98 protein-coding genes, 5 pseudogenes and 4 riboswitches (1 of these 107 running past the window's edge) are annotated in these 115343 nt (G+C 38.1%); of the genes and pseudogenes, 67 read left to right on the top strand and 36 right to left on the bottom strand.

Going from position 1 to position 115343, the window contains the following annotated elements:
- From JFL43_RS11930 to rbsK, 3 genes are all read left to right on the top strand, one after another.
- On the top strand, positions 1-527 hold the 3' portion of the coding sequence (locus tag JFL43_RS11930) for a GNAT family N-acetyltransferase (RefSeq protein WP_200749215.1). The gene continues 157 nt to the left of window position 1, outside the view; 527 of the gene's 684 nt are visible here — the last part of the coding sequence; its start codon lies beyond the left edge, outside the window; the stop codon is at positions 525-527.
- Between the two features lie 189 nt (positions 528-716).
- Positions 717-1676 (top strand): nucleoside hydrolase, encoded by a 960-nt coding sequence (locus JFL43_RS11925; protein ID WP_200749214.1) that lies wholly within the window; start codon positions 717-719, stop codon positions 1674-1676.
- A 219-nt stretch (positions 1677-1895) separates the two neighbouring features.
- The gene (rbsK, locus tag JFL43_RS11920; protein WP_200749213.1) at positions 1896-2789 is read left to right on the top strand and encodes a ribokinase; all 894 of its coding nucleotides are present in this window, start codon (positions 1896-1898) and stop codon (positions 2787-2789) included.
- Positions 2790-2919: 130 nt separating this feature from the next.
- Here rbsK and JFL43_RS11915 read toward each other — a convergent pair whose 3' ends face one another.
- From JFL43_RS11915 to JFL43_RS11885, 7 genes are all read right to left on the bottom strand, one after another.
- A complete protein-coding gene (locus tag JFL43_RS11915) occupies positions 2920-3168 on the bottom strand; it encodes a hypothetical protein (RefSeq protein ID WP_100795002.1) in 249 nt (82 codons plus the stop codon).
- A 48-nt stretch (positions 3169-3216) separates the two neighbouring features.
- Positions 3217-4476, bottom strand: a complete 1260-nt coding sequence (locus tag JFL43_RS11910) for an Nramp family divalent metal transporter (RefSeq protein ID WP_325166675.1) — start codon at positions 4474-4476, stop codon at positions 3217-3219.
- Between the two features lie 200 nt (positions 4477-4676).
- The gene (locus JFL43_RS11905; RefSeq protein WP_200749211.1) at positions 4677-5387 is read right to left on the bottom strand and encodes a Fe-S oxidoreductase; all 711 of its coding nucleotides are present in this window, start codon (positions 5385-5387) and stop codon (positions 4677-4679) included.
- 1460 nt (positions 5388-6847) lie between these two features.
- A complete protein-coding gene (locus tag JFL43_RS11900) occupies positions 6848-7648 on the bottom strand; it encodes a CPBP family intramembrane glutamic endopeptidase (RefSeq protein ID WP_200749210.1) in 801 nt (266 codons plus the stop codon).
- Between the two features lie 600 nt (positions 7649-8248).
- Positions 8249-9229 carry a DMT family transporter gene (locus JFL43_RS11895; RefSeq protein WP_200749209.1) on the bottom strand — a complete coding sequence of 327 codons (981 nt, stop codon included), beginning with the start codon at positions 9227-9229 and terminating at the stop codon, positions 8249-8251.
- 25 nt (positions 9230-9254) lie between these two features.
- Positions 9255-10481, bottom strand: a complete 1227-nt coding sequence (gene pepT, locus JFL43_RS11890) for a peptidase T (protein ID WP_200749208.1) — start codon at positions 10479-10481, stop codon at positions 9255-9257.
- Between the two features lie 35 nt (positions 10482-10516).
- Positions 10517-11167, bottom strand: coding sequence for a lysoplasmalogenase (locus JFL43_RS11885; protein WP_200749207.1), 651 nt, complete (start codon positions 11165-11167; stop codon positions 10517-10519).
- Positions 11168-11295: 128 nt separating this feature from the next.
- On the opposite strand from JFL43_RS11885, the gene JFL43_RS11880 reads away from it, so the two are divergent.
- A complete protein-coding gene (locus tag JFL43_RS11880; RefSeq protein WP_200749206.1) occupies positions 11296-12981 on the top strand; it encodes a hypothetical protein in 1686 nt (561 codons plus the stop codon).
- Positions 12982-13130: 149 nt separating this feature from the next.
- Here the strand turns inward: JFL43_RS11880 and nfsA are convergent, their stop codons facing one another.
- A complete protein-coding gene (nfsA, locus tag JFL43_RS11875) occupies positions 13131-13862 on the bottom strand; it encodes an oxygen-insensitive NADPH nitroreductase (protein WP_200749205.1) in 732 nt (243 codons plus the stop codon).
- Between the two features lie 199 nt (positions 13863-14061).
- A riboswitch (SAM riboswitch) is annotated at positions 14062-14175 on the top strand.
- Positions 14176-14292: 117 nt separating this feature from the next.
- Here nfsA and JFL43_RS11870 point away from each other — a divergent pair.
- From JFL43_RS11870 to JFL43_RS11860, 3 genes are all read left to right on the top strand, one after another.
- Positions 14293-15588 carry an O-acetylhomoserine aminocarboxypropyltransferase/cysteine synthase family protein gene (locus JFL43_RS11870; RefSeq protein ID WP_100794993.1) on the top strand — a complete coding sequence of 432 codons (1296 nt, stop codon included), beginning with the start codon at positions 14293-14295 and terminating at the stop codon, positions 15586-15588.
- A gap of 565 nt (positions 15589-16153) precedes the next feature.
- Complete coding sequence (locus tag JFL43_RS11865; RefSeq protein ID WP_200749204.1) at positions 16154-17137, top strand: homoserine dehydrogenase; 984 nt, start codon at positions 16154-16156, stop codon at positions 17135-17137.
- 405 nt (positions 17138-17542) lie between these two features.
- A complete protein-coding gene (locus JFL43_RS11860) occupies positions 17543-17806 on the top strand; it encodes a hypothetical protein (RefSeq protein ID WP_200749203.1) in 264 nt (87 codons plus the stop codon).
- 188 nt (positions 17807-17994) lie between these two features.
- Here JFL43_RS11860 and JFL43_RS11855 read toward each other — a convergent pair whose 3' ends face one another.
- Positions 17995-18225: a DNA-binding protein gene (locus JFL43_RS11855; protein ID WP_200749202.1), complete on the bottom strand. Its 231-nt coding sequence runs from the start codon at positions 18223-18225 to the stop codon at positions 17995-17997.
- Positions 18226-18332: 107 nt separating this feature from the next.
- Here JFL43_RS11855 and JFL43_RS11850 point away from each other — a divergent pair, with 107 nt between their 5' ends.
- From JFL43_RS11850 to JFL43_RS11835, 4 genes are all read left to right on the top strand, one after another.
- Complete coding sequence (locus JFL43_RS11850) at positions 18333-19217, top strand: EamA family transporter (RefSeq protein WP_325166672.1); 885 nt, start codon at positions 18333-18335, stop codon at positions 19215-19217.
- Between the two features lie 632 nt (positions 19218-19849).
- Positions 19850-20542, top strand: coding sequence for a response regulator transcription factor (locus JFL43_RS11845; protein ID WP_100794986.1), 693 nt, complete (start codon positions 19850-19852; stop codon positions 20540-20542).
- Positions 20520-20693 (top strand): hypothetical protein, encoded by a 174-nt coding sequence (locus tag JFL43_RS11840; protein WP_157812865.1) that lies wholly within the window; start codon positions 20520-20522, stop codon positions 20691-20693. Before JFL43_RS11845 ends, JFL43_RS11840 begins: the two co-directional genes overlap by 23 nt.
- Before the next feature lie 2 nt (positions 20694-20695).
- The gene (locus JFL43_RS11835) at positions 20696-22951 is read left to right on the top strand and encodes a sensor histidine kinase (RefSeq protein WP_200749201.1); all 2256 of its coding nucleotides are present in this window, start codon (positions 20696-20698) and stop codon (positions 22949-22951) included.
- Positions 22952-22995: 44 nt separating this feature from the next.
- Here JFL43_RS11835 and JFL43_RS11830 read toward each other — a convergent pair whose 3' ends face one another.
- The 6 genes from JFL43_RS11830 to JFL43_RS11805 all read right to left on the bottom strand — a co-directional run bounded on the left by JFL43_RS11830 (position 22996) and on the right by JFL43_RS11805 (position 28031).
- A complete protein-coding gene (locus JFL43_RS11830) occupies positions 22996-24291 on the bottom strand; it encodes a helix-turn-helix domain-containing protein (protein WP_200749200.1) in 1296 nt (431 codons plus the stop codon).
- A 237-nt stretch (positions 24292-24528) separates the two neighbouring features.
- Positions 24529-25158: a response regulator gene (locus JFL43_RS11825; protein ID WP_100794983.1), complete on the bottom strand. Its 630-nt coding sequence runs from the start codon at positions 25156-25158 to the stop codon at positions 24529-24531.
- Positions 25133-26191, bottom strand: a complete 1059-nt coding sequence (locus tag JFL43_RS11820) for a sensor histidine kinase (RefSeq protein WP_100794982.1) — start codon at positions 26189-26191, stop codon at positions 25133-25135. Before JFL43_RS11820 ends, JFL43_RS11825 begins: the two co-directional genes overlap by 26 nt.
- Positions 26188-26889 (bottom strand): cell wall-active antibiotics response protein LiaF, encoded by a 702-nt coding sequence (gene liaF, locus JFL43_RS11815; RefSeq protein ID WP_200749199.1) that lies wholly within the window; start codon positions 26887-26889, stop codon positions 26188-26190. Before liaF ends, JFL43_RS11820 begins: the two co-directional genes overlap by 4 nt.
- A gap of 112 nt (positions 26890-27001) precedes the next feature.
- On the bottom strand, positions 27002-27664 hold the full coding sequence (locus tag JFL43_RS11810; RefSeq protein ID WP_200749198.1) for a PspA/IM30 family protein: 663 nt from the start codon (positions 27662-27664) through the stop codon (positions 27002-27004).
- Positions 27665-27677: 13 nt separating this feature from the next.
- Positions 27678-28031: a lmo0954 family membrane protein gene (locus tag JFL43_RS11805; RefSeq protein WP_100794979.1), complete on the bottom strand. Its 354-nt coding sequence runs from the start codon at positions 28029-28031 to the stop codon at positions 27678-27680.
- A gap of 179 nt (positions 28032-28210) precedes the next feature.
- On the opposite strand from JFL43_RS11805, the gene JFL43_RS11800 reads away from it, so the two are divergent.
- The 10 genes from JFL43_RS11800 (at position 28211) to JFL43_RS11755 (ending at position 39238) form a co-directional block, all read left to right on the top strand.
- Positions 28211-29302: a metallophosphoesterase gene (locus JFL43_RS11800; protein WP_200749197.1), complete on the top strand. Its 1092-nt coding sequence runs from the start codon at positions 28211-28213 to the stop codon at positions 29300-29302.
- Positions 29303-29411: 109 nt separating this feature from the next.
- Positions 29412-30239 carry an undecaprenyl-diphosphate phosphatase gene (locus JFL43_RS11795; RefSeq protein WP_100794977.1) on the top strand — a complete coding sequence of 276 codons (828 nt, stop codon included), beginning with the start codon at positions 29412-29414 and terminating at the stop codon, positions 30237-30239.
- A gap of 131 nt (positions 30240-30370) precedes the next feature.
- Positions 30371-31081, top strand: a complete 711-nt coding sequence (locus tag JFL43_RS11790; protein ID WP_200749246.1) for a response regulator transcription factor — start codon at positions 30371-30373, stop codon at positions 31079-31081.
- The gene (locus JFL43_RS11785; protein WP_200749196.1) at positions 31071-32429 is read left to right on the top strand and encodes a sensor histidine kinase; all 1359 of its coding nucleotides are present in this window, start codon (positions 31071-31073) and stop codon (positions 32427-32429) included. Before JFL43_RS11790 ends, JFL43_RS11785 begins: the two co-directional genes overlap by 11 nt.
- A 1-nt stretch (position 32430) precedes the next feature.
- A complete protein-coding gene (locus tag JFL43_RS11780; protein ID WP_200749195.1) occupies positions 32431-32949 on the top strand; it encodes a PepSY domain-containing protein in 519 nt (172 codons plus the stop codon).
- A 6-nt stretch (positions 32950-32955) separates the two neighbouring features.
- Positions 32956-33120: a PepSY domain-containing protein gene (locus JFL43_RS23505; protein ID WP_407701976.1), complete on the top strand. Its 165-nt coding sequence runs from the start codon at positions 32956-32958 to the stop codon at positions 33118-33120.
- A 91-nt stretch (positions 33121-33211) separates the two neighbouring features.
- Positions 33212-34168 (top strand): PepSY domain-containing protein, encoded by a 957-nt coding sequence (locus JFL43_RS11770; protein ID WP_200749193.1) that lies wholly within the window; start codon positions 33212-33214, stop codon positions 34166-34168.
- A gap of 246 nt (positions 34169-34414) precedes the next feature.
- A riboswitch (cobalamin riboswitch) is annotated at positions 34415-34593 on the top strand.
- Between the two features lie 118 nt (positions 34594-34711).
- Positions 34712-37000, top strand: coding sequence for a ribonucleoside-diphosphate reductase subunit alpha (locus tag JFL43_RS11765; protein ID WP_200749245.1), 2289 nt, complete (start codon positions 34712-34714; stop codon positions 36998-37000).
- Between the two features lie 12 nt (positions 37001-37012).
- On the top strand, positions 37013-38053 hold the full coding sequence (locus JFL43_RS11760) for a ribonucleotide-diphosphate reductase subunit beta (protein ID WP_200749192.1): 1041 nt from the start codon (positions 37013-37015) through the stop codon (positions 38051-38053).
- Positions 38054-38275: 222 nt separating this feature from the next.
- Positions 38276-39238 (top strand): 2-hydroxyacid dehydrogenase, encoded by a 963-nt coding sequence (locus JFL43_RS11755; protein ID WP_200749191.1) that lies wholly within the window; start codon positions 38276-38278, stop codon positions 39236-39238.
- Positions 39239-39558: 320 nt separating this feature from the next.
- On the opposite strand, the gene JFL43_RS11750 is transcribed toward JFL43_RS11755, so the two are convergent.
- Complete coding sequence (locus JFL43_RS11750) at positions 39559-40746, bottom strand: MFS transporter (RefSeq protein ID WP_200749190.1); 1188 nt, start codon at positions 40744-40746, stop codon at positions 39559-39561.
- Positions 40747-41213: 467 nt separating this feature from the next.
- Positions 41214-42002 carry a TIGR00266 family protein gene (locus JFL43_RS11745; RefSeq protein WP_100794970.1) on the bottom strand — a complete coding sequence of 263 codons (789 nt, stop codon included), beginning with the start codon at positions 42000-42002 and terminating at the stop codon, positions 41214-41216.
- Positions 42003-42189: 187 nt separating this feature from the next.
- Here JFL43_RS11745 and JFL43_RS11740 point away from each other — a divergent pair, with 187 nt between their 5' ends.
- From JFL43_RS11740 to abc-f, 6 genes are all read left to right on the top strand, one after another.
- A complete protein-coding gene (locus JFL43_RS11740) occupies positions 42190-43668 on the top strand; it encodes an aldehyde dehydrogenase family protein (protein ID WP_200749189.1) in 1479 nt (492 codons plus the stop codon).
- Between the two features lie 23 nt (positions 43669-43691).
- Complete coding sequence (locus JFL43_RS11735) at positions 43692-44864, top strand: saccharopine dehydrogenase family protein (protein WP_200749188.1); 1173 nt, start codon at positions 43692-43694, stop codon at positions 44862-44864.
- A gap of 314 nt (positions 44865-45178) precedes the next feature.
- Positions 45179-46348, top strand: coding sequence for a CaiB/BaiF CoA transferase family protein (locus JFL43_RS11730; protein ID WP_200749187.1), 1170 nt, complete (start codon positions 45179-45181; stop codon positions 46346-46348).
- A 1-nt stretch (position 46349) separates the two neighbouring features.
- Positions 46350-47561 (top strand): acyl-CoA dehydrogenase family protein, encoded by a 1212-nt coding sequence (locus JFL43_RS11725; RefSeq protein ID WP_200749186.1) that lies wholly within the window; start codon positions 46350-46352, stop codon positions 47559-47561.
- A gap of 37 nt (positions 47562-47598) precedes the next feature.
- Positions 47599-47730, top strand: a complete 132-nt coding sequence (locus JFL43_RS23500; RefSeq protein ID WP_407701974.1) for an RAxF-45 family protein — start codon at positions 47599-47601, stop codon at positions 47728-47730.
- 122 nt (positions 47731-47852) lie between these two features.
- Positions 47853-49712, top strand: coding sequence for a ribosomal protection-like ABC-F family protein (abc-f, locus tag JFL43_RS11720; protein ID WP_200749185.1), 1860 nt, complete (start codon positions 47853-47855; stop codon positions 49710-49712).
- 69 nt (positions 49713-49781) lie between these two features.
- On the opposite strand, the gene JFL43_RS11715 is transcribed toward abc-f, so the two are convergent.
- The gene (locus tag JFL43_RS11715; protein ID WP_200749184.1) at positions 49782-51158 is read right to left on the bottom strand and encodes a polysaccharide deacetylase family protein; all 1377 of its coding nucleotides are present in this window, start codon (positions 51156-51158) and stop codon (positions 49782-49784) included.
- A 227-nt stretch (positions 51159-51385) separates the two neighbouring features.
- Between JFL43_RS11715 and JFL43_RS11710 the strand changes: the two genes are divergently transcribed.
- Both JFL43_RS11710 and JFL43_RS11705 read left to right on the top strand, forming a co-directional pair.
- On the top strand, positions 51386-52138 hold the full coding sequence (locus tag JFL43_RS11710; RefSeq protein WP_200749244.1) for a threonine/serine exporter family protein: 753 nt from the start codon (positions 51386-51388) through the stop codon (positions 52136-52138).
- Positions 52139-52148: 10 nt separating this feature from the next.
- A complete protein-coding gene (locus tag JFL43_RS11705) occupies positions 52149-52613 on the top strand; it encodes a threonine/serine exporter family protein (RefSeq protein ID WP_100794964.1) in 465 nt (154 codons plus the stop codon).
- 130 nt (positions 52614-52743) lie between these two features.
- Here the strand turns inward: JFL43_RS11705 and JFL43_RS11700 are convergent, their stop codons facing one another.
- Positions 52744-54759 (bottom strand): bifunctional diguanylate cyclase/phosphodiesterase, encoded by a 2016-nt coding sequence (locus JFL43_RS11700; protein WP_100794963.1) that lies wholly within the window; start codon positions 54757-54759, stop codon positions 52744-52746.
- Positions 54760-54961: 202 nt separating this feature from the next.
- On the opposite strand from JFL43_RS11700, the gene JFL43_RS11695 reads away from it, so the two are divergent.
- From JFL43_RS11695 to JFL43_RS11675, 5 genes are all read left to right on the top strand, one after another.
- The gene (locus JFL43_RS11695; protein ID WP_234447745.1) at positions 54962-55879 is read left to right on the top strand and encodes a DMT family transporter; all 918 of its coding nucleotides are present in this window, start codon (positions 54962-54964) and stop codon (positions 55877-55879) included.
- A gap of 917 nt (positions 55880-56796) precedes the next feature.
- Positions 56797-58530 (top strand): ABC transporter ATP-binding protein, encoded by a 1734-nt coding sequence (locus JFL43_RS11690; RefSeq protein WP_200749183.1) that lies wholly within the window; start codon positions 56797-56799, stop codon positions 58528-58530.
- Positions 58523-60346, top strand: coding sequence for an ABC transporter ATP-binding protein (locus JFL43_RS11685; RefSeq protein ID WP_200749182.1), 1824 nt, complete (start codon positions 58523-58525; stop codon positions 60344-60346). Before JFL43_RS11690 ends, JFL43_RS11685 begins: the two co-directional genes overlap by 8 nt.
- 346 nt (positions 60347-60692) lie before the next feature.
- Complete coding sequence (locus tag JFL43_RS11680) at positions 60693-61556, top strand: GNAT family N-acetyltransferase (protein ID WP_200749181.1); 864 nt, start codon at positions 60693-60695, stop codon at positions 61554-61556.
- Between the two features lie 38 nt (positions 61557-61594).
- Positions 61595-62203 carry an SGNH/GDSL hydrolase family protein gene (locus tag JFL43_RS11675; protein WP_100794959.1) on the top strand — a complete coding sequence of 203 codons (609 nt, stop codon included), beginning with the start codon at positions 61595-61597 and terminating at the stop codon, positions 62201-62203.
- Between the two features lie 274 nt (positions 62204-62477).
- On the opposite strand, the gene JFL43_RS11670 is transcribed toward JFL43_RS11675, so the two are convergent.
- Entirely contained in the window at positions 62478-62645 is a 168-nt protein-coding gene (locus tag JFL43_RS11670) for a hypothetical protein (RefSeq protein ID WP_200749180.1), read from the bottom strand.
- Between the two features lie 560 nt (positions 62646-63205).
- On the opposite strand from JFL43_RS11670, the gene JFL43_RS11665 reads away from it, so the two are divergent.
- The gene (locus JFL43_RS11665) at positions 63206-63343 is read left to right on the top strand and encodes a hypothetical protein (RefSeq protein WP_157812861.1); all 138 of its coding nucleotides are present in this window, start codon (positions 63206-63208) and stop codon (positions 63341-63343) included.
- 55 nt (positions 63344-63398) lie between these two features.
- On the opposite strand, the gene helD is transcribed toward JFL43_RS11665, so the two are convergent.
- Complete coding sequence (helD, locus tag JFL43_RS11660) at positions 63399-65630, bottom strand: RNA polymerase recycling motor HelD (RefSeq protein ID WP_200749179.1); 2232 nt, start codon at positions 65628-65630, stop codon at positions 63399-63401.
- A gap of 174 nt (positions 65631-65804) precedes the next feature.
- Between helD and JFL43_RS11655 the strand changes: the two genes are divergently transcribed.
- Positions 65805-66524, top strand: a complete 720-nt coding sequence (locus tag JFL43_RS11655) for a glycerophosphodiester phosphodiesterase (protein WP_200749178.1) — start codon at positions 65805-65807, stop codon at positions 66522-66524.
- Between the two features lie 153 nt (positions 66525-66677).
- Here the strand turns inward: JFL43_RS11655 and JFL43_RS11650 are convergent, their stop codons facing one another.
- Positions 66678-67700, bottom strand: a complete 1023-nt coding sequence (locus tag JFL43_RS11650) for a DUF2804 domain-containing protein (RefSeq protein ID WP_200749177.1) — start codon at positions 67698-67700, stop codon at positions 66678-66680.
- 304 nt (positions 67701-68004) lie between these two features.
- On the opposite strand from JFL43_RS11650, the pseudogene JFL43_RS11645 reads away from it, so the two are divergent.
- A pseudogene (locus tag JFL43_RS11645) lies at positions 68005-68496 on the top strand (amidase domain-containing protein); the annotation flags it as partial.
- Positions 68497-68573: 77 nt separating this feature from the next.
- Here JFL43_RS11645 and JFL43_RS11640 read toward each other — a convergent pair.
- Positions 68574-69164 carry a glycerol-3-phosphate acyltransferase gene (locus tag JFL43_RS11640; RefSeq protein WP_200749176.1) on the bottom strand — a complete coding sequence of 197 codons (591 nt, stop codon included), beginning with the start codon at positions 69162-69164 and terminating at the stop codon, positions 68574-68576.
- A 95-nt stretch (positions 69165-69259) separates the two neighbouring features.
- Here JFL43_RS11640 and JFL43_RS11635 point away from each other — a divergent pair, with 95 nt between their 5' ends.
- The 3 genes from JFL43_RS11635 to JFL43_RS11625 all read left to right on the top strand — a co-directional run bounded on the left by JFL43_RS11635 (position 69260) and on the right by JFL43_RS11625 (position 72795).
- Positions 69260-71080 (top strand): sensor domain-containing diguanylate cyclase, encoded by a 1821-nt coding sequence (locus tag JFL43_RS11635; RefSeq protein ID WP_200749175.1) that lies wholly within the window; start codon positions 69260-69262, stop codon positions 71078-71080.
- 138 nt (positions 71081-71218) lie between these two features.
- Positions 71219-71791, top strand: a complete 573-nt coding sequence (locus tag JFL43_RS11630; protein ID WP_200749174.1) for a nitroreductase family protein — start codon at positions 71219-71221, stop codon at positions 71789-71791.
- A gap of 149 nt (positions 71792-71940) precedes the next feature.
- The gene (locus JFL43_RS11625; protein ID WP_200749173.1) at positions 71941-72795 is read left to right on the top strand and encodes a hypothetical protein; all 855 of its coding nucleotides are present in this window, start codon (positions 71941-71943) and stop codon (positions 72793-72795) included.
- Here the strand turns inward: JFL43_RS11625 and JFL43_RS11620 are convergent.
- Positions 72746-74134 (bottom strand): dipeptidase, encoded by a 1389-nt coding sequence (locus tag JFL43_RS11620; RefSeq protein ID WP_200749172.1) that lies wholly within the window; start codon positions 74132-74134, stop codon positions 72746-72748. The genes JFL43_RS11625 and JFL43_RS11620 overlap by 50 nt on opposite strands.
- A 154-nt stretch (positions 74135-74288) precedes the next feature.
- On the opposite strand from JFL43_RS11620, the gene JFL43_RS11615 reads away from it, so the two are divergent.
- Positions 74289-75545 (top strand): hemolysin family protein, encoded by a 1257-nt coding sequence (locus tag JFL43_RS11615; protein ID WP_200749171.1) that lies wholly within the window; start codon positions 74289-74291, stop codon positions 75543-75545.
- Between the two features lie 225 nt (positions 75546-75770).
- The gene (locus JFL43_RS11610) at positions 75771-76337 is read left to right on the top strand and encodes an RNA polymerase sigma factor (protein ID WP_200749170.1); all 567 of its coding nucleotides are present in this window, start codon (positions 75771-75773) and stop codon (positions 76335-76337) included.
- Between the two features lie 206 nt (positions 76338-76543).
- On the opposite strand, the gene JFL43_RS11605 is transcribed toward JFL43_RS11610, so the two are convergent.
- The 6 genes from JFL43_RS11605 to JFL43_RS11580 form a co-directional block, all read right to left on the bottom strand.
- Positions 76544-76969 carry a MarR family winged helix-turn-helix transcriptional regulator gene (locus tag JFL43_RS11605; protein WP_100794948.1) on the bottom strand — a complete coding sequence of 142 codons (426 nt, stop codon included), beginning with the start codon at positions 76967-76969 and terminating at the stop codon, positions 76544-76546.
- 25 nt (positions 76970-76994) lie between these two features.
- Positions 76995-77399, bottom strand: coding sequence for a transcriptional regulator Spx (gene spx, locus JFL43_RS11600; RefSeq protein WP_100794947.1), 405 nt, complete (start codon positions 77397-77399; stop codon positions 76995-76997).
- A gap of 196 nt (positions 77400-77595) precedes the next feature.
- Positions 77596-78483 (bottom strand): YitT family protein, encoded by an 888-nt coding sequence (locus JFL43_RS11595; RefSeq protein WP_100794946.1) that lies wholly within the window; start codon positions 78481-78483, stop codon positions 77596-77598.
- Between the two features lie 638 nt (positions 78484-79121).
- On the bottom strand, positions 79122-80684 hold the full coding sequence (locus tag JFL43_RS11590; RefSeq protein WP_100794945.1) for an ABC-F family ATP-binding cassette domain-containing protein: 1563 nt from the start codon (positions 80682-80684) through the stop codon (positions 79122-79124).
- Between the two features lie 498 nt (positions 80685-81182).
- The gene (locus JFL43_RS11585) at positions 81183-81368 is read right to left on the bottom strand and encodes an SE1832 family protein (protein WP_100794944.1); all 186 of its coding nucleotides are present in this window, start codon (positions 81366-81368) and stop codon (positions 81183-81185) included.
- Positions 81369-81448: 80 nt separating this feature from the next.
- A complete protein-coding gene (locus tag JFL43_RS11580) occupies positions 81449-82528 on the bottom strand; it encodes a PseG/SpsG family protein (RefSeq protein ID WP_200749169.1) in 1080 nt (359 codons plus the stop codon).
- A 146-nt stretch (positions 82529-82674) separates the two neighbouring features.
- Here JFL43_RS11580 and JFL43_RS11575 point away from each other — a divergent pair, with 146 nt between their 5' ends.
- Both JFL43_RS11575 and JFL43_RS11570 read left to right on the top strand, forming a co-directional pair.
- On the top strand, positions 82675-83484 hold the full coding sequence (locus tag JFL43_RS11575) for an NAD(P)H-binding protein (RefSeq protein WP_200749168.1): 810 nt from the start codon (positions 82675-82677) through the stop codon (positions 83482-83484).
- A 280-nt stretch (positions 83485-83764) separates the two neighbouring features.
- Positions 83765-84328, top strand: a complete 564-nt coding sequence (locus JFL43_RS11570; protein WP_100794941.1) for an NADPH-dependent FMN reductase — start codon at positions 83765-83767, stop codon at positions 84326-84328.
- A gap of 1006 nt (positions 84329-85334) precedes the next feature.
- On the opposite strand, the gene JFL43_RS11565 is transcribed toward JFL43_RS11570, so the two are convergent.
- The gene (locus tag JFL43_RS11565) at positions 85335-87524 is read right to left on the bottom strand and encodes a DNA topoisomerase III (protein ID WP_200749167.1); all 2190 of its coding nucleotides are present in this window, start codon (positions 87522-87524) and stop codon (positions 85335-85337) included.
- A gap of 232 nt (positions 87525-87756) precedes the next feature.
- Here JFL43_RS11565 and JFL43_RS22575 point away from each other — a divergent pair.
- The 6 genes and pseudogenes from JFL43_RS22575 to JFL43_RS11535 all read left to right on the top strand — a co-directional run.
- Positions 87757-88436 (top strand): annotated as a pseudogene (locus JFL43_RS22575) (DNA topoisomerase); the annotation flags it as partial.
- A 120-nt stretch (positions 88437-88556) separates the two neighbouring features.
- On the top strand, positions 88557-89255 hold the full coding sequence (locus JFL43_RS11555; RefSeq protein ID WP_200749165.1) for a hypothetical protein: 699 nt from the start codon (positions 88557-88559) through the stop codon (positions 89253-89255).
- Positions 89256-89269: 14 nt separating this feature from the next.
- The gene (gene ybaK / locus JFL43_RS11550) at positions 89270-89755 is read left to right on the top strand and encodes a Cys-tRNA(Pro) deacylase (protein WP_200749164.1); all 486 of its coding nucleotides are present in this window, start codon (positions 89270-89272) and stop codon (positions 89753-89755) included.
- A 124-nt stretch (positions 89756-89879) separates the two neighbouring features.
- The gene (locus tag JFL43_RS11545) at positions 89880-90521 is read left to right on the top strand and encodes a YczE/YyaS/YitT family protein (RefSeq protein ID WP_325166670.1); all 642 of its coding nucleotides are present in this window, start codon (positions 89880-89882) and stop codon (positions 90519-90521) included.
- Between the two features lie 228 nt (positions 90522-90749).
- The gene (locus JFL43_RS11540) at positions 90750-91949 is read left to right on the top strand and encodes a glycine C-acetyltransferase (RefSeq protein WP_198517802.1); all 1200 of its coding nucleotides are present in this window, start codon (positions 90750-90752) and stop codon (positions 91947-91949) included.
- Positions 91950-92214: 265 nt separating this feature from the next.
- On the top strand, positions 92215-93171 hold the full coding sequence (locus JFL43_RS11535) for a nuclease-related domain-containing protein (protein ID WP_267907795.1): 957 nt from the start codon (positions 92215-92217) through the stop codon (positions 93169-93171).
- Between the two features lie 201 nt (positions 93172-93372).
- Here JFL43_RS11535 and JFL43_RS11530 read toward each other — a convergent pair whose 3' ends face one another.
- A complete protein-coding gene (locus JFL43_RS11530) occupies positions 93373-94536 on the bottom strand; it encodes a pyridoxal phosphate-dependent aminotransferase (protein WP_200749162.1) in 1164 nt (387 codons plus the stop codon).
- A 179-nt stretch (positions 94537-94715) separates the two neighbouring features.
- Here JFL43_RS11530 and JFL43_RS11525 point away from each other — a divergent pair, with 179 nt between their 5' ends.
- From JFL43_RS11525 to JFL43_RS11500, 7 genes and pseudogenes are all read left to right on the top strand, one after another.
- On the top strand, positions 94716-95504 hold the full coding sequence (locus JFL43_RS11525) for a carbon-nitrogen family hydrolase (protein ID WP_200749161.1): 789 nt from the start codon (positions 94716-94718) through the stop codon (positions 95502-95504).
- A 79-nt stretch (positions 95505-95583) separates the two neighbouring features.
- Positions 95584-95688: riboswitch (SAM riboswitch) on the top strand.
- A gap of 117 nt (positions 95689-95805) precedes the next feature.
- Complete coding sequence (locus JFL43_RS11520; RefSeq protein WP_200749160.1) at positions 95806-96819, top strand: methionine ABC transporter ATP-binding protein; 1014 nt, start codon at positions 95806-95808, stop codon at positions 96817-96819.
- Positions 96809-97480 (top strand): methionine ABC transporter permease, encoded by a 672-nt coding sequence (locus JFL43_RS11515; protein WP_200749159.1) that lies wholly within the window; start codon positions 96809-96811, stop codon positions 97478-97480. Before JFL43_RS11520 ends, JFL43_RS11515 begins: the two co-directional genes overlap by 11 nt.
- A gap of 15 nt (positions 97481-97495) precedes the next feature.
- Positions 97496-98314 carry a MetQ/NlpA family ABC transporter substrate-binding protein gene (locus JFL43_RS11510; RefSeq protein ID WP_200749158.1) on the top strand — a complete coding sequence of 273 codons (819 nt, stop codon included), beginning with the start codon at positions 97496-97498 and terminating at the stop codon, positions 98312-98314.
- Positions 98315-99235: 921 nt separating this feature from the next.
- Positions 99236-99442: pseudogene (locus tag JFL43_RS23200) on the top strand (Y-family DNA polymerase); the annotation flags it as partial.
- 377 nt (positions 99443-99819) lie between these two features.
- A complete protein-coding gene (locus tag JFL43_RS11505) occupies positions 99820-99975 on the top strand; it encodes a hypothetical protein (RefSeq protein WP_157812858.1) in 156 nt (51 codons plus the stop codon).
- A 108-nt stretch (positions 99976-100083) separates the two neighbouring features.
- Positions 100084-100251 (top strand): annotated as a pseudogene (locus tag JFL43_RS11500) (carbohydrate-binding protein); the annotation flags it as partial.
- Between the two features lie 169 nt (positions 100252-100420).
- Here the strand turns inward: JFL43_RS11500 and JFL43_RS22570 are convergent.
- Positions 100421-100594, bottom strand: a pseudogene (locus JFL43_RS22570) (IS5/IS1182 family transposase); the annotation flags it as partial.
- Between the two features lie 242 nt (positions 100595-100836).
- Between JFL43_RS22570 and JFL43_RS11495 the strand changes: the two are divergent.
- The 4 genes from JFL43_RS11495 (at position 100837) to JFL43_RS11480 (ending at position 104956) form a co-directional block, all read left to right on the top strand.
- Positions 100837-102375 carry a M60 family metallopeptidase gene (locus JFL43_RS11495; protein ID WP_200749242.1) on the top strand — a complete coding sequence of 513 codons (1539 nt, stop codon included), beginning with the start codon at positions 100837-100839 and terminating at the stop codon, positions 102373-102375.
- 304 nt (positions 102376-102679) lie between these two features.
- The gene (locus JFL43_RS11490) at positions 102680-103936 is read left to right on the top strand and encodes a Y-family DNA polymerase (protein WP_200749157.1); all 1257 of its coding nucleotides are present in this window, start codon (positions 102680-102682) and stop codon (positions 103934-103936) included.
- A 184-nt stretch (positions 103937-104120) separates the two neighbouring features.
- Entirely contained in the window at positions 104121-104459 is a 339-nt protein-coding gene (locus JFL43_RS11485; RefSeq protein ID WP_200749156.1) for a YolD-like family protein, read from the top strand.
- Between the two features lie 47 nt (positions 104460-104506).
- Positions 104507-104956, top strand: a complete 450-nt coding sequence (locus JFL43_RS11480) for an RDD family protein (RefSeq protein WP_200749155.1) — start codon at positions 104507-104509, stop codon at positions 104954-104956.
- Positions 104957-105231: 275 nt separating this feature from the next.
- Here the strand turns inward: JFL43_RS11480 and JFL43_RS11475 are convergent, their stop codons facing one another.
- Positions 105232-105873 carry a hypothetical protein gene (locus JFL43_RS11475; protein ID WP_200749154.1) on the bottom strand — a complete coding sequence of 214 codons (642 nt, stop codon included), beginning with the start codon at positions 105871-105873 and terminating at the stop codon, positions 105232-105234.
- Between the two features lie 242 nt (positions 105874-106115).
- Here JFL43_RS11475 and JFL43_RS11470 point away from each other — a divergent pair, with 242 nt between their 5' ends.
- The 6 genes from JFL43_RS11470 (at position 106116) to JFL43_RS11445 (ending at position 113631) form a co-directional block, all read left to right on the top strand.
- On the top strand, positions 106116-107063 hold the full coding sequence (locus tag JFL43_RS11470; protein WP_200749153.1) for an L-threonine 3-dehydrogenase: 948 nt from the start codon (positions 106116-106118) through the stop codon (positions 107061-107063).
- 247 nt (positions 107064-107310) lie between these two features.
- Positions 107311-108822, top strand: coding sequence for a class I adenylate-forming enzyme family protein (locus JFL43_RS11465; RefSeq protein ID WP_100794923.1), 1512 nt, complete (start codon positions 107311-107313; stop codon positions 108820-108822).
- 11 nt (positions 108823-108833) lie between these two features.
- Entirely contained in the window at positions 108834-110012 is a 1179-nt protein-coding gene (locus JFL43_RS11460) for a thiolase family protein (protein ID WP_200749152.1), read from the top strand.
- 14 nt (positions 110013-110026) lie between these two features.
- Positions 110027-110797, top strand: a complete 771-nt coding sequence (locus tag JFL43_RS11455) for a 3-hydroxyacyl-CoA dehydrogenase (protein WP_200749151.1) — start codon at positions 110027-110029, stop codon at positions 110795-110797.
- Between the two features lie 23 nt (positions 110798-110820).
- On the top strand, positions 110821-111969 hold the full coding sequence (locus JFL43_RS11450; protein ID WP_200749150.1) for an acyl-CoA dehydrogenase family protein: 1149 nt from the start codon (positions 110821-110823) through the stop codon (positions 111967-111969).
- 54 nt (positions 111970-112023) lie between these two features.
- Positions 112024-113631: a long-chain fatty acid--CoA ligase gene (locus tag JFL43_RS11445; protein ID WP_200749149.1), complete on the top strand. Its 1608-nt coding sequence runs from the start codon at positions 112024-112026 to the stop codon at positions 113629-113631.
- 198 nt (positions 113632-113829) lie between these two features.
- Here JFL43_RS11445 and JFL43_RS11440 read toward each other — a convergent pair whose 3' ends face one another.
- Both JFL43_RS11440 and JFL43_RS11435 read right to left on the bottom strand, forming a co-directional pair.
- Positions 113830-114318 carry a QueT transporter family protein gene (locus JFL43_RS11440; RefSeq protein WP_100794918.1) on the bottom strand — a complete coding sequence of 163 codons (489 nt, stop codon included), beginning with the start codon at positions 114316-114318 and terminating at the stop codon, positions 113830-113832.
- A 7-nt stretch (positions 114319-114325) separates the two neighbouring features.
- Positions 114326-114370, bottom strand: a riboswitch (PreQ1 riboswitch).
- A 141-nt stretch (positions 114371-114511) separates the two neighbouring features.
- On the bottom strand, positions 114512-115096 hold the full coding sequence (locus tag JFL43_RS11435) for a site-specific integrase (RefSeq protein WP_200749148.1): 585 nt from the start codon (positions 115094-115096) through the stop codon (positions 114512-114514).
- Between the last annotated feature and the right edge of the window lie 247 nt (positions 115097-115343).

Below are 115343 nucleotides of genomic sequence, written 5' to 3'. Positions count from 1 at the left end.
AAAATATTCTTGGTGGCAACGGCTTAATGATTGGCGCATTCGTAGCAAATGAGCTTATAGCTTTTCGCGCATTACTTGAGCCAGATATTGATGATGAACATCTTGGTCGTGATTGCGGTGTAGCAGAATCAGAATTATCACGTGTGTTATATCAAGAAATTTCAAATGTGTCTCCTAATTATCGTGGCTTTGGGCTACAAAAAACATTGGCTAGAGTCATTATGGAACAGGTAGATGTGGGTCGCTTTGACTATATTTGTGCAACAGTGAAGCCATTCAACATCCCAAGCTTAAAGGATAAATTTTCTCAAGGTATGATGGTTGCTGCTTTGAAATTAAAATATGAAGGCAAGCTTCGTTATGTATTTTTCAAAAAAACGGCTGAAGAGAATTTGCCTTTCAGTGAGGCATGCCATGTATTAATGAGTGATACAGCAGAGCAACAACGATTATTGAAAGAAGGCTGGCTTGGCGTACAGCTATTCATGGTGAATGACGACTGGCTTGTGGAGTATAAAAGAACTTAACTAGTATTGGCCATTTCTGATAAAAGAAGTGGCTTTTTTTATAGAGAAAATGGTAGAAATAAAGATAAATAAAATTTAAGGCCCTCACCAAATGAGGAGATAAGCTTCAAAAAAGGTTACAATATTTATTGAAGAAAACGCAGGATTACTATGAAACAATAGTAGTATCCGTAATGAGGAGTGAATGTGTTGAAAAAAATCCCTGTTATTCTAGACTGTGATCCAGGAATCGATGATGCCATGATGTTAACGCTGGCTTTTGCGAGACCAGAATTAGACATTCGTCTTGTAACAACTGAAGCTGGAAACTTATCACAAGATAAAACAACTTATAACGCACTTAGTTTTTTAACTTATATTAAACAAGATGTTGAAGTAGCTAGAGGTCTTGATGCGCCTATGTTCCGCACATTGGAAGTGGCTGAAGATATTCATGGTGAGGGTGGCTTAGGCAATGTGAAATGGGCAGAGCCAACTTTACAAGCAAGTGAGCGCTCAGCTGTAAATGCCATTCGTGAGACGCTACTATCTAGCGATGAGCCAATTATAATTGTAGCGACAGGCCCACTAACAAATGTAGCAGCGTTATTATTTGCACATCCAGAAGTTAAACCGAAAATTAAAATGATTTCATGGATGGGGGGAGCTGCTGTAGGTGGTAATATGTCAACAACTGCTGAGTTCAATGCTTTTGTTGATCCACATGCTGTAGAATTAGTTTTCCGTTCAGGTCTACCGATTGTTATGAGTGGTTTAGATGTAACACATAAAGCATATATTACCCTTGATGAAATGGTGCGATTAAGCAAGTCAGGTACTCCGTTTGCTGAAAAAGTCGCTGAGATGATGAAATTCTATACATTCACACAATCACAAACACCTTTCCATACACCTCATTTTGAAGAGCAAATTCGAGTTCATGATGTATGTGCAGTTGCTTATTTAGTTGAGCCAGAGTTATTCCAAGGCGGAGACTATTTTGTAGAAGTAGAGTTGGAAGGGCGTTTAACAGCGGGTTCGACAATTGTCGATTATGTAGGGAAAACAGGTAAGGCGCCAAATGTTAAAGTACTTCATACAGTTAATCGTGAAGGATTTATCGAATTATTCTTTAGTGCTGTAAACACAATCGGAAAACAACTAGTATAATTGCGAAGTATTTATAAACTACTGGATATCTATTTGGATATTGAGTAGTTTTTCTTTCAATTAGTAGAATTATTTTGTTCTATAGATACATTTAGAAATAAACTGATTAAAGCCATCCCTAGTTGCAAATTAGTATTCTTAACTGAAGGGGTATAAAAAAGGCTTAACTATTAGCAGCGATTTTAGAAAAAGTCATGCCATAAAGGAGTGAAGTGAATTATGACTAAAAACATTATCGTAGCGGGTAGTATTAATATCGACCTTGTATATGCAGTTCCCCATATCGTAAAAGAAGGTGAAACAATTCATAGTACAAAACATGATTTGTTTTTCGGTGGAAAAGGGGCTAACCAGGCTGTCACTGCAGGGCAGCTAGGTGCTGATGTTAAATTTGTTGGGAGCGTTGGGGCTGATGATCACGGCATTCGTGCGAAAGAGAACATGGAGAGAAAGGGTGTTAATACTGAAGCTATTTCTTCTCAAGGAGCAACAGGCCAAGCAATTATTCAGCTTTCTGATGTAGGCGAAAATTCAATTGTCCTATTCCCTGGAGCTAATTTTCTTGTGACACCTGAGCAAATCAAGGAGTCAAAAGGTATTTTTGAAACAAGTGATATATTGTTATTACAGTTGGAGATTCCTATAGAAGCAGTAGAACAGGCTGCGAAACTTGCATATGAAAACGGTACGAAAATTATCTTGAATCCAGCACCTGCACGTGATATTCCAAACTCGTTGTTACAAAAGGTATCGATTCTAACACCTAATGAAACAGAACTTGAGTTACTAACAGGTATTGCAGCCGACTCGGAAGAAAATTTGCGTAAGGCATGTCATGTCATGTTAGAGAAGGGTGTAAATGCAGTTGTTGTTACGCTCGGAAGTAAAGGTGCATTTTATATGACTTCCGAAGAAAGTGGATTTGTAGCAGCTCAGGTGGCAGAGGCCGTTGATACGACAGGGGCAGGAGATTCTTTCAACGGGGCTTTAGCAGTTGCATTATGTCATGAAGATTCACTGATAGAGGCTATTACATATGCTACAATCGTAGCGGCATTTGTTGTAACGAGAATGGGAGCTCAACCAGACATCCCGAAAGAATTTATTCGGTAATTTATTTTTAGTTGTAGGAACAGCTATCAAAAAGAATAAGCAAAAGCCGTACATAAAGTATTTGTATATACTTTATGTACGGTTTTATTTTATCCAATTTGCTATCCAATACTTAGAGAGATAGTCATCCTTAAGTTTCTGTATCTTCCTTCGAACGTGTGTATTTACGTATAGTAGATGAAGTTGATTTTGTTCCGTGATGATTGTCTTCATCTTTTACTAAGTCATTTAACTCTTCAACAGGAATGGCATCGACGGTTCGCATATCCTCATGTAAATCGAACAAGCTAATAGAATCTGTAGCGACGACATCAGGATTATCCAAATAAGGCATCTCAGTAAAAATCTTTTTATCATCGGGAATCGGCGGTCTTTCCATTTCATCACACTCCTTTATAACAAGCAGTGTGCTCGAAACAGTTTCTGATTATGCACCAAAAGCCATTTGAAAAAGTAAATATAAATTTAAGAAGATGACTATTGCCGCGACAATCCAACCTAGAATCGTTGTTACTTTGTGATTGGTGAGTTCGCCCATAATCTTTTTATTACTCGTAAAGATGATTAAAGGAACGAGTGCAAAGGCGATGCCAAATGATAAAATTACTTGGCTCAAAACGAGTGCGTATGTTGCATTAACACCAAATGCAATAACTGCTAGTGGAGGCATCATTGTAATAGCGCGGCGTAAATAAATAGGGATTTTTCTACGAATGAATCCTTGCATAACGATATCACCAGCCATCGTACCGACAGAAGAGCTCGCTAGACCTGCAATCAATAATCCAAGTCCAAATGAAATGCCAGCCAGTGGGCCAATTGCTTGAGTTAAGCCATTGAATGCTACATCTAAATCCTCAACAGCAATACCTTCTTTAAAGAAAACAGCAGCCGCTATGACCAACATACTCATATTAATCGCACCCGCAATCACCATGGCGATAACGATATCGATCAATTCAAAATGGAAAATCTTCCGCTTTTCTTCATTAGTGCGTCCAATAACCCGACTTTGTGTTAATGAAGAGTGTAAATAAATTGCATGTGGCATAACAGTTGCACCTAAAATACCGGTAGCAAGTAAAATAGAATCCACACCTTCAAAGCGTGGTGTGAAAATGCCTGAAATGACACTACCCATGTCTGGTTTCGCCATAAATGTTTGGAAGGCGAATGCTATTACAACGATTAAAACCATCCCAGATATACCTGCTTCAAATGCACGATAACCACGGCGCTGTAATTCTAAAATAGCAAATGAGCCAACTGCTGTAATGAGAGCTGCCGGAAGCATCGGAATGCCAAATATTAAATATAAACCAAGAGCTGCACCGATAAATTCAGCTAGATCGGTCGCCATAATGACGAGCTCAGCCTGTATCCATAAAACCACAGATGTTTTTTTAGAAAAACGATCACGTGCAACTTCCGGTAAGTTTCGTCCAGTAGCAATTCCTAGTTTTGCAGAAAGAGATTGAATAAGAACGGCCATTAAGTTGGAAACGGCGATTACCCATAATAGTAAATAGCCGTATTCAGAACCGGCTGTAATATTTGTTGCAAAGTTACCTGGATCTATATATGCGACGGCAGCGATAAAAGCAGGACCTAGAAAGGGTAAAATTCGTCTGAAACCTTTCACATCACCCCTTAACACAGCTTCAGCGGTAGGTCCTTGAAAACGTATAAAACCATCGTTCTCTCTATTTTTCACCACAGTTTCCCCTCACCCCATAAATTGTCGTGTAAACAAAAATGTTTCCTTAGAGAAAGAATATACACTCTTAGTTTATACTGAAATTGGAAATTGTAAAGGGTAATTTATCCTGTAATTTATAAAAAACGCCATTTTTTTCTAACTGTTCTTCATATATTTATAAAAGGCCCTTATTTTAAAGGGCAGAAACCGCATTGCATCCAACCTGGAATATCTTTTGAGAAACAACATGTTTTACGAACTGGCATATTGATTAATTTAGATGGGTGTTGGCAGCCAGTATATTTTGCAAAATTGGAATGAGATGCGAAATTAGCCCATACTTTATCATCCTCCAAAATGTCTAAATCAATACGTGCCGGATCTTCAGTTCCTGGATTTGAAAGTAGCGTATGGAAATGCCAAAGCATATAGCCAAAAATATTTTCCCATAGCATTAATGGGGAAACGGACGTAATTTTACGTAGCTGCTGGATGATTTCATGACACTGTGTCAGCAAGATATGCTCAATAACGACCTCACGCTCATCATCATTAACAACCCTCCAGTCATTTTCATTTACAAATGTGCAAAGTGCTGCCTTTCCAAATTCTTCACGCGCACCAAAATGGATAGCAGAAACCGCACTATCCCAAATTTCGTCATATGTACTAAGCATGTAAAATTGCATAGCGATGAACATGCCGTAACGTCTTGTAAAATAGGAAATGGCAATTGTTTTAGAAGTTACGCCACTGAGTGTATGCATAATATTCATAAAATCGGGAAGAAATGCATCGTCTTGCAGTTGATCCAACCGGAAGAGCACAGTAGAAGGCTCACTTGTATATACGCTATATGCGTTTAGTTGTTGTCTTTGATCTTTCGATAAAGAACCCATATAAATCACCTCTTAAAATAATATACATTAAAATTTTGAAAATTTAGTGAAATAGCGTTTGATTATTCATAAACAGAAGAACATTAACTTTAGCTAAGCCATTGATTACAGGAGAAATAGCATAAAGAGAAATATTAAATAATCAGTAGAGGGGATTATTATGGATGCTACTTTTGATCAATTTATAGATAAATATATGAGGTCTTGGAGGAATTCATCTCTTCAAGAGTTGAAAAAAATAACTTCAAAGGATTCTAATTGAATGAGTCTTATATATGGAGAATTTCGATTGTTATTTAACTGAATTTAAAAATAATTTCTATAAAAAAGCTTGACTATTTAACTGATAATGATTATCATTGTCATATAAAGAGAATATCCTCCTTTACAACATAGCAAGTAGAGAAGGAATTGAATTAGCTACTTTTCTCCAAAATTTTAGCTAAGCACTTTACTGTATTCCTAAGCCCCCCTCAAAAAGTTTAGGAGTATATCGATAAGACTGGAACGGTAGGCTTTCATCAGCTTATCGTTTTTTGTTGTGCTGGGAAATTTCCGCTATACCATCATCGAAACAGCTTTAAAACAAGGACAACATCTGATTGGTGCCCTCAAAACGAACCGTATTTTATATCCGCAAGGCATCCGGATTCAAGCGAAACAATTCGCCACTTTTATCAAAGAGGCAGACACCATCTCGTGACGATTGGGCGTGAATCGTATCGTGTGTATCGCTATGAAGGGGCACTAAACGATCTAGATCATGGTGCGCTGTTGGTCGGCCGATGAACCTATGAAGCCAGTAATATGCGTTGTTTTTTAAGTACCGATACGGAGTTAAATGACGTAGAAATTTTGAACTACTATAGTATACGTTGGCGTATTAAAACGTACTTCCAACAAGTAAAAGGATCTTGGCTTTCAGGGCGTCCAAGTCCGTAGTAAACGTGCGGTTTTACGTTACTGGTTGTTCGTCCAATTTATATATCTCTTTTTAAGTGATTTACACGGCACGATATTTACCTACGCAATCCATTTCGTACGAAAGAACAAATTCGCCAGTATCATTGAATTTCTACATACAGCCACCACAAATGGTATTTCTCTTGAACAAATCAAAAACGAGTTTCAAGTAGCCTAGGGTGCCTGTCATTTCATTTTGGATGGTGAAATATTACTTTAAATATGCTCGTTTAGAGTACAAATGTTGATATAACAGTATTCTCTTGATTTTGATACGCTCAAAACGGTGCAACTTTTTACAAACATCACGACTTTATTTCAAACAGTACAAATTTGTTTTAAACCGACTGTAAAGCAATAATAAAGTTATTTAATTTTGATATGAAAATATAAGAGCCTTGCTACATTTTATTGTAGTAAGGCTCTTTAAAGTTGTTTAATAAGAACAGCGACGCTAATTCAACAATAGCGCCATGTTTGTTGTAATACGCTTATTTTTATAACCCCACACTAGACCTTCTTTTATTCAATACCAGCAAGCATATAATTAGAATTAAATTTACAATTAAGACGATAATACTACCCTCAATTTTATAAATACCACCTGAGATTAATGAATTTCCTTGAAACGTACTGTCTAAAAGATTTGGATAATCACTTGCCACGGAAATGCCACCCAATATAATTGCTCCAACTATATTCCAAATAAAGTGAGCAATTATGGGTACTATGATTGTTCCCGTGTATTCCAATAATAATGTTATAAATACACTCGTTGAAAAAACATTTAATACTGGTAAAATACCTGCTTCAAATGCTCCACCGTGCATCGCAGTGAATAATATAGTCGTTAAAACAGTTGCCACAACAATATTATATCTTTGCTTCCATAATTGATACAAATAGCCTCTAAACAACAATTCTTGCATTGCAACGTTCAACAACAATGCCAAAATCCAAATCCATATGTGGTCAATATTATTTTGACCTTGTAAACTCATTGTTTTTGTAAGTAAAAGAACAGCAACCACACTACCCAACCATAAGACACCTATTACAACACCTGTTAAAGAACTTTTAAAGAATCTTGAACCTACGGGAATCTGAACTTTACGTTTTTCTATTACTAAAATAAAAATAATAGAGAATAAAATAACTACTGCAAGTGGGGTGAATTCCCACCATAATCGTAATAATGCCTGGTTTTCTGTTCGTAGATCAGGAGTAAAAGAAATTAAAATTACCCATCCTATAAAAAAGATAATTGTTTTTAAAATTGTACTTATCAATTTTTTCATTACTGAATCCTCTCATCCTACCCAAAGTAAACTGTGCAACAAGCTGGCCCGATTGTTGAACACAAGTTAAACAACACTGTTAAACTAACCTGCCCGTTAGCCATCTATGCAGCACAAAATAGTGCTGCACCACAGAGAATGAAAATGGTTAGAGGAGTCAATACTAGTAGTCCACCGAAACCAATAGTCTTATTAATGTACGCTCTCCTCTTTTTTTAACGATTAAGCAGGGGTCTTCTTAAGTATTGTCCTTTTTTTCTTGAAGAAATTAATTTTCATGGTAGTTTAGGTACATTTCTTCACAATCTATATGTTTATTTTAACATAAATATCCAATAAAAAAATCATCTCACCTCTATTAAATCTATAGAGGAGAGATGATTTTAATCAAATACTATTACAAATTATCAATCTATTTTATAAATAATCAAACTTTATTTCAAACCCACATTTAAACGACTTTATATTTTTTTATACAATTTTATTATTTGTGAACAAAAAAAGGATAGGTGGAGCAAATTCAAACGCTGCTCACCTAACCTTCTTTTTTACGCTTTATAATGTGTGAAATTAAATAAATCTACATTGTTATCAAGGTTTTTAACTAATTCCTTGACTTTTAATCAAAGTTTTCGGCGTGGGCGTTTGTTTTTTCTTCATAAGCATTGTGTAATAACTATGTAAGAACATTCCGATGATGATGACAGTTAAGCCGAATAGAGAAAGTGGTTCAGGTAATGGAATACCTAGGATGATCATCTCTCCGGCAATAACGAACAGAATTTCAGTCGATTGTGTTGCTTCAACTGCTGCAAGCTTTCCTTGGTTTCCACGGACGCGATCAGTAGCGATAAAGAAAAGGATTGTTGCAATAACACCTGAGCTAATCCCAACAAGAAGGGAATTAATCACTTGGCTTGTAGAAGGTAAACCGACTGTTATTACTGCAATAACAGCTAAAATGATCCAAGCAGGCAGTGATGCGATTGTCATGCCAAGAACACGTTGGAAGGTATCTAAGCGACCATCGCACACATCCATCATCCTACGGTTGCCAAGTGGATAAGCAAATGCTGCCACTATAACTGGCAAAATGCCAAGCATTAAATTCTCGGTCGAAATAGTTTTGGCACTTGGCATTTGAATTAACACAATACCTACTAAAATAATGCTCGAAATAAGCAGTGATACGAGAGGGATCTTCTGCCGTATTGTTTTCCCACCGAGCGTTATGATGAAAAAGGGGGCTAATAATACGCCGGCAACAATCGTAAATTGCCATGTACCAGATACGAGCCAACCAGGTCCATATGCTGCCGCAAATGTTAGCGGAGCATAAAATAAGACGAACCCAACAAAGCTCCATAATAGCCAAGCTCCAGGCTGTTTTTTCACTTCCTGCGTCAACGCCTGCATACCTTTACGGTACATTACGATAATGAGTAAAAAGGGAAGCATGAAAAAGTATCGTAGTGAAGAGCTCCATAGCCAACTCCCACCATCTAACTCCATCACACGATTTAAAATAAATGTTACAGCAAAAAATAATGACGCCAAGACGCCTAAAGCAATTTCCTTCACAATGCCACCTACCTATCGATTCACATTATCCCTGTTGCTCAAACAATTGGACAATTTCAATGATGACTTCAGTAGCCTTGACCATTGTTTCAGCCGCAACATACTCAAATTTACCATGCATATTTTCGCCACCAGCAAAGATATTTGGTGTTGGCATTCCCATATATGAAAGTTGAGAGCCATCAGTACCACCACGAATTGGTAAAACTAGAGGTTTAATATTTAAATTCTCCATTGCTTTGTGCGCTACATCAACAATTTCTTTTACAGGTTCAATTTTTTCAGCCATATTGTAGTATTGATCTTCTATTTTAACAACAATGGCCGTATCGCCGAATTCGGCTTTAATCTTTTCTTCTGCCTCTTTGAATAATTGCTTTTTCGCCTCAAATTTGTCACGGTCAAAGTCGCGAATAATATAAGAAAGGTTAGCTTCTTCAATATGGCCATTGAAGTTCATTAAGTGAATGAACCCTTCGTGGCCAGCTGTTTTTTCTGGTACATCATCTGCAGGCATATACGATTGGAATTTAATAGCCATTGTTAGAGCATTCACCATTTTATCTTTTGCAGAGCCAGGGTGTACACTAACGCCATAAGTTGTCACTTTTGCACCCGCGGCATTGAAGCTTTCATATTGTAATTCACCAAGTGGGCCACCATCCATTGTATAAGCAAAATCAGCGTTAAATGCATCCACATCAAATTTATGTGGGCCACGTCCAATTTCTTCATCTGGTGTGAAAGCAACGCGGATTTTACCGTGTTTAATGTCAGGATTCGCAATTAAATATTCCATCGCTGTCATAATTTCAACAATTCCAGCTTTATCATCTGCACCAAGTAAAGTCGTCCCGTCAGTTGTAATTAACGTTTGACCTACATAATTAGCAAGTTCTGGTGAGTTTTTTGGAGATAGAGTTGTATTTGTATTTAATTGAATATCACCACCGTCGTAATGATCATGACGTTGTGGTTTAACATTTGTACCAGTGTAATCAGTTGCAGTGTCAACATGTGCAAGGAAACCGATTGTTGGTAGTTTTTTATCTGAATTAGCTGGAAGTGTTGCAAACAAGTAGCCATTTTCATCAAGTGAAATGTCAATCATACCGATTTCAGCTAATTCTTTCTTAAGTACATGTAGTAAATCCCATTGTTTTTCAGTCGATGGAGTTGTTTCGCTATCAGCATTAGATTGTGTATCGATTTGTGCATAACGTACTAGTCGTTCAATCACTGTTTCTTTCATGTTGGAAAATCCCCCTTAAAGTAAAAGCATTGTCACTATTCTAACACTTTCTTTCGGATGACGGAATAATAAGGAATACTTATGGCAAATAAAAGCTGAGCACCGTAATAGCTCACCATAATAAGTGCATGTGAAAATGGTACTTCTGTAATAAACATATTAATCGAAAGTATTGAATCTGAAAAAATAAATGATAGAGCCCCAATCGTAGCAAGCTTTGAACCAGTCTGGATAGCTGTCCAACCCATCGTCAATATAACAGCAATATACGCGATAACTGCAATGCCTAAAACAATGTCCCCAGATTTAAAGACAGTACCGGTAATCCACACGACCATGAAGACACCGTAAAGTAATAAAAGAATGGCTGCAGGCTTAGCTATTGCTTTCTTTTTAAGCTTTATAAATGCAACGATATAGCAGATATGACCGATTAAAAAGCTCGACAAACCAATTAAAAACCATTGGAGCGTCGCGTCGCCAATCATACAGAATAACAAGCCAAGTAATAACCAGTTTTTATAACGTGTATTTACGGGTACTTGTTGAAGAGAAGCTAACCAAATAATGAGAAGCATTGGAATTACTTTGAAACTAAGCTTCACAGCAACAGGTTCTGCTGGAATGAAGCAGATATAAATGAATCCTAAAATAATGGTTAAGCCAATGAGAACTTTTTGATTCATACTCTTTTAACTCCTTCCATTAAAAGAGTATTCTTGCTCCAAACAGTTAAAACCTTTTTTTATAAAAAATATTACTGAAACTTTCTGCCGATTGTATCGTAAAATAGATATGTGAAAGGATGATCAAAATGATTGCTACATTGATAATGTCGGCGATAGTAGCAGCGGTAGCTGGACTATTAATCGTACCGATTACGAGTAAAACAAAAGATGGCGACTTTAAAGCCAAATTCAAACTACAATTTTTCATTTTTGTATTCATAGTTGGGTTAATTGCGACAGCTACAGTTTACTATGTTCTGAAAATTGACCAAAACTGGACTCTTCTATGGCCAGCGATGATTATTTTAACAGCACTTGGAGCATGGTCTGCAAGTGGTATGGAACGCAATTTAAAAGGCATTCTGTTTTTAGGAAGCTTAGGTTTTGCAGTGTATATTTTATCTGCACCTTTATTAAATGCGAATGATAAGTACAAATCAGCTGAGATGGCTCAAAAAGTTGAATTGAAAGCATTTGACGAAACAAAAACACCTGCTAGCGTACCACCAAAATTTGTACGCAATAAGATGAAAAAGGCATTTAGCCAAGTGCCAAATACAAGTTATTATGAACTAGGTAGTTTGCAAATTCAAAAGGTAAACGGCGAATTTGTGTATATTGCACCGGTTGAATTCTCTGGTTTCTTTAAATGGACGAAGGGAAAAGTAACACCGGGATATTTCACAATGAGCGCTACAGACTCTTCCGATAATCCAAAATTTATCAAAGCGGAAATGGAATATACAACATCTTCATTTTTAAATTACAATGTTGCTCGTCATATTCGTTTAGAAAACCCGACGAAAATTTTCTACGGCGAGCCACAACTTGAAATAGATGATGATGGTACTCCATATTACATCCGTTCTTACGGTAAATTCATAACAGCTCGTAACGGCTTCGATGCAGAAGGGATCGTCATGGTCGATGCTAAAACAGGTAAATCCCAAACTTTTGCGTTAAAAGATGTCCCTGAATTCATCGACGGTGCTATTTCACCAGAAGCAGTCAGCCTTCAAAACAGTTATTTCGGTAACTATATTCACGGTTTCTGGAACAGTAAATTCGGTAAAAAAGATGTAAAATTACCTTCAGATGAAGGAACAGAAGCAAATGTCAGCCCTATATTCGATGAAAATGGTGATATGTATTACTTCACAGACTTTACAAGTCCAAAAGAAGGTGTCGATTCAATGCTCGGCTATTCATTAACAAATGGTCGCACTGGAGAAGCAACTTATTACACTGGAAACCAAGAGGAAGCGTATATGGATTCTCAAGGTGCCCTACAAATTATCGAAAAGAAATTCATCGAGAAAAAATGGAACGGTCAAATGCCGATCATCTACAACTTCTACGGTGAAGCAAGCTGGCTAACACCAGTACTAGATTCAAATGGTTTCTTACAAAACTATTTCATCGTCTCAGCTGCTAACCCTGAGCTATCAGTTTCAGGTGCAACACCAAATGAGGCATTAAGACAATATAAAGCAATCTTAAGTCGTGGCGGAAGCTCCGTAAATGGTAGCTCTCAACAAGAAGTGGCAAGCACTACAGGTAAAATCGTCCGCGTTTATAAAGAAAAAAATGGTGACTTCACAACCGTGTCATTTATGTTAGACAACAAAGACAACTACAGCGTTAGCTCTGAAGTCGTACCACTAGCAATTTATCTACAAGAAGGTGACAAAGTCGAAGTGAAATATATTAACTCCGGCGAAGTGTTCCTACCAGTAAAAGAGCTAGTAATCGACGGTTTAGTAGAAGAATAAAATGAAATACCTGACTGCCACTTTTATAGTGGCAGTTTTTTTGAGATTAGCTAATAAGCATGAAAGTGAGAGAGTGGAGCTTACGCTAAAATCTAACTTTAGAAAAAAAGCTCTGGAGGTAGGTTTTCCTAACTTCAGAGCTGTCATAGTTATTTCCAGGTGAAGCCTTTCTTTGCCAAAAATTCGTTGATAAACGGACGGCGTTGTTCGATTAAGAAATCGGCCATTTGTTTTGTCCAGTTAGCCATTTTGCGATTAGAGCCTCGATTTGTATAGTAAGCTTCCATTGTTGCATCGTATTCATCCAACAATGTATCGTATTGCTCTACATCATAATTATTTTCATGTAAAACAGCTTGCACAGGTAGGCGCGGTTTTGTTTCATAGCGCTTCGTTGGCACGCCAATTGTCATTGCAAATAACGGGAATACATATTCAGGAAGCTTGAATAATTCACTAATTTCTTGTGGTTTGTTGCGTGCCCCGCCGATATAGCAAATTCCATAACCTTTAGACTCAGCTGCAATTACGAAGTTTTGAGCGAAAAGAGCAACATCAGCAACACCAACAAGCACATTTTCTGCTGAATCAGCGACGATCTCAACTCCATTTTTTTGCCCTGCAACTTGCAGACGTTTAAAGTCTACACAAAATAAAAATGAAGCGCCCGCTGTGCCAAATTGGAACTCATTATTTGAAAGTTCCCCAAGTTTTTTCTTCTTCTCTTCATCAGTAACCCAAATGACGCTATATGCTTGCACGAAATGAGAGCTTGCCGCCATTTGTGCCGTTTCGACTAAATCGACAACGACCTCTTTAGAAATAAGTTCTCCTGTATATTTACGTACAGAAGAGTGACTGCGTAGCAATTCTTTTACCATAATTCAGAACCCCTTTGCCAAATATTAAATGAGTACATTCTATATTTAGGCTAACATATTTCAGTAGTTGCTGATAACAAATTTTGTTCCTAAAATGCCGTTATACTAAATTTAATGTTCAGAAAAAACAAAAAAATGCGTTGACAATGATCCGATCCATCTTCTATACTTAGTTCACAAGATGGAACTGAATTAAATACTCTTATCAAGAGCGGCGGAGGGATAGGCCCTGCGATGCCCGGCAACCGGTGAGTGACGAACTCACAATGGTGCTAATTCCTACAGATTTCTAATCGAATCTGACAGATAAGGGGAGGAAAAATTGCTTATGCAACCCTCTTCTTAGCGAAGGGGGTTTTTGTTTTTCCAAAATCCTCCTCATGCCACCAATTGTCCATCTTCTACAAAACCATTTTAGGAGGAATGAACAATGACAAATTTTCGTCCAGAAACTTTATTATTACATGGTGGTCAAGAGCCAGATCCAACAACGGGCGCACGTGCTGTCCCAATTTATCGTACAACAGCTTACGCATTCAATAGTACGGAGCATGCTCAAAAGCTATTTGCTCTTGAAGAAGCCGGTAATATTTATTCTCGTATCATGAATCCAACTGTTGATGTGTTCGAAAAACGCGTTGCTCTTTTAGAAGGAGGAACAGCTGCGGTAGCACTATCTTCAGGAATGGCAGCAATTGCATTTTCTATTTTAAATATTGCGCGTGCTGGTGATCATATCGTAGCATCAGGTAGTTTATATGGTGGTACATATAATTTGTTTGCCAATACTTTACCACGTTACGGCATTACAGCATCCTTTGTAGATGAAAGAAATCCAGAAAATTTTCGCACAGCAATTAAAGAAAATACGAAAGCAATTTACGTGGAAACAATCGGTAACCCAAGTTTAACTATAGTGGATATTGAAGCTTTAGCGAATATCGCACATGAGAATGGTATTCCTTTGGTCGTTGACAATACATTCCCATCACCATATGGTTCAAATCCAATTGATTTTGGTGCAGATATTGTTGTTCACTCTGCGACAAAATGGATTGGTGGACACGGTACAGTTATCGGTGGAGTTGCAGTTGATGCTGGGAAATTTGATTGGACACAAGGGAAATTCCCTGACTATACAGAGGCAGATGCATCTTACCATGGTATTCGTTACGGTATTGATACTGCGGGAGCAGCATTCGCAACTCGTTTGCGTGTTCAATTACTACGTGATTTTGGTCCAACATTGAGTCCGGACAATGCATTCCAATTAATTCAAGGTCTAGAAACATTACATTTACGTGTGCCACGTCACAATGAAAACGCTCAAAAGGTAGCGGAGTATTTACGTGGTCACGAAGGTGTTGAATGGGTTACCTACAATGGTTTTGAGGATAATGACTCCCATGAAAATGCGAAGAAATATTTGAAAAATGGCTTCGGCTCAGTGTTAACATTCGGTATTAAAGGTGGCCGTGAAGCTGGACGCCAATTAATCGATCATATCGAGTTATTCTCACATGTAGCCAATGTTGGAGACGCACGTTCGTTGATCATTCACCCAGCATCTACAACACACCAACAGTTAAGCGCAGAAGAACTAGTGCAAGCTGGTGTATCAGAGGAGCTCGTACGTCTTTCAATCGGTTTAGAATCAATCGAGGATATTATTTCAGCTTTAGATAATGCTTTCGCAAAAGTAGAAGAAGCAGCTGTAGTGAAATAAGTATTGATTATAGAAGGAATAGTAAGATATAAGGGATGACGAGGAGAAATATGTCATCCTTTTTTCCTTTTAAACCAGATATTCCTAAGTTGAAAAAACTTTTCGTAAAATATGAAATTCAGTTAGAATAGTGTTGTCAGTGGTTTCAATGACCTTCTAGAAAAAACAAATGTCCTTGTGAGAAAGATTTTTCTTGTAATCTGTTCATTTCTAGTCTAAAATCATCAATAAGTAAAATAATTGAAACCATGTATTAGTGATTTAATGAAATTGCTAAGCATTGAAAGAACAACTATTCACAATTGGGAATTATAAGACATACAGGCTGTGAAGGGGTTCAATACAGCAGTAAAGTAACATAATTAGTTAATAGCGATAAAACTTTTTTTCTGAATCTTTTCAAGGCAACAACATCTGGTGATGAGCTAGGAAACAAATATGAATGGGATGCAAATATTACATTGATATTTATAGATGTTAGTATTATCCCATCACAACAAGGTGGCGTATGAACAGAATTCAGGAAAAAAGCGCAAGATTGCAATTTTATTTTGGAGGCGATCGTATGACATCAGTAAAGGTAGCAATTCTAGGATTTGGTACAGTAGGGCAAGGAATTTATCATATCGTAAATGAAAGACGCGAACAGTTTAAGCAAACTTTAGGAGTAGATATTGAAATTGCTAAAATTTTAGTACGTGACGTGTCAAAAACACGACCACAAGCTCCACAAGAGTTATTAACAGATAACTTTGACGATATTTTAGCTATTCCGGATTTACAAGTTGTATTTGAAGCAATTGTTGGTGAAGAACCAGCATATAAATATTCAGCACAAGCAATTGAAAAAGGCTGTAACGTTATCACGGCTAACAAAGTAATGTTCTCTAAACATGGCTTAGCTTTACAAGAAAAAGCACAACAATATGGCGTGCAAGTTGGATATGAAGCGACTACTGCTGGTGGCGTTCCAGTCATCAAAACAATGCAAAACATCCTCCGTGTAAATGATGTAAGCCATATCCAAGGAATCTTGAATGGTACATCAAACTACATCCTAACTCAAATGCGCAGTGAAGGATTAGCATTTGACGATGTATTAAAAGATGCGCAAAGCTTAGGTTATGCTGAAGCAGATCCTTACAACGATATCTCGGGTCAAGATGCTTTCCGTAAACTAATGATCCTTAGCGCATTAGCATTCGGTAAGCAACCAAAATGGGAAGATGTTGACGTAATAGGCATCACTGAAATTTCTTCTGAGCAAGTAGAAGAAGCTTCAGCAAAAGGTTTACGCTACCGTCACGTAGCAGATGTGCAACTAGGAGAAAACGGCGAGCTAATTGCAAAAGTAGGACCGGAGCTAGTAGGTCCAGAGCACCCACTTTATTCAATTGAAGGCGTCAACAACGCAGTTGCTCTTGATACAAACTACATCGGCACACTTACTTTAGTAGGCCCCGGCGCAGGCATGTATCCAACAGCTAGTGTAATGGTTGAAGACTACGCAGACATGCTAGCTAAAAATGCAACACCTGTCCCAATCTAATATGACTTTGAAGCGGCGTCCAGTTGCCTGCTTCTACATACGATTAACACCAGTGGGTATTAGAATACCACTGGTGTTTTTGTGTTTGAATAAATAGTGTTCTGGATGTAGATCGGGGCGAGTAAGGAGATTAGGTGCTCGAGTATAAAGATTGACCTTCTGAGAAAAGAAAATCCCACTTAACATTGATGAGTTAGGCAAATGGAGCGTTGAGTAGTGTAAATGGAGCGTTGAGTAGTGTAAATGGGAGAGTGATGCAAATGAAGCGTTGAGTAGTGTAAATGGGAGAGTGAGTGATGCAAATGGAGCGTTGAGTAGTGTAAATGGGAGTGAGTGATACAAATGGAGTGTTGAGTAGTGTAAATGGGAGAGTGAGTGATGCAAATGGAGCGTTGAGTAGTGTAAATGGGGGCGAATGGTGCAAATGGAGCGTTGAGTAGTATAAATGGGAGAGCGAATGATGCAAATAAAGCGTTGAGTAGTGTAAATGGGAGAGTGAGTGATGCAAATGAAGCGTTGAGTAGTGTAACTGGGAGAGTGAGTGAAGCAAATGAAGCGTTGAGTAGTGTAACTGGGAGAGTGAGTGAAGCAAATGAAGCGTTGAGTAGTGTAACTGGGAGAGTGAGTGAAGCAAATGAAGCGTTGAGTAGTGTAACTGGGGGCGAGTGATGCAAATGGAGCGTTGAGTAGTGTAAATGGGGGCGAGTGATGCAAATGGAGGTTTGAGTAGAGCAGATAGGGAGGAATGAAGAGAATTCTAATTTATATGGGGAATCAAGCACACTACTATCTCCTCTAACAATTTGCTCATAGCTCAATACGGCTGCAAACAAAAAGACAGCCTTCAGCTGTCTTTGCTAGTCTTCATCTTTAATATCAATGTCTTCTGGAATTGGCGTGTTTTTCCAGATTTCAATTTCTTCTTTGATGCGCTCGAGCTGTTCGTGGTAGCGCTCAAACTGGTCACTGCTTATTAAAAACTGTTCGCCATCGTGAACAGCATGAATGCGGCCGTCTAGAATATAACGCATTACTTGTTGCTCGGGCATTGAGATATCTTTCGCGGTGTCTGCGACATTTTTATACATAGATCAATGCCTCCTTTTGCCTTCATTATAATAGAAGAAAACGTTTGCCTCAACTTTCAAAGTTTATGGTATATTTAGGGGATGATACATAAGGAGTGAGCTATTAAGTGAATATTTTACCGTATATTTGTGTGTTACTGGCGGCTGTTTTATGGGGTACAGTTGGTACGACACAGACATTTTTAACAGATGGTATTAATCCACTAACAATTGCCATGATGCGATCAGCCATTGGTGGGGGGACTTTACTGATAATAGCTATTTGTTTGAGGAAAATTCAGTTTCGTCATTGGGCATGGAAGTATACATTTTTTGCGGCTTTAGTAATGGCTCTTTTTCAGCCGCTATTTTTTACATCAGTTCGTTTAACGGGTGTTGCGATTGGAACGGTTGTAACGATTGGCAGCTCACCAGTTTTTGCGGGACTAATTGATTGGCTTTATTTCAAAAATAGACCAACTCGCACATGGGGCGTTGCCACAGTGCTCGCGATTATTGGATGTGTTTTACTGTTTGTTAATAAAGGCGAAGCTATGGTGAATCCACTTGGCGTAGGAATGGCATTGTGTGCTGGAATCGCTTTTGCAACTTATACACATGTGAGCAAGGCGTTGATGGAAAAAGAGGAAGCGTTGCCAGCAGTAGCGATGACATTCTCAATTTGTGCCTTATTGCTATCCCCAATTGCACTGATATACGGAATCGAGTGGGTCGGACAAAGTGCAAACTGGTTACCATTATTATTCATGGGTTTATTCGGCACGAGCATTGCGTATTTGTTGTTTTTAACAGGTTTACAAAAAGTATCATCATCTTCCGCAGTAACACTGTCGCTAGGAGAACCATTAACTGCAGCATTACTAGGTGTGTTTTTAGTTGGAGAGTTCTTGAGTGTAACGTCTTGGATGGGTGTGGCCATGCTACTCGGTGGTATATTAGTCATTACATTCGGTGGACGTGGTGGAAAGGGTAAAGAGATTATAGCTACTTAGTTTGGGCTAAGTAGCTTTTTTTGTGGAGAAAATCATGGGGAAAGAGTAATTTGAGAATTTGATTTGAAAATTCCAGTGCTTGTCGGGGCTAGACAGGCCGCTTCAGCATTTAATCAGCATATCCAGCTTCAGCGGCCAGCCCCTCGAGGTCACTTCAGTCTCTCGGTCAAAGGCAAAAACCGCCTTTGATTCGAGCCTTCCAGTGCTTGTCGGGGCTAGACAGGCCGCTTCAGCATTTAATCAGCATATCCAGCTTCAGCGGCCTGCCCCTCGAGGTCACTGCAGTCTCTCGGTCAAAGGCAATAACCGCCTTTGATTCGAGCCGTCCAGTGCTTGTCGGGGCTAGCCAGGCCGCTTCAGCATTTAATCAGCATATCCAGCTTCAGACGCCAGCTCCTCGAGGTCGTTTCCGTCTTCTCGGACAAAAGCTGAAGTGATGCTTTTGTTTCGAAGACTCCAACGCTTGTCGGAGCTAAACGGGCGTCCGAAGCATTTAAGATAACCTTAAGAATTTCTTCATTTTTATGATAAGGTAGTCTTAAGATTTGATGTGTATTATAAATAGTATAAGAAATATGAGCTTAATTGATGGTTTGTATAGATAAAATATGATGAGGGATGAGGTGCGAAAGATGGCGGAGTATACAGTGCTTGTGACGGATGATGATCAGGATATTCGTGATGGAATTGAGATTTATTTGAGAAATGAGGGCTACAACGTACTGAAGGCGGGGGATGGTCTTGAGGCGTTGGAAATGCTTTCGGAGAATGAAGTGCATTTAATTATATTAGATATTATGATGCCGAATATGGACGGAATCACGGCGACATTTAAAATTCGTGAGGAACGTAATATTCCAATCATTATGTTGAGTGCGAAGGCGGAGGATTCGGATAAGATACATGGGCTGTCTGTTGGAGCAGATGATTATGTGACGAAGCCGTTTCATCCGATGGAACTTGTGGCGCGTGTGAAATCACAAATGCGCCGATATGTGAAGCTTGGAACGTATAATGAGCAACAATCGAAAATTGCCGTGCAAGGACTAGTACTGGATCAAGATGCGAAGGAAGTCACACTTGACGGGGAATCAGTCAAACTTACGCCGATTGAGTTTAAAATTACAGAGCTACTAATGGCGCATGCTGGACGTGTATTTTCGATTCAAGAAATTTATGAGCGTGTTTGGAACGAGCCTGCATACAATGCGGAAAATATTGTGGCGGTGCATATTCGGAAGATTCGAGAAAAAATTGAAGTGGATCCAAAAAATCCACGTTATTTAAAGGTGGTTTGGGGCATTGGCTACAAAATCGAGAAATAGTAATGCGTTTTTATGGTCTGTCCTTGCATTATTTTTAGCGGTCATTAGCCTGACATATTGCGTATCATTTATATTAGATTTAGTAAATATCAGCTTCGAAAGAACAACTAGAACGTTTGCTCAGCTAACAAGATGGATGGGGGGAGCGTAATAATGAAGAATAATTCAAGAGGGCTCTTTAGCTTATTTTTAATGTCAATTGTTCTATTCAGTGTTTTTTCTTTAATACAGCAAGGATCAAAGTATATTGGGAAAGATTACTTTGATTCGGATAGCTTTCAAGCTAAGCTGGATAATTTTACATTTGATATTGGACCTTTATTATTAAATCCTATTGATGCTGACGAGGCGAAAAAGACAATTACAGTAACAGAGAATGAAATTGAAGAACATCGAAATAGATACGGTACTTTGAGCGAACAAGTTGAAAATATTAATAACCAGTACCAAAATCGTATTGCACAAGCAATTGATTCTAATGCAAAAAAAGTAAAAGAGACTCTAATAAAAGAAAGAGACTCTAAAATAGACGACATAACGAAGAACTTTGAAGACAATGATTATATTAAAGAGAAAGTCATAGCAAGCAAGAAAAAAGCAATAGATAATTACATGTTAGAAATGAACAATCGAAAAAAGGATTTGTTGGATACCTATCGATTCTTTGCTTTCCAGCTGACCGATGTAGATACACAAAAAACGATGACATATGGTGAGATAGAAAGTCCAGCAGCATTTAGTGTTAAATATGGTAAAGGAACCAATTTACTTAGAACGTACAGTGTGTCGAGTAGTTATCCAGAAGATAGGTATGATAACAATAGTTATTCATCTAATGGTTTTTTTGCAAGTGATACTGTAACTTCTACTGATGTAGAAGAAGTAAAACTAACGGATAAAACCTATCAGTACGAAGGGAAAATTACAGTTCCAAAAAGTGCATTGAAATATACGGAATTTGAGGCAGACTATAATGCTTTTAAAAGTAATCAAGTTTTGTGTTACATTATTTGGTTTTTAGGATTTGTAAGCGTAATACTCTTATTAACAGTATGTAAACCAACTAAAAAAACTTTATTACAAAACAATGATATCACTCTTTGGATACGCAAATGGCCGATGGATGCACAAATTGTGGGATTATTAGTAGCTGTTTGGGCTTTGTTTATCAACTCACAAGGGATAATGTATAAACTTGAAGATCTTAATAATTATAGCAGACGGGAAAATATGATAGGACAAGTACTAAGTTTTGGATTCCCATTTATTATTTTTTGCTTCTTATTATGGATTTCCTTGGCACAAGCGGTTTCAATTTTAGAGAATTTAAATAGTGAAGAAAAGCGCCTAAAAGCATACGAAAGAAGCTTTGTAAAAAAAACATTTGAGAATTTACAAGATCTATTTTTAAATCGTAGTCTCGGTTTTCAATCAGTTATTTTGGTAGGTATTATTTTCTTAGCAGGTGTTGGCTTTACCGGTGCGATGGTTTCGGGGCAATTATTTGTTATCTACACCCCACTGTTCCTATTCATCGCCCTACCAGCGACAATACTATTCTTAACCCGAATGAGCTATCTAAATCGTATTATGAAAGAAACGGAGCAAATGGCTGCAGGTCGCTTGAGTAATGAAATCAAAATTCAAGGTAAATCGGCATTTGCTATACATGCCGGAAACTTAAACGAATTACGTGACGGGGTTCGCACGTCCATTTCTGAGCAAGCGAAAAGTGAGCGCTTAAAAACAGAGCTGATCACCAATGTTAGCCACGATTTACGTACGCCGCTAACATCGATTATTACGTATACAGATTTATTGAAAAAGCCAAATGTCACTGAAGAAGAACGCAATTCTTATATTGCCATATTAGATAAAAAATCACAGCGATTAAAAACGCTTATCGAAGATTTATTTGAAGTATCGAAAATGGCATCTGGCAATATTGAGCTTCATAAACAGCGGGTCGATTTAAATCAGTTGTTGCAGCAAGCACTTGCTGAACATGAAGAAGACATTACAAAATCCGAGTTAGACTTTCGTGTGAATACACCTGATGGCCCGTTATTTGCTTATGTGGATGGTCAAAAGTGGTGGAGAATGCTGGATAATCTAATCATAAACACATTGAAGTATACGATGGAAGGTACACGAGTATATGTAACACTAAGTCAGAAAAATGGTGAAGCCGAATTTATTATTAAAAATGTAACGAAATATGAGATTGGTGAAGATGTGGAGGAGTTATATGAGCGCTTTAAGCGTGCGGATACATCACGTCACACAGATGGCTCGGGTCTTGGGTTAGCCATTGCGCAATCGATTGTAGATTTACACGGAGCTCGTATGAAAATTGAAGTAGACGGTGACTTGTTCAAAGTAACAGTGAATGTAGTATCCGTTTATTAATAAGAAAACCCAGATTGCGTAATGGCAATCTGGTTTTTTTGACGTTATGTGAGGTCTTCCCATGTATTAATATAATTTAGTTGGTACATAGCCTCGGTAGATTTTTGAAAGTAAATAGCCGCTTTTTTATAGTTATTACGCTCAAATAAAAGATTGCCTAATAGGATGGAGTATTTTTGGACATTTTTGGTGTCATTCATTTGTTGGAAATAATCAATAGCAAGAGCAATTCGTTTTTCATCAAATGGTGATAGGTAATGCATCATTTTGAAAATTTCAAAGTGATATAAATAGGCTGTAGTTTTGTCTAGTGGTTCATTGTCTCTAATAAGAGATAGCCCTTTTTCACACCATTTTTGCACATCATCCACTTGTTTTAATTTGGAGTATTCTTTAATGATCGAGTGGATGGTAATAAGAACGCTGAGAGGTTCTGTTTTTGTTTTATAGCTTTTTTTATAATAAGAAATCGCCTTTTTTGCATCGCCTTGGAGGGCGTAAATAAAGCCAATATTTTGTGATAGGAGACCTTCAAATTGCTGAAGTTGATACATATTACAAAATATAGAAGCATCCAATAAAATCTTTTCCGCACTCGAGTAGTGTCCGTTTTGAGAATACGCTGCAGCGAGTAAAATTTTACAGTCTACGGAGCAGGCATAATAACCTGATCTTTCATAAATATCGCTAGCCATTTTTGCATATTCAAGCGCATTTAAATTTTGATTTAAGGAATAGTAGTTTAACGCTAATGCATAATAGTAATCGGCTTTCTCCCAGTCCTCTAGCTGGATCTTTTGCAGTAGGTTGATAGACGACTCCAAAAAAGGAAGTGCTTTTAGATAGTCACTTTTTCTGCAGTAGTAAATATTAGCGTTTAAGTTATAGAGAAATCGTTGTTGATCATTTAAATTTTCTTCCATTGCATAAAATGCCTTTAAAAAATATTCGATATCAACAAGGGGCTGCTTGGAGACAAGAAAAAGGCGGAACAAATACAGATTATAAAAATAAAAGTTTGTAACGTCTTCAAAACCGAAATCCTTGGTCATATAATAGTTCAATTTTTCTTTTGCAGATTGCTCGTTACGAGTTAGCACGATAGATTTGTAGCTTTCGTATAACTTTGATACAAACTGTTTTTCATTTTCTGACGTAAAGTCATTTAGGTTAATCTGTAGACGCTCAATTAAAGCGTCAAGTACTTCTTGGGAGGGGCTTTTTTGTTCACTTTCAATTTTGCTTAAATATGAAGTGGAACAAATATCTTTTGAAAGTACTTTTTGTTTCATATTTTGTCTAATGCGTTCTGATTTAATAATGTAGCCTATGTTTTGCATATGTTTACCTTCCAATAAAATATACTATTTTGAATATTACACTAATCATATGGATTTCGAATCGGTAGAAAGGGGGATTTTGTCTGATGAAAATGACAATATGAAGAGAGACTATAATCATAACAATCTATATATTAATAAAACCGCAGTAATTGTATAGTATTATAATACTATACAATTACTGCGGTTTTCCAAAAAAGAGTGAGGCAGAAAATATAACATCGTATGCAAGCTGAATTATTGAACTATGTGGTGTTGGAATGCGTATACGACAGCTTGGGTGCGGTCTTGTACTTCAAGTTTGGATAAAATATTACTGACATGTGTTTTCACTGTCTTTATTGCTATGAAAAGTTCGTCGGCAATGTCTTGATTAGGTTTGCCTTGTGCAATTAATTGTAGAATTTCATGTTCACGTTCTGTTAAATCCTCATGGAGAGGGCGATCTGTTTTTCGAAGGCGCTGCATCATTTTGTTTGTAACTTCAGGTTCTAAAACAGGAGTGCCATTTGAAGTTTGGCGAATAGCATCAGCGATTTGCTTGGCGTTTGTTGTTTTGAGCAAGTAGCTTATAGCACCTGCTTCTAAGGCCGGGTACACTTTATCGTCATCCAAGAAACTTGTGACAATCATGATTTTCGCTTGTGGCCACTGTTTAATAATTGCTGCTGTAGCTTCTGCACCGGTCATAATTGGCATGACCATATCCATTAAAATAATGTCGGGACGATGTTCTAGTGATAGCTCAAATGCTTCTTGGCCGTTCGTTGCCTCTGCAACAACCTCCATATCAGGTTGTGCTTGCAAATAGGCAGATACACCGATGCGTACCATTTCATGGTCATCCGCTAATAATATTCGAATCATCTAGTTCATGCTCCATTTCTACAGGGATTTTCACTTCTATAACCGTTCCTTGATTTGGAATAGAAACAATTTTACAAGTACCACCTATTTCGATGGCACGTTCTTCGATGTTTTTTAAACCATAAGAGCCAGCTTTTCCATCGTTGTTTTGGAAACCAACACCATTGTCTTGTACACGAAAAATAGCAAGATTATCACGTTCAACTAATAGAATATCAACTTCTGTTGCCTTTGCATGGCGTAAAGTGTTTGATAACGTTTCTTGAGCAATCCGAAATAAGTGGTCTTCCGCACCTTTTTGCAAGGACACTTCCTCTAAACGGTGATGAATAGAGAAGAAAACCTTTTGTTTTAATTCGAGCAATAAATCTTCAAGTCCCTGTGCCAGTGATTTGTTGTGTAGGGCAGCAGGGCGTAAATGCAATAATAGTGCGCGCATTTCAAGCTGGGCTTGCTGCACGATTGTTTCCGTTTGTTTTAGTGGTTTTGTCATGTGTTCTGGTAAATCTTCTGGTATTGTTTCATTGACCGTTGATAATAACATAGAGGCTGCAAATAATTGCTGGGAGACGGAGTCATGTAATTCACGAGCGAGTCGTTGTCTTTCCTGTATGATACGCTCTTGAATGACTTTATCATCAGCTTCTGCACGCTCATTTGTAATGCGCTGTAGACTTTTTCGTTGTGTCAATATTAGTTCTTCAGCGGATTCTATGGATTTACGGATGTTTTTTGATAAATTCTTTGTTGAAATAGAAGTAGTTTTATCTGTTTGCACTAAAGTTTGTAGTACAGTTGCTAATTCTCTTTCTTTATTTTGAGCTAGTGAAACGGACCAAATTGCTACGCTAATACTGAATATTGCAAGTAGTGTTAAAATCCATAAACCGAGTGGTAATTCCCAATAATAAAGCTTCCATAGTGGGGACCAACTGCTTAGCTTAGGCATACCCCATAATATGAAAAAGATGAAGAAGACAATCGCAATTTCGATAAATAAAATCGACAGAAATCTGGGGATTAGGGACCTCATTTACGAATCACCTCAACATCCCCAAGCAGAGTTGAAATTGTAATAATTAGTTCAACGGGTGATTCAATTTCCTGATTATAGCCGTCTTTCATGGAAATGTTTGTGTTCCATAAACGCGGCGTTTTCTTGCCAAAGAGCTGTATATCCCCAACTAGCGTATTAAAATGAATGCGCACAGGAACTTCATATGGAACAGCGATTCGCACTTTTCCAAAGCCTTGGCGAACTGAAATAAGCGAAGTGCCCTTTGGTAAAAGTGTTTGTGTCGTATCGATTGTTAAATCACCAACGATGCCTTGCACATGGACATCTTGCCATTCATACGCATTCATTGGTGTACTTTGAACGGAGAACGCCTTATTTTGAATGATAGGTTCGTCATCAGTAGGATCATAATCAAATTGTTTTGGTAATGAAATTGAAACGGGAGAGCCTTTCTTTAGCTGCCATAAAAGATAAACAAGTGTTATAACGACGATTAGGCGTAAGCTCCACATTGAAAATAATGACATGATACTGATGATAGCGCCGAACCAAAACAGCCATTTGCTCCGCTTGCTAATGCTCATATAAACCATTACGATGCCAAGAAGAGCGAAAATAATGCTACCATTATCGAAAAATACTACTTCGATAAAGATGAGTAATAGGGAGATAATGAGTAACATCGTCAGCTTATTTGTTGTAATTTGATTCATGTTCTTCCTCCTTCTTCGCATCATAATGCCCATTTAAATGAAAAACTCAAAGGAGAAGGGCGTATGCCTTTCTCCTTTTTTAGTATAACTGTCCTTCGATAGAAGTCTAGTATTAGCTGATTTTTTCTTCGTTAATTATCGGGGCTTGTGGTGTGTTTTTTTCAAGCAGCGCTAGGCGTTGCTCCATTGAAGAAATTTCATGCTCTTGATCAATTTTTTGACCTAGACGTTCAATATAAGCTTCCATTGATTCAAACGTTTCTAAACGTTTACCTACTTGAGCGTTTGCTTCTGGATTTAATACACGATCCATTTGATGGTGAGCGCGAGTGACATTTTCTTTGCCCATTAACTGTAGCTGACGAACTTTCATATCTTTAATTTTATGTTTCATTTCTTCGTATTTGCGTTCCAAACCAAATAATTCTTCAGTTGCTTTGTTAATGCTGTCTTTTAACATAATTTTACGGCTTTCATAGGCAGCCATTTCCTGTTCTGCAAAGCCGATTAAATCCTCTTCACCACTTATTTTAGCAAGTTCAGCTTGTTTTTGGCGTTTTTTGAACATTTCGATTGCCACGGCTAACTCATCTTCAAGTTGTTTTTTTAGAGCTGCTTGGCGCTCTAACCATTTACCAGTTTGCTCTGTTTGCTTTTCTGCCTCACGAATATACTGATTTAGCATAGCGATTGGGTTCTTTGCTTCCTTTTTATCAAATACCGAATGTAAGTCTGCCTCTAGAGTGTATTTTAAACGTTGTAGTAAGTTTGCCATTTTATTTTCCTCCTTATTTAGATAATTCAGTCCATTGGTTTTCAAAGTTTGTGAATGGATCGTCTGATTTTGCAGTAATAATAGTAGTAGTTGTATCATTACCGTCCCATTTACGAACGATATACCAAAGTCCAACGATTGCGATTAAGCCAATAAAGCTTGGAACGTTCGATATAGCTGTTAGTAGACCAGCGATTGCGACAAGAGCCCAAATGATTTTTGCAAATGTAGAATCACTTTTTAAGTAGAAGTGAATTCCTGCATATAGGATAGCTGCTGAAATAGCCAATCCTGCCATAGCACCAAGTGAACATAAAATAGTAATAGCGGCAATGACGCCGATGATAAATAACCCGACCTTTCTCATAAGAAAGTGCCTCCCTTCGTTTGTATCTTCATATTACGCTTGGATTTACTTTGGACAAACAGTCTTGAAATGCATTTTCAACTAAGACTTGAGTCGTAGAAGCTACTAGGTACGGCTTAGACAGGTCGGCTGTTACTTGAAGTGCTATACTAACAGGACATATATCTAGGAGGGATTTTATGCGAGCGAGAATAGGATTCGGCTTAATGGGATTGCTGCTATACAATGCGATCGTTTACTATTTAGGTTGGAATGTGTATGAATGGATTTATGTGGCATTTTCTTTCCATGGACCGATTGCTTTTAGTATTATTTGGGCAATCATTGCATATAGCATCGTAATTGGCCGTATTCATCATAAGTTGCGTCTATTTAAAATTATAGGTAGTTACTGGATGATCGTAATGCAATATGGCTTGCTGTTGTTCCCGATAGCAAATTTACTCGTATGGCTTGTGCCAGGCGTACATACAAAATGGATTGGATATGTCATTGTTATTTTAATGACTTTCATTGTTGCAATCGGCAGTTATATGGCTTATTCACCTGTTGTGAGAAACCTTACTATTAAAATACAAAAAACAAATCCGTTGCAAAAACCGTTGCGTATGGTCATAGGCTCCGATTTTCACTTAGGTATTTTATCGAATAAAACACATTTAAATCGTTTCGTAAAAATGTCTAATGAAGCAAAACCAGATGTCATCTTCCTAGTTGGCGATTTAGTCGATGATGATCCAGTTTGGTATGTGGAATACGGCATGAGTGAAGTGATGAAGCAACTAAAAAGTACATATGGTATATATGGGGTGTTAGGCAATCACGAATATTACGGTCGCAAAATTCCGCTCTTTGTACATGAGATGGCTGAATCAGGTGTCCGCATTTTACAAGACGAAACAATATTAGTGGCAGAATCGTTTTATGTTACAGGAAGAGAAGATAAAACAAATACTAATCGTAAATCGTTAGAAAAACTGGCAGAAACAGTTGATCACAAGCTACCGTGGATTGTCATGGATCACACGCCGTCTGATATTGAAACACCAAGTAAGATCGGTGTTGACATACATTTATCAGGGCACACACATTTAGGGCAAATGTGGCCAAATCAATTCATTACGCGGAAAACGTTTGAGCACGATTATGGTTATAAATTAAAGGTAGCAACGCATACAATTGTGTCATCAGGATTCGGATTTTGGGGACCACCAATTCGTACGAATAGTCGCTCTGAAATGTGGGTTGTAGACGTTTTGCTTACCGAGTAATTTTTTACATAACTGTAAAAGTGCAATGATGTTGACTGTGGTATGATAGTTTTGCTAGAAATGGCGTGTTGATTCGGCATTTCAATTTACAAAAGAATAAGGAGATACTATGGAATTTATAGAATTATTAAAGGCTCTAATATTGGGCTTGGTAGAAGGTATGACGGAGTTTGCGCCTGTTTCATCTACAGGACATATGATTATTGTCGATGATATGTGGCTGAAAACAGAAGAGTTTTTAGGGATGTATTCTGCTAACACATTTAAAATTGTGGTGCAGCTAGGCTCAATTTTAGCTGTTGTCGTTGTCATGTGGAAACGATTATTTAGTTTAATCGGTCTTTATAAAATTGAAGGTCAACCAGCAAACCGTAAATTTAACTTAATCCATGTCATTGTAGGGATGTTACCCGCTGTTATTTTAGGTTTTGCATTTAAAGATTTAATTGATGATTATTTATTTAGTGTAGAGTATGTAATAATTAGTTTATTTGCAGGAGCTATTTTAATGATTATAGCAGATAAATTCGGGCCCAAAAGACCGAGTGTTACTACTTTAGATAAAATTACGTACGGCCAAGCGTTTAAAATTGGTTTAGTACAATGTCTATCACTATGGCCAGGATTTTCGCGCTCAGGTGCAACTATTTCTGGTGGGGTATTGCTAGGTTTAAATCATAAAACGGCAGCTGATTTTACATTCATTATGGCTGTGCCAATTATGGCAGGTGCCAGCTTAGTATCTGTAATGAAAAATTGGCAGTATATGACGATGGATTATATCGGTTTCTACGTAGTCGGCTTCGTTAGTGCATTTGTCTTTGCATTATTATCAATAAAATTCTTCTTAAAATTAATCGATAAAGTAAAACTAACACCTTTTGCAATTTACCGTATTATTGTAGCGATTGTCTTAGCAATTATCGTGTATAAATAAAGATTTCTACCTTTCCTTTTTGATAGAGGAAAGGTTTTTTTTTATAAAAATTTAATGTGCCTTATAGTTCTTCTCATGGAATTTTCATAATGACATGGTACTATAAAACTAAAAAATGGCTGGTGAATATAATGTCTGAACGCATTTTAATCATAGAAGATGAAGAGAAAATTGCACGTGTACTGCAACTCGAATTAGAGTTTGAAGGCTATGCAACTGGAATTGCTCATACGGGAACGGATGGGCTTATTTTATATCGTGAACAGCAGTGGGATCTCGTTTTACTTGATGTCATGCTTCCAGGTTTGAACGGATTAGATGTGTTAAAGCGCATTCGTGCGACAGAATTTAATACACCTGTTATTATGCTGACTGCTAAAGGTGATGTTGAGGATAAGGTGACGGGGTTAGATCTTGGAGCTAATGATTATATGACAAAGCCATTTGAAATTGATGAGTTATTAGCAAGAATTCGCGTGGCACTACGTTTTAATACAAGTCAACAGGAAGCTAAAGTGAAACAGGATGAATTTTTCCATGAGTATGCGGGGTTGTCCATTCATGAGCAGACTCGTGAGGTGATTAGAGATGAGTATTCCATTGATTTAACGCCGAGGGAATATGGATTATTGCTATATTTAATCAAGCATCCAAAGCAAGTATTGTCTCGTGAGCAAATTTTAGATGCTATATGGGGTTATGACTATTACGGCGATACGAATGTTGTTGACGTTTATATCCGTTACGTGCGACAGAAAGTGGATAAAAAAAGTAAAAACACTCTTATTCAAACAGTTCGTGGCGTCGGTTATGTATTAAAGGAGCAAGTAAATGAAGCTTAAGACGAAAATTCATATTTTCTCTTCGCTACTTATGCTAATTATTTTAGTGCTAACGATGATCGGTATATATTTTTTATATGAAAAAATGGCTTATGATACTGAGTATAATCAGCTATTGTCCGAGTCAGGGGAGCTTGTGACGTCCATTAGTCAAACTAGTAAAATAAATGACCCAGCAACGATTTTACGTGCCTATATTCCGCCAAAGGGAGCCATTCGCGCTATTGATACGAATGGTAAATCGCTTGTTGCTGTCCAATCTACCGAAGGAATTGAAGAAATACGTCCCGCAATTGAAGAAGGTAAACGATATTCAGTTGAAGAGTACGAAGGTATACCTGTATTATCAATGAGCCTACCAGCTATTTGGGTGGATGGTTCTGTCGTGCATATTCAAATGTTACAGTCAATGAAGGGTGTTGCAAGGAATCTAGAGTTGCTGAAGCTCGTTTTACTTGGCGTGACAATTATTGCTACTATTCCTATCGTGCTTTCAAGTATGGCGCTCGGTCGCCTTGTTACACAGCCCATTTATCGGCTAATTGCAACGATGCAAGAGAGCAGTAAATCAGGAACTTTTGAAAAGATAGCTGTACAAAAAAATGGTCGTGATGAAATGGCTGAAATGGGTCATACATTTAACGATATGATGAGCCAGCTTGAGCAAAACTATCGTAAGCAGGAACATTTCGTATCCAATGCTTCCCATGAATTGAAAACACCTTTGACTGTAGTTGAAAGCTATGCGCGCCTGTTAAAACGTCATGGTTTTGAAAATAAAGAAGTAGCAAATGAAGCGGTGCAAGCAATTTTAAGTGAATCGATTCGTATGAATGCAATGATTCAGCAAATGCTTGAATTAGCAAAAAATAAAGAGCGGTCACCACTAACAATCACATCTGTTGATGCTTATAAAGTATTGGAGGATACACTGCATCAAATGCACCAAGCGTATGGTCGTAAATTTAATTTAGTAGGAAAAGGGCCAGCTATAACGAAAACAGACGAGCAAAAGCTTAAACAATTGTTCTTTATTTTTCTAGAAAATGCGCGCCATTATAGTGCGCGAGAAATTAATGTTGGTGTGGCCCGAGAAGGAGCGGAAATAGTCGTTCGCATTCAAGATTTTGGACAGGGCATTGCGGAAGATAAAATTCCTTATTTATTTGATCGCTTTTACCGAGTTAGTGAAGATCGCAATCGTAAAAGCGGAGGTACTGGCTTAGGCTTGGCCATTGCGCGCGAGATTTCAGAGCGTTTAGCAATTGATATCACAGTATTAAGTACCCTTGGTGAAGGAACTACAATCATACTCAAATTTGTAAATTATGATGAGGAGGAACAATGATATGCATATTCGTGAAAAACTACCGATACTTTTCATTGTGTCACTCATTATAATTGCAGGTATTCTTAGTATTGCTATTTGGAAAAAACTAACGAATGAGACCCCGCAGACAACGGCAGAAATTGTGAAGAATATTGAAACGATGTACGGAGGAGAAATTATTTTTTTCCTTGCTGAAGATGATCAATATAAAGTGCAACTCCAAAGAAATAATGCTATTTATAATCTTAAAATAGACCCATATTCCGGCAAGGTTCTGCAGATGAAGCAGGAGAAGATGGATGTCACGGAAAAAGCAGAGTATTTATCAGAAACTGAAATTCGTAAAATTGTGAAGGAACAATACAAAGGAAAAATTGAAAAAATGACTTTGAACACACAAAAGGAAGAACCAGTATATCAAATAGAGATTGTAAATAATAAAAAAGAAACTAACTTATTGATCGATGCTCTTAGCGGGGAAGTCCTATCAGAAATACAAGCCGGTGTGGAGCAAGATTCTTCAATTAAGTCGAAATAGGATGCCATTAAGATTGCAAAGAATAAGCTAAATGGTGCTGTGGAGGACATTTCCTATTATGATACGAGTGATGGTGGTTATTACTTAGTGGAAATAGAAGGAGATGAGAAAGAAGCCATCTTTCAAATCCATGCTATTTCAGGCAAAGTACTCTCAATTACCTGGGATTAATAATTTCTCATTAAACTCTAATCTTTCTCTCCTTAATCTTTCATTTTCATTGTGTAAAGTATAAGTAACGACAATGAGGAGGCAACAAATTATGAAAAAAATGATTACAGTATTAGCAATTACGGGATCACTTGCAGTAACGGGAGTAGTTGCGGCAGCAGGCATTCAAAATAACTCAGGTAAAATTTTATCATCAGAAGAAGTATCAAAAAAAGCACTCAGCTATGTAAAGGGTACAGTTTATAAAGTAGAATTGGACAAAGAAAAAGGCATTCAAGTATATGAGATTGATGTACAAGGTGAAAATAATAAAGAATACGAATTAAAATTAGACGCTAAAACAGGCGAATTGCTTAAAAAATCGATGGAAATTTCAAAAGTATCTAACACAAACACTTCTAAAAAAGTAATTGGTCTAGCAAAAGCGAAAGAAATTGCTTTAGGATCAGTAAAAGGTTCTGTAAATAAAGCGAAGTTAGATCAAGAAGATGGCATTTACGAAATTGAAATAGTTAAAGCAGGCTATGAATATGATTTCGATATTAATGCTTATACAGGTAAAATCGTGAAAAAAGAGCAAGAAAAATTTTCAAAAAAAGTAGTAACAGGCAAAGTAATTGGTTTAGAGAAAGCGAAACAAATTGCTCTATCTAATGTCGGTGGTACAGTTCAAAAAGCAAAATTAGATAAAAGCGATGGCGTATACGAAATCGAAATCATTAAAGGCACTACAGAATATGATTTTGAAATCGATGCGAAAACAGGTAAGATTCTTGTGAAGGAATCAGAAGAAGTAGACGCTCTATCAACGACAATTAATAAACCAAAGCCTTCAAATGCAACAACTACGAATATGGTCATCGGTGATAAAAAAGCTTCTCAAATTGCTTTAACAAAAGCGAAAGGTACAATTACTAAAATTGAACTAGATGAAGAAGATGGTGTATATGAAATTGAAGTAAAAGATGGCGTGTACGAATATGATTTAGAAATTGATGCTACGACAGGTGTCATTCTAGACTTTGAAAAAGAATATGAAGATGACTAATTTTCTTTGAAAAGAATTTTTAGCTACTCAAAATACAATTTTGAGTAGCTTTTTAATATTTCTTTGCATAAAAACAATTCATTTTTCCTGTTTTGTGAAAATATTAAAATCCAAAAAGATTCTATCAGGGAAATATAAAACAATTTTCATAGGTCTTTTGCTTTCATTTACTTTAATTTTGTGTTTGGACTTGTATGAAGGGAACACAATATGTTAGATTAGATTCATTGATAAAACACAATATATAGTATGTGAGCGAGAAAAGGTACCATATACGGTTTAAAAGGGAATTCGGTTAAGAAACCGAAGCTGTCCCCGCAACTGTGAATGCGGACGACTGTCAAATGACCACTGAGCAATGCTTGGGAAGGATGACAGGAGGATGACGCATGAGCCAGTAGACCTGCCATTTTTCGCCTGACAACACTTTCTTCGGGGGTTGAGAAGTGGAGGCGAGCGACTTTGCATTTAACAATTTACTTTTGATTACAAAAGTATTTTTTGTTGCGATTTCGACTGTTTCCAATTTTAAAACCTAGAGCGATGGCTCTGCCGAAGAAGGCAGATCTATCGCTTTTTATATTTGTAAATAAAGGAGACAACAATATGGTTCAATTAATGACAGATGAAAGAGCAACATTACTATCTCGTATAGAGGAAGAGTTTGGAAGAGAAGAGATCAGTCCACTCATTCGAAAAGCTGAACGCTGGACAGACAAAAATCCGGAAGGTACAGATGCTGAATGGACAAAGGCAATGAGTCTAGAAGCATTAAGTTTATTAGATGAGGAAGAAACATTTTGGACATTCGTTGCGGCTCGTTTGTTATTGATGGACGTTTATAGCGAAGCTTCTACAGTACGTCATTTAGAAGTTGGACAAGTATACACAGCATTTGCCACACAAGTTGAGAAACTTGTCGAAAAAGGTTTATATGACCCTGCTTTAACAGAGTCATATACAAAGCAGGAACTTGAGGAAATCGGCTTAATGCTAGAGCCTAAACGAGATGAAATTTTTACATACATCGGCTTAAAAACATTGTTAGACCGTTATGTAGCACGTGATTATGACAAAACACCAATCGAATTACCTCAGGAACGCTGGATGATAATTGCGATGACACTGATGCAAGATGAAAAAACAGACCGCCTTGCAAAAATTAAAGAATCTTACTGGGCAATGAGTAATTTATATATGACTACGGCAACACCGACATTATCAAATGCGGGTAAAACACATGGTCAATTATCAAGCTGCTTTATCGATACAGTCGATGACAGCTTACAAAGTATTTATGATTCAAACACTGATGTTGCAACACTTTCAAAATTTGGTGGCGGTATTGGTGTTTATATGGGGAAAGTACGAAGCCGTGGGTCATCTATTCGTGGCTTCAAGGGCGCATCAAGCGGTGTCGTTCCTTGGATTAAACAATTGAATAATACAGCAGTATCAGTAGATCAACTAGGTCAGCGCCAAGGTGCGATTGCGATTTACCTTGATATTTGGCATAAAGATATTTTCCCGTTCCTTGATTTAAAACTAAATAATGGAGACGAGCGTATGCGTGCACATGATATTTTCACTGGCGTTAGCTTACCAGATATTTTCATGGAGGCTGTTGAAGCTCGTGAGGATTGGCATTTGTTTGACCCGCATGAAATTAGCGAAGTAATGGGCTTCAATTTAGAAGATTATTATGATGAAAAACGTGGCCAAGGCTCATTCCGCGAAAAATACGAGGCGTGCTTAGCGAACCCAATATTAACACGTGAGACAGTGCCAGCAATCGATATTATGAAACGTATTATGCGTAGCCAATTAGAAACTGGTGTACCATTCATGTTCTATCGTGATGAAGTAAATCGTAAAAACCCAAATAAGCATGAAGGTATGATTTACTCGAGTAATCTATGTACAGAAATTTTCCAAAACATGAGCGCTACAAAGTTCGAGTCCATTACACTTGAAGACGATGTCATTGTAACGCGCCGTAAACCAGGAGATTTCGTTGTCTGTAATTTATCGTCTATCAACCTAGGACGTGCAGTACCTGCTGATGCCTTGGAAAGGTTGATACCGATTCAAGTGCGTATGTTAGATAATGTTATCGATTTAAACCATATTCCTGTACCACAGGCAGAGCGTACAAATGCACGTTACCGCGGTATCGGTCTTGGTACATTTGGTTGGCATCATTTATTAGCACTGAAAAGTATTGCTTGGGAATCGGAGGAATCCGTTGAATTTGCTGACAAGCTTTATGAGCAAATTGCTTATTTAACAATCCAAGCGTCGATGGAATTGGCAAAAGAGAAAGGCGAATACCCATTATTTGAAGGTTCAGACTGGCAAACAGGCGAATACTTCTCAAAACGTCAATACGAAGGAGAGAAATGGGCTGTATTACAACAAGCAGTTGCCAAAAATGGTATGCGTAACGGCTATGTGATGGCTATTGCACCAAACTCAACAACTTCTATTATTGCAGGAAGTACTGCAAGTATCGACCCAATCTTCCAAAAATCTTATTCTGAAGAGAAGAAGGATTATAAAATTCCTGTAACTGTTCCTGATTTGAACCAAGAAACAACTTGGTATTACAAATCTGCTTACTTTATTGATCAAAACTGGACTTTAAAACAAAATGCAGCACGTGCCCGTCATATTGATCAAGGTATTTCGCTTAACATATATGTACAAAATACAGTAAAAGCAAAGGAACTATTAGAATTGCACTTGAATGCTTGGAACTACGGCATTAAAACGACTTATTACGTTCGCTCAACTTCGGTTGAATTATTAGAATGTGAATCATGTGCAAGCTAGGGGGAACTAACGATGACAAAGCTAGAACAACGAAAATTGATGGATAAAACAGCTCCAAACCGTTCAACAGGTATTGTGAACGGGAGCTCTTCAAATATTTTAAACTGGGATGATGTCCGCTTTAGCTGGGCATATCCAAAATACAAACGTATGCTAGGAAACTTCTGGACTCCGTTTGAGATTAATATGGGAAATGATATTAAAGAGTTTCCAACCTTAACGGCAGATGAAAAAGAAGCGTTTATGAAAACAATCGGTTTATTGGCTATGTTAGATAGCGTGCAAACAGACTACGCAGGTAAAGTGGCTGATTATTTAACAGACTCAAGCTTGAATGCCCTTATGATTATCCTTGCGCAGCAAGAAGTAATTCATAATCACTCTTACTCATATATCCTTTCAAGTCTAGTATCAAAAGATGAGCAAGATAAAGTATTTGATTTCTGGCGTACTGAACCAGTACTTGAAAAACGTAATGACTTCGTAATTAAAGGGTATCAAACATTTTCTGAAGAGCCGAATATTGATCATATGTTAAATTCCATCGTCTATGATGTCATTTTAGAAGGATTATTCTTCTATTCTGGTTTCGCATTTTTCTACCATTTAGCCCGCAACCAAAAAATGGTGGCGACGAGTACGATGATTAATTATATTAACCGTGACGAACAGCTTCACGTAGATCTTTTCGTTAAAATTTATAAAGAATTATTAGAAGAATATCCTGAATATGATACGCCAGAACGTGCTAAGCAGGTTGAGGCAATCTTCCGTGAAGCAGCAGCACTTGAAATTGAATGGGCAAATGAAGTAATTGGCGATAAAATTGATGGCTTAGATGTAGATGATGTAGAAGATTATATTTACTTCTATACAAATGTGCGCTGTTCACAATTAGGCTATGAAAGACCATTTGAAGGCTATCGCAAAAATCCGATGAAATGGATTAAAGCATACGAGGATGTCGATTTAGGGAAGACAGATTTCTTCGAACAACGCTCACGACAATATGTGAAGGTGAATGTTCAAGATAATGGGTTTGATGATCTATAATTAGAATCTAAATAGCCCATGTAGAGAAAGCGCATGTACAAAAACAATTAAAACAAGTGGCTGTTTAGTTAGAAACAACAGTAAAAGCATTTGGATTTTAGATACTATTTTAATGGCCAAAATATAATTGGCTATTGGAATAGTATTTTTGTATGCATTTATATCAGATTATTTAGATAATATGATACGCTTTAGGAGAGTGCTTTAAAGGAGGTCGTTTATATGAAACCATTAGTCTGGATTACTAGGCAATTACCGGAGGAGGGCATTGCACCGATACGAGCAATGGCTGAAGTTAAGATGTGGCCATCAGCAGAGCAACCGATGCCCGTTGAAGAATTAAAAAAAGCAGCTGCAGAAGCAGATGTGATGTGGGTGATGATTTCTGATCAAATGACCCGTGAAATAATTGAAAATGCGCCGAAACTAGAAATAATTACTAATTTGGCAGTCGGATACAATAATATTGATATCGAAGCAGCAAAGGAAAATGGCATTACGGTAACAAATACGCCAGATATTTTAACAGGAACGACAGCGGATTTAGCTTTTGCTTTAATGCTCGCAACAGCTCGTAGAATACCAGAGGCGGAGCGTGAAGTACGCGCGGGGAAATGGACAGGTTGGTCTGTCACTCAACTGACAGGAATGGATATTCACGGAGCAACTTTGGGCGTTGTTGGTATGGGACGTATTGGTGAAGCAGTTGCTCGTCGCGGAAATGGTTTTGATATGAAAGTTTTATATCATAATCGTACAAGAAAACCAAAGGCCGAAGAACAATACGGTTTTGAATATGCCGAGCTAGATAATTTGTTGAAGGAATCAGATTTCGTCGTATTACTAACACCTTTAACCCCTGAAACAAAGGGCTTAATCGGTAAAAGAGAAATCGCTTTGATGAAAAATAGTGCCATACTCATTAACGTCGCACGCGGTGGAATTGTAGACGAACATGCGCTATACAATGCGCTGGAAAACAAAGAAATCTGGGCAGCGGGACTGGACGTATTTGAAACAGAGCCAGTTCCAGTTGATCATCCATTATTATCATTGCCGAATGTCGTCGTACTTCCTCATATAGGTAGTGCCTCCATTCGTACACGTAATAATATGATGGCGAAAAACGTAGAGTCCATTGTTACTTATTTACAAGGAAAAGAAATTCAAAGCCAAGTCAAATAACGTGAAAATGTGCCAGCTAGACTTCATTGTCTGTGGCACATTTTTGTTATAAAGTATCAGGTGTGTTGATTAGGGAAATATTAGGCTGTTATTTACCGTTAAAATGGTTTTTTATGTTCAATATTAACGTATGTTACTACCTGTTTTAGTTGATTGTAGCGGAGGGTGCTCGACTCCTGTGGGAAATACAAGCGAACCGAGACCCTGCACGGAGCGTAGCGGTGCTTGCCCGCGGAAAGCGAGCATCCCGTAGCGGAAATCAACCTACTACTTTAATGGTAATGGTTAAAATTGGTTAATCAACACGCCTGATAAAGTATTTATCTCTTTCGTAACATCAAAAATAAAAAGAATAAAATCGGCAAAATAAATAGTGTAGTTGATGCGATGCCAATAGAAATTGTTGTATATAGCGCTAACAAGCCAATAATGGGCCCACCAGCAATTTGCCCGATCGCATCAAGTTGGCCAAACATTGATAAAGCAGTTGCGCGTCCCTGTGCCTCTAATCTTTCATTCGTCATCACACTCATTAATGGATAATTAATATCGCGTAATGCACCAGCTACCCAGAAAGTTATGATAGCAAGTAAAAAGTTTGAGCTTAAGGCAAATACAAGCATCATCACAAGCAATAGAGCATTGGCGATTAAAAGGACAACAGGATAATTCTTATTAAATCGTCCTTCCACAAACTTTAATGCAACGATATTTAACAAAAATGCTACCGCATAAAAGGCACCAAACCAATAGATGGAATCATCTTCAGGTAGTTGGAAATCTTCAATGAAATGAGCGCCCCATAATCGATCATATCCCTCACTGGCTAATCCTAAAAATATAGTAATAATCGCGATACTAACTAACATTGTATTACCTTTGATTTGTCGCGCACCGTGTCGAATTGTCGTTATCAAATGGTGTACTGCAGAAATATTTTTTTCGCGGGTAATTTTAATGAATTTCGTTTCAGGCATTGTGAAAACTGCACTGAAAGCAAGCAAAATTAATAACACTCCAGCCGTAATAATCGATATTTGGACAGAAAACAAAGTAGCGATACAAACGCTGAATACAATTCCGAGAAATCGACCTAAAGAGCGAAATTGTGCACCTTTTAAAAATACCAAATCTAAATTTTTTCCATCTAATTCATCCGCAATCCAAGCCTCTTCAGCACCGCTAATGAATGTCCAACCTAATCCCCACAGCCCTGAAGCAATAGCAATCAGCCAAAATGAAGGGAATAAACCTTCAAGAAGATGTGCAAAGCCGATAATAAAGGTTCCGATAAATAACGAACGTTTACGACCAAAATGATCAGCAACTAAACCGGTGGGCATTTCAAAAAGAAATACGGATATTTCCATAATCGTACCAATAAGCACAAGCTGCAACGGATTTAATTCCGCAGTCACAACGTAATAAATTGCACTCAATGTGAATACCATTTGAATAAGCAGTGAACGTGAACTTGTGATTGCATAATAAATACTTTTTGTTTTCAATTTTTCTCCCTCCAATTAATTAGAATAACGGAGGCCAAATTACTAGCATTGAAACAGCATGCCCTCCGAGTTGTCTTTGAAAGTTTTTAAAGTACTTTTCATATTCGTCCACTCCTTTAAGAAAATTATTGTAATTATAACATGGAAAATATAAGTATATTAAAGTGTTTTTGGAAAATTAAATATTTTGTAACTGACTAGTAATAGGGGGATGAGTTTTTATATTTGTGTAATGGAGAGACTAGGGTGAGGATATTTTTTGGACAAGTGTAATGAGGATCTCGCTCGAAAGTGCTTTTATTCCAACAAAAAACCTACTCTATAGTTAGAGTAGGTTGAGTCATAATAGTTGTGCTCTCAGTCGTAGAAGAAAGAGCTCTAGTTAGACGAGCACTTTGGGCCAACAGGATGTTGGTCATACAACCGTTGCGACAGGACGTCGCGTACTTAGGTTACACCTTCTTTCTTTATTTGTTAAACGCTTTAAATAGTCCGCCGATTCCGCCTTCGTCTACTGATTTGCCGCCTGTTTGTGGGGCTGCTGCGAATACGCGGCTTGCTAGGCGGCTGAATGGTAGTGATTGGATCCATACAGTTCCAGGTCCGCGAAGTGTTGCGAAGAACAGGCCTTCGCCGCCAAATAGTGCTGTTTTTACGCCTTTGACCATTTCGATATTGTAATCAACATCTGCTGTCATTGCGACTAGACAACCTGTATCTACTCGTAATGTTTCACCAACTTGTAGGCTTTTGCGTACAATTGTCCCTCCTGCGTGAACGAAGGCCATCCCATCACCTTCAAGTTTTTGCATGATGAAACCCTCACCACCGAAGAAGCCTGTTCCTAATTTACGTTGAAATTCGACGCCAATTGAGACACCCTTAGCAGCTGCTAAGAAAGCATCCTTTTGGCAAATAATTTTCCCGTTATATTGGCTTAAATCCATTGGGATGATTTTACCAGGATAAGGAGATGCGAAGGAAACATGTCTTTTTCCTGTACCATCATTTGTGAATGTTGTGATGAATAGACTTTCACCTGTCACAAGTCGTTTGCCAGCACCCATTAATTTGCCCATTAAGCCGCCACCGCCACTATTTGAAGCATCACCAAAGACAGTTTCCATGCGAATGCCGTCTTCCATCATCATTAATGCACCAGCTTCAGCAATGACCGTTTCTTGTGGATCTAATTCTACCTCCACAAATTGCATATCATCACCGAATAATTTGTAATCAATTTCATGATTATTCATCTTATTATTCCTCCAATTTTCAAACTCTATTTAATTATTAATACGATTAGAGATTTTAAAAGGTTTCATGAATTTCCAGTTAAGAAAAAATAAGTTAGTTCGATTTGCGAAAAATAAAGGAGATTTGGATTGTTTGTAGAATATATAATAACTGAGAGAGCGTTTTCATGTAAAAGGAGGAATTGCTGTGAAGTTACAAAATTTTATCGGAGGTCAATGGGGAGCCTCTGAAGATTTGAAATTCGTACCCGTTATTAATCCTGCAAATGGTGAAGAACTGGCGCAAGTGCCTATGTCTTCAGTAGCAGTAGTAGAGCAAGCAGTAGAAGTTGCTAAAAAGGCTCAAAAAAGTTGGGCACTCGTACCAGCGCCAAAACGTGCCGATTATTTATATGCAATTGGCTTGAAGATGAAAGAAAAGAAAGAACATTTAGCACAGGTGCTTACGAAGGAAATGGGTAAGGTTATTGAAGAAGGTCGGGGAGAAGTACAAGAAGGTATCGACATGGCATTTTATATGGCGGGCGAAGGGCGACGTTTGTTTGGGGAAACAACACCATCAGAGTTAGCCAATAAATTTGCGATGAGTGTTCGGGCGCCAATCGGTGTTGTCGGCCTAATTACACCGTGGAATTTTCCAGTAGCAATTGCAACTTGGAAATCTTTTCCGGCAATAATTGCAGGGAATACATTTATTTGGAAGCCTGCTACAGAAACGCCAATGATGGCTTATGAAATGGCGAAAATTTTTGAAGAAGTGGGTTTACCAAAGGGAGTTGCTAATGTCGTTTTTGGTTCCGGTTCAGAAGTGGGCACGGCATTAATTGAGCATCCGGAAGTCAAAGTCATTTCGTTCACTGGTTCAACTGCTACGGGAAGTAAGGTAGCAGAGTTGGGCGGCCGTCATTTGAAGAAAGTATCTCTTGAAATGGGCGGCAAAAATGCAGTAATAGTTATGGATGATGCCAATTTAGAGTTAGCAGTTGAAGGTATTTTATGGAGTGCATTTGGTACAGCGGGTCAACGATGTACTGCATGTAGTCGAGTAATTGTGCATAAAGATGTAAAAGCAAAGCTGGAAGATCGCCTCCTAACAGCTATGCAACAATTAACAATTGGTGATGGTTTAGATGAGTCGGTGAAAATAGGTCCGGTTATTAATAAAACTGCATTATACAAGATTAATAGTTACGTAGAAATTGGCCGGCAGGAAGGCGCGAAGTTGTTGGCGGGTGGCGCTATTTTGAAAGATGCACCTTATGATCAAGGCTTTTATTATGAGCCAACATTATTTACTGATGTAAAATGGGATGCACGTATTGCGCAAGAGGAAATTTTTGGGCCAGTTGTGTCATTGATAGAAGTCGCAAGCTTAGAAGAAGCGATTGAAGTAAATAATAGCGTGCAATTTGGGCTTTCTAGCTCCATCTTTACACAAGATATTAACCGTGCATTTCAGGCACAACGCGATTTAGATACAGGTATCGTATATGTCAATGCTGGTACAACTGGGGCGGAAATCCATTTACCATTTGGAGGTACTAAAGGAACGGGTAATGGTCATCGTGATTCTGGTGTTGCTGCCCTCGATGTGTATACGGAATGGAAAAGTATTTACATCGACTACAGTGGCAAGCTGCAACGAGCACAAATCGATACGGAATAATAACAACGAAGGGGGAATTTTAGATGAAGGTAGCAGTATTAGGTGCCGGTTTAATGGGGAAAGAAGTTGCGCGTGATCTAGTTAAAAGTAGCAAGGTTGAAAAGGTGTATTTAGCGGATTTAGATGTGGGGCAAATGACGTTATTTGCTGAGTTATTACAATCAGATAAATTAGAAGTACTCTATTTAGATGCCAATGATGATGCAGAATTAGAAAAAGTTATGACAAAAGCAAATGTTGTGATTAACGCTCTTTTCTATACATTTAATGAAAAAGTCGCACGTATGGCAATTGAAGTTGGCGTACATTCAGTCGATCTTGGTGGGCATATCGGTGGCGCAACAAATGCTGTATTAAAGTTATCTGATGCTGCTAAAGAAAAAGGTATTACAGTTATTCCTGACCTAGGTGTTGCTCCGGGTATGATTAATATTTTGACAGGCTATGGCGCATCAAAATTAGACCATGTTAACTCGATTAAATTATATGTTGGTGGTATTCCATTAGAAAAAGAACCGCCGCTAGATTATAACGTTGTGTTCTCTCTTGAAGGAGTATTTGATCATTATACAGATCCTTCTCATGTTATTCGTGGTGGTAAATTGCAGGAAATCACTTCTTTGACAGAGATTGAAACGGTTTATTTTGACGGCTTTAACGGTCTTGAAGCATTCCACACTTCAGGCGGCTTATCAACATTGGCGAAGACTTTCTCAGACGTTACTACGTTAGAATACAAAACTGTTCGGTATAAAGGTCATGCTGAGAAGTTCAAGCTACTTGTTGATTTAGGATTAACAAATAAAGAAACAAAAGTTAATGTAGACGGTAATATTATTAAAGCTCGAGATGTATTACGCGAAGTACTACAAACTAAAATGTCTTTAGGTGATAAATCAGATGTAGTATTATTGCGAGTTGTCGTTGCTGGTGAAAAGGCTGAGGAGCTTGTATCTTACGAATATGAAATGATTATCGAAAAAAATAAAGAAATCAATGAAACCGCAATGGCTCAAGCAACTGCCAATACAATTTCTGTAGTTGCACAGTTAATTGGAGATGGCACGATTTCGGAGCGCGGGGTGTATCCACCAGAAAAAGTTGTTCCTGGTGAAAAATACATGCAAGAAATGCAAAAACGCGGTGTAAACATCAAAGAGACCAAGCACCGTTCTACAAATATTGTGAAAGGCTAAAGGGCACCTGTCATAATTTGTTTTTATGAGGCATAAACAGTGAAGGAATCTCGAAAAACCCAAAGATTCTCCCTATTACTTCGAACTGAAAAGTTTGAATATTTACAATAATGTATTGAGGGAGTAATTTTTAAAAAACCATGAGTTATAAAATGCATAATTGAATTACGTTACAAATATGACTACCTAATCTGTTGAAAGCCAAAACCCGGTTTTTCGTCGCAGATACGAGCCAGTTCAATTTGACACTCAGTATATTCACGGGAGTCTTTTTGAATTGGCTTTTTTATTGACCGAAGAAGAGAGGTGACAGGATGTCTGGTGCTTTAGAGAATATTCGTATTATCGATTTATCTCGAGTGCTTGCGGGACCATACTGCACAATGATTTTAGGAGATTTAGGTGCGGAGGTCATTAAAATAGAAGATCCTGATGGCGGAGATGAGACACGGAAGTGGGGCCCTCCATTTCAAGCAGATGTAAGTGCGTATTATTTAACAGCAAATCGTAATAAAAAGGCCATTACACTCAATTTGAAGGAAGAAGAAGGGCGCGAGGTTATTAAAAAGCTCGTGCAGGACAGTGATGTCATTATCAATAATTTTAAAACAGGTACGATGGAGCGTTTTGGCTTAAGCTATGAGACACTTATCGAGATTAATCCAGGCATTGTCTATTGCTCGATTACTGGCTTTGGTGAGACCGGGCCGAAACGTTACGTACCAGGGTATGATTTTATTATCCAAGGAATGAGTGGTCTGATGAGTATTACGGGAACATCAGAAACGGGGCCGCAAAAAACAGGGGTAGCTATCACAGATGTGCTCACGGGTTTGTATGCATGTATAGGCATTCAATCAGCATTACTAGAACGAACTCGATCAGGAATTGGTCAAAAGGTAGATATCGCATTATACGATTCTGCAGTGAGTGCACTAGTAAATGTAGCAAGTAGCTATTTAATGTCTGGTAATACCCCAGCAGCTATTGGCAACGCACATGCCAATATCGTACCGTATCAGACGTTTAAAACTGCGGATAGCGAAATGGTTATTGCGGTTGGGAATGACCACCAGTTTGCAGCACTTTGTGAAGTATTAAAGGTACCTGAATACGCACTGGATGCACGTTTTCATACAAATCCAGATCGCGTAAGACAACGTGATGAATTGATCCCTTTACTGCAAAGAGCTTTCTTACAGGAATCTACAACCTACTGGTATAAAGCATGTCGTGAAAAAAATATTCCAGCTGGGCCGATTCAAAATATACAAGAAGTGGAACAAGATGAGCAGTTACAGGCTCGTGATATGTTCATCTCATATGATCATCCGACAGCAGGTCCTATTAAAATGATTGGGAGTCCGTTGAAATTATCAAGAACACCTGTGACAGTTAGACATCACCCGCCAAATCATGGTGAGCACAACGATGAAATTTTAAAGCCTTTGTTTGAGGAAATTACACAAAAAGGGGAGAGTTAATATGAATTTTGAATTTACTGAAGAACAGAAAATGCTGAGAAATACGGTGCGTGCTTTCGTGGATAAAGAAATCATTCCTCATATTGGTGAGTGGGATAGTCAAGGGAAGTTTGATCCAGCTATTTTACCAAAGCTATCGGCTATAGGTTTAATGGGTGTTTGCATTCCAGAAGCGTACGGTGGTAGTGGTATGGACTATAACTCTTTAGCAATAGTTTGTGAAGAACTAGAGCGTGGTGATACAGCATTTCGTACGGCTGTGTCCGTGCATATAGGTTTAAATAGCATGACTCTTCTACAGTGGGGTAATGAGGAGCAAAAGAAAAAGTACCTCAACCCTCAAGCTAAAGGTGAAAAAATTGGTGCCTTCGGATTAACTGAACCAGGAGCTGGATCTGATGTAGCTGCTATGACAACAAATGCGGTATTAGTTGGTGACCATTATATTTTAAACGGCCAAAAAACGTGGATTTCTTTATGTGATGTAGCGGATTATTTCATTATATTTGCTTACACAGGTGATCGTTCATTGAAGCATAAAGGTATTTCAGCTTTCATTGTAGAACGTACGTGGGAAGGTTTTTCGTCAAAAGCGATTAAAGGGAAGTATGGTATTCGCGCGGGTAACACGGGTGAGTTATTCTTCGAAGATGTAAAGATACCAAAAGAAAACTTATTAGGTGAAGAGGGAGAAGGGTTTAAAATTGCGATGGCTGCATTAGATAACGGCCGTTTCACAGTAGCAGCGGGGGCGGTTGGTTTATCGATGGCATGTATCGAGGAAAGTGTGAAATACTGTCATGAGCGCCACACATTCGGTAAATCAATTGGACAGCATCAGCTTGTTCAGCAAATGATAGCGAAAATGGAAGCTGGTTACCAAATGAGTCGTCTACTTGTTTATCAAGTAGGCGAATTAAAAAATCAAGGGATTCGTAATACACGCGAAACATCCCTTGCAAAATGGCAGGCGTGTGATTTCGCTAACAAAGCAGCAGATGATGCAGTGCAAATACACGGTGCGTATGGATATTCTGATGACTATCCAGTTGCCCGTTTCCTGCGTAACTCAAAAGCGCCTGTTATTTATGAGGGAACACGTGAAATTCATACGCTAATGCAGGCAGATTATGTATTAGGTGTGCGTGTGGATAAACCGTTAAATCATATGCTGCCTAAATGGCCATTTGAAATTGATCACCAATTATGTTAGACTATTCATAATTATTCGAAACGGAGGTGAGGAAAGAATGAATAACGTTGTGGATGCATATGTTTATACTTTGGAATTTTTGCCAATTACATGTGCAATTTCTTTCGATTTTGCGAACAACGGGATAAGTGCGCCCATTTTTCAACAAAATCAAACAATCCACAGCTGATTAGCCATTCTTTCCAAGCCATATTTTAAGGCGTAAAAGACTGTCTGTTAATCAGGCAGTCTTTTTGTTTTGGCAAAAAACGAGTGCTTTCAGCTGTGTCATACGGAAGGAAGTAATTAATCATGATTTGTACAGTTCAACATATAAGTAAAATGCTCGGCGGGAATAGTATCTTTGAAGACTTAGTATTAGATATTAAAACAGGAGTTCGTTTAGGTATTGTCGGACGTAACGGTTCAGGAAAGACGACATTATTTAAGCTTATCTCAGGAGTTGAATCACCCGATCAAGGGGAAATTCATTTTAAAAAGGGGACAAAAATCGGATATTTAGCACAAATTCCGGTATTTGCAGAGTCTGTAACGGGGCGAGACATTTTAGCGCAAGCATTCAAGCATTTACTCGTTTTACAGAACCAAATGCAGGAACTTGAAGAAAGTATGGCTATCGCTACATCTGAGCAGCTAGAGCGCTATCTAGTGCAATATGGCGACGTGCAGGAACGCTTCACATTAGCAGACGGTTATAGTATGCAAGTACAAATGGACACGGTCGTTAACGGTCTGCAGTTAAATGATTTTGTAGAACAGCCCTTTAATAGTCTTAGTGGTGGAGAAAAGACGAAAATTATGCTAGGTCAGCTGCTATTAACGAAACCGGATTTACTATTGCTAGATGAACCGACGAATCATTTAGATTTATTTGCAGTAGAATGGTTGGAGCAATATTTACTCGATTATACAGGGACAGTTGTTATTGTTTCGCATGACCGATATTTCTTAGATAAGGTTGTCACGAAAATTGCAGATTTAGAGCAAGGTGAGTTGCAAGTTTATCATTGTAGCTATTCAGATTTTTGTATTGAAAAAGAAGAGCGTCTTATGAGAGAGTTCCAGCAATATGAGGAACAGCAGAAGAAGTTGAAGAAGATGCGTGAGGCGATCAAACGTATGCGTCAATGGGCGAACGAAGCGAATCCTCCGAATGAGGCGATGCACCGACGCGCACGTAATATGGAGAGAGCTCTAGAGCGAATAGAGAAGCTACGTAAGCCAATTATTGATCCGAAAAAGATGAATTTATCATTCGAAGCGGCTCCGCGTAGTGGTAAAGAGGTGGCCATTCTAGACAATGTTACTAAAACTTTTGGAGAAAAAGTATTACTTCAAAATGCGAGTTTACAACTATTTTGGCAAGAGCATATGGCGATTGTAGGTCGCAACGGTACAGGCAAATCGACTATATTGAATATGTTGCTGAATAAAATAACGATAGATTCTGGTACTTGTAAGTTAGGCAGCCAAGTAAAGATTGGCTTTTTATCTCAGCATTTTAAAATTATTCAGCCAAAAGCACGACTCATTGATGTTTTTCGGGATGAGGTATCTGTCACTGAAGGTGATGCACGTCATATTTTAGCGAAATTTATGTTTTACGGAGCAGATGTTTTTAAGCGGATTGCCGATTTAAGTGGTGGTGAACGTATGCGACTTAGATTAGCACAGCTCATGCACCAAGACGTCAATTTACTCATACTAGATGAACCGACAAATCATTTGGATATCGAATCAAGAGAAGTGCTTGAAGACGCGTTAGAGGACTTCAGAGGTACTATTTTGGCTATCTCTCATGATCGCTTCTTTTTAAATAAAATATTTACAAAAACAGTGTGGCTTGAGCATCAACAACTAACAACTTATGAAGGACCATATGATTGGGCACGTCAGAAGGTTGAGGAACAAAATCTACGCAACGCAGCACAGTCTTTGAAGCATACAAAAAAAGCGTCTACAAAAGTGAAGGTTACCGAAAATAATCAGCATATAGAGCAGGAGATTACGCAGCTTGAAGCAACTTTAAAACAGCTACATCAGACGATTAATCAAGAGCAGGATTGGTTGTTATATGAACAACTCCTAACAGAGAAAGTTAAGTTAGAGGCACAACTTGAGAAACTATTAGAACAGTGGATCGAAGAATAATCATTAAAAGGGCCCTTGATTACAAAATATAATCAAGGCCCTAATTAGTTGGTCATAGGGAGAATGTTATTATTTTCTTAACTCAGAAACAGTTACAAATTCAAAGCCTTGCTTTTGCAAATAGGCTAGAACAGCGTCTAAACCTTGCGCTGTAGTTGGATGAATATCATGCATCAAAATAATATCACCATTACCGGCATACATTTTGATCATTGTTAAAAGAGATTTAGCATTACGGTATTTCCAATCAAGTGTATCAACATCCCATAAAATACAAGGCAGGTTCGTTTGTGCGCGTACACGCTTATCTACTGAGCCGTAAGGAGGGCGGAACAACGTCGGATTTTTACCTGTTACGTTTTTAATTTCTTGATTTGTGCGCGTTAATTCGCTTTTGATCTTCGCATTCGAAAGGTTTTTTAAATTTGCATGAGAGAATGAATGGTTGCCGATTTCGTGTCCAGCATCCGCCACTTTTTTTGCAAGCTTCTGATTGTACATCGCTTGGCTTCCAAGCATGAAGAAGGTTGCCTTTGCATCATATTTCTTAAGTGTTTTCAAGACTTTAGGTGTCACTTTTGCATTAGGTCCATCATCAAATGTCAATGCAATTTGTTTCTTTTTCACAAGTTTATTTGCTGTTTTCTCTTCTAATTGGAATGGTTTAGCAAGTATACTATTTAAAGAAGTCAGCGGAACTCTAATCTCTGAAATCGATTTAATATCATTAGACAGCTGCTCACCGTCGAAATAAATGTATAGATTACTTTCAGTTAATGAAAAATGCTTATAATTCGCAAACGTAGGCTTCGTAGCATTTTTTAATTTTTCCGTATTGGCGTATGTTTTTAGCTTATCATTGTTTATTATTTGTTGTTGTACAAGCGATGCAAGCTTAACTAAGTTATTTTCATTTTTAATAACATCATTTAAATACAATTGCTTATTATTTTTATTATCATACATGAAGGTTTGAACAGTTTGGTCTTTATACCCTGTACCCTTATATGTAGTTGTTGTTAAAACAAATGAGTAATAGTTCTTTTTATGTTGCAAAGTATCAAATGTTATTGTTAAGTTGCCAACTTTTTTTGCATCTTTTTGGAGTCTTTTCTCCATCTCCTCTAAGTAGGTATCACGTGTTTTATAAACGGCATCTTTAATGACTTTGTTAAATGCCTTATTATCAGTTTGCGGATATTGAATTGAGTATGGCATACGTGGGTCTTCTGAAATGATAGTGGCAATAGTAATACCGGAATATTCCGAAGCCTTCGTTTTAAGCTCAGGTTCCGCTGCTAAAGCGACACCATTAGCTACTGAAGAATCTTTGTCGGTTTTAGACGAAATAAATAAGAAAAGCAAAATGGCCGATAAAATTAAAATGCTACTAATCAAAATGGTGTCAATCCAAAGCCCTCTTTTTTTCGGGCGTGATGTGGTCATTACCCCATAGACCTCCTTTAAAACTATTATGTGTTCTATTCTATACGATTAGACGGCCGAGTAGCGTGAAAAGTTTTCAATTTATGTTAAAAAAGCTTCTTTTGTTGGAAAATAAGTAAAAATGTCATTTTAAAAATGAATTTTCAGGAAGAAAACGACATTTTTTAGAATAAATAGTCATACATAACGTATTTTTAATAAAATTAGATTATGAAAGGCTGGAGAAAATAGTGATTGAGATTAAAGAAGAAGAGCTTGCGATAGATTGTTTTCTTCTTGCCGGAAGATTACTTATGCAAAGTGGAGCCGAAACCTATCGTGCTGAGGATACGATGTTACGCATGGCAAATTCACAAGGGTTAACATCCGCACAAAGCTTCGTGACACCTACGGGAATTATATTTTCTGCTGGTCATCAAAGGCCGACAAGAATTATCCAAATTCCGAGACGTTCGACGGATTTAGCAAAAATTGCACTTGTTAATGGCGTATCACGTCGTTTGGCGACAGAGCAAATTACTTTAGAAGAAGCGTATGAGGAGTTACAGCGTTTAGATCGCGCAAATTTACTATTCCCAACTTGGGTGCAAATAGTCGCTGCGGCTATTGCGAGCGGCTGTTTTTTAATTTTGTTTGAAGGAATGTGGAAGGATGTAGCTGCAGCAATTTTAGCTGGTGGTGTTGGATTTCTAATTTTCGTATTAATGCATGAGCTAACGAAGGTGAAATTTTTTGCGGAATTTACAGCTTCGCTATTCGTAGGCATTACAGCGTTTTTAGCAGTGAGATTTGGTATTGGTATTCAAATAGATAAAATTATAATTGCTTCTGTCATGCCATTAGTGCCAGGTTTGCTTATTGCAAATGCTGTGCGTGACTTGATGGCGGGACATTTTGTGTCCGGCGTAGCTAAAGGTATGGAAGCCTTTTTAACAGCATTTGCAATTGGAGCGGGTATTGCACTCGTATTGTCATTTTAGGAGGAATACTATGTTGTGGGTCATCCAAGGAGTTTTTAGTTTTATAGCAACAGCGGCTTTTGGGATTCTCTTTAATGCACCGAAAAAAACGCTGTTCCATTGTGGATTAGCGGGTGCCATTGGATGGCTAATATACTTTACTTTGCAGAAGCAAGGTGTGGATGCCGTACCAGCTTCCTTTGCGGGAGCTTTTGTTATTTCGATAGTAGCGCATATTTTGGCAAGACGGTTTAAAATGCCGATGATTATTTTTAGTGTTGCCGGTATTATTCCACTCGTTCCTGGTGGAATGGCATATAACGCGATGAGACATGTTGTTGAAAATGATTATCTTGCAAGCATTCAATATGCAGCAAGAGCGTTCATTATTACGGGTGCAATTGTTATGGGACTTGTCTTTGCGGAAGTATTTATGCAACTCATCTTCAATATGATTCGTAAACGAAAGGCAAAAGCTATTGGAGATGTTATGTAAATATAAAAATGGCCTTCGTTTACTTAAGCGAAGGCCATTTTTATATTATAGGATTATAAATTTGTTTTATTCGAATCAATTGATTTTTTAGTAATTGTATTGCATCATTTGAAAGAAATAAAACAGTGTATTATTTTAACAATTTCTCTATTTCTCTAGGTGTAACAGGGTGGCTAATATGATAGCCTTGCACGGCATCACAGCCAAATCCTGCAAGTAATTCTTGTTGCCCAGCAGTTTCAACACCTTCTGCTAAGACCCGCATATTGATAGTTTTTCCGAATTGTATTATACCTTGAATTAGTTTTTGAACTTTCTTTTGATATTCCAATGTTGAAATAAATGTTTGATCAATTTTAATTTCAGCTAATGGAAGTAATTGCATGTAACGGAATGATGCATAGCCTGTACCAAAGTCATCCAGAACGAAGACAATACCATCTGCTTCTAATTGTTTCATTTGTTGGATAATTGAAGTTTCAGCTTCAGCTTCTAATGCAAACTTTTCTGTAATTTCTATTTGTAATAGATTGGCAGGACAATTTGTCTTTTCTAATACTTTTCGGATTTGTAAGACCATATTTTTGTCGCGGAATTCGCGTACAGATGAGTTGATGCTTACTTTTAAATTTAAGCCTTTTTTATGCCATGTGGCTGCTTGTAAACAAGCTTGTTCAAGCATAAATGTCCCGATATCATTGATCAATCCAGTTTCTTCTGCAATAGGGATTAAGACATCCGGTGTGACGATACCAATTTCTTCATCTTCCCAACGTACGAAAGCTTCAACCCCAGTAATTTTACCTGTTGCTAGATTTAGCTGTGGTTGGTAAAGTACTTTTAAGTTCTTTTCATCCAGTGCGATTAATAGACGCTTTTCAATAAGAGCTTTTGTACTAAGTGCTTTATGGTCGGCTTTTGTTAAGCTGATAATATTACCGCCACCTTCAGAGCGTACTTTATAAATTGCGGCGTGTGAAGCTTTCACTAAATGGGAGAATGACGATTGATCTTCAGGGTATTTCGTAATACCACCGCTAATTGATAGCGGTAACGCAAGACCCTTCACATAAATTGGATGTTGTTTTAAATAGGCAAGGAAGCCTTGAATAAACCATTCACCAAGTGGCGTTAATACGACAAATTCATCAATGCTCACACGTGCCATCGTACTATCTTGGAAGTACATCTTCATACGATTCGTAAATTCTTGTAAAAGAACAATTTCTGTTTGCTCGTCATAAATTTCCTTTAAAGAGTAAAATTTATCGAGGCTTAAGTAAACAAATGTAAAGTGATTATTTTCTTGAATTAAGTCTGTAACAATTTGCTCTAAACGATATCGATTCATTAAACCCGTTTCTTGATCAATATAGGCAATCTTTTCCAAACGATTTTGTAGCAGTTTTTTTTCTGTAATATCATTTTCAAGCAGAATAAAGTAAGCAGGATTTTTACTAGAAACGAAAATAGGAATAGCGGTTAAATCAACCCAATAAGACTCACCGTCTTTCGCCATCTTTTCGACTTCACCTTTCCAATTTTTACCGCTCTTTAAGGATGCCCAGATGTTGTTTGCAAGTACAGTTCCATCATCTGTTTGAGGGAACATTTGCCAAAAAGTTTTGCCGATAATCCGTTTTGGTGTCCATTTACTACGTTTTAAGAAATTGCTGTTTGCAAACGTTATTAAGCCTTCTTGATCCATTGTAAGCATCATAAAGGATGATTCTAATCCTGTCTTCATACTGATTAACTCTTGATATGGAGATGGGTCATTTTGAATTTCATCATTCATTTCAAAATGGAAGAATACATACCGTTCGTTTTCAATCGTAAATGCTTTTACTAAAGCAGAAGAAAAAATAACTTCTTTATTCTTGGCGATAAACGCCACTTTGTCTAAATGACAAGGATCAGGAGAGCGTAATAGCTTAATCCATCCATCTCTGTGAAGACCCGCTTGCTCTTGTTCGATGAAGGGTACGAATGTCCCAAGAACTTCATCGACTGAATAGCCAAAGGTTTTTTCTGCTTGACGATTCCATGCTGCTACAATCCCTTCATGATTTACAATCATCATAGGGAATGGCATTTGGTTCAAAATTGAATTTGCAGTATTAAATATTGTCTGAGTTTCATTCATGCATGCGACGACTCCTTGAAATTACTATATATATCATTATAGTGAAAAGAAAGTCATCCGTCATTAGTAATAGACAAGGTATATGTAAGAAATTCAGAATTTTTTTTAAATATAAGCAATATAAAAAGGATAAAATAAGAAGATACATGTAGAAAATCATCAAAAATACAGTATTTTATATTCATATGAAAGAGGTTTAGTGATGAATAATATGTCTCGTAGATTAAAAGGTATAGCTATGATTATTTTTGGAGCAATGCTATGGGGTGCTACAGGGCCACTTATGGAATGGGTATTATCTAATAGTGACTTAACTGTTTCATTCATGCTAACAGTACGACTTGTTTCTGCAGGGTTATTACTTTTATCCTTCTTGTTACTAACTAAAAAAGATGTTTTTGCTATTTGGAAATATCCTGTTTGGTGGAAAAAGTTGGTTGTATTTGGCGTTTTAGGTATGCTAGGGGTGCAATATACATTCGTAGCAACCATTAATGCTAGTAATGCGGTGGTAGCAACTTTGTTACAGTTTTTAGCACCGATTTTTGTTGTCATGTTTATTTCATTTTCTTATCGTAAATGGCCACCTCGTTATCAAGTGTTAGGTATTCTAGGAACGCTTGGTGGCCTGTTCCTATTATTAACAAATGCTTCTTTTGAGACATTACTCGTTAGTAATGAAGCCCTTTTATGGGGAGTCGCAGTCGGATTAACTTTTGCATTTTATACATTATATCCTACGCAGATTATGAAAGAATGGGGCGTTCTCTTAGTAGTTGGATGGGGAATGTTAATCGGAGGTATTGTGCTAGGGATTATATCTAGAGTCTGGCGTTCAAATGAGTGGAGCCTTTTAATAGATCCATTGATTGCTTCTATAATAATTGCAATCATATTTTTTGGAACACTGGCCTTTGTATTGTTTTTAAGTAGTATGAAATATATTTCACCAGTAGAAACGAGCGTACTTTCAAGTATGGAACCTTTAACAGCAATGATTATTTCTGTTATTTGGCTGGGCAGAACATTGGCATTGTGGCAAATTGTAGGCGTTATTATAATGCTTGTTTGTGTAACATGGCTATCCGTAGAAGGAGATAAGGATCAAGAAAACTCCTAAAATAGGACAAAAAAATAAGATTGGTATATTAAAGTTGAGTAATTATACCAATACAATCAATACGTCATGTCCGCATGGTTATTGAAGAAACTGGTCAGATTTTTAAAGTGATTACAGAAAGTGCTGATCAAACAAATGCGTCTACAAACCAAATGGAGACAATCACAGTTGATGTTGAATGAAGAACAATCTACTCATGCAGCAGCGTAAGAGCAAAGTACAGCGATGCAAGAAATTACAGCATCTTCCGAAATCTTAAGTAACTTAGCAAGAGATTTACAAGTACTTGTGACACGTTTTAAATTATAAGTATGAACATATAGCTTTTTGCAAAATTATTTAAAGGTAAGTAATAATACAAGAAGGGCCTCTTTCACTTTTGTAGTGGAGGAGGCCGTTTTTATATTTATTAAATATGAAATGCGAAAGAAGTTTTATGCGGTCAATGCAATAGGCAGACTCGGAAAAATACCTTTTTAAAAGGAGTGACATACAATTCATATCATTTATTAGGTGTGTTGATTAAAGGAATATTAGGTTGTTATTTACCGTTAAAATGGTTTTTTATGTTCGATATTCACTTATGTTACTACATTTTTTAGTTGATTGTAGCGGAGGGTGCTTGCCTGCGGAAAGCGAGCATCCGGTAGCGGAAATCAACCTACCACTTTAATGGTAATGGTTAAAATTAGTTAATCAACACGCCTGATCATTTATAAAAATAGGTGTTCATTAGGAAGAGCTTGTGACTTAATGGACGTCTAATTATTAGGGGCCTAATTGAGTATATAATATTAAAAAAGTAGTATCTTATCGTAAATTTAAGCTTATTTTATTCAAGTTTCGGCTAATATATGGCATAATAAGGAATAACCACGGAAGTTTCGAGTTGCGAAGGAAAAATAGGGGGCTTTACCATGAAGACAATGTTTTCATACATAAAACCATATAAATGGTACGCTTTTATCGCCATTTTACTCATGCTTGTGGAGCTGTCTGTGGAGTTAATACAACCACTTATTATCAAAAAGATTATTGATGATGGAATCGTCCTGCAAGATACTGCAACGGTTTGGTTATGGGGCGGCATAATGATGTTATTAGCTTTTTTAGCCTTTTTAGCAGGTGTGACGAATTCATTTTTCTCAGCGCATGCTTCTCAAAGCTTTGCCTTTGATTTGAGAAATGCGCTATTTAAAAAAGTACAATCATTTACGATGACGACGTTTTTGAGATTTCCATCGGCAGGACTTATTACTCGCTTAACGAGTGATGTATCGCAAGTGCAACAAGTCTTGTTTATGAGCCTACGGGTTATGCTTCGTACACCGCTTGTTGTCATTGGGAGCTTACTCATGGCGTTTTACGTGAATGTATCATTAGCAGGTTACCTTGTTATTGGGGCTCCATTTTTAGCTATGTTCTTATTTATCATGGTCCGTAAAGGGATTGCCTATTTTTCGGCAGTTCAGAAGCGTGTTGATCGGGTGAATCGTGTCATTCAAGAAAATTTGCAAGCAGTGCGCTTAGTAAAAGCTTATTTGCGCGGTATGTATGAAGCGAGCCGCTTTGAAACAGTGGCAAATTTATTGAAAAAAGATACATCAAAAGCATTGCGGACAATGGAATATATTCAACCGATTTTATTGTTTGTCATGAATGTCAGCTTGCTTGCAGTGCTTTGGTTTGGCGCTGGGAAAATTCAGCAAGGACAAACGCAAATTGGTGAACTTGTAGCGATTGTCAATTATGCACTGCGTATGACAGGAGCATTTTCAATGTTTTCATTTATTATCGTGTTATTTTCACGTGCGAAAGCTTCAGCGGATCGTATGGAGGAAGTGCTGTTAATCGATGAAGGGCTAGAACATGATGTTGAGGATAAAGGGCAGCTAGATATACGACAACGCGGAACACTTCGCTTTGATAATGTATCGTTCAAATATCCACAGACGGATGAATTTGTATTGTATAACATTTCTTTCGAGTGTGGGCAAGGTGAGAAACTCGCTATTATGGGGGCAACTGGATCAGGGAAATCGACGTTGCTGCAGTTATTACCACGCTTTTATGATGCGTCATCTGGAGACATCTATGTGGATGGACAGAACGTGCAAAATTGGCCATTAGAAAAATTACGAGAGGCGATTGGTTATGTACCACAGAGAGCATTGTTATTCACAGGCTCTATCCACAATAATTTAACATGGGGCAAGACGGATGCATCAGTTGAAGAAGTACAGGAAGCCGCAATACAGGCGCAAATTCATCATTCAGTTGAGAACTTTCCAAATGGCTATGAAACGAGAGTAGGCCAAAAGGGTGTCAATTTATCTGGTGGTCAGAAGCAGCGTTTATCCATTGCACGTGCATTAATACGTAAGCCAGAGTTTTTAATATTAGATGATAGTACGAGTGCGTTAGATATCAAAACAGAATCGGCACTATGGGATGCACTAGACGGTGAAGAGGCGACGATGCTTGTTGTAACACAGAAAATTCGCACAGCAAAAGGTGCGGATCGTATTTTGTTATTAGAAGATGGACAAGTTTCAGCATTTGGTACACATGAAGAATTAGTGAAAAATTCAACATTGTATCAAAAAATTGCCGCTTCACAGCAAGAGCAGGAGGTGGATGATAATGCTTAAATCGATTCGACAACCATTTGGCTATAAACCTGTTTTAAAGAAAGAGGATTTACAAAAACAGCATAATAAGAAGGTAGCACGCGCAACGAATTGGCGTGCGACGTTAGGTCATATTTGGCATATTGTTGATGAACAGCGAGCACTTTTAATCGTCGTCCTATTGATGGTTGTTGCGAGCTCAGTATTATCACTATTAGGTCCATATTTAATCGGGAAAATTATTGATAACCACATTATGAAAATGCAGTTTGTTGGATTGCCTGGGTTGATTTATGGCTTGATTGCCATTTATATCGGTTTGTCTTTATCGTTATTTTTTCAAAACTATTGGATGATAGGTATTGCACAGCAGACAATTTACCGCATGCGTACGGGATTATTTACGAAGTTGCAAAAACTGCCAGTGTCGTTTTTTGATAAGCGTCAGCATGGTGAGCTAATGAGTCGGATGACGAATGATATTGAGAGTGTCAGTTCGACTTTAAACAGTACGTTTATACAAGTGTTTTCAAGTGTTTTAACATTAGTTGGGACAGTTGTTGTCATGTTATCGATGAGTCCGTTATTGACACTGTTAACTATGGTCATTATTCCGGTTATGTTCTTTGCAACGCGATGGATTACACGCCGTACTGGTAAACTTTTTAAGGAGCAACAGCAAGCATTAGGCGCATTGAACGGTATGATTGAGGAGTCAATCTCAGGGCAGCGTGTCGTTAAAGCGTTTTCTCAAGAGCAGCGTATGATGGAGGAATTCGCAGAGAAAAGTAGTAAGTTACGCCATGTTGGTTTTTGGGCTTATGTTTATTCAGGTGGAATTCCAAAGGTCATGAACCTTTTAAATAATGCAAGTTTTGCCATTGTTGCTGGTGTGGGTGGCTTACTAGCGTTGAAAGGCCAAGTGACGATTGGGACCATTGTTATTTTCTCTGAATATGCACGGCAATTTACAAGACCTTTGAATGATTTAGCGAATCAGTTCAATAATGTATTGTCTGCAATTGCTGGAGCTGAACGTGTTTTTGCGATTATGAACGAAGAAGAAGAGAAAGATGCAGCTTCTAGAACGGCAATCCGTCAGCTACAAGGTGACGTAAATTTTAATAATGTTTCGTTCAAATATGAGCAAACAGAAGAAGCGCATACGATTCAAAAGGTTAGCTTCCATGTAGCCGCAGGACAAACGGCTGCTCTAGTTGGTGCTACTGGAGCGGGTAAAACGACGATTTTACAGCTACTCGCACGTTTTTATGAAGTAAATGAAGGTGATATTACGATAGATGGTACACCAATTCAAGCAATGTCCCGTCAACATTTGCGTAGCCAAATGGCGTTTGTTTTACAAGACCCATTTCTTTTTGAAGAAACGGTTCGAGAAAATATTCGATACGGTCAGTTGAATGCGACAGATGAAGAAGTGGTAGATGCAGCAAATAAGGCAAATGCCCATGACTTCATTATGAAATTACCAAATGGTTACGATACATTTTTGTCTGCGGATGGTGGCGAAATTAGCCAGGGACAGAAGCAGTTATTATCGATTGCAAGAGCACTAGTTGCAGACCCTGTGATTTTACTGTTAGATGAAGCGACAAGTAGCATTGATACTGTGACAGAACTGAAAATCCAAGAGGCACTAGAACGTTTAATGCAAGGCCGTACAAGCTTTGTTATTGCGCATCGATTAAATACAGTGCGTCAAGCTGACATCGTCTTTGTAATGCAGCAAGGAGAGCTTGTTGAAGCAGGCAACCAGCAGGAGTTAATAGAGCAACAAGGTATTTATTATAAAATGTTAAAAGAATCTAAAGCTTAACTATTTCTATAAATAAGAAAAGGCATTCATCCACTCAAAATGGAGAAATGCCTTTTTATTTATATGCTAAATAACTTCCACCTAAGACCGTTTTGCACGAATATCGCCGATGAAAAATAAACCATATGGAATGAATTCTTTAATTATTAAAGATCCTATGATAGATATACCTAGACAGAGAACGGTATAACCTATGCTTATCTACAGAAATATGCATGTTTTTTTTGTCGTTTTATCTTCTTTCAGAATAAAATTCTCTACCTCTGGAAAGGCAAATGATAGTAGCTTCAATTAAAAATTTGATATCATTTAGATGTCAAAACAATTACAACAAGGTGGTTTCAATTTGAACATTTTTTTAATGAAAGCAACATATCCCATTGATAGCGAAACTTATCAAGAAGTTTTACAATTACTGCAAAATGCGGAACAGCAAGACGGTCAAAACTACAAAATTGTGATGCACGAAAGCGAATGGCGTAATCCACAAGCACATGGGTTTTTAGCACTCGCTTATGATGATGACAAAGATGAACTAATCGGTGTTGCAAGTGCCATAGATGTGATGGGGTTAAATACATTTGAGTGGTCAACTGTTGTAGCACCTATGTATCGTAGGATGGGTATTGGTGAGCATTTAGTCCAAGGTATTACTTCCGGATTCGAAGAGCGCGGAGCAGCTGGCGAATTAGCACTCACACTAAATGGGGAGGAAGGACGTAATTTTATCGAAAAACAAGGCTATGAATATAGTTTTTCAGAAGCGACATTACGTGTAGATGCAGAAGTTACTGCCGTAAATAACGACTTAACAATTCGTTTATATAATGATGAACGCGATGCACTTGTTACTATTTTCGAGTCAGCGTTTAATGATATGCCTGAGGAAACAGACGATCTGATTGCTTTCAATACATCAAAAGCAGGTCGTGTATTGTGGGTTGCTGAAAAGGATGGAGTGATTGTTGGTACAGTGACATCTGTTTTAGAAGGAGATGTTCAGTGGGTAACAGCATTAGCAGTACACCCTGGATTTCAACGTCAAGGCATTGGAACAGCACTTTTAGCATGGCTTAAAGCACACGCTGTAAAAGAAGGGCAATCGACAGTTATGCTAGATGTTGAGATTGAAAATGAGCAAGCACTATCTGTCTATGAACGAGCTGGATTTTCGAAAATACAGCAAGTAGATTTTTTTGCAAAAAAATAAACAGGAAGTAAAGTTAATGAAAAGAAGGTGAACACGAGATGAAAATCATCTGTTTTGGAGACAGCATTACAGCGCGTAAAGAAAACCATCTGAAACCAGTGTTAACATCCATGCTCAAGATGAAAATGAAACAGCATAAATTTATCAATGCTGGCGTATCAGGCAATACAACTGAGCAAGCGAAAGAACGTTTTCATAAAGATGTATTAGCAAAGAATCCTAATCTCGTCACAGTTTTATTTGGCGGGAACGACTCTGCTACGCATAAATTAATCCCGATAGACACGTTTAAATCTAATATCCGTTATTTTGTCCAGCAAATTGGCGTTGATCAAACGATTCTCATTACTTCACCACCAGTAGATGAATTGCTGCAGCCAAATCGCAACAATCAACTTCTAAAGGAATATGGACAAGCAGTAAAAGATGTTGCTGCTGAAACAGGATGTCATTGCATTGACTTCTTTGAAATCCTCTATAGCAAACCAAATTATAAAGAGCTATTAGTCGGTATAAAAAATGATGGACTACATTTCGGCGAAGCAGGCTACGACTTGTTATCTGATGCCATAGTAGAAGAAGTTGAAAAAATGGAAGGTGTCAGTAAGAAGGGGATCTGCCAACGAATATTGAACATTTTTAGATGATGTGAAGAATACCAAGCAAACTGCGAATTGCAGCCTACTTGGTATTTTTAATAGTGCCAAATGCTGAAAGTGAATAGTCAAAAGAAAGAAAATCCAATTGATTCCGGTTTAGGTGATATAGTAACCTAATCATGGAATGAATGCACCTATAGTTTTGAAAAGAAGATTAATCAAAACAACTGCTTAAAACATTTAATCGGATTATTGCTTTTTAAAAAAATTGATCATTATGTACTGTATTTTTCAACTTACGTTATCCTTTAGTTACATATAGCTATTCCTTTTTATTTACTCTAGACGCCCCAATTGCAGCCCCAATCGATGTCCCTATCAAAAGCCCTACAGCAAGGTTATGAACAAGCAAACCGAAAATTAATCCAAATAATATTCCAATACCTATTCCAAGACCTATAGATTCCTTACTTTTTTTATTGTCATCCAAAAAGATATACCTTCTTTCGTTGAAATTCCTAATTATAAATTTTATACGAATGAAATATATTTTAGTTTCATTATCTTAATAAGAAAAGAAAAAATCGCATTTTTACTGAAAATTTGGATCAACCTTTTTATAAACGATCCGGTGTGTTGATTAGAGGGATATTAGGTTGTTATTTACCGTTAAAATGGTTTTTTTATGTTCAATATTAGCGTATGTTACTACATTTTTTAGTTGATTGTAGCGGAGGGTGCTTGCCCACGGAAAGTGAGCATCCCATAGCGAAAATCCACCTACCACTTTAATGAATATGGTTAAAATTAGATAATAAACACCCCTGATAAACGGTGCTATTTTTGTTTATAACAGTGCATCAATATGTTAAAGCAACAGCACCTACTGCCTGATAAAATCAATTACTTTATCATGAATTTACATTGGTAAAAAAATAATTAGAATTATCATTAAATTTTACAAAAAATAAACATATTTAGTCGATAATATTCATAAACTAATGGTATTGTGAAGATAGTACAATAACTATCGTGAAGGGGAGATCTACAATGAGATTACCTGCACTAGGAAAAGCCGATGAAAAGAATGCAAAGCGATTAGTTAAAGAGAAAAAAGGCATTCTCCGTACGATTATGAATATCCTTTTTAAAAAACAAAGTTATTATCCACTGTCTACAAGGAAATAAAAAGGAGGCTACCAATTGTCGGCAGGTAAACGACTTTTGGAGGGCCTCTTTATTTTTATTCTTCTAATAAAAACGAACTGCGTGCAGAGCCTACTAAATGTAGCTCATGCATGGCACGAGTGACCGCCACATATAAAAGTTTGCGATCAAGTGCCGAATCATGAAATGGCTTTTCAATCGCGGTGACAATAACAGCATCGAATTCGAGACCTTTTGCTAAATGACTTGGAATGACGAGCAGCGCATCCTGGTCAATCTCGGATGATTCAGATAAAGTTTGCGCCATAACGCCGGCCTTTTGCAATAACTTTGTATAAGCCATTGTCTCATCAGAGGTTTTACAAATGAGCGCGATGGAGCGATGTCCTTTATCTCGAATTTGCTGATGAATCAGTTCAATTTCTGCCGGGTCAAGTTCTTTCATCTCATGAAAGGTCGGCTCATCACCGTGACGGACAACCGGTTCGACAAGTGGTAGATCTTCTTCCATTTTAGATAAAATTTCATTCGCCACAGCCATAATTTCAATTGTAGTACGATAGCTTTTTTGCAATGTTTTATAAGTAGCGCGTGGGAATAACTCACGAACAGGAGCCCAATCAGTTAAGGAACGATAGCTATGTATTCCTTGAGCTAAATCGCCTACCATCGTAAACATATCGGTTTCAAGACCTTCTTTTAAAGCAGCCAGCTGGAATAAACTATAATCCTGCACTTCATCGATGAAGACAACGCGCATTTTCCATTGTTCGCTGACACCTTTGATTTTGGCATGCAAATAGAAGATGGCAGCTAAATCTTCTAGTGCCCAAGATTCTTTCATATGCGCATTGCAAAATTGTTCGTGCTCAGCATCGGACCACTCTGGGGTCAACTCGCTCTGCAAATCAGGATTGGTCAAAAATTCTCGGTAAAGTGCTTTGATTTTTTGTTTTTTAAAGCGTTTCATATAATTTGAAGAGGTGGATTTAGCCTGCTTTTCAACAGCCGGAATACGCTCATCACGCTCATCAATCCATTTTGTTACGGTTTGCTTCCGTTTGGCGGCATCTTGAATACCAAACAATGCCTTATCTAAAATATCATCATATCTCTTATTTAACGTAAGAAGAATTTGCTTTTTCTTTTGTCGCACATAATTTTGTAAAACGGATTTAATACGGTCAATTCGTTTTTCAATAGGCATATAGGAGAAGTCACCTAAGAAGAGTTTTCTCAAGTGTGAGCCTTTTAAAATGCGATACTTTTCGATATAAACGTCTTCGAATTGCTCGGCTATTTCTGCTTCAATTCTTCTTATATAGCGGTCCATTACATCACGATAGGCAAGCGAGCCTTTCATTTTTGTCAGCCATAGTACGGTTGGATCGATAGCGTCTTCGCTTACAAGTTTTTCTAGTTGTTCATTTGGATTTTGGATTTTCAGTTTAATGCCAGTTGCTTGCTGCGCATATTCTGAGTAGGTCGTTTGGCAAATTTGATCGACACCAAGTTCAGGCAAAACATCGCCAATATAATCGATGAACAGCTGGTTAGGTGCTAAAATCATAAGTTCTTTGGCGTTGAAATGCTCGCCCATAGTGTATAGGAAATAAGAAATTCTATGGAGTGCAATCGTCGTTTTCCCTGATCCGGCTGCACCTTGTACAAGTATGGGTTGCTTTAAATGAGCACGAATGATAGCATTTTGCTCGGCTTGAATAGTCGACACGATTTCAGTAAGGCGTATATCGGCCTTGCCGGCAAGAGCTTCTTGTAATAACTCATCATTTGTAGTCAAATCGATATCTTGAACGTCTAGCAGCTGGCCTTCTTCAATTTTATATTGCCGTTTTGAAAAGAGATGCCCATTGTATTCCTCATCGCGTACTTTGTAAGTAAGGTCGCCAAGTCGCCCATCATAGTATACATTTGCGACGGGAGAGCGCCAGTCGACGATGATTGGCTCCTGTGTTTCACGGTCAAAGAGAGAGGTTTTACCAATATAAAGTTTTTCGGCAGGTTCGCCTTCCTTTTGAAAATGAATCCGGGCAAAATAAGGTTTTTGCTTAATTGCTTCAAGCCCTTCTTTTTGGTCACGTGCCATTTCGAAAAAACGAGCGTTCGTTAAAATGTTGAGGTAGCTTAAACTCGAATCTAAATATTCTAAATCAGCCATCGATTGTCGAATACTGTCCTGTGCAGATTGCACATCACGTTTGGATTCTTCTAAAAGTTGTCGCATATAATGTTTTGTGAACGCCAGGCGCTGCGCTTCTTGTTCAAAATCGGGATGCTTCTGTGTCATATACAGTCCTCCAATTTGGCAATTTTGCGTCCTGTTGAAGATGTTGGGGTTTTAATAGCAATGATAAATATTACTACATGAAATACGAGAGTACAAGTGAAAGTTTACAATTGTTTGAATTTTTTAAAAAATACAGCATAATGATAACGAATAATTTTTTGGAGGAAAATATTAATGAAAATATATGCACACCGCGGAGCTTCAGGAGATTTCCCAGAAAACACGCTCATTTCTTTCCGTGAAGCAGCAAGATTACCTATTTACGGCGTTGAATTAGATGTCCAACGTACAAAAGACGGGGTTCTTGTTATCAATCACGACGAACGTATTAATCGGACTTCAGACGGAGAGGGATATATCCGTGATATGACCTTTGAAGAAATACGCTCATACGACTTCGGTTCGTGGAAGGGAACACAATTCGCTGGCGAAAAAATGCCTACATTGCAAGAAGTGTTGGAAGTTTTCAAAACTACACACCATATGATTAATATTGAGCTAAAAACGGATGTTTTCTTATATGAAGGAATAGAAGATGAAGTGGTTGCAATGCTCGAAGCATATGACATGTTAGATCGAGTCATCTTTTCATCATTTGATCATGAAATGGTTGAGCGTGTACTGAAAAAAGCTCCACACAATGAAGTAGGCGCGTTATTTATGAAAATATTAGTGAATCTGCATGAATACGGCGTAATGATAGGTACCCAAGCATTGCATGTTTCATTAGTAGCAGCTAAGCGCGAAGCCGTTAAAACGGCAATTGCAAGGGGAAATATAGTACGTGTGTATACCGTGAACAGTGTTGAAGACTATGATTTAATGGAGGAAATCGGTGCTGATGCTGTATTTACAGATTACCCAGAGAAGATGTATTTGCATGGGAATAGGTAGGTGCTTAGGAGCGGGGGTGGCATAGTTAGTTGATGAGTAGCGCGAACTATTGCTACTTTGAAAGTAATCCAATCTCACCAAATTCGTATCCCTAGCGATTGCTCAATAGAAAAGGACAGTCTCTCAATCAAATGAGAGGCTGTCCTATTCTTTTCACCATTTTACTAAATGTTCTTCTGCAGTGCCGAGTAGTTGTTGTATTGGTAAGTAACAGCCGCTTTCTAATCGGATGCGACCGTTGAAGTAGCCGACCATTTGGTGAACTTCAGATTTGATTACTTTGGCATTTGTTGCGGCGACACGTTCAAAGAAGGGGGTGAATGTAAGTTGCACGTCATCTGTGAATTTGGAATTAATGTGCCAAGGCTTCATGAAATTTTTTGGATCGTATTCAAAAATAACATCTTCATGGATTTTTGTCATTTTACCGTCTAGGAAGACAGCATTTTCTGTCATGCCGGTGCCGTCTGTCCATTGGCCTCCTAAATTTAGTCCGATGCGGTGACCACCACATTTTTGAGAAGCCATTGCCCAGTTCCATGTTGCTTCACGTGGCCAAATACCTCGGCTATAGTCGAGCACAGCGAAGCACTCTTCTTCTTGAAAATTGTAACGTTTTTCACCTATTTTTACATAGCCGTTTGTGGGTAATGAATGATGCTTCGCAGTAAATTGGAATATTTGACGATTCCATGGGATGACAACGTTTAGAGAGTCGTCGTTTATAGGATGTTTGATTGTTAGGTCTGCATGCAGTAAATCACCATCGAAATTAGGAATAGTTACAGTCATTTGTGTTTCATTTTGTGCGTATAACAGTTGAATTTTCATTTCTTCATGATTAAAATTCACAGTTTCCAATACGTTTGTAGGCATTTTCACTTTATTGCCTAATGGAATTGTTATTGTTTTTTCAAAATAACGCTGTGTTTCATAATCAAGGAAGTAAACGAAACAAACGGCTGCATAGTCTAAATGGCTGATTGTTGCGGAGAACATAATTTCATCACCGAAAACACACCAATGATTCCATTTCTTTTTACGCATAAAATGACCTTTTAAATTACTATTAATAATTGGTTTTCGAGCGAAACCTATGGCAGAAGGATTTAAATTACCCTTCTTGTCACATAATAAGGTCGACTCAACAATTTCTTTTTCTGCGTGCTGTGTCAAATTCAAACACCCTTTCAAACGTAAAATAGGAGAAACAAATAAGTTACTTTTATTGTACCAAATTTTTGACTTATATTGGGGATTCAAATCAGGAATATTACAATTGTTGTTTAAATGTAAAGACACTGTCAAATTTCATATAAGTGTAATAGAGAGTAATATTCTGAGGTTCTTTTTAAATATACTAGCTACATAGAGACTAATTTTTATAGCTAAATGACTGCTAGATGGAAAATATTTTGCAGTAAGAGAAATATTTCAGCCAAACAGTGCATATAAATGAGCAAGGAGGTGTGATGAAGCAGTTTATAATCGAGAAGCAGCTGTACGCTATGCCGATAAATGGTGGGATAGCTACAATCCAGCATTTCCGCGATTCGATGTGGATTGTACGAATTTTATATCGCAATGTTTGTTTGCAGGCAGCGCACCTATGTGGGGAGCGCCAAACCGATTGGAGGGCTGGTGGCTAAAAGGAGGTAGTTGGAGTTTTAGTTGGAGTACATCGCATTCTTTGCGTTGGTATTTAGAAAATTCCAAGAAGGGACTGAGGGGGAAGCGAGTTGCATCTGCCAGTGAATTAGAGCTTGGGGATGTCATTTTTTACGATTTCCAAGGTGATGGGAGAATCGACCATTCCGTCATCGTTACAAGTATTCAAGATGGTGTACCTCATGTGAATGCCCACACATCCAATAGCTTTCATCGACCATGGGAATATAAAGATTCAACTGCGTATACGCCGAATATGAAATATTACTTTTTTCACATAGAAGATGTTATATTACCAATATGATAAAATACCCGACCTATGTAATACAATGTAGGTCGGGTTAACTATGTTCTGCTAAAATACATTTTGAGGAAATCGATTCACTCACCTTTTTTGGATTGCCAAGCTTTTTCTTGATATGATTCTTTGATATCAAAGCGATGTTTGTAAAGAATAATAAGTATAATAAGGACGATTGGCGATGCAACTGGTAGCATTCCAACGTAAATAATCCATAGGACATAGCACACATATCCAATGAGCATACTTAGTGTCGCGCTTTTTAAGAAAGGGAAAGGAAATAAAAAGCCAACAACAAAAGATACAAATAGTAGTGGATCTAAAGAAAGAGCAACACCGATAAACGTGGCTATTCCTTTGCCACCTTTGCCTTTTAACCAAATCGGAAATAAATGACCGACAATAACGAGAGCTCCAGCAACAGTGATGGCGAATTGTGATTCGTCAAGCAAGTAGCCAAGTAAAACAATGAGGGCACCTTTGCTTCCATCACCAAAGAAAGTAAGAAAGAACGCAGGTTTACCAATCACTGCACCAGCATTTCTAGCACCTAAATTACCACTACGATGCTCGCGTAAATCGATTTTCTTCCATTTACCAATCCACCATGCGGTCATCATTGTACCGACAAAATAACTAATTACCCAATAACAAATCGTGAAATAAAACATACTACATCCTCCAGGCTCTTTTTTACAGTATGCAGGAAAAATAGTTATGAGAACAACCCTTTTTAACCTATTATCGAATTAAGGGAGGAATACATTTGAGAAACATACGCGCATTACTACTATTTGTATTCATCCTCAGTGGTTGTGCATTCGTTGATTATAAAACTGATTACCATATACAAGATGGTTTACTAGTGATTAATAATAAGAATTTAATAGAGAAATCCGTCATTCCGCTGCGTGGAGAATGGTTATTTTTCTCTAAAGAATTATTGACTTCTAAAGAAATAGAGAAGAGGACGAGAGAATCTAATGTGAAGATGGCAGATTTACCAAGCACCTGGAATGATCAGTTAGGCAGTGCAGATGGCTTTGCTACATATGCATTACGTATACAAATTCCTAAAGAGAAGATTGGTCATACATTGGCGCTCTCCACTCGATTTCAATCGAGTGCCTATACATTATTTGTAGATGACATGCGTATATCATCCAATGGCTTTGTTGGTACTTCGAAAGATTCAACTACACCAGTGATGGCACCAAGAATTGGTTATTTTATACCTAAGTCAGATGCAGTTTTAGTCATATTGCATGTGTCAAATTTTGCGAATGTTGTAGGTGGTGCCAATCAGGAGATTTTATTTGGACAAGCGAATGCGATTGTCAATTATAATGTGGACCAACAAACGGCTCTCTTATTTATGAATGGTAGCATAATTATTATAGGGATATATCATATAGTTGTATTTTTATATAGAAAGAAGGAGCGACCTTTCCTGTACTTTGGTTTGTTGAGTTTATTCATCGCGGGGCGTTCATTATTCGTTGGACCAATGTTTTTACAAATGCAATTTTCACAACTCTCTTGGTTTTTACTAATGAGGATAGAGGATACATTAATCTATATATCCGTCCTGTTATATATGGCTTTTATTTATCGGCTATTTCCAAAAGAAACGAGCAAAAAGCCGGTTTATATTGTTACGGCAATGATTCTGCCATCAGTATTGCTAACATGGGTGACGTCGCCAGGTTTCTTTAAATCACTATTCTTTTGCGTCTTTCCACTTACCTTTATTTTAATGTTCTATGTAGTGTTTATATTGATGAAGGCCATTTTGAATAAGAGGCCAACTGCGTTATTGAATTTTATAGCAAACTTGTTATTTTGCTTCACCGTTATAAATGATTATTTGTTCGAAAAGGGCGTAATTGAAACATTCATCATGACGATTTACGGTTTTTTCATCTACGTTGTTTTACAAGCGTTTAACCTGAGCCGAAGTTACGCACAGAAATTCCATGAATCCGAGTTACTTAGCAAGGAATTGATAGTGTTAAATACATCACTCGATGAGAAAATTCATGAAAGAACATTAGAACTACAGGATAAAAATGAGCGTTTGAAGCAGTTGACCGAATTAGACGGCTTAACGGGTATTAATAATCGCCGCTATTTTAATGATCATCTGCCAATTTGCTTCCGTGAAAGTTACGTAGAAAAGTGGTCACTCACATTATTAATGATTGATATTGATGAATTTAAAAAATATAACGATACATACGGCCATTTAAAAGGTGATGACCTTATTTGCTATATAGTTAATATAATGAGGGATATCGTCGCTGACAGAGGTGTTATTTCACGCTATGGGGGAGAAGAATTCGCAATCGTCTTGCGGAAAATGGATCAGGACGAGGCAAGGGGACTTGCCGAGAAAATTCGAAGTTCAGTTGAAAATGCCCAGTTAGAACATAAAGGTAGAAGTGACCCCCATTTTGCGACCATTAGTATCGGTGGAACAACAACATATATGCACCTATATAAATCAGTTAGTGCCTTTGTCGAAACGGCCGATAGAGCGCTATACGAGTCAAAAAATAACGGGCGAAATCAAGTGACATTTTTATGATAAAAAATGATGGAGAATTCTTGCATCATTTTTTGTATTTTGAATCGAATATGGTATTGTGAATAGTGATGTATCTATAAATCGTATGATGGAAATGACTGCCGATTTTTGAAGATTAACAGAATAGGAGAGATAAAAATGAGTATACAATCATTAACAGTAAAAGAGGCTATTACACAACGTCGTTCTATTAAAATGTTCAATGGCCAACCAGTCGATCGCGAGGACCTGATGGCTATTATAGATGATGCGGTATGGGCACCAAACCACGGTAACCGTCAACCTTGGCGCTTAGTTGTTGCCTGCGGTCCTGAATTAGAGCCATTAAAAGATCTAATTCGTGAATTTGTCGTGCCAAATTGGAAAGAACTTTCTGAAGATGAACTTTTAAATAAAATGAGTAAGTTCTCATTACCAGGTGCCTATGCTTTCGTAGTTATTCCTGAAGATACACGTCAAAAAGAGCGTTTAGAAGACTTTGGTGCAGCAAGTGCCTTCATTCAAAATATGCAATTACTAGCATGGGATTACGGCATCGGTACATGCTGGAAAACACCTGCATGGTTAGATAATCCAAAATTCCGCGCACCAATGGGCATCAAACAAGGTGAACGCATTATCAGCATGCTACAATTCGGCCATTATGATCTCGTACCAAAAGAAAAACCACGCAAATCAGCAGCTGAAATTGTAACCATTTTCGGAGAGTAACATTAAATATTGAGCACAATCTTTGTATAGTGCTAGTAATCCCGCATACGTTTTTTGGGCGTATGTGGGATTTTTTTGATTTGGAGCCGGAGGAACTGAGTGATGAGATTTGATTTGAAGGTAAATAGAATTCTCATTCGAGTAGAGCGATGCCGAGCAAAGCGGAAGCGAGTAGGTTAAATGAGAGCCCGAGTGAGTCAAAAGCCGATGCGAGTAGGTTAAATGGGAGCCCGAGTGAGTCAAAAGCGGAAGCGAGTAGGTTAAATGAGAGCCCGAGTGAGTCCAAAGCCGATGCGAGTAGGTTAAATGGGAGCCCGAGTGAGTCAAAAGCGGAAACGAGTAGGTTAAATGGGAGCCCGGGTGAGTCAAAAGCGGAAGCGAGTAGGTTAAATGGGAGCCCGAGTGAGTCAAAAGCAGAAGCGAGTAGGTTAAATGAGAGCTCGAGTGAGTCAAAAGCCGCAGCGAGTAGGTTAAATGAGAGCTCGAGTGAGTCAAAAGCCGCAGCGAGTAGGTTAAATGAGAGCTCGAGTGAGTCAAAAGCCGCAGCGAGTAGGTTAAATGAGAGCTCGAGTGAGTCAAAAGCCGCAGCGAGTAGGTTAAATGAGAGCTCGAGTGAGTCAAAAGCCGCAGCGAGTAGGTTAAATGAGAGCTCGAGTGAGTCAAAAGCCGCAGCGAGTAGGTTAAATGAGAGCTCGAGTGAGTCAAAAGCCGGTGCGAGTAGGTTAAATGAGAGCTCGAGTGAGTCAAAAGCGGAAGCGAGTAGGTTAAATGGGAGCCCGAGTGAGTCAAAAGCCGTTCTGAGTATGTTAAATGAGAGCTCGAGTGAGTCGATAGCAGATCCAAGTACGTCAAACAAGAGCGCCAGTAAAATAAATGCTCCGAAGCACCATACAAATATATTTTCTTCATCAAAAAAACCGCTCCAATTTAAATTGGAGCGGTCAATTTTATTTCTTACAGCTCATCCTTGTCGATTGCGGCTACTTCGTAGTAGTAGTCGCTAATTACGCGGAGGCCTTTGTCGTAGTTTTCTAGGTGGAAGTGCTCGTTTGGTGCATGGAAGTTTTCGCTTGAAAGTGCGAAGCCCATCAGGATTACTGGAGTACCTAGAATTTCATCAAATGTCGCGACGATGGGAATAGAACCGCCACCACGAATATATGCTGTAGGTGCGTTGTATATTTTTTCATAAGAACGGCCAGCAGCTTGGATTAGTGGATGATCCATTGGTGTGATGAAAGGTTTCCCTTTATCAAAGTCAGTTACTGTAATTTCAACGCCTGCTGGTTTGTGAGTTGCGATATGTGTACGTAGTTTTTCTACGATTTCTTCAGGATCTTGGTTAGGAACTAGGCGACAAGTTATTTTTGCGCCAGCTTCTGCAGGTAAAACTGTTTTAATACCTTCACCAGAGAAGCCACCGAATACGCCGTTTACTTCTAAAGTTGGGCGCGCCCATGTCTGTTCAAGGTAGGTGTAGCCTTTTTCACCGAATAATTCGCTCACATCAATTTCCTCTTTGATACCTTCTTCGTTAAAGTCCAAAGCACGATATGCAGCGCGTTCTTCTTCAGTCAGTGGAAGAACATTGTCATAAAAGCCATCTACTGTGATAGTGCCATGTTCATCATGGAAGGATGCCAAAATTTCAGCTAAGGCATGTATTGGATTTTGAACGCCACCTCCATAAAGTCCTGAGTGAAGGTCCCCTTTAGCTCCGCGGATATCAATCTGTACACCTGTTAAACCGCGCAAAGCGTAGCAGACAGCAGGTTTTCCAGGAGCGTAAAGACCTGTATCTGAAATTAGAACTAAATCTGATGCTAGGTAGTCTTTATGTTCCTCTACGAACGCCGGTAAGTTTTTACTACCGATTTCTTCTTCACCCTCGATTAGAAACTTCACGTTCACAGGTAACTCACTGTTTGTTTGCAATAAAGCTTCAATCACCTTGATATGCATGAATACTTGTCCTTTGTCGTCACTTGAACCACGAGCATATAAAATATTATTGCGGATTTCAGGTTTGAACGGCTCGCTATCCCATAAGTTTAAAGGGTCAACAGGTTGTACATCATAGTGACCATATACTAGAACGGTTGGTTTGCCTTCAGCATGTAACCAATCTGCAGTGACAGCGGGGTGGCCACCAGTTTCATTAATTGTTATGTTTTCTAATCCTACTTTTTTCATAGCATCGGCTAAAAATGTAGCGGCAGTTTTCATATCTTCTTTGTGTTCAGATAAAGAGCTAATGCTTGGAATAGATAAAAATTGTTTTAGCTCTTCTAAATGTTCTTCACGCTTCGTAGTGAAATAATTGTCTAAATGCTCCATATTCATCCCTCATTCTGAAAATTTCGATAATAGAAATATTATAGCATATTCCTAGGATTATTTAGAAATCTGCACTTGGGAAGAGTTAGATTAGTGAAAATATGGTATATTACTTATATAAAAATGTAGAGAATCCGTATAATAACAGGAGGAAATATAGTTGGAATTTATAGGTTTGATCATATGTTTGATGCTGTCATTTTTCTTTTCAGGTAGTGAAACAGCATTAACAGCTATTAATAGGATGAAGGTCCAGCTGCGAGCTGAGCAAGGTGACCGTATGTCGCAAAAGCTGCTTTTGCTTATTTCGCAGCCGGACCGCATGATTACAACAATTTTAATTGGTAATAACATAGTAAATATTTTAATGCCTACATTATTAACAATCATTGCACTCCGACACGGTTGGAAAATTTCGGTGGTTACAATAATTTTGACAGTAATGATCATAATATTCGGAGAAGTTCTTCCGAAAACGATTGCTGTAACGTTTGCAGATCGTGTTGCATATATAGTTGCTCCTATCATTTCATTGCTTGTACAAATCTTGCGCCCAATTATTTGGATTGTTCAAGGCTTTACGAATATTTTTATCCGAATCATTTCAAATGGAGCGGTACAGGAAGCGACACTAACGAAGGAAGAGCTTCGAACAATGGTAGATATTGCTTCTATAGAAGGAACATTTGCCTTTGATGAATCTGAGCGCCTTAAAGGTGTGATGGATTTCCCGAATAAGGATGTGTCAGATGTTCTCGGTACACACCGGACAGAGGTCGTTGGATTATCCATTCATGCAACGTTTGAAGAGGCGCGCGATACGATTTTGGAATACTCTTTCACCCGTTATCCGGTTTATGATGAGAGTATGGATGATATTGTCGGCATGTTTTATTCGAAAAAATTTATCGAATGGACATTAGATCCTTCGAAAACGCTTGGTGATTTCATTGACCGTGAACCGCTATTTGTTGTTTCAAATATTAATGTAGAAAAAGTATTCAAATTAATGTTAGCACAGAAAAAGCATTTAGCCATTGTACTAGATGAATATGGTGGAACACTCGGTATTATTTCGCATGAAGATATTATAGAAGAAATGATTGGTCTGGAAATCGAGGATGAATCGGATGAGGCAGAGGAGTCGCTTATTTACGAAGTAACGGAGATGAAACTTGTTTGTCATGGTCGCTTTGAAATTGATGAGGCAAATCGCATTTTTAATGTAGAAATTCCGCAAGATCATGATACGCTTGGTGGGTTTGTTTTTGAACAATGCGCCCATGTTCCAGAAGAAAATGAATCATTCGATTATGAAAATTTACATGTCGTTGTAAATGAAGTGGATGATAGTCGTATCGTGAAATTAACGATTACAAAGATGCCAACGGAAACGTCAGAAGAGCAAGAAAAGTAGATAATGAGTTTGAAACCTATCCAAAATCGGGTAGGTTTTTTTCTTTGTAATGTAATATTTCAATGAAGAATGCTGATATATAAAGGTTTTGGATAGTAGATTACATGATTCACATACAAACCTTACATGAATGTAAGAAAATTGAAAGAGAATACGATAGAGTGAAAGGTTTGTTTTTGCGACAATAGGTTTAACAAAGTAAGATGCGAATCGGAGGTAATGAAAATGAATACAACAACAAATACAAATACAACACTTGAAACAGTTTACGAGGAATACAATCGTTATATATATCACTTATGCTTAAAACTAACTCGCAATAATACAGAGGCAGAGGACTTAATGCAAGAGGTGTGGGTAAAAGTTGTACGTTATGAATCTTATGTAGCTGATGTAGATCATATCAAAGCTTGGTTAACTACAATATGTATGAACACTTTCCGCGACCGCTATCGCAAAAATGTTCGTCGTAGTAAATACATGATGAACCAACCTGATACTTTAGACGTTCCTGTACTAGATTTGGTTCCCAATAATGAACTATCTACTGAAGCAGTTGTTGAGCAAGATGCAATCGCTCAAATCGTACAAGATAAAATTGGCCAATTAGATGCTATTTATCGCAATACATTATTATATTTCTATGTAAATCAATATTCACTTGTTGAGATTGCAGAGTTAATGAAAGTTTCAATCGGCACTGTGAAATCTCGCTTATTCCGTGCGAAACAACGTCTTAAAGAAATGATGATAGCTGACCAATCTTCAGCTGAAGTTGTTATGCCGGCATAATTCATGCTTTGTCCGTTAATCAATGCCGGGCAATCTAAGCAGAGGTTGGCGCCTTGAAAAACGGCAAATGGATGAGAAGATAGCTACCCGATGTGGGTGGCTCTTTTTTTGTGACCCGGTTGTATGGAGCAGCATTCAATGCTCGCAAAAGAAAGTTTCTCCAAAGTAAAACCGCTAGCACAATTTTTTGTGCTAGCAGTATATCGTTAACCAAATAAGCATTTTGAGAAAATTTTACGGAGTGTATGAATTTCATCTTCGCTGAGCATGCCGAACATTCTTTCAATAATTTCGTTCACATGACTATGTGCAGTCAATAGTAGTTCGTTGCCAGCTTCGGTAATCTCAAGTTGAGAGGCACGGCGATCTGTTTCGTTTTGTGTCTTTTTAATAAGTTGCGCCTTAATCAGCTTGTTAGTGAGCACTGTAATGCCACCTGTTGTCACTTGCAGTCTCTCAGCGATAGCAGAAGGGCGTTTTGGACCTTCATTATCCAACAAATCTAGTATCAAAATATGTGTTTTGGAAAAGCCCAATGTGTTTTGGCTATTCCATTCATTTGCCCATTTCCGCTCTAAAGAAGCGACTACTTCAAAAAGTGAAGAAATGCTTTCTCTTCTAGCTTCATTCATATTACTCATCTCCAAAATGTTTCATTCAGCCTTCTAGTGAAAGACGCTGCATTTCATAAAGCTCATAAGCACGCACTTTGCGTGGGATGAAACGACGAATATCCATATCGTTATAGCCAACTTGTAGACGTTTTTCATCTACTAAAATAGGACTACGTAACATTTTCGGATGATCCTTTACAATATCATATAGTTCTTGAATAGAAAGTTGATTAATATCGCAATTTAAGTTTTTGAAGTCTTTTGAGTTTGTTGAAATTATTTCATCTGTACCATCCTCAGTCATGCCCAAAATCATTTTAAATTCTGGTAATGTTAACTGTTCAGAGGTAATTCTTTTTTCAGTGAAAGAAATTTTATTTTCTTTTAACCACTGTAATGCCTTTTTGGATGATGTACAGCTCGTTTGAGTAAAAATTGTAACAGCCATTTATTTCTCCCGCTTTCTGTACTGATTGTTATACTTATATCTTACAAGTAAGATATATATAAGTCAATGTCTTTTGAGGAAGAAATAAATAAAATTAACGGATAAGCATGAAATTTCGATTTTCGACAAAATCAGAGGCTATTACATAAAAAACCACTGATCAATTTTGGTCAGTGGTTTTGAAAGTATGAGCAAATTAGTGCACGTCTTTTTTCTTGAAATTCCCGCCTTGAATTTCAGTCATATTACTGAAAGCAAGGAATGCGGATGGATCGACGTCTTCTACGATATTTTTTAATTTTGCTTCTTCTAAACGGTTGATGACACAGAAAATCACTTGTTTATCATCTTTAGAGAAACCGCCTTGGCCATTTAAATAGGTAATACCGCGGCCAAGTCGAGACATAATTTGATCGCCAATTTCATCGGCTTCATCACTAATAATCCAAATAGATTTCGTTTGATTCAAGCCCTCAGAAACAAGGTCAATTGTTTTGAATGCAATGAAATACGAAATGAGCGAGTACATAGCACGGTCGAAACCGAATACAAAGCCTGCACTACCTAGAATAAATAAGTTCATGAATAAAATAATTTGTCCTACAGAAAAGGGCAACTTTTTATTGAATAGAATGGCTAACGTTTCACTACCATCTAAGCAGCCACCAGCCCGAATCGCAATTCCAACACCAATTCCAAGCATAATACCACCAAGAACGGTAGCTAATAAAATATCATTTGTGAACGCTGTAGAATTATGCATAAATGAAGTCGCTATTGATAAGACGGCGATACCGTAAGCGACTGAAAAGGCAAACGTACGTCCAATTTGCTTATAGCCCAAATATAAAAATGGTAAGTTGAAAAGGAATAGGAATAACCCGAGTGAAAGATTTGTGAGGTGTGAGGCTATAATGGCAATACCAGTAACGCCGCCATCAATTAAGTTATTTGGAATCAAAACCATTTCCAAACCAACAGCCATGATTAATGCACCTAAAGTTAAAAAGAATACCTTGATTGTATGTCTCTTAAGTTTGTTTTTCTTTCTTTGTACTATTTTAGCTTTCTTGTCTGAATCCATAAAAACACCTTCCTTAATGCAATTTTTACACGATATGTATCTGATTTCAAGGGATAGCTATGAAATCATGGCTATCGTATAGAATTTGAAAAAAACTCCGCATTGGCGGAGTTTTAGTATTTAGAAGAGTATTAAAATTCAGGCGCCAGCTGCTCGGGTCACTTCGGTCTCTCGGACAAAAGCTGAAGTGACGCTTTTGATTCGAGCCCTCCAGTGCCTGTCGCAGCTAAACGGGCGTCCTCAGCATTAAGATAGATATCCAGCTACAGCGGCCAGACTCTCGAGGTCACTTCCACCGGCTCGGTCGAAAACTTAAAAGACGCTTTCGATTCGAAGGTTCCAGTGCTTGTCGAGTCTAGACGGGCCTCTTCAGCATTAAGATAGATATCCAGCTTCAGCGGCCAGACTCTTGAGGTCACTACCACCGTCTCGGTCGAAAACTTAAACGACGTTTTCGATTCGAAGGTTCCATCGCTTGTCGAGTCTAGACGGGCCGCTTCAGCATTAAGATAGATATCCAGCTTCAGCGGTCAGCCCTTCGAGGTCACTTCCATTTTCTCTGTCAAAGTCTGAAAAGATGACTTTGATTCGAAAAATCCAGTGCTCGTCAGGGCTAGACGGGCCACTTCAGCATTTACTTATTGATGTCCAGTTGAAAACCATTCTGCTACGTCCCATACTTTTGTGACAAGGCCTTCGTAGAATTCGGGTTCGTGGCTGACTAGGACGATTGTGCCTTTGAATTCTTTCATGGCACGTTTTAGTTCTTCCTTCGCATGAACGTCTAAGTGGTTTGTTGGTTCATCGAATAGCATCCAGTTACTTTCATCCATCATTAATTTACAAATACGAACTTTCGCTTGTTCTCCACCACTTAGTTGGTTTAATGGGCGTGAAATATGTTCGTTTTTTAAACCAGTTGTTGCAAGGATAGCACGTACCTGGCTTTGATCCATGCTTGGGTAGGTATTCCAGACATCCTCAATTGGCGTGATATTGCCTGCTTTTACCTCCTGCTCGAAATAAGAAGGGAAGAGGAAGTCGCCACGTGTTACTTTACCGCCAAGTGGATTGATTTTGCCAAGCATTGTTTTTAATAACGTTGATTTACCAACACCATTCATTCCAACTAAGGCAATTTTCTCACCACGTTCGATTTCGAAAGTAAGTGGTGGTAATAATGGCTTGTCCTTGTCATAGCCAATTAATAGGTTTTCAGCTTCTACGACGTAACGGCCAGAACTACGTGATTCTTTGAAGTTGAATTTTGGATCCGCAGCTGTTTCAGGACGATCAATACGCTCCATGCGATCCAGTTGTTTTTGACGCGATTTTGCACGGCCAGTTGTAGAGTAGCGCGCTTTGTTTTTTGCGATAAAGCCTTCTTGTTTTTTAATAAATTCTTGCTGTCTTTCATATGCATCAATATGTTGACGTTTGTTGATTTCTGCTAGTTCTAAGAATTTTTCGTAAGTGGCAGTGTAGCGAGTTAGTTTTGAAAATTCTAATTGGAAAATAACATCGACAACGCCATTCATAAATTCTGTATCATGCGAAATTAAAAAGAATGCATGTGGGTAACCTTTTAAATAGTTTGAAAGCCAAGTTACATGTTCTTCATCTAAATAGTTGGTAGGCTCATCAAGTAATAAAACTTTAGGCTTTTCTAATAGAAGCTTCGCAAGTAATAATTTTGTACGTTGGCCCCCAGAAAGTGCAGTCACATCGCGCTCAAGGCCAATTGCATCTAAACCAAGACCACGTGCAACTTCTTCAATTTTCATATCTAATGTGTAAAAATCACCAGCATCAAGAGCATCTTGAATTTCAGCCATTTGGTCTAGTAATTCTTCAAGTTCTTCAGGTGTGGCTTCGGCCATTTTACCTGTAATTTCATTCATTTCAGCTTCTTTTTTGTAAAGCGGTAAAAAGGCATCGCGTAAAGTTTCACGCATCGTTTTACCTGGTGTTAATACAGTATGTTGATCCAAATAACCGTAGTGTGTGTTTGGTAACCATTCAACGCGGCCTTCATCATGGATTAGTTGGCCCGTGATGATGCTCATTAATGTAGATTTACCTACACCATTTGCGCCCACAAGCCCAACATGCTCGCCTTCTACGATACGGAACGATACTTCTTTAAAAAGCGTACGATCGCCAAATGTATGGCCAAGATTATCAACTGTTAAAATACTCATTCTTTTGTCCTCCATATGAAATACGATAATTGCACCTTTAAGAAAATATCCGTGTTCGAAAGCATGAATGCAAACGAGGCAAGTCGTATTCTTTGTTATAGTTAGTAGTTTGAATTTTGTTTTTGTTTGAAAAATAGGGTGTAGCTCGGCACACCACAAAAAGTGTCTTGTGTTCGGGCCTTCCAGTGCTTGTCGGGGCTAGACGGGCGTCCGAAGCATTTAGATGAGATATCCAGCTTCAGCGGCCAGACTCTCGAGGTCACTTCCACTTTCTCGGACAAAAGATGGAAAGATGCTTTTGTTTCAAAAGTTCCAGTGCTTGTCGAGTCTAAACGGGCCGCTTCAGCATTTAATTCATCCAGCTTCAGGCGCTAGCTGCTCGAGGTCGTTTCCGTTCTCTCGGTCAAAGCCTGAAAAGATGACTTTGATTCGAGAACTGCAACGCTTGTCGCAGCTGAACGAGCGCCTTCAGCATTCACAATAAAAAAACCCGCAGTGTTACAACGCTGCGAGTTGTTTGTTCAATTCGGCTAGTTGTTGCTCCATGTCTTGCAGGCGTTTTTCGGCCTGTTCGACTGCGGATCCGTTACCTATGGAATCGAGTTTTTCGATGTCACCTTGTTGACGGATATAGTCGCTTTTTAGTTCTAATATTTGGTATTCGATTTCGGCTTTCGTAGGCATGGAAATGCTCCTTTATATAGATTTCGTTCATTGCGGCGTCTATTTCAGGGATTGCGACAAAATTCATCACAGCTTTTTTATTATTGTATCATACGTGGCGATTTCTTGGTGTGATCTTGTACTAAAAACGCCTGTGTTTTTGGTGTTCTTTGTGCAAAATTAATCAGCATGGAGTGGATGTAATGGTTGTTGCTTTGCAAATCGAGCTTTTTTTGGTTGCGAATAGCACGTTCGCAGCGTGCTTCATGTAGGAGTAATTCCATGACGGCATTTTGTAAGTGAGATTGTTTTAACTTACGACCACTTCCGAGATGGATAAAGCCATTTTGATCGCGAGGGAATGCATGCATAATCTCAGTTTCATTTTGTGAAATGACGATGCATGGGATGCCAACAACAGCTACTTTATAAGGTGTGTAACTCGCTGAGCAGATGACGATTTGAGCTTCAGCAAGTAATGGTTCGAGCATATCAGCTGCTTGGATAATGGTAATATTTCTGCGGCTTAACGCCATCATTTTTAATTCATCTATACCATGTGCATAAGATGGGTCAACTAATACCGAAATGCGTACGGGAATTTGTAGTTGCATTAGATGCCTCATAGTTCGATACGTTAAATTTTCGGGATCGCTACCTTCATATGCGACGACGATATGAGGCCGATCCCCTTCGTCTTCAATCGGTGTAATGGCAGCAATTTTTTCGGGCACAACAAATGAAGAGGGTCCTGTTAAATAATGAGGATCTACTTTTTCACGGACTTCTCTATAAAGTGTATGTAGCACGCAATCGGCTGCTTTGCCACCTTCACCAAAATCATCGAAATGGACGATGGCAGGTACAACTTCTTTTAATTTTTCCGTATCTTCTAGTTCTGTATTTATGCCATCACGTACAAGTAAATCAGGTTTTAGTTTTGTTATATATTGAAGCAACTGCTTTTGATCGCGGTAAGAAATAGGCTCTATTCCAGTAGCCGCTAGCTTTTTCAATGCTAACTCAGAAGGTTGCTTTATGAAAATTCGAATTTTTTCATCGTTGAACAGTTTTACAAGGGTAGCAATTCTTTCTACGGGGTATAAATCATTATGCGCTGAAACCTCCACCGCAAATGCAATTGTTTTTTTAGAATAGTTTTCTGTTTGGTTATTAGTCATTCAAATCCCATCCTTTCAGCTTATCTATCTACTTTATGGTGAAAAATTGATAATTATGTCTGATAAATCAATAGAATATTAGATATACAAGCTAAACTATGTGCTGTTTTTGACGGTATATAGTTTAGGAAAGGTCGTGAACAATTATGTTAATGCGTTCAGCGATTGTCGTTGGGGCAACTGGTTTGACGGGACAAGAGCTTGTCAAATGCCTTTGTGAAAGTGAAGAGTATGTAGAGATCACAGTAATTGCTCGCCGCGAATTAAAGTATGAGCATCCAAAGCTCGTTGTGAAAGTTCGTCATTTTGATCAACTAGAGGAGAATGACTTCGAATTTGCGCATGAGCTTTATTGCTGCCTTGGAACGACGCGAAAAAAAGCAGGATCAAAAGCAACCTTTGAAAAAGTAGATCTTGAATATCCATTAAATATTGCGTCCATCGCAAAGAAGCGAGGTATTCCGCATGTACTCGTTATTTCTGCAATGGGTGCGAATGAAAACTCTAAGTTCTATTACAATCGAGTAAAAGGGAGAATGGAACATAATTTAATCGCTTTAGAATTACCACAACTGTCGATTTTTAGACCGTCATTATTAATGGGGAATCGTGAGGAATTGCGCCTCGCGGAAAATCTCGGTGGAGTAGCGATAAATTTATTGAAACCTGTATTCTTTGGAGCGTTAAAAAAATATCGAGCAATTCCTGCAAAAAAATTAGCAGAAGCAATGCATATTATTGCTCTTTATAGTAAAAAACAAAAGGTAGCAGTGTATGATTCCACAGCAATTTTAATGATGGAGCCATCAAAGGGAGTAGTAGAAAAAATTACTGGACATCATGAAGAAGAATTTGATGAAGAGCCGATATTTAATTGGGAGAAACGCAAAGAAGTTTTCCTAGAGACAGAAGCTGGAGAAGATGAAAAGGTAGATAAACCATTAGATAATGAATAGCAAAATCAATATCTATTCAAGGTGTTACAAAGCAGAGTGGCACTTTTTGGTACCATATAATTCTTGGAATATGGAATGTATTTTGAATACCTTGAATAATGGAGATTAATATAGCAAAACGCTTTGCTTATGCAGGCATTTATTTAATGTTCTGGCGAAAAATGTAGTTTTATGTTCCGTCTAAAGACTGAAATTGTGTCAAAAACGAGCTTGTCACCTTATATAACGAATCTGCATTTGTTACAATAGCGATAGGAATTTTGAATTGGAGGTAACATCTATGAAGATTTTACTCGTAGACGGTACAATTATCGGAAGAAAAACAGGAGCAATTTTAGAACAAATTAAGATATATATTAATGAATTTGATAGCAGCCTAGAGCTTGAATTATTGCATCTAGCTGACTTCGAACATCAATTTGTCGATGGTCGCCCATTTGATCAATATAATGATGATATGAAAACACTCGTGAAAAAATTCGAAGAAGTGGATGGCTATATTATAGCAACACCAATCTTCCAAGGATCGATTCCTGGCGTGTTAAAAAATACATTTGATTTCCTACATCCTAAAGCAATGCGCTACAAACCAGTTTCAATCGTAGCCAATGGTGGTACACAACAACATCATTTAGTAGTAGAAAACCAACTAAAACCAATCCTCGACTACTTCCGTGCACTCGTAACACCAAACTACGTTTATACGCATGCTAGTCATTTCGATAAAGAGAATAACATTATCGATGAAAACGTTCGTGAACGTCTACAAGAATTGGTCCGCGTCTTCGCGAAGTACTGTGAACTAAGTAAAGACCTTCCAAAAGAACCAATCGACCAACATTAATCTTTGGTCATTTTAATGAAAACCGTCCATATAGGGCGGTTTTTTCAGCGTCTAGACAAAGGAAAGGATATATTATATGCGTGAGTGTGGAATACACTGATAAATCATTGAGACGAAGCCATTGAACAGCAAATAGCATCTAAAGAACAGCTACATTGGCGTAAACAATATATGTAATAGAAAAACGAATGGAGAAGCTTAGTGTCTCTGTTCGCTTTTGAAAATTTTGACTTAATAATATTTGGTGCGTTTTCACTCAAATCCTTTACTGGAGATGAAAAAAGAAAAGTGGACATAGTTAATCGAACTAAGGCTATGCAGTATTCCTACATTCCATCTCCTATTCTATTTTGGAAAGGAGGAGGGGAATGCAATTCCAATTTAATAGTATTATCTTTTTTTGTTAAGTTATCCTATTTTGTGCAATATATAAAATAATTTTCTCAGAGAAAGAAAATCATTTTGATATAAAAGTCTAACGATCACTAATTAGGAAAATAGGAATGGTTATTAGGGGATTCTTAAATCAATTCCCGTTTTTTTATTTTGAACTGCTTGAGATAAAATGGTTAAGAAAATAGAAACAGCTACCGGAAGAGTTAGTTGTATTCCATTGGAAATCTATTACTACTTTTTTAGATTATGCTGTGCAATTTGAAGGAACTGTGGAAGAGGTATTAACAGATTTTCTCGTTAAAAAAGTAGGTTTTAATAAAACATTTTCTTATTATGTTGCTAGAACATTTGTTTTTATAGTTCTTTAAGAAATGGTAAATAAAAAGGTGAGATACATATGAGTGTGAAACAACAAATATAGTTTGGGATATTATTATGTATGCCTATTCTATTTTTTCATTAGGATTACTTGGGTCTAAAATATCGCTAGTGTCGCTTACAATTACGTCGGATTTTTTGTTAGTATCCGGTTCATTTGAATGAACTTCGATGAACTTTTCAAAAGAAGAAAAAAAGTGACAACAGAATAAATTCTGTTGTCCACTCTAAATTAATCAAATTTTAATCCTTTCAGTGCATCCGCAAAGGCATTATTAATTGGTTCAGCCTCTTTTTCCTGTTGCTTCATATACTTCTGCACAGAACGTTTATCCACTTTACCGCCGCCTTCTTTTTTACGACGAGCTTCAAAAGCAGATAACTTTTCACGATGTCCGCATTTACATACGAAGATTTGACCGTCACCTTCACCGCGTAATTCTAACTTTTTCTTACATCGTGGGCAGCGCGCGTTTGTAACGCGTGCGACATTTTTACGGTGACCACATTCGCGGTCTTGGCAGACAAGCATTTTGCCTTTTTTACCGTTAACCTCAAGCATTGGCTTGCCACAATCTGGGCAAGATTTAGATGAGATATTGTCGTGCTTATACTTCTTGTCGCTTGATTTGATTTCTACGACAATCGCTTTTGTATGCTGCTTCATTTCATTAATGAATACTTCTTTTTTAAGCTTACCTGTTGCGATCTGTTCTAGTTTCATTTCCCATTTGGCTGTTGTTGTAGGCGATTTTAATTCATTGGGTACTAAGTCTAATAGCTGGCGACCTTTTGAGGTAATATGAATATCCTTGCCACGTTTTTCAATAAGGAATGAATTAAACAGTTTATCAATAATATCCGCACGTGTTGCTACTGTTCCAAGTCCACCTGTTGATTTTAATGTATCGGCTAGCTGTTTATTTTGTGTTTCCATATACTTCGTTGGATTTTCCATTGCTGAAAGTAATGTCGCCTCATTAAAGCGTGCTGGCGGTTTTGTTTGACCTGATGTTTGAACAATGAGTTTCACATTTAACGTGTCACCTTTATCAATGCGTGGTAATAATTGTTCCTTCACATCATCGGCTGCATCTTCATCGTCAAATCGGTTTTCATATACTTCTTTCCAACCACTTGCTAAAATCGTTTTCCCTTTAGCTACAAAGTTTTCATCGCCAATTTTGGCACGTAGCGTTAATTGCTCATACTCAAATGCAGGGAATAAAACAGCTAAGAAGCGTTTCACGACTAAGTCATAAATTTTACGTTCCTTGTCAGTCATCGCAGAGAAGTTCACATAGCCTTCTGTTGGAATAATTGCATGGTGGTCCGACACTTTACTATCATCTACAAACGATTTAGACGTCTTTATCGACTTAGTTAAGACCTTATTTGCTAATGGACGATATTCTCCTACTCCACAAGCTTTTAAACGCTCTGGAAGCGTACTAACGATGTCAGATGAAATGAAACGTGAATCTGTACGAGGGTATGTTAAGACTTTATGTTGCTCGTAGAGTTTTTGCATAAGATTCAATGTTTCTTTAGCAGAGTAACCAAAGATTTTATTCGCATCACGTTGTAATTCTGTTAAATCATATAGACCTGGAGCAAATGTTTTCTTCATTTTCTTTTCAATTTCCACAACTGTGGCATTGCCGTTACCTAATTTTTTCACAATGACATCGATTTTCTCTTTATCGAAACTACGTGAATTGCCTTTAGTATCTTGCCATGTCAGCTTTAATTGATCAGCTGTTTTCGCCTCGATACCATAATATGTTTGTGGCTTGAAATTTTTAATTTCATCTTCACGTGTCGCAATCATTGCGACAGTTGGTGTTTGCACACGTCCACAGTTTAACTGTGCATTGAAGCGTGTTGTTAAAGCACGTGTTGCATTTAAGCCTAGATACCAGTCAGCTTCTGAGCGAGCTACAGCTGCTGCATAGAGGTTTTCATAATTTTTACCTGGCTTCAAATTAGCAAAACCATCTTTGATTGCTTTATCTGTTACAGATGAAATCCATAAACGTTTAATTGGTTTTTTTACATTGGCTTTTTCAATAATCCAACGTGCTACCAATTCTCCTTCTCTTCCCGCATCTGTAGCCACAATGATTTCATTTACATCATTACGTGTTAACTGTGATTTGACAGCATTGAACTGTTTGCCTGTTTGCTTCATAACGACTAGTTTCATACGATCTGGCAACATCGGAAGATCTTCTAAATTCCAAGTTTTATATTTATTATCGTAAACTTCTGGATCTGCGAGCGTTACTAAATGTCCTAATGCCCAAGTGACAATATATTTATCACCTTCTAAAAATCCATTGCCTTTTTTATTACACTTCAACACATTTGCAATATCACGTGCAACTGAAGGTTTTTCAGCGATTACTACACTTTTTGCCATTTATTCGAACTCCTTTACTAACTATGTACCGTCTAATATACCATAGTTTCAAAGCGGAAATTTGTTTAGGCATTCCTATTTAGTGGTTATAATAGACATCGCTTGTTTAAGAATTTCACCTTCGTATTTTAAACGTTTATCTTCTTTGGAAATTTCATTTAAATTTTTAGAGTAATCATACATCCATCTGTAAATAGATGTAGGGGATATACCATATCCCAATACTAAATAAGAAACAGGAGATATTGGTACAGTTGCAACACGTGCTGATATTATTGAGAACTTATTTAATTCATTTTTAATCGAAAAAAAGGCAAAGACTTATATGCCACTTCAAAGGGGAGTTAACTATTGGAGTTAGTTCCGACTGATTTAAAATCACCTGCATTAACACCAGAGTGGGAACGAGAATTAACAAAGATTGCTAAAGGTTCAGCAAAAAAAATCTGATTTCATTAATAATATGGTTAGTTTTTCTAAAAAAGTTAGCGATATTAAAAAGAACGATCAATAGTTCGAGCACGATAATGTGACAGGAAAAAGATGCCCGGATTGTGGCAAGCTACTGCTTGAGGTAAATGGAAAACGTGGCAAGATGCTTGTCTGTCAGGATCGTAGTTGCGGTCACAAGAAAAAAGTATCGATGGTGGCCAATGCACGCTACCCAGTATGTCATAAGAAATTGGAGCTTCGCGGGGAAGGTGACGGCCGAATTTTCGTCTGCTCATGCAGTCATCGTGAAAAATTAACTGCCTTTGAAAAACGAAAGAAAGAAACAGGCAATCACAAAAGTTTCAAAACGAGAAGTCCAAAAATTTAGTCCAAAAATTTATGAAAAAACAAGATGAGCAGCCGCAAAATAATGCAATGGCAGAAGCATTGAAAAAACTATTAGGCGCCCAAGATGAGTAATTGGGTATTTTTCACTAAAAGTTTTACTTGAATATATGAGGATAATGACCTTTTGAATTTTCTGACAATGATGGTAAAATAGATTTTAACTATAAAAATATTAGAAAAGAGGTGATTTGCATGAAATTAGCTGCTCTATTAAACAATCAATATACAGACATTGAAAATCGTAAACGAGCTCTTAGGAAAAAGAACGCAGGCGATGCTTATCGTAAAACAGCGCAGTATTTCCAACCAAAGTCGAACCCTGCATTAGAAGAGCTAATGGATTTGTTAACTGGTAAAAAAGAAAAAGAACATCAACCACAAGTACAAGCCGCTATTCGTGAAATTCAACAAAAGGATCAGGAATCTCGTGCCAAAGCAACAGATGACACGGAGCAGACCCCGCTAACAGCGGTTGTTTCAGAAACAACTAAAACGTCAAATGCTGCTAGTCAGGTGGAAGTGCCGACCGTTTTTTTATCCGGTTCTCCGCGCGAAAAAACAATTAAAGTATTAGAGAGAGTTCGTCATTCAGCATTAACACAGGGGGAACCGACCCTACAAGATATAAGAGTTGCTGATAGTGTAGTTGAAGTAACCCAGCAAAAACATGGTCAAATCACCGTAGTAAAACAACAAGCTTCGATAGAAAAGGCTGATAATAATAAAATTGTACAAGCGGGTACTGAACAAGCGATAAATACAACACAAACACTTGAGCAAAAGCTTAAACAGCGTTTATTCGATCGTGCAATTTCGCGCTATTCATACCATGTACAAATAGCAAAATCCGGATTTAAAATAATACAGCCTAGTTTTTATCGTATTGCGTAGGAGAAGTGAATGTTTTGGCTAAAAACGCAAAAGTACAAAAAACGAATGCAGTGCGCTTACTAGACCAAAAGAAAGTCTCGTACACACTGACAGAATACGAAATTACAGATGGTCAAGTTGATGGCATTACAGTTGCAGGTAAAATTGGACAACCTGTCGAGACGGTTTATAAAACGCTCGTCTCTACGGCAGGGAAAGGGAAATTTTTCGTTTTTGTCATCCCAGTAGCAGCAGAGCTCAATTTAAAGGCGGCTGCAAAGGCTGTTGGCGAAAAGAAAATAGAAATGCTACACGTCAAAGACTTATTACCTATGACAGGCTATATTAGAGGTGGTTGTTCGCCAATTGGCATGAAAAAACTGTTCCCAACATTCATAGAAGAATCAGCTGAAACGCTTGAGCATATCTTTGTAAGTGCAGGTAAGATTGGTATGCAGATTTGTATTCAACCAGCCGATTTAGCAAAGATTATAAATGCGAATTTTGCTCCTATTATATAAATCTAGGATAGAGTTATTTTAAAAAGGAGCAAATTTTGTTATAATAATTTAGTTATCATTGAAAAGCCGCTTTATGCTTCTTGCATAAAGGGCTTTTCATTTTTCTGTAGAAAGAAGGATTTTTGTGAATAAAATAAATGGTTGGCGCTGGGGATTTTTCATGACGGGACTTATCGTCATTGCACTCGGTGTTTCATTAACAATTAAAGGACAAACTTTTGGGGTAGGTTCATGGGATGTACTGCATATCGGCCTATTCAAAAACTTCGGTTTCTCCATCGGTAGCTGGTCCATCATTACAGGCCTCATTATCATCGGCATTACAGCAATTAGCACACGTCAATTACCGAAAATAGGTACCTTCATCAATATGCTGTGCATAGGTATATTCATTGACTTCTTCAACTGGTTATTACCCGATGTTGACCATATCGCATTACAATTTATTAGCTTCCTTATTGGTATTGTTTTACTGGGTTTAGGTGGCGGCATATACATTTCAGCAAATCTAGGCGCAGGTCCGCGTGATAGTTTAATGCTTTTAGCTGTGAACAAGCTAGGGCTAAGTATTACTAAAGCCCGCACAATTATGGAAGTGACAGTTGCTCTAGCAGGCTGGTTACTTGGTGGTCCTGTTGGTCTTGGTACGGTCCTTATGGCATTTGCCCTCGGACCTATTGTGCAATTTTCGCTCGCATATAACCGCAAGTTATTGTTGAAGTGTATCGGTGAAGAACAAGTAACTTTTTCAGAGTTAACGAAATAAGTAGAAAGTGAGTAGACAATTGTCTGCTCATTTTTTTATGATATTTTGTCTCGAATCTAGAGCGGAGAAAAGTGGTGTTTTTCTTTTAGTATGCACAACTGTATTTTTGGTAAGGACATTGTAATCAATTATTACAATGTATTTCGTCATTTGATTTCATATGGTTCTTTTCAGATGTACAAATATCGATTTAAATATGCTACAATATTTTTATCAATGCATGAAAGGATGATACACTTGTCAAACGTACTGAACACATTCGTAAACGACAACTTGCAACAACTGCGCGACCAAGGCTTATACAATGAAATCGATCCAGTAGAAGGTCCAAATGGCTCAGTTATTCAAGTGCGTGGCAAAAACTTGATCAACCTATCTTCAAATAACTATCTTGGATTAGCAACAAATGATATCTTGAAAAACATTGCTCAAGCAGCAATCGAAAAATACGGCGTAGGTGCTGGAGCAGTCCGCACGATCAATGGGACACTCGATCTCCACGTTAAATTAGAAGAAAAACTAGCAGAATTCAAAGGTACAGAAGCGGCTATTTCATATCAATCAGGCTTCAACTGTAACATGGCAGCTATTTCAGCCGTTATGGACAAAAATGATGCTATCCTTTCTGACCAACTGAATCACGCTTCTATTATTGACGGTTGCCGCCTATCAAAAGCGAAAATTATTGCCTTCAACCACTCTGACATGGATGATCTTCGTGCCAAAGCAAAAGCAGCGACTGAATCGGGTCTTTACAATAAAGTGATGGTCATTACTGACGGTGTATTTTCAATGGATGGCGACATCGCGAAACTTCCTGAAATCGTAGAAATTGCAAAAGAATTTGACCTTATTACATACGTGGATGATGCTCATGGCTCAGGTGTAACAGGTCAAGGGAAAGGTACTGTGAAGCATTTCGGTTTAGAAAAAGAAATCGACTTCCAAATCGGTACACTTTCTAAAGCAATCGGTGTAGTAGGTGGCTACGTAGCCGGCAAGAAAAACTTAATCGATTGGTTAAAAGTGCGCTCACGTCCATTTTTATTCTCAACAGCTTTACCACCAGGTGACGTCGCTGCGATCACTGCAGCTGTGCAAATGTTGATTGATTCAACAGAGCTTTGTGACAAGCTATGGGAAAATGGTGATTATTTAAAAGCCGGTCTGAAAAAACTTGGATTTAATATCGGTGCATCTGAAACACCAATTACACCGTGTATCATCGGCGACGAAAAATTAACACAAGCCTTTTCAGCTCGCCTATTTGAAGAAGGCGTATACGCAAAATCAATCGTCTTCCCAACTGTACCAAAAGGCACCGGCCGCGTACGTAACATGCCAACTGCAGCACATACAAAAGAAATGCTAGATGAGGCTTTAGCAAGTTACGAAAAAGTTGGTAGAGAATTAGGCGTTATTAAGTAAAGAATTAAAGGTAGCCACCCAGTAGATTTTGCTGGGCGGTTTTTGTGATTTGGAAGTTGCAGTTTGGAGAAAAATTTTGTTGTGAGCGTAAAACTGGCTAAAACGCACGTAAACTAATTTTCAAGGTATGAAAAATTATGAATTAGCAGGCAATAAATACTCAAAATCAGATTTTGGCCTTTAAATTGATAGTAAATAATTATTTTAAGGTAATATATGTAAAATGTATGAACCTCATGTTATGATTTATATGAGGTGATATAAACTGATTATCAAAAAATTCTCATCAACAGCGCATTTAACATCCATAATATCGTTAGTAAAAAGACTTCCGTCAAATCATACTAAACTTCAGGAACTTCAAGCGAAGGTTAATCGTATTTCTGCAGGCGATAAAGGCGAAGAGATGGTTATGGAGCAGCTCAAACATTTAAAATTACCATATGAATTTTATATTTTCCACAATTTAAATCTCTTCATAGAATCTAACATTCAGATTGATATCCTCATTATTACGCCACACTACATTATGATTTTTGAAGTAAAAAATATTAAAGGAACGATTGAGTTTAGGCAAAACCCTAGTCAACTTGTTCGTACACTTAACACGGGAGAAACACATACCTTTAATAGCCCAGAGTCTCAGCTACAAGAATATGTTTATCAAATTCAACAGCTTTCACAAGAAATTGGATTTAAGATTCCGGTCTATGGGGCAATCGTTTTTTCATTTGCAAGCAGCTATATTAAGGAACCCACTACAAAAACAAAAGTGTTACTTCGGAATGAAATTAGGTCATTTTTGAGGGAAGTAAAAGTTAGTCAGCGTATTTTATCGTCAGAAGAGCTTGGCGATTTGAGCCGGTTTTTATTAGTTAAGCATCATGATTTCAATCCATACCCACTGTGTAAATATTATGATATTCATCCATCAGATTTGAAATCAGGTGTTGAATGTCCGCTATGTGATGTAATAGGTATGAAGCGTGTATATAGAAATTGGTTTTGTCCTAATTGTGGTGCGCAGAATAATGTATCACATGAGCAAGCTTTACGCGACTATGCAATTCTTATAAGTTCAACGATTACAAATAAAGAATGCCGTTCCTTTCTCAATCTTGCAGATCGTAATCAGGCATTTCGAATATTAACAGCATTCAATAAAACAGGCACGTACCGTAATGCAAAATATGAACTAATTAAGCAACCAATTCGCAAATAAGATTGTTTGCTGGGATATTTAATGGAAATAATTTTCGCTGTGAGCGTGAAATTTGGCTGAACGAGCGTAAACCTCCACTGAACGCACGTAAAGTACCCCAAGTTGAGCGTAAAACCTCTTCGAACGAGCGTAAATAATTACTCGCGAAGTAACCTCTTATCAAAAAAGGATCTCGCTCAGCGAGATCCTTCCTTCAAAATCTTAAAACAGTCCAAGCTTCTCAACGCGGCTAATTGCCTCACGAAGGCGGTCTTCATCAACGAGCAAGCCAACGCGTACGTAACCCTCACCAAAATCACCGAAGCCTTTACCAGCAGCGACTGCTACATTTGCTTTTTCGAGCAGTAAATCAGCAAACGCTTCGCTCGTATAACCTTCTGGTACAGGAAGCCATGCGAAGAATGAGCCCTTCGGAGCCGTCACAGTCCAGCCGATGTTCTCACAAGCTGTCATCAATGCATTGCGGCGGCTTTCGTACATCGCAACTAACTCGGTTACGCAATCTTGTGGGCTACTTAGTGCCGCAATTCCGGCTTCTTGCACGGCAGGGAATAAGCTAACAAATAAATGATCTTGTACTAAATTCAGTGCTTCAATCAGCTGCGCATTACCGACTGCAAAGCCGACCCGCCAGCCTGCCATATTATATGTTTTTGACAGCGTATATAGCTCAACGCCAACGTCTTTAGCACCTTCCGCCTGTAAAAAGCTCACTGGCTTATCACCTTCAAAGCCAATTGCTCCGTAAGCGAAATCATGCAAGACAGCAATATCATGATCTTTTGCAAACTGCACTGTTTCATCAAAAAATGATAAATCAGCAACAGCGCCGGTTGGATTGTTTGGATAATTTAAATAGATTAGTTTCGCACGATCTTTTACCTCTTCTGACACGGCAGTGTAATCAGGTAAGAAATCATTTTCAGCGAGCAATGGAAGTGTATCAAATCTTATATCAGCTAGCGCTACACCTGACCAATAATCTGGATAACCAGGGTCTGGGAGTAGCATTGAATCACCAGGGTTCATAATAGCTAAAGGTAATTCAACTACGCCAATTTTCGTGCCGAAAAGTATGGCTACTTCTGTATTTGCATCGATCTCAACACCGTATTCTCGCGCATAAAATGCGGCAATTGCTTCCTTGAATTCAGGTAAACCTCGGAATGGCGAGTATTTATGATTTTGAGGATTGGAGACAGCTTCTTGCATCGCTTTCACAATATGTTCTGGTGTTGGTTGGTCAGGGTTTCCTTGTCCTAAATTGATGACATCTCGACCTTCCGCCACTGCGGCACCTACTTTTTGTACTAATGTTGCGAAAAACTGCTTTGGCAACTGCTGTAATTTCGTTGAAAATTCCATCTAAGAAATGACCTCCTTAAAATATTTTATTTAAAAACAAGTGATCCACAAAATCTTTCCGTAAATACTCTATACACAACAACTACTTTGTGGATAAAATAGACGTATGTATAAAATAATCGCAATAATAAGAGAAATCTTATAATCTTTTAAACAAAATGTCTACAGGTGGTGGAGCTATGAAAATTGCATGTATACAGTTGAATGTTGCCTTCGGGGACATTGAAAAAAATTTTACGAACGTTGAAAAATTCCTCAGAGAGGCTGCCGAAAAGGGAGCGGAACTCGCAATTCTTCCGGAAATGTGGAATTCTAGCTATGCTTTAGAGAAATTAGAAGAGCTAGCAGATCCGAACGGGGAACGTACGAAAGAATTTCTACAAAAGCTTTCAGAAGAGTTACAAATCCATATTGTTGGTGGCTCAGTATCAACAAAAAAAGACGGCAAATTTTATAATACGATGTATGTTTATAACAATAAAGGTGAGCTTGTCAGCGAATATGACAAAGCACATTTATTCCGTCTAATGGACGAGCATTTATATTTATCAGCTGGTGATAAGCAAAATAACTTTGAACTGGGTGATATTTCAGCAGCAGGTGTCATTTGCTACGATATTCGCTTCCCGGAATGGTTCCGTCTACACGCATTAAACGGTGCGAAAGTAATTTTCGTTTCTGCTCAATGGCCAACACCACGTATCGATCACTGGAAAACGTTATTACAAGCACGTGCAATTGAAACCCAATGCTTTGTTATTGCAGTAAATCGTATTAGCCATAAAAAACAGAACTTCAATGGTCAATCCATGGTTATTGAACCTTGGGGAGAAGTATTATGGACAGGTGGAGAAGACGAAGAAATGGCGATTATTGATGTCGACTTCGCAATCGTTGATGAAGTACGTCAACGCATCCCTGTGTACGATGATCGACGACCTGAGTTATACGAAGATATTTCGAAATAATTCAAAGTTTCAAAAAACTATTTGACATCTAGATTATTAAACAGTAATATTTAGTTCATAACTTACAAATGAATATTGAATTTTATCTAGAGAGACCGAGGGGGAGGCCCTATGACGTCCGGCAACCCCCTGAAAAGGGAAGGTGCCAATTCCTGCAGAATGAGTAAATTCTGGAAGATAAATTGCCAATTTACACTTAGGACGCTTCTTTCAGATAGATGAAAGAAGCGTTTTTTATAAAGTAAATCCTAATTATTTCTATAGGTATTACGCAATATAACGGGATTTGAGGGAATACAAGATGCTTGAAATTCAGAATATTACAAAAATATATAAGACGAAAAAGGGTGAAGTGACGGGCGTAGATAACGTATCGTTGACAATCGACAAAGGTGAAGTATTCGGTATCGTTGGCTACTCTGGAGCAGGAAAAAGCTCACTTTTACGTTGTATCAATTTACTAGAGCGACCAACGAGCGGTAGCGTTATCGTAAATGGTCAGGACTTAACAAAGTTAAAAGGTGAACAGCTTCGTAAAGCGCGTTTAAAAATCGGTATGATCTTCCAACATTTTTACTTAATCAGCCAAAAAACAGTCGGTGAAAATATTGAATTTGCTCTAAAAGCAGCTGCCACACCACCAAAACATATTAACGCCCGTGTTCGCGAGCTACTTGAAATGGTCGGCTTATCAGAGAAAATCGATGTTTATCCGGCTCAGTTAAGTGGTGGCCAAAAGCAACGTGTTGGCATTGCCCGAGCACTTGCAAATACTCCATCGGTACTCCTTTGTGATGAAGCCACATCGGCACTTGATCCAAAAACAACTGTTTCCATCTTACGCTTACTGAAAAAGATAAACCGTGAGCTAAATATTACAATTGTCCTCATCACACATGAAATGGATGTTGTTAAAGAAATTTGTGATCGCATGGTTGTTATGCAAGACGGTAAAGTTATTGAAGAAGGCGCAGTTTACGACATTTTCGCGAATCCAGTTGAGCCTCTAACACAAGAGTTTATTAGCAGCGTTGTATCATTTGAGCTACCACCAACAATTCTTGAAGGCGTGACAGGAAAAATGGTTAAAGTGCTATTCAAAGGAGATGTCGCTGGTGAAGGCGTCATTTCAGATATGATTCAAAACTTTGAAGTATGCGGTAATTTCCTACACGGCACAATTGAATACATTCAAGAAAAACCGCTCGGCATTTTCTTAATGGAGTTACAAGGTCAGCCGGATAATGTAGAGAGAGCTGTTTCCTATATGGAAGGGCGCGGTGCGTTTGTGGAGGTGATTGACGATGCTATTTGACTTCGAACATTTTATCAGCATGTTGCCAGATGTTTGGAAAGCGTTCGGTGAAACATTACTTATGATTGGTATTTCACTTAGCATTTCGCTACTTATCGGTTTACCACTCGGCATTATTTTATTCGTTACAAGCAAAGGGTTATTTTTACGTAACCGCTTTTTAAATGGGGTCTTAGGATTTATCGTCAATCTCGTTCGTTCCATTCCGTATATCATTCTATTAGTAGCGTTGTTCCCGCTAACAAAAATATTAGTTGGAGATACGATTGGTCCAGTAGCAGCGAGTGTTTCGTTATCCGTAGCGGCGATTCCATTTTTCGCGAGACTCGTTGAAACATCTATGCGTGAAATTGATAAAGGCGTCATAGAAGCATCAATTGCAGTCGGTGCAACGCCATGGATGATCGTTAAAGATGTGCTACTACCTGAAGCAAAATCGGGTATTATCCAAGGGGTTACAATGACGATTATTAGTTTAGTCGCATACTCCGCAATGGCTGGTATTATCGGCGGTGGCGGGATTGGTGACTTAGCAATTCGCTTCGGTTATTATCGCTATGACAACACGATCATGATTGCAACGGTCGTCATCTTAATTATTATCGTCCAAATTATTCAATTTGCAGGCGACGCGCTTTCAAAAGCAATCGATAAACGATAAAGGGGAGATTTGAAGATGAAGAAGTTTTTACTAGCAGCATTATTATTCGTATTAGCAACAGCTTTAGTTGCATGTGGCAATAAAGATGAAAGCAAAACAAAAGATTCAAAAGACATTAAATTAGGCGCAACAGCAGGTCCTTATAGCGACATGTTAAATAAAGCTATCATCCCCCAGTTAGAAGAAAAAGGCTATAAAGTAAAACCTGTTGAATTCAGTGATTATGTACAACCAAACAAAGCGTTAGATTCTGGTGACATTGATGCAAACCTTTTCCAACACTCAATCTATCTTGAAAACTTTAACGAACAAAACAAAATGAAATTAACTAGTCTAATCAATGTGCCAACTGCACCAATGGGCTTCTTTGCAAAAAACTATAAATCAATTGATGACATTAAAGATGGCGCAAAAGTAGCAATCGCTAACGATCCATCAAATGCAGCACGTACATTACTATCACTACAAGAGCAAGGCCTTATCAAAATTGATCCTAACATTGAAGAACTAAAAGCATCTGAAAAAGATGTAATCGAAAACCCGAAAAAACTAGTATTCCAACCAATCGAAGCAGCGGGCCTACCTCGCGCAATCGAAAGTGCTGATCTTGTTGGTGTCCCAGGAAACTTTGCACTTGCAGCAGGACTTGATCTACAAGATGCACTATTCTTAGAAAACATGCCTGACAAATTCCGTAACGTTGTAGCAGTTAAAGAAGAAAACAAAGACTCACAACTAGCTAAAGACATCCTAGAAATCGTTAAATCAGAAGAATTCGAAAAAATCATCGACGAAGAATTTAAAGGATTCGGAAAACCTGACTGGATGAAGTAAATGCTGAAGCGGCCCGTTCAGCCCCGATAAGCACTGGAGTTTTCGAAACAAAAGCATCATTTCAGCTTTTGTCCGAGAAAATGGAAGTGGCCTCGAGGGGCTGGCCGCTGAAGCAGGATGAAGTAAATGCTGAAGGCGCTCGTTCAGCTGAGAAACACGTTGGAAGACGGAAGCCAAAGTCGCACTTTGACTTTGAGCGCCCGGCTGAAACGTCGCGAGCAGCTAGCGCCTGAAGCTGGATGGAGTTAATGCTGAAGGCGCTCGTTCAGCTGAGAAACACGTTGGAAGACGGAAGCCAAAGTCGCACTTTGACTTTGAGCGCCCGGCTGAAACGTCGCGAGCAGCTAGCGCCTGAAGCTAGATATCTTATTAAATGCTGAAGCGGCCCGTCTAGACTCGACAAGCACTGGAACCTTCGAATCGAAAACGTCTTTTCAGTTTTCGACCGAGAAGGTGGAAGTGGCCTCGAGAGTCTGGCCGCTGAAGCAGGATATCTCATCTAAGTGCTGAGGGTGCCCATTTAGCTGCGACAGACACTGGAGTGCTCGGAACAAAAGTATCACTTCAGCTTTTGACCGAGAGAACGGAAACGACCTCAGCCGTTAGCGCCTGAAGCAGGATAAGCCAATTAAATGCTTCAAACTAGACTACTTAACACCTAAAAGTGTAGAGTAGTCTTTTATTTGAAAAAAATATCCTAAATGAGCATAGAATCAACTAATTCAAGCATAGTAACTCACTTTAATTGGAAAAATAATCCGTTGTGAGCGTAAATCTCTGCTGAACGCTCGTAAACTTTCCTCGAACGAGCGTAAAACTCTAAAAGTTGAGCGTAAATTGACAATCTGCTCAAAATACCTAATATTCCAACTTGTCTCGATTTAAAATAAGAACAAATGTTGCTTATCGGAGGATGAGTGTATATATGAAAACATGCCACGGCGATCCATTATGTGTATTGATATGTGTTGCTTCTATGCGAGTTGCATTGCATCGCTTGAGCATCTAGACGTTATGAAAACACCGGTTGCGGTAGTCAGTAATTTCAGTCAAAAGGGGAGCATCGTACTTGCGACGTCCCCGATGATGAAAACTTGTTTCCAAGTAAAAACGGGCACACGAAATTATGTTCATGATTTTTCGGAAGATTAATTAAACTAGCTTTATTTATCAATGCTTATCTTAATTTTTCTCTAGGAGAGAAAATATTTAGTGGAAAATTAACTTAAAAACTCGTTGATTATTTGAATTTTTTATTGAACGAACGTTTGTGTTTGGAGAATAAGATTTTTTTTCCTTTGTGAAGTTAACATAAAATACTTTCAATCAATGAAATGTAGAGTTTGTGAAAGGTAAGGTTATTTTTTTGTTGTTATGCAGTCTTTTTATGCCTCTGTTGAAAAGACAAGTAACCCAGTTATGGTTTTAGGTGATCTGGAGCGTCGTTTAGGTGTTATTTTAACTGCTTGCTACCTATAGACAAAATGTTTGGGATTGGGATGAGAATGGAGAGAAACCTTTTAGCAAGAGGAATTAGTACAATTGATGGCTTAGTAAAATTTCCGTTAGAGTTTTTAAAGAAAAGTGGGGCATTAATGGGCTGTGTTGTAGATGACCGCAAATGGTTTGGATTATTCACTTATTACGACAAAATTACATGACAGCCAAAAGCAATAAAAAGAGTCTCATTTTTTACTGATTTGTGGAGTTCTTTTCCTCTGTCAGCAATTCGATAAGTTTTTCTTCCGAAACAGGCCTACTGAAATAGTACCATTGGACAGGGGGCGTCTTATGAGCAATGGAATCCATATAAGGCGTACACAAAAGGTGATAAAGTAGAGCACAAAGGTAAAATATATGAAGCTCTTCAAAGCTATCAAGGAAATGGAGATCCAAATTGGATATTCGCATTGTCTTTATGGAAAGAAATTAAATAAAAATAGAGTCCTAAAAAATCTTGCTTATTGCAAGGTTTCAGACTGTCGACAAAAGGCATCAAGAATCTCTCTCTCGATGCCTTTTGTCATTTTTTTATGTTCAGCAAATGGCATTCTCCTACTAAAGAGAACATACTCTTCTAGCAATATTCTCTCTATAAAAAGCTTGTCATGTCCAAGTAGCAAGCTTTTTCAAATTCATGGCAGTAAAAATAGGCATCCGCAAAAACACATTCAATTGTTTCTTTACCCTCGCATAGATTTGCTTGATATCATCAGAATGTCGTAAATGGTCGGCTATTTCCACTTACGTTTCCCATATATGACGTTGAATGATGTCTTGCATAATTAACAAACTATGACGATAAAGGTATTATTTTCTATAATTTTGTATTAATAATACTATTCAAAGTGCTTATTGATATGTTTATTTGATCTGTATAAGGAGTTAAGAATGATTTATAATGCGTTGGTATTGGCAGATTTATAGGAAAAATGTAAAAAAATGTGTCAAAAGGTACTATGGAAATATAGGTAATAGTATATACTTGATTTGAATACATAAAAAATAGTAGGAGAGATATGATGAAAAGAAGACAGGAACAAAAAACAAAAAAGTTAGTGGTGGCAACTGCTCTATTTTCTATGTTTGCTACCGGAATAACGCCTTCATTAGAAGTCTTTGCGGAAGAACAAACACAGCAACAGAAAGTATCTAACGTGTTAAAAAACGAAAAATCAGTGAAAGTGGAAAATCGGGAGTTTGCAGTTCCAGGAAAAGGAGATATCGCGAAATTCCAAAATAGCGAAAGAAGAGATAGACAATTTAGTCCTTATGAACCGACGGGGATATACGCTAGGTCTAATGAACAAATAATCATTCAGGTAGCAGGAAATCAAAATATCGAAGCATACATTGGAACTTTTTCATATGATGCTTCTTGGAGAGAAGATTCAAAAATAAAATCCTTTACATTAAAACCTGGTCCAAACACTATACAGTCTCCAAATGGTGGGATGATTTATTTTTACAATAAACAACAAGGAGGCACCATTCAAACAACAGTAACAACAGGCGGAATGGCTACCCCTCTCTATGAACTCGGAAAGCATACGAAACAAGATTTAATAGATATGCTTAATCAATATCCAAATGCACATACGGTGGAATTAAAAGGGGAGCGTGTATTGATAACTGCTAGCCCGGCACGTGTTAAAAAATATTTGATCGGCTCTAACACAGATCCTACTCAACTATTGAAAAAGTTGGATGAAGCTACTAGAATTCAAGATAAAATATCTGGATTATCTGAAGGACAAGTAGATAAACATTATCTACATTATGTTGAGGATAACAATTCTCTAGATTATTATATGTATGCATACCCTTATAGAACTGCATATGTAGGAGACGCAATCCAACATGTGTTAGATATTAATAAATTTATAAATGATGGATGGGGCCCGTGGCATGAGGCGGGGCATATGAGACAACAAAGTCCTTGGGCATTTCATAATATGACAGAGGTTCAGAACAATATTTATAGTCTTGCTGTAGAAAAAGCATTTGGTCAACGGACGAGATTAGAAAAAGAAGGCGTTTATCCTAAGGTTTTTCAATACTTAGAACAGCAGAATAAGAATTATGACGAGATTAGTGATCTTTTTGTTAAACTTGCTATGCTATGGCAATTAAATCTAGCGTATGGAGAAGAATTTTATCCAAAATTGCATCAATCGTATAGAGATATGTCTGATAGTATGTTACCTAAAAATAATGAAGATAAGAAACAATTATTTATGATTGAAGCCTCCAAAGCAGCTCAACAAAATTTAATTCCATTTTTCGAAAAATGGGGATTACGCCCAAATAATAATACGATCCAAAAGGTGGCGGCCCTAGGGTATCCAAAATTAACAGCCGAAATTTGGAAAAGTACCGATTCCAATCCAATTAAACCGGATACATCAGTTTCTGATAATATTTGGGATCCGTATAAGGCGTACACAAAAGGTGATAAAGTAGAACACAAAGGTAAAATATATGAAGCTGTTCAAAGCTATCAAGGAAGTGGGAATCCAAATTGGATATTCGCATTGTCTTTATGGAAAGAAATTAAATAAAAATAGAGTCCTAAAAAATCTTGCTTATTGCAAGGTTTCAGACTGTCGACAAAAGGCATCAAGAAGCTCACTCTTGATGCCTTTTGTTATTTTTCGAGCATAGTAACTCACTTTAATTGGAAAAATAATCCGTTGTGAGCGTAAATCTCTGCTGAACACTCGTAAACTTTCCTCGAACGAGCGTAAAACCCTAAAAGTTGAGCGTAAATGGACAATCTGCTCAAAATACCTAATATTACCACTTGTCATCTCGCATGTATCGATTTAAAATAAGAACAAATGTTCTGCATTGGAGGATAAGTGTATGTATGAAAACATGCCACGGCGATCCATCATGTGTATTGATATGTGTTGCTTCTATGCGAGTTGTATTGCGTCGCTTGAGCATCTAGATGTTATGAAAACACCGATTGCGGTAGTCGGTAATTTCAATCAAAAGGGGAGCATCGTACTTGCAGCATCCCCGATGATGAAAACTTGTTTCCAAGTAAAAACGGGCACACGCCTTTATGAAATTCCAAAGCACCCAGATATCCGCCTATTCGAACCGAAAATGGAATTTTTCATCCGCATATCAATGGAAATTACGCGCCTGCTCAACAGTTACGTCCCGAAGGAAGCGATCCATGTTTATAGTGTGGACGAAAGTTTCATCGATTTAACTGGAACAGAAAAATTATGGGGATTACCTGAAGAAACTGCTAAAAGGATTCAAAGGGAAATTTACAGTCAGTTCGAAATCCCGAGTACCGTCGGCATGGGACCTAATATGTTGCTATCAAAGCTAGCGCTTGATTTGGAAGGGAAAAAAACAGGCTTTGCCAAATGGACATATGAAGATGTACAAGGAAAGCTATGGCCCGTAGCGCCGCTCTCGAAAATGTGGGGAATTGGGCGCCGAACGGAAAGCTCGCTTAATCATATGGGGATTTTTTCTGTAGGAGATTTAGCAAAAGCGGATCTGAAAACACTGGAGGAGCGCTTTGGCATTATGGGCAATCAGCTCTACTATCATGCGCGGGGAATCGACCTTTCTGAGCTTGGCGCACCAATAATCGAAGGGCAAATCAGTTACGGCAAAGGTCAAATTTTAATGCGTGATTATAACAAGAAAGAGGAAGTGCTCGCAGTTATTCTGGAAATGTGTGAAGACATTGCAAGACGTGCCCGCGAAGCATTTAAAATTGGACGTACCATTTCACTCGGACTTTCTTACAGCAAAAATGCATTTGGTGGTGGCTTTCATCGCTCACGTACAATCGATGAGCCAACAAATGACACGATGAAAATTTATAAGGTCTGCCAGCAACTACTCGATGAATACTATATAGAAGAAAGACCGGTACGCCAGCTCACTATTAGCATCACAAAGCTTGAATCTGAGCACTCCATGCAACTTAGTTTATTCGACACTGACCGCTTTCACCGTCGTAAGCTCGGAGCCACAATGGATCAACTACGCACTCGCTACGGCTCGACCGCCGTCCTGCGCGCTGTCTCCTATACAGAAGCAGGCACTGCCGTTGTACGCGCAAAATTATTAGGAGGTCACAAAAAATAGGGAAATGCATATTTATTCAATACCCATTTTATTGCTATACATCTTTTGAATAAAGAGTGTATATGGCGCTGTGGTGGAAAGGACTTGTGAACATGTGGATAACTAAGTGTAACCTGTGTAATTAACAAAATTATCCCAGTTATACACAACTTATGCACTTAATACACAGAAAGGGGCAATTCATGTGAATAAAGACCGGGGTAATATTAAATGGACAGCGATGATGCTACCTGAACACGTGCAACTCCTAAGAGAATGGCAGGCGGAGGACCAATATGTCGCTCAGCCTGAGCTAGATGAATGGACATTAAACGAATACGCAGAACTCATTCAAATTGCCACCAAATCGAAACAAACAATTCTCCTAACCATCTGGAAAAATCGGCAAACCCATATAATAGAGGGTGTAATTGAACGAATAAACAATGAATCCAACACATTGAAAATCCGCACACAATTTCCTAAAGAGCAGACGCTCACCATCGACATATCCGTTATTTGCAATGTCAGCATACGAAACTAGGCGTCATAAGTTAATGAAAAAAATAAAATCAAAAAGGGGAAATGTACATGAGTTATGGCGGGTTTTGGGTGCGTGTATTCGCAACAATGATAGATACAGCTATCGTTATGGTAGTAACAGCGCTAATTGGTATCGTTTTAAGAGTCCCGAAAGGTGTTGTTCCGGAAATGCTATTTGGTGACCAGCTATATCTATCAACCCAGCCGCTATACAGCTGGATTCTCATTGTAGCTGGCTTATTATACTTCATTGGCCTACCAGCAACCCACTGGAGAGGTACTATAGGGAAAAAAATACTCGGCCTAGAAATCGTCGATACAAACGGCGATACAATCTCTATTCTCCGTAGCCTAGCTCGCAACATCGCTCGAATCTTCAGTAGCCTCCTCCTATGCCTCGGTTACATAATGGTCGCATTCCATCCGCAAAAACGCGGTCTGCATGACTTGATTGCGAATACTTATGTGGTTGATGCGGCGAAGACTAATAATAGCTAAGAAGATTAAAAGAATTGAGTATTATTAAGGTTTTATGGCATACTTTTGAATGAATACGAAAGTCACTGTGGGGTGTCATAGAACATTAAAAGAATAAGCTTTTAACTCATCCGAACAAAGTGGAGTTTTGTAGTGATTAATAACATATTACAAATTGAAATAAAAACTCAAAAAAATGTATAAAATCAACCCGAAAAGCTCAATAATATAACAACTCCCCTTTGGAATGAAATATTTCCATCCCAAAAAGCCACCCTTCCCCCGGGTGGCTCTTTTTATTTCACCATAAAATGTTCTTTTCTCCCTTTAAAAGTATAAAACAGCACATGTTTTTGTATGCCTCTAGCTTTTGCGATGGCTGCTTCAGACTCTTTTTCGAATGTCCGTAGATCGTGTTGCTCGTATGCGATTAGTCCTTCAATAGCGTGTGGCATCCAAGGTTTTGTGAGCTTTGGGATGAGCGCCTTGGCTGCATCGATATTGCCAAGGAAGACTTCGGTGTGGGCAATGTTGTAGCTACGGATGGGCTCTTTTGGAATTTGTTTTGCTTCTGCTAAAGCGCCTTCGAAATCTTTGTTGAGAGCAGCTAGCACAGAGCGATAGTTGTGTTGGACGATAGGTTGTTTATATTTGTTTAGCATTTTTTGTAGGCCTAGTTTTTGTTCCTCTAAAGATTCGTGAGCGACTGCGTATGGGTAGGCAAATGTGGGTTTTGTTCGATTTTTTGTTACGAAGCGGTCGATTTTGCTAATATTATTGGACCATAGCGCTATATTGTATTGCGGGAACATTATGAGGCCGAATATATAGATAGATAATAAGATGGAGACGGTGATTGTAGGTACTTCCATCATAAGTAGAAATGTACAGGCGATGATAGCGGTTAAATAGATCATAGTTAGTTTAAATAAATGCATGGGTAACACTCCTTTTATTCATTATAAAATAAAAACCAATAATTGTATCTGAAATAAACTGTCCTTTGTATAAAAACCTTTGTTGTGTTTATAAAAGATACATTGTATAATTTATTTAATTAAAATACTGATAAATCAATGATTAATGAATATTAATGTGTTTTTACAAAGGACATTTGTAATTGTTGGATAGATGTGTTTTCTAAAAACACAAATGTTTGTCAGATGAGGAGGATTTTTAAATGAAAAAAATTATGATAACCGGTGCGTGCGGTCAAATTGGTTCAGAGTTAGTTATGAAGCTGCGCGAAACATATGGAACTGAAAATGTTTTGGCAACAGATATTCGCAAACCAGCTGTACAAAAGGGGCCTTTTGAGACGTTGGATGTTATGGATGCAAAACGCATGAATGACATAGCGAAGGATTTTGGGGCGGATACATTAATGCATATGGCTGCGTTATTATCGGCAACTGCAGAGAATAATCCGTTGTTCGCTTGGAATTTGAATATGGGCGGACTTGTGAATGCGTTAGAGGTTGCGCGTGAGCAAAATCTACAATTTTTCACACCGAGTTCAATTGGTGCGTTTGGACCTTCAACTCCAAAAAACAATACTCCGCAAGATACTTTGCAACGACCTTCAACAATGTATGGTGTAAACAAAGTGGCTGGTGAGTTATTATGTGATTACTATTTCCAACGCTTCGGTGTGGATACTCGCGGGGTGCGCTTCCCAGGATTAATCTCGTATGTAACGCCTCCAGGTGGTGGTACGACGGATTATGCGGTAGATATTTACTATAAAGCGATTACGGAAGGCAAATATACTTCATATATTGCAAAAGATTCTTATATGGATATGATGTATATGCCAGATGCGTTGCAAGCGATAATTGATTTGATGGAAGCAGATCCAGCGAAGTTAATTCATCGTAATGCATTTAATGTAACAGCTATGAGCTTTGAGCCAGAAGAAATTGCGGCTTCAATTCGTAAGCATTTGCCTAATTTCGAAATGGATTACGATGTTGATCCAGTGCGCCAAGCGATTGCGGATAGTTGGCCAGATTCTATAGATGCAAGTGCTGCAAAAGAGGAATGGGGCTTTAAAGCAAAATATGATTTAGATGCAATGACGGTAGATATGCTAAAAAAGTTACAAGAGAAAGTGATTAAAAGCGCGTAAAAGAAAGACATTTCAAAAGGCTGTACCTTCTTATTTGAAGGTACAGCCTTTTTTATTGGACAAGATAAGTATTTTAATAGAAAGAGTTGCATATTGTAATGAGATGCTAGTTTCCGAAAAACACTATCTTAATAAGTGCTTTTTCTCGAAAATGTTCTATTTTAGTAGTTTTATATTAGCGCTTACATATATAATTGTGTAAAGTTAAATTATTAGAAAAGTCTGTATATTTTAAAGGGGGTTATTTATGAATTTAACGACACCATTAGTATTAAATGCCAATCGCCATCCAGATAAAATGTGTGTGACATGTGAGGGAAGAACTTATTCATATCAACAATTTAATGAGGAAGTAAATAAATTAGCAAACGGTCTGATCCAGCTAGGTTTAAAACATGGTGAAAAAATTGGCCTCTTTATGAAAAACTCCGATCACTTTGTCATTGCTTTATATGCTATTTGGAAAGCTGGCGGGGTTGTTGTGCCGATTAATTTCCGTTTAGTAGCGCCTGAAGTTGCCTATATATTGGAGCAATCCGAATGTAAAATGGTGTTTTGTGATGCAGGTTTAGAAGATATTACGGCGAATGCTGATAATGGACATAATTCTTTAGAACATATTATTGTGCAACAAGAAGCAAAGCTCCATGGACATTTATCTTGGGCTAGTATTTTAAGTGATGACTGTTCTGAACCAAGAATGGTTGTGTTAAATACAGATAATGCTCAAATTTTATATACGTCTGGGACAACCGGTAGACCAAAGGGAGCGTTGTTTGACCATCAACGCGTTATGAATGTGAATATGAACTTTCTAGTAATGAAAAGTATGGCGGCAGATGATGTATTTTTACATTTAGCACCGCTTTTCCATTCCGCACAGCTAAATGGTTTTTTTACAACGGCTATTTACCTCGGTGCATCGAGTGTTATTCATCGTGATTTTGATCCAGTGAGTACGCTAGAGGCTATTGAAGAGTATGGCATTACAGTATTCTTTGGTGTGCCGGCTATGTACAATGCCATTTTGCAGGTGCAGGGTAAGCAATATAATTTATCGTCGGTCCGTGTTTGCGGATACGGAGCAGCACCAATGGCACCAGCCCTTGTTGAGCGTGCTGTTGAACTATTTGGAACGGATCAATTTTATAATTTATGTGGCCTAACAGAAGCCGGACCAGGAGGTGTTTTCCTAGCACCAGAAGATCATAAAACGAAGCTTGGGGCTGGTGGAAAGGCAATGTTCTTAACAAATGTCCGTGTTGTCACGGATGATATGGAAAATGTTAAGCCAGGTGAGGTGGGCGAATTTGTTATTAAAGGTGAAACGATTATGAAGGAATATTATCGTAGACCCGAGGAAACACAGCGCGCATTTTCAGATGGCTGGTTATTGACTGGGGATATGGCGACAGTTGATGAAGATGGTTTTATTACCATAGTGGATCGTAAAAAAGACATGATTATTTCTGGTGGTGAAAACGTTTATTCCGTTGAGGTAGAGCAAGTATTAAATAGCCATCCGCAAATTTTAGAAGCGGCAACAATAGGCTTGCCAGATGAAAAATGGGGAGAAACAGTCGTAGGTATTATCGTGTCAAAAGAAAATCTTACACTTAATGAGGAAGAAGTCAAAAACTTCTGCAGTGAAAGATTAGCAGCTTATAAGATTCCAAAGAAATTTATATATACAGAGGTGTTACCTCGTAATGCTTCAGGAAAGATATTGAAATATCAATTACGCGAAGAGATAAAGTAGAGGTGAGTGAAATGACAGAAGTTGTAATAGTTGGAGCAGTGCGTACAGCTGTTGGGCGTAGAAAAGGTGCGCTAAGCAATACGAGACCAGACGAATTAGCAGCAATTGTAATTGAAGAAGTTGTAAAAAGAGCGGGTATTGAAAAAGCGTCGGTGGAGGATATTATTTTAGGCTGTGTGACACAATCAGGTGAGCAAGGTGGCAATATTGCGAGAACAGCAGCGCTAATCGCAGGATTTCCGATTGAGGTACCGGGTGTGACGATTGATCGCCAATGTGGTTCAAGTCAGCAGGCGGTACATTTTGCATCACAAGCTATTTTATCCGGTGATATGGATATCGTCATTGCGGGGGGCGTGGAAAGTATGACACGTGAGCCGATGTTTTCGAATATGAGAGAGGCCAAACCTAGCAAAAAATTAACGGAGCAATATGAAATTATTAATCAAGGCTTATCTGCAGAAAGGGTTGCAGAGCAGTGGGAATTATCGCGTGAAGCGCTAGATGCCTATTCATTTGCCAGCCATCAAAAAGCATTGAAGGCCATTGATGAAGGTTACTTTGAAAAGGAAATTGTGCCAGTTGAAGTACAGGATGTTAATGGCAATACCTATACGTTCCAAGTAGATGAAGGGCCAAGAGCGGATACAACAGGAGAAGCTTTAGCAGGATTGAAAACAGTTTTTGATGAAAAAGGCGTTATTACAGCTGGTAACGCTAGTCAGATGAGTGATGGTGCGTCGGCAGTGCTACTAATGTCAAAAGCAAAAGCGGAAGAACTAGGCGTTCAGCCACTGGCACGTATTGTTGCTCGCGCTGTTATTGGTTCAGATCCGACATTAATGCTAACGGGCCCAATCGCAGCGACAAAAAAAGTATTGCAAAAAGCAGATCTATCAATTGATGACGTATCTGTTTATGAGGTGAATGAAGCATTTGCACCGGTACCTCTCGCGTGGCTACAAGATATTGGTGGAGATCCGGAGAAGTTAAATCCAAATGGAGGAGCGATTGCACTTGGCCATCCATTAGGTGCAACAGGTACGAAATTAGTAGTATCCATACTTCATCATTTAGAACGCACAGGTGGACGTTATGGTTTACTCGCTATTTGTGAGGGAATGGGTATGGCAAACGCTACTATTATTGAACGATTAACCGACACTAATATTCAATTAACGCTACTTTAGAAGGAGAGATGAGCATGCAACTACAAGAAGCTATTGCCATCGTAACAGGTGGTGCCTCTGGTATGGGAGAAGCGACAGTACGACATATAACGGCAGCAGGTGGAAAAGCAATCATTTTCGATATGAATGAAGAAAAGGGAGAAGCACTCGCGAAGGAACTTGGAGCAAACGCTACCTTGTTTTTAAAAACAAATGTCTCAGATGCCGATGGAGTAGAAGGGAATTTAGCGCTTGCACTTGAGCGATTTGGTGCGGTCAATGTGGTCATTAACTGTGCGGGGATTGCGACACCAGGAAAGGTATTATCGAAAAAAGGTCCGCATTCCCTAGCGCAATTTGAGCAAGTACTACAGGTGAATTTGGTTGGTACATTTAATATGATCCGGTTAGCAGCAAATGCTATGCAACATAATGAAGCAGATGAGGACGGTCAGCGCGGGATCATTATCAATACTGCTTCCGTTGCAGCATATGAAGGGCAGATTGGCCAAGCTGCTTATAGTGCATCAAAAGGTGGAATTGTTGGCATGACTTTGCCGATTGCACGTGAGCTAGCGTCAATTGGTGTGCGAGTGATGACCATTGCTCCAGGATTAGTAGAAACTCCTTTATTTGCTGGATTACCGGAAAATGCACAGAAGGCATTAGCCGAATTAACGCCGTTCCCGAATCGTTTAGGGAAGCCATCCGAATATGCACAGTTAGTCGAGAGTATTATTCAAAATACAATGTTAAATGGTGAAGTGATTCGATTAGACGGTGCCGTCCGATTACAACCGAAATAGTAATTATTAAGGGGTGACAAGTGATGGGGAGATATCGTTTTGAAACGATAGAGCACGAACTATTTCGTAAATCTCTACGTAAATTTTTAGAAGTTGAAGCAGTGCCTCATTACGATGAGTGGGAACGCGATAAGCTAATCCCTACTTCTTTTTGGAAGAAGCTTGGAGAGATGGGTTTTCTATGTCCCCAAGTCGAGGGAAAGTATGGTGGACTCGATCTGGACTTCAGCTTTGGTGTCATTATCGGAGAGGAATTAGAACGAGTTGGTGCAGGCTTAACAGGTATTGGGTTACATAATGATATCGTCGTACCTTATATTGAGGCGTATGGTACTGTCAGGCAAAAGGAAAAATGGCTGCCAAAATGTGTGGCAGGCGATATTATTACAGCGATTGCTATGACCGAACCTGGAGCGGGTTCTGATTTAGCAAATATAAAAACGACGGCTATTCGAGAAGGTAATCATTATATAGTAAATGGTCAAAAAACCTTTATTACAAATGGTATAAATAGCAATTTAGTCGTTGTCGCTGTGAAAACAAATTTACAAGCGGAGCGCAAACATCAAGGTGTAAGCCTAGTCGTCATTGAAGAAGGAACACCTGGATTTACAAAAGGACGCAAGCTAGACAAAATAGGTATGCACTCACAGGATACAGCCGAACTCTATTTTGAAGATTGTAAAGTACCAGTAGAAAATTTACTCGGTACAGAGGGAGAAGGCTTTCAATATTTAATGGAGAAATTACAACAAGAGCGTCTCGTTGTTGCAATTGCTGCACAAATTGCCGCTGAAGATATGCTAGAAATGACGATTGATTATATTAAATCACGTCAAGCATTTGGCAAGACCATTAGCTCTTTCCAAAATACACAGTTTAAAATTGCTGAAATGGCGACGAAAGTGGAACTTGGCAAAACATTCCTTGAATCATTAATCGAGGATCACCTAGCTGGCAAAGATGTTGTCACAAAAGTATCGATGGCAAAATATTGGATTACCGAAAGTGCTAGAGACATTTCAGTACAATGCATGCAGCTCCATGGTGGCTATGGTTATATGGAAGAATATAAGATTGCTAGACGCTTCAGAGACATTCCAGTGGCCTCCATTTACGCGGGTACAAACGAAGTGATGAAAATGATTATTGCAAAAAATATCGGTTTATAAGCAGTTGCTTTTAAATAAAATCATATTACTTAATCAAAGGGGAGTTGGACGAGTATGATGCAAACACCATTAGTACTAACTGATTTTGTAAAACGTGCAGAGAGATATTTTCCGAAAAAATTAATCATTTCTAGAACGAGTGAGACGATGATTCATCGTATTACTTATAAAGAGTTTGGGCAACGTACACGAAAATTGTCTGAAGCGTTAACAAAACTGGGGATGACAAAGGGAACAAAGGTTGGCTCGTTAGCGTGGAATCATCACCGTCATTTAGAAGCATATTTTGGCGTGCCATGTGCTGGAGCGATTCTTCATATGATTAATATCCGCCTGTCACCAGAACATATTGTGTATATTATCAATCATGCAGAGGATGAAATATTACTAGTAGACAGCGATATTTTCCCGTTAATTGCACAAGCTGCACCATTATTAAAAACGGTAAAGCATTTCGTCGTCATGCAGGACGGAACAGACTTACCAGAAACAAACTTAGAAAATGTCCATTCTTACGAAAAGTTATTAGAAGAGGCATCCGATTCTTATGAATTCCCAGATGATTTAGAAGAAAATATGCCAGCTGGAATGTGCTACACAAGCGCGACAACAGGCTTCCCAAAAGGTGTCGTTTACACGCATCGTAGTCTGGTACTACAAAGCTTAGCGATTGGTCTCGCAGATTCGCTCGGTATTCGTGAGAGCGATGTCGCCATGCCAGTCGTACCAATGTTCCATGTAAATGCATGGGGTATGCCATTTGCGGCAGTGAATTTTGGCACAACACAAGTATTACCTGGTCCAATGTTCAACCCGCAATTACTACTCGATTTAATTGAGAGAGAAAAAGTAACATTAACAGCAGGTGTACCGACGATTTGGCTGGGCGTATTAAATGAACAAGAGCGTAATCCGCGCGATTTATCGTCATTACGTGTCATCGTCTGTGGCGGATCAGCTTCACCGAAAGGTTTAATTCGCGCCTTCGAGGAAAAATACAAAGTGCCATTTATCGTCGGTTACGGTATGACTGAAACGACACCACTTGTCAGTCTATCCACATACACAACGGAAATGGAAAATTGGTCAATGGACGATAAGATTAATATTCGTGCCACACAAGGCTTAACGACATCACTCATTGAAACGCGTGTCGTCAACGAAAACGGCGAAGTTCCTTGGGATGGCCAGACAATGGGTGAGCTAACTGTTCGTGGACCTTGGGTTGCTGATGAATATTATAAGGATGATCGTACAGAAGAAGCGTTCAAAAACGGTTGGTTATACACAGGCGATATCGCCGTCATGACACCAGAGGGATACCTCAAAATTACAGACCGTACGAAAGATTTGATTAAGAGCGGTGGAGAGTGGATCTCATCTGTAGATTTAGAAAATGCGCTCATGACACATGAAGCTGTATTTGAAGCAGCTGTTATCGCGATTCCAGACGAAAAGTGGCAAGAACGCCCATTAGCTTGTGTTGTCTTGAAAGAAGGTAGCGATGTGTCGAAGGAAGAATTACTTTCTTATTTAGAAGGCCAATTTGCAAAATGGTGGGTACCGGATAGTGTTGTCTTCTTAAAAGAAATCCCAAAAACATCCGTCGGCAAATTCTTAAAAGAAAAACTGCGTAATGAAATGAAAGAATATCAGCTTTAAGAATAAAACAGAGGTGGTCTCAGCTTGGGGACACCTCTTTAATTTTTTGAAAATACTACTGTGAGCATAAATACGAGATGAACGAGCGTAAAATCAGGAAAGTTGAGCGTAAACAAGAGCCAAAAGAGCGTAAACTCCCATACTTGAGTAAAACAAAAAACCACCTATCCTCAAAATTGGGGATAGGTGGTTATAATATTAATCTTCAATTAGTTTATTAAAGTTAATACGTTTGTTCAGTGCTAGCATAATCGGAATACCGATTCCCATTACAACTAATTCACCAACAGCAACCGTTAACCAAGTGTATAAGAAAGGTAGGTCAAAAACGAGGTGCAATTCAATTGCGATTAAGAACATCGTAAATGTAAAGACGAGTGTTCCGAAAATCATTTGCTTCACATGTCCATTAATAAAACGTTTCGCAAAAATTGTAATACCTAAGGCTAATACCGATTGGCCAAGACCAAAAAATAAGTCATACATACCTAGTGGTGAAAATAAATTCGTGATAAATACACCAAGCAAAATGCCGACAATGTACTTTTTGTTGAAGACAACGAGATGGTTGAACATCTCAGACAAACGGAACTGTAAAGCACCGAATGTAAAAGGGGCGATTAGCAAGGATACAGCAATATAGAGCGCTGCGATAATTCCGCTAGTAGCCATAGATTTTACTTTCATTATTCATTTCCCCCTAGTTTTTTTTCGTGGGATGGTTACGAACCACGTAAAGCAAGTGCAATCATAGCAGTATCTATGTGTGTTTGTAAATACCTATGTGTAAAATTATAAAGCAGCGAGTACATTCATTGTATTTTTTTCATCTTCTTCTCGAAGCTCTCTAATTAAGTGTGTGTAAATACGAATAGTAGTATCAACATCTGCATGTCCAAGTCGTTCGGAGATATATTGCACTGAAATTCCCTTGTAAAATACTAGTATGAGTATGGCGTAAACCATGAATAGAAATTTCATCTATACTTAATTCGCCAAGCAACTTTTTCAATGCCTTATTTACGCCTGTGTTGCTAAATACTTTATATTTTAATTCAGGGTTATAAAATACAAGTTTATGAATATTTTCGGGAGTTTCATTGAAATAATTTTTGAACATATCCATTATTACTTTGTCCATTTTAATAACGCGATTCGATGTTTCTATTTTTGTCTTCTTTTCACCATCTTCAAAAGATGAAGTATAGCCCCAAGTTTTGTTAATGTTGATCGTGCTATTCTTAAAATCAAAATCTTTTCTTTGTAATGCGATAATTTCAGCAAACCGTATTCCTGACTTTAAGGCTAATAGAATACTATAATAAACCTGTCTATGTTCGACTTGTAAAACATCACAAAGTGCCTCTGAAAGTCGTTTGCTCTCTAAATAATTAATGTGTTTGTCAATTTGTTTTTTTGAATCCCTGCCCGTGAGTGTTGCCCTTCTTGTAAAGTCCGTTTGCATAATCCCTTCATCCACAGCTTCACGTACACAAGCCCTTATATGAGAATTAATCTTTTTAACAGTTTCCTTTGCTTTGGTTTTACCATACTTACTCTAAGTGAGTATTTTTAAATACAAATATTACCATATAAAATGCAATGACTGGTCCCTTATGCCACTTGAAGCTCATTTTTGATTTGTTCAAGTGGTGTGCGGTCTGTTGTTGCTACGTAGACGAACTCTATAATGCTCTCGAATTTTTTTGTTC

It is taken from the genome of Viridibacillus soli, from assembly GCF_016612995.1.
GTDB classification, from domain to species: Bacteria; Bacillota; Bacilli; order Bacillales_A; family Planococcaceae; genus Viridibacillus; species Viridibacillus soli.
This window is presented reverse-complemented; position numbering and strand designations above follow the sequence as displayed.

Coding starts and splice junctions, on each gene's coding strand:
- JFL43_RS11455 (WP_200749151.1), top strand. CDS start 110,027: ATGCAACTACAAGAAGCTATTGCCATCGTAACAGGTGGTGCCTCTGGT.
- JFL43_RS11700 (WP_100794963.1), bottom strand. CDS start 54,759: ATGAATGAAACTCAGACAATATTTAATACTGCAAATTCAATTTTGAAC.
- JFL43_RS11810 (WP_200749198.1), bottom strand. CDS start 27,664: ATGGCAAACTTACTACAACGTTTAAAATACACTCTAGAGGCAGACTTA.
- JFL43_RS11760 (WP_200749192.1), top strand. CDS start 37,013: ATGACAAAGCTAGAACAACGAAAATTGATGGATAAAACAGCTCCAAAC.
- JFL43_RS11625 (WP_200749173.1), top strand. CDS start 71,941: ATGCCGAGCAAAGCGGAAGCGAGTAGGTTAAATGAGAGCCCGAGTGAG.
- spx (WP_100794947.1), bottom strand. CDS start 77,399: ATGGCTGTTACAATTTTTACTCAAACGAGCTGTACATCATCCAAAAAG.
- JFL43_RS11575 (WP_200749168.1), top strand. CDS start 82,675: ATGTTAATGCGTTCAGCGATTGTCGTTGGGGCAACTGGTTTGACGGGA.
- JFL43_RS11820 (WP_100794982.1), bottom strand. CDS start 26,191: ATGAGGTCCCTAATCCCCAGATTTCTGTCGATTTTATTTATCGAAATT.
- JFL43_RS11805 (WP_100794979.1), bottom strand. CDS start 28,031: ATGAGAAAGGTCGGGTTATTTATCATCGGCGTCATTGCCGCTATTACT.
- JFL43_RS11730 (WP_200749187.1), top strand. CDS start 45,179: ATGTCTGGTGCTTTAGAGAATATTCGTATTATCGATTTATCTCGAGTG.
- JFL43_RS11885 (WP_200749207.1), bottom strand. CDS start 11,167: ATGAATCAAAAAGTTCTCATTGGCTTAACCATTATTTTAGGATTCATT.
- JFL43_RS11900 (WP_200749210.1), bottom strand. CDS start 7,648: ATGAAAAAATTGATAAGTACAATTTTAAAAACAATTATCTTTTTTATA.
- JFL43_RS11675 (WP_100794959.1), top strand. CDS start 61,595: ATGAAAATCATCTGTTTTGGAGACAGCATTACAGCGCGTAAAGAAAAC.
- JFL43_RS11460 (WP_200749152.1), top strand. CDS start 108,834: ATGACAGAAGTTGTAATAGTTGGAGCAGTGCGTACAGCTGTTGGGCGT.
- JFL43_RS11605 (WP_100794948.1), bottom strand. CDS start 76,969: ATGAATGAAGCTAGAAGAGAAAGCATTTCTTCACTTTTTGAAGTAGTC.
- JFL43_RS11440 (WP_100794918.1), bottom strand. CDS start 114,318: ATGAAAGTAAAATCTATGGCTACTAGCGGAATTATCGCAGCGCTCTAT.
- JFL43_RS11705 (WP_100794964.1), top strand. CDS start 52,149: ATGTTGTGGGTCATCCAAGGAGTTTTTAGTTTTATAGCAACAGCGGCT.
- JFL43_RS11630 (WP_200749174.1), top strand. CDS start 71,219: ATGAGTATACAATCATTAACAGTAAAAGAGGCTATTACACAACGTCGT.
- JFL43_RS11685 (WP_200749182.1), top strand. CDS start 58,523: ATGCTTAAATCGATTCGACAACCATTTGGCTATAAACCTGTTTTAAAG.
- JFL43_RS11495 (WP_200749242.1), top strand. CDS start 100,837: ATGAAAAGAAGACAGGAACAAAAAACAAAAAAGTTAGTGGTGGCAACT.
- rbsK (WP_200749213.1), top strand. CDS start 1,896: ATGACTAAAAACATTATCGTAGCGGGTAGTATTAATATCGACCTTGTA.
- JFL43_RS11790 (WP_200749246.1), top strand. CDS start 30,371: ATGTCTGAACGCATTTTAATCATAGAAGATGAAGAGAAAATTGCACGT.
- JFL43_RS11755 (WP_200749191.1), top strand. CDS start 38,276: ATGAAACCATTAGTCTGGATTACTAGGCAATTACCGGAGGAGGGCATT.
- JFL43_RS11845 (WP_100794986.1), top strand. CDS start 19,850: ATGGCGGAGTATACAGTGCTTGTGACGGATGATGATCAGGATATTCGT.
- JFL43_RS11565 (WP_200749167.1), bottom strand. CDS start 87,524: ATGGCAAAAAGTGTAGTAATCGCTGAAAAACCTTCAGTTGCACGTGAT.
- JFL43_RS11480 (WP_200749155.1), top strand. CDS start 104,507: ATGAGTTATGGCGGGTTTTGGGTGCGTGTATTCGCAACAATGATAGAT.
- nfsA (WP_200749205.1), bottom strand. CDS start 13,862: ATGGTAAAAGAATTGCTACGCAGTCACTCTTCTGTACGTAAATATACA.
- JFL43_RS11585 (WP_100794944.1), bottom strand. CDS start 81,368: ATGCCTACGAAAGCCGAAATCGAATACCAAATATTAGAACTAAAAAGC.
- liaF (WP_200749199.1), bottom strand. CDS start 26,889: ATGAATCAAATTACAACAAATAAGCTGACGATGTTACTCATTATCTCC.
- JFL43_RS11540 (WP_198517802.1), top strand. CDS start 90,750: ATGATACACTTGTCAAACGTACTGAACACATTCGTAAACGACAACTTG.
- abc-f (WP_200749185.1), top strand. CDS start 47,853: ATGATTTGTACAGTTCAACATATAAGTAAAATGCTCGGCGGGAATAGT.
- JFL43_RS11580 (WP_200749169.1), bottom strand. CDS start 82,528: ATGACTAATAACCAAACAGAAAACTATTCTAAAAAAACAATTGCATTT.
- JFL43_RS11695 (WP_234447745.1), top strand. CDS start 54,962: ATGAATAATATGTCTCGTAGATTAAAAGGTATAGCTATGATTATTTTT.
- JFL43_RS11800 (WP_200749197.1), top strand. CDS start 28,211: ATGCGAGCGAGAATAGGATTCGGCTTAATGGGATTGCTGCTATACAAT.
- JFL43_RS11690 (WP_200749183.1), top strand. CDS start 56,797: ATGAAGACAATGTTTTCATACATAAAACCATATAAATGGTACGCTTTT.
- JFL43_RS11520 (WP_200749160.1), top strand. CDS start 95,806: ATGCTTGAAATTCAGAATATTACAAAAATATATAAGACGAAAAAGGGT.
- JFL43_RS11510 (WP_200749158.1), top strand. CDS start 97,496: ATGAAGAAGTTTTTACTAGCAGCATTATTATTCGTATTAGCAACAGCT.
- JFL43_RS11465 (WP_100794923.1), top strand. CDS start 107,311: ATGAATTTAACGACACCATTAGTATTAAATGCCAATCGCCATCCAGAT.
- JFL43_RS11655 (WP_200749178.1), top strand. CDS start 65,805: ATGAAAATATATGCACACCGCGGAGCTTCAGGAGATTTCCCAGAAAAC.
- JFL43_RS11475 (WP_200749154.1), bottom strand. CDS start 105,873: ATGCATTTATTTAAACTAACTATGATCTATTTAACCGCTATCATCGCC.
- JFL43_RS11785 (WP_200749196.1), top strand. CDS start 31,071: ATGAAGCTTAAGACGAAAATTCATATTTTCTCTTCGCTACTTATGCTA.
- JFL43_RS11640 (WP_200749176.1), bottom strand. CDS start 69,164: ATGTTTTATTTCACGATTTGTTATTGGGTAATTAGTTATTTTGTCGGT.
- JFL43_RS11780 (WP_200749195.1), top strand. CDS start 32,431: ATGCATATTCGTGAAAAACTACCGATACTTTTCATTGTGTCACTCATT.
- JFL43_RS11915 (WP_100795002.1), bottom strand. CDS start 3,168: ATGGAAAGACCGCCGATTCCCGATGATAAAAAGATTTTTACTGAGATG.
- JFL43_RS11835 (WP_200749201.1), top strand. CDS start 20,696: ATGAAGAATAATTCAAGAGGGCTCTTTAGCTTATTTTTAATGTCAATT.
- JFL43_RS23500 (WP_407701974.1), top strand. CDS start 47,599: ATGAATAACGTTGTGGATGCATATGTTTATACTTTGGAATTTTTGCCA.
- JFL43_RS11530 (WP_200749162.1), bottom strand. CDS start 94,536: ATGGAATTTTCAACGAAATTACAGCAGTTGCCAAAGCAGTTTTTCGCA.
- JFL43_RS11860 (WP_200749203.1), top strand. CDS start 17,543: ATGGGGGCGAATGGTGCAAATGGAGCGTTGAGTAGTATAAATGGGAGA.
- JFL43_RS11825 (WP_100794983.1), bottom strand. CDS start 25,158: ATGATTCGAATATTATTAGCGGATGACCATGAAATGGTACGCATCGGT.
- JFL43_RS11555 (WP_200749165.1), top strand. CDS start 88,557: ATGAAATTAGCTGCTCTATTAAACAATCAATATACAGACATTGAAAAT.
- JFL43_RS11870 (WP_100794993.1), top strand. CDS start 14,293: ATGACAAATTTTCGTCCAGAAACTTTATTATTACATGGTGGTCAAGAG.
- JFL43_RS11450 (WP_200749150.1), top strand. CDS start 110,821: ATGGGGAGATATCGTTTTGAAACGATAGAGCACGAACTATTTCGTAAA.
- JFL43_RS11735 (WP_200749188.1), top strand. CDS start 43,692: ATGAAGGTAGCAGTATTAGGTGCCGGTTTAATGGGGAAAGAAGTTGCG.
- JFL43_RS11880 (WP_200749206.1), top strand. CDS start 11,296: ATGATTGCTACATTGATAATGTCGGCGATAGTAGCAGCGGTAGCTGGA.
- JFL43_RS11865 (WP_200749204.1), top strand. CDS start 16,154: ATGACATCAGTAAAGGTAGCAATTCTAGGATTTGGTACAGTAGGGCAA.
- JFL43_RS11830 (WP_200749200.1), bottom strand. CDS start 24,291: ATGCAAAACATAGGCTACATTATTAAATCAGAACGCATTAGACAAAAT.
- JFL43_RS11620 (WP_200749172.1), bottom strand. CDS start 74,134: ATGAATATGGAGCATTTAGACAATTATTTCACTACGAAGCGTGAAGAA.
- JFL43_RS11855 (WP_200749202.1), bottom strand. CDS start 18,225: ATGTATAAAAATGTCGCAGACACCGCGAAAGATATCTCAATGCCCGAG.
- JFL43_RS11445 (WP_200749149.1), top strand. CDS start 112,024: ATGATGCAAACACCATTAGTACTAACTGATTTTGTAAAACGTGCAGAG.
- JFL43_RS11745 (WP_100794970.1), bottom strand. CDS start 42,002: ATGAATAATCATGAAATTGATTACAAATTATTCGGTGATGATATGCAA.
- JFL43_RS11515 (WP_200749159.1), top strand. CDS start 96,809: ATGCTATTTGACTTCGAACATTTTATCAGCATGTTGCCAGATGTTTGG.
- JFL43_RS11570 (WP_100794941.1), top strand. CDS start 83,765: ATGAAGATTTTACTCGTAGACGGTACAATTATCGGAAGAAAAACAGGA.
- JFL43_RS11905 (WP_200749211.1), bottom strand. CDS start 5,387: ATGGGTTCTTTATCGAAAGATCAAAGACAACAACTAAACGCATATAGC.
- JFL43_RS11470 (WP_200749153.1), top strand. CDS start 106,116: ATGAAAAAAATTATGATAACCGGTGCGTGCGGTCAAATTGGTTCAGAG.
- JFL43_RS11490 (WP_200749157.1), top strand. CDS start 102,680: ATGTATGAAAACATGCCACGGCGATCCATCATGTGTATTGATATGTGT.
- JFL43_RS11595 (WP_100794946.1), bottom strand. CDS start 78,483: ATGGATTCAGACAAGAAAGCTAAAATAGTACAAAGAAAGAAAAACAAA.
- JFL43_RS11715 (WP_200749184.1), bottom strand. CDS start 51,158: ATGACCACATCACGCCCGAAAAAAAGAGGGCTTTGGATTGACACCATT.
- JFL43_RS11765 (WP_200749245.1), top strand. CDS start 34,712: ATGGCTCTGCCGAAGAAGGCAGATCTATCGCTTTTTATATTTGTAAAT.
- JFL43_RS11435 (WP_200749148.1), bottom strand. CDS start 115,096: ATGCAAACGGACTTTACAAGAAGGGCAACACTCACGGGCAGGGATTCA.
- JFL43_RS11725 (WP_200749186.1), top strand. CDS start 46,350: ATGAATTTTGAATTTACTGAAGAACAGAAAATGCTGAGAAATACGGTG.
- JFL43_RS11610 (WP_200749170.1), top strand. CDS start 75,771: ATGAATACAACAACAAATACAAATACAACACTTGAAACAGTTTACGAG.
- pepT (WP_200749208.1), bottom strand. CDS start 10,481: ATGAAAGAAACAGTGATTGAACGACTAGTACGTTATGCACAAATCGAT.
- JFL43_RS11590 (WP_100794945.1), bottom strand. CDS start 80,684: ATGAGTATTTTAACAGTTGATAATCTTGGCCATACATTTGGCGATCGT.
- JFL43_RS11770 (WP_200749193.1), top strand. CDS start 33,212: ATGAAAAAAATGATTACAGTATTAGCAATTACGGGATCACTTGCAGTA.
- JFL43_RS11505 (WP_157812858.1), top strand. CDS start 99,820: ATGGAGAGAAACCTTTTAGCAAGAGGAATTAGTACAATTGATGGCTTA.
- JFL43_RS11795 (WP_100794977.1), top strand. CDS start 29,412: ATGGAATTTATAGAATTATTAAAGGCTCTAATATTGGGCTTGGTAGAA.
- JFL43_RS11665 (WP_157812861.1), top strand. CDS start 63,206: ATGAGATTACCTGCACTAGGAAAAGCCGATGAAAAGAATGCAAAGCGA.
- JFL43_RS11525 (WP_200749161.1), top strand. CDS start 94,716: ATGAAAATTGCATGTATACAGTTGAATGTTGCCTTCGGGGACATTGAA.
- helD (WP_200749179.1), bottom strand. CDS start 65,630: ATGACACAGAAGCATCCCGATTTTGAACAAGAAGCGCAGCGCCTGGCG.